Annotated in this window: 99 protein-coding genes, 3 tRNA genes and 6 pseudogenes (2 of these 108 cut by a window edge); 62 read left to right on the top strand and 46 right to left on the bottom strand. The window is 67.0% G+C overall.

Features of this window, described 5'->3' with window-relative positions:
• The 6 genes from ACNQVK_RS37300 to ACNQVK_RS37275 all read left to right on the top strand — a co-directional run.
• Positions 1 to 1,409, top strand: the 3' portion of a protein-coding gene (locus tag ACNQVK_RS37300; protein WP_418033923.1) for a GMC family oxidoreductase. Its footprint begins 160 nt before the window's first position; 1,409 of the gene's 1,569 nt are visible here — the last part of the coding sequence; the start codon falls outside the window, past its left edge; its stop codon occupies positions 1,407 to 1,409.
• Positions 1,406 to 2,230 (top strand): LLM class F420-dependent oxidoreductase, encoded by an 825-nt coding sequence (locus ACNQVK_RS37295; protein WP_418033921.1) that lies wholly within the window; start codon positions 1,406 to 1,408, stop codon positions 2,228 to 2,230. Before ACNQVK_RS37300 ends, ACNQVK_RS37295 begins: the two co-directional genes overlap by 4 nt.
• A gap of 103 nt (positions 2,231 to 2,333) precedes the next feature.
• On the top strand, positions 2,334 to 2,999 hold the full coding sequence (locus ACNQVK_RS37290; RefSeq protein WP_418033919.1) for a GntR family transcriptional regulator: 666 nt from the start codon (positions 2,334 to 2,336) through the stop codon (positions 2,997 to 2,999).
• A gap of 45 nt (positions 3,000 to 3,044) precedes the next feature.
• Positions 3,045 to 4,817 (top strand): ABC transporter substrate-binding protein/permease, encoded by a 1,773-nt coding sequence (locus ACNQVK_RS37285; RefSeq protein WP_418033918.1) that lies wholly within the window; start codon positions 3,045 to 3,047, stop codon positions 4,815 to 4,817.
• Positions 4,817 to 5,554: an amino acid ABC transporter ATP-binding protein gene (locus ACNQVK_RS37280; RefSeq protein ID WP_418033916.1), complete on the top strand. Its 738-nt coding sequence runs from the start codon at positions 4,817 to 4,819 to the stop codon at positions 5,552 to 5,554. The genes ACNQVK_RS37285 and ACNQVK_RS37280 overlap by 1 nt, the downstream gene beginning before the upstream one ends.
• An 89-nt stretch (positions 5,555 to 5,643) precedes the next feature.
• Entirely contained in the window at positions 5,644 to 6,126 is a 483-nt protein-coding gene (locus tag ACNQVK_RS37275; RefSeq protein WP_090429468.1) for a MarR family winged helix-turn-helix transcriptional regulator, read from the top strand.
• A 5-nt stretch (positions 6,127 to 6,131) separates the two neighbouring features.
• Here the strand turns inward: ACNQVK_RS37275 and ggh are convergent, their stop codons facing one another.
• Entirely contained in the window at positions 6,132 to 7,472 is a 1,341-nt protein-coding gene (gene ggh, locus ACNQVK_RS37270) for a glucosylglycerate hydrolase (RefSeq protein WP_418033914.1), read from the bottom strand.
• Positions 7,473 to 7,549: 77 nt separating this feature from the next.
• Between ggh and ACNQVK_RS37265 the strand changes: the two genes are divergently transcribed.
• Complete coding sequence (locus ACNQVK_RS37265) at positions 7,550 to 8,233, top strand: SDR family oxidoreductase (protein WP_418033912.1); 684 nt, start codon at positions 7,550 to 7,552, stop codon at positions 8,231 to 8,233.
• 43 nt (positions 8,234 to 8,276) lie between these two features.
• Here ACNQVK_RS37265 and leuS read toward each other — a convergent pair.
• A pseudogene (gene leuS / locus ACNQVK_RS37260) lies at positions 8,277 to 11,110 on the bottom strand (leucine--tRNA ligase).
• A 258-nt stretch (positions 11,111 to 11,368) separates the two neighbouring features.
• Between leuS and ACNQVK_RS37255 the strand changes: the two are divergent.
• Complete coding sequence (locus ACNQVK_RS37255) at positions 11,369 to 12,280, top strand: LpqN/LpqT family lipoprotein (RefSeq protein ID WP_418033910.1); 912 nt, start codon at positions 11,369 to 11,371, stop codon at positions 12,278 to 12,280.
• A 58-nt stretch (positions 12,281 to 12,338) separates the two neighbouring features.
• Complete coding sequence (locus tag ACNQVK_RS37250) at positions 12,339 to 12,689, top strand: hypothetical protein (protein ID WP_044514280.1); 351 nt, start codon at positions 12,339 to 12,341, stop codon at positions 12,687 to 12,689.
• Between the two features lie 34 nt (positions 12,690 to 12,723).
• On the opposite strand, the gene ACNQVK_RS37245 is transcribed toward ACNQVK_RS37250, so the two are convergent.
• Positions 12,724 to 13,329 carry a YqgE/AlgH family protein gene (locus ACNQVK_RS37245; RefSeq protein ID WP_044514282.1) on the bottom strand — a complete coding sequence of 202 codons (606 nt, stop codon included), beginning with the start codon at positions 13,327 to 13,329 and terminating at the stop codon, positions 12,724 to 12,726.
• Between the two features lie 89 nt (positions 13,330 to 13,418).
• On the opposite strand from ACNQVK_RS37245, the gene ACNQVK_RS37240 reads away from it, so the two are divergent.
• Both ACNQVK_RS37240 and ACNQVK_RS37235 read left to right on the top strand, forming a co-directional pair.
• Entirely contained in the window at positions 13,419 to 14,702 is a 1,284-nt protein-coding gene (locus tag ACNQVK_RS37240; RefSeq protein ID WP_418033908.1) for an MFS transporter, read from the top strand.
• A gap of 23 nt (positions 14,703 to 14,725) precedes the next feature.
• A pseudogene (locus ACNQVK_RS37235) lies at positions 14,726 to 15,493 on the top strand (TIGR03084 family metal-binding protein); the annotation flags it as partial.
• A gap of 18 nt (positions 15,494 to 15,511) precedes the next feature.
• On the opposite strand, the gene ACNQVK_RS37230 reads toward ACNQVK_RS37235, so the two are convergent.
• Both ACNQVK_RS37230 and ACNQVK_RS37225 read right to left on the bottom strand, forming a co-directional pair.
• Positions 15,512 to 16,039: a pullulanase gene (locus ACNQVK_RS37230; protein WP_418034586.1), complete on the bottom strand. Its 528-nt coding sequence runs from the start codon at positions 16,037 to 16,039 to the stop codon at positions 15,512 to 15,514.
• Positions 16,040 to 16,057: 18 nt separating this feature from the next.
• Positions 16,058 to 17,515 (bottom strand): CCA tRNA nucleotidyltransferase, encoded by a 1,458-nt coding sequence (locus ACNQVK_RS37225; protein WP_418033906.1) that lies wholly within the window; start codon positions 17,513 to 17,515, stop codon positions 16,058 to 16,060.
• A gap of 84 nt (positions 17,516 to 17,599) precedes the next feature.
• On the opposite strand from ACNQVK_RS37225, the gene ACNQVK_RS37220 reads away from it, so the two are divergent.
• The 9 genes from ACNQVK_RS37220 to ACNQVK_RS37180 all read left to right on the top strand — a co-directional run bounded on the left by ACNQVK_RS37220 (position 17,600) and on the right by ACNQVK_RS37180 (position 29,616).
• Positions 17,600 to 18,415, top strand: a complete 816-nt coding sequence (locus tag ACNQVK_RS37220; RefSeq protein WP_418033904.1) for an NUDIX hydrolase — start codon at positions 17,600 to 17,602, stop codon at positions 18,413 to 18,415.
• The gene (locus ACNQVK_RS37215) at positions 18,412 to 20,934 is read left to right on the top strand and encodes a DUF6049 family protein (RefSeq protein WP_418033902.1); all 2,523 of its coding nucleotides are present in this window, start codon (positions 18,412 to 18,414) and stop codon (positions 20,932 to 20,934) included. Before ACNQVK_RS37220 ends, ACNQVK_RS37215 begins: the two co-directional genes overlap by 4 nt.
• A gap of 161 nt (positions 20,935 to 21,095) precedes the next feature.
• Positions 21,096 to 24,659, top strand: a complete 3,564-nt coding sequence (gene murJ, locus ACNQVK_RS37210) for a murein biosynthesis integral membrane protein MurJ (protein ID WP_418034584.1) — start codon at positions 21,096 to 21,098, stop codon at positions 24,657 to 24,659.
• Positions 24,660 to 24,758: 99 nt separating this feature from the next.
• Positions 24,759 to 25,412, top strand: a complete 654-nt coding sequence (gene sigM, locus ACNQVK_RS37205) for an RNA polymerase sigma factor SigM (protein ID WP_418033900.1) — start codon at positions 24,759 to 24,761, stop codon at positions 25,410 to 25,412.
• Complete coding sequence (locus ACNQVK_RS37200) at positions 25,363 to 26,115, top strand: hypothetical protein (RefSeq protein ID WP_418033898.1); 753 nt, start codon at positions 25,363 to 25,365, stop codon at positions 26,113 to 26,115. The genes sigM and ACNQVK_RS37200 overlap by 50 nt, the downstream gene beginning before the upstream one ends.
• A gap of 81 nt (positions 26,116 to 26,196) precedes the next feature.
• Positions 26,197 to 27,132: a thioredoxin-disulfide reductase gene (trxB, locus tag ACNQVK_RS37195; RefSeq protein WP_044514295.1), complete on the top strand. Its 936-nt coding sequence runs from the start codon at positions 26,197 to 26,199 to the stop codon at positions 27,130 to 27,132.
• A gap of 34 nt (positions 27,133 to 27,166) precedes the next feature.
• Complete coding sequence (gene trxA / locus ACNQVK_RS37190; protein ID WP_003883337.1) at positions 27,167 to 27,499, top strand: thioredoxin; 333 nt, start codon at positions 27,167 to 27,169, stop codon at positions 27,497 to 27,499.
• A gap of 111 nt (positions 27,500 to 27,610) precedes the next feature.
• Positions 27,611 to 28,801 carry an N-acetylmuramoyl-L-alanine amidase gene (locus tag ACNQVK_RS37185; protein WP_044514299.1) on the top strand — a complete coding sequence of 397 codons (1,191 nt, stop codon included), beginning with the start codon at positions 27,611 to 27,613 and terminating at the stop codon, positions 28,799 to 28,801.
• A gap of 86 nt (positions 28,802 to 28,887) precedes the next feature.
• Positions 28,888 to 29,616, top strand: coding sequence for an alpha/beta fold hydrolase (locus ACNQVK_RS37180; protein ID WP_418033896.1), 729 nt, complete (start codon positions 28,888 to 28,890; stop codon positions 29,614 to 29,616).
• Positions 29,617 to 29,736: 120 nt separating this feature from the next.
• Here ACNQVK_RS37180 and ACNQVK_RS37175 read toward each other — a convergent pair whose 3' ends face one another.
• From ACNQVK_RS37175 to rpmH, 9 genes are all read right to left on the bottom strand, one after another.
• On the bottom strand, positions 29,737 to 30,528 hold the full coding sequence (locus tag ACNQVK_RS37175) for an acetyltransferase (RefSeq protein ID WP_418033894.1): 792 nt from the start codon (positions 30,526 to 30,528) through the stop codon (positions 29,737 to 29,739).
• A 222-nt stretch (positions 30,529 to 30,750) separates the two neighbouring features.
• On the bottom strand, positions 30,751 to 31,794 hold the full coding sequence (locus ACNQVK_RS37170) for a ParB/RepB/Spo0J family partition protein (RefSeq protein ID WP_418033892.1): 1,044 nt from the start codon (positions 31,792 to 31,794) through the stop codon (positions 30,751 to 30,753).
• Between the two features lie 61 nt (positions 31,795 to 31,855).
• On the bottom strand, positions 31,856 to 32,842 hold the full coding sequence (locus ACNQVK_RS37165) for a ParA family protein (RefSeq protein ID WP_418033890.1): 987 nt from the start codon (positions 32,840 to 32,842) through the stop codon (positions 31,856 to 31,858).
• Positions 32,843 to 32,844: 2 nt separating this feature from the next.
• Complete coding sequence (rsmG, locus tag ACNQVK_RS37160; protein ID WP_418033888.1) at positions 32,845 to 33,561, bottom strand: 16S rRNA (guanine(527)-N(7))-methyltransferase RsmG; 717 nt, start codon at positions 33,559 to 33,561, stop codon at positions 32,845 to 32,847.
• A 58-nt stretch (positions 33,562 to 33,619) separates the two neighbouring features.
• Entirely contained in the window at positions 33,620 to 34,168 is a 549-nt protein-coding gene (locus ACNQVK_RS37155) for a protein jag (RefSeq protein ID WP_418033886.1), read from the bottom strand.
• A gap of 39 nt (positions 34,169 to 34,207) precedes the next feature.
• Positions 34,208 to 35,236: a membrane protein insertase YidC gene (gene yidC / locus ACNQVK_RS37150; RefSeq protein ID WP_418034582.1), complete on the bottom strand. Its 1,029-nt coding sequence runs from the start codon at positions 35,234 to 35,236 to the stop codon at positions 34,208 to 34,210.
• 43 nt (positions 35,237 to 35,279) lie between these two features.
• Positions 35,280 to 35,633 carry a membrane protein insertion efficiency factor YidD gene (gene yidD, locus ACNQVK_RS37145; protein WP_418033884.1) on the bottom strand — a complete coding sequence of 118 codons (354 nt, stop codon included), beginning with the start codon at positions 35,631 to 35,633 and terminating at the stop codon, positions 35,280 to 35,282.
• A complete protein-coding gene (rnpA, locus tag ACNQVK_RS37140) occupies positions 35,630 to 35,986 on the bottom strand; it encodes a ribonuclease P protein component (RefSeq protein WP_273733986.1) in 357 nt (118 codons plus the stop codon). Before rnpA ends, yidD begins: the two co-directional genes overlap by 4 nt.
• A 21-nt stretch (positions 35,987 to 36,007) precedes the next feature.
• Positions 36,008 to 36,151: a 50S ribosomal protein L34 gene (gene rpmH, locus ACNQVK_RS37135; protein WP_055119217.1), complete on the bottom strand. Its 144-nt coding sequence runs from the start codon at positions 36,149 to 36,151 to the stop codon at positions 36,008 to 36,010.
• Positions 36,152 to 36,663: 512 nt separating this feature from the next.
• Here rpmH and dnaA point away from each other — a divergent pair.
• The 13 genes from dnaA (at position 36,664) to ACNQVK_RS37070 (ending at position 50,499) form a co-directional block, all read left to right on the top strand.
• Positions 36,664 to 38,196 carry a chromosomal replication initiator protein DnaA gene (dnaA, locus tag ACNQVK_RS37130; RefSeq protein WP_418033882.1) on the top strand — a complete coding sequence of 511 codons (1,533 nt, stop codon included), beginning with the start codon at positions 36,664 to 36,666 and terminating at the stop codon, positions 38,194 to 38,196.
• Positions 38,197 to 38,818: 622 nt separating this feature from the next.
• Positions 38,819 to 40,012 (top strand): DNA polymerase III subunit beta, encoded by a 1,194-nt coding sequence (gene dnaN, locus ACNQVK_RS37125; protein ID WP_044514324.1) that lies wholly within the window; start codon positions 38,819 to 38,821, stop codon positions 40,010 to 40,012.
• A gap of 25 nt (positions 40,013 to 40,037) precedes the next feature.
• A complete protein-coding gene (gene gnd / locus ACNQVK_RS37120) occupies positions 40,038 to 40,931 on the top strand; it encodes a phosphogluconate dehydrogenase (NAD(+)-dependent, decarboxylating) (protein WP_418033880.1) in 894 nt (297 codons plus the stop codon).
• A gap of 11 nt (positions 40,932 to 40,942) precedes the next feature.
• On the top strand, positions 40,943 to 42,097 hold the full coding sequence (gene recF / locus ACNQVK_RS37115) for a DNA replication/repair protein RecF (RefSeq protein ID WP_418033878.1): 1,155 nt from the start codon (positions 40,943 to 40,945) through the stop codon (positions 42,095 to 42,097).
• Positions 42,094 to 42,672: a DUF721 family protein gene (locus ACNQVK_RS37110; RefSeq protein ID WP_418033876.1), complete on the top strand. Its 579-nt coding sequence runs from the start codon at positions 42,094 to 42,096 to the stop codon at positions 42,670 to 42,672. Before recF ends, ACNQVK_RS37110 begins: the two co-directional genes overlap by 4 nt.
• 210 nt (positions 42,673 to 42,882) lie before the next feature.
• Complete coding sequence (gene gyrB, locus ACNQVK_RS37105) at positions 42,883 to 44,895, top strand: DNA topoisomerase (ATP-hydrolyzing) subunit B (RefSeq protein WP_273733983.1); 2,013 nt, start codon at positions 42,883 to 42,885, stop codon at positions 44,893 to 44,895.
• An 11-nt stretch (positions 44,896 to 44,906) separates the two neighbouring features.
• Complete coding sequence (locus ACNQVK_RS37100; RefSeq protein WP_049924818.1) at positions 44,907 to 45,188, top strand: putative quinol monooxygenase; 282 nt, start codon at positions 44,907 to 44,909, stop codon at positions 45,186 to 45,188.
• A 95-nt stretch (positions 45,189 to 45,283) separates the two neighbouring features.
• Positions 45,284 to 47,788, top strand: a complete 2,505-nt coding sequence (gene gyrA / locus ACNQVK_RS37095; RefSeq protein ID WP_044514334.1) for a DNA gyrase subunit A — start codon at positions 45,284 to 45,286, stop codon at positions 47,786 to 47,788.
• A 52-nt stretch (positions 47,789 to 47,840) separates the two neighbouring features.
• Complete coding sequence (locus ACNQVK_RS37090; RefSeq protein WP_418033874.1) at positions 47,841 to 48,734, top strand: DUF3566 domain-containing protein; 894 nt, start codon at positions 47,841 to 47,843, stop codon at positions 48,732 to 48,734.
• A 56-nt stretch (positions 48,735 to 48,790) separates the two neighbouring features.
• Positions 48,791 to 48,864: transfer RNA gene (locus ACNQVK_RS37085), tRNA-Ile, on the top strand.
• A gap of 154 nt (positions 48,865 to 49,018) precedes the next feature.
• Positions 49,019 to 49,091 (top strand) — tRNA-Ala (locus tag ACNQVK_RS37080).
• A gap of 123 nt (positions 49,092 to 49,214) precedes the next feature.
• Positions 49,215 to 49,682 (top strand): SRPBCC family protein, encoded by a 468-nt coding sequence (locus tag ACNQVK_RS37075; protein ID WP_418033872.1) that lies wholly within the window; start codon positions 49,215 to 49,217, stop codon positions 49,680 to 49,682.
• A 202-nt stretch (positions 49,683 to 49,884) separates the two neighbouring features.
• Positions 49,885 to 50,499 carry a hypothetical protein gene (locus tag ACNQVK_RS37070; protein WP_418033870.1) on the top strand — a complete coding sequence of 205 codons (615 nt, stop codon included), beginning with the start codon at positions 49,885 to 49,887 and terminating at the stop codon, positions 50,497 to 50,499.
• Positions 50,500 to 50,521: 22 nt separating this feature from the next.
• Here the strand turns inward: ACNQVK_RS37070 and cwsA are convergent, their stop codons facing one another.
• Positions 50,522 to 50,920, bottom strand: coding sequence for a cell wall synthesis protein CwsA (cwsA, locus tag ACNQVK_RS37065; protein WP_418033868.1), 399 nt, complete (start codon positions 50,918 to 50,920; stop codon positions 50,522 to 50,524).
• 125 nt (positions 50,921 to 51,045) lie between these two features.
• Between cwsA and ACNQVK_RS37060 the strand changes: the two are divergent.
• Positions 51,046 to 51,587: pseudogene (locus ACNQVK_RS37060) on the top strand (peptidylprolyl isomerase).
• A gap of 75 nt (positions 51,588 to 51,662) precedes the next feature.
• On the opposite strand, the gene ACNQVK_RS37055 reads toward ACNQVK_RS37060, so the two are convergent.
• Both ACNQVK_RS37055 and crgA read right to left on the bottom strand, forming a co-directional pair.
• Positions 51,663 to 52,079, bottom strand: a complete 417-nt coding sequence (locus ACNQVK_RS37055) for a PH domain-containing protein (RefSeq protein WP_418033866.1) — start codon at positions 52,077 to 52,079, stop codon at positions 51,663 to 51,665.
• A 155-nt stretch (positions 52,080 to 52,234) separates the two neighbouring features.
• A complete protein-coding gene (gene crgA / locus ACNQVK_RS37050) occupies positions 52,235 to 52,519 on the bottom strand; it encodes a cell division protein CrgA (protein ID WP_044514345.1) in 285 nt (94 codons plus the stop codon).
• Positions 52,520 to 52,613: 94 nt separating this feature from the next.
• On the opposite strand from crgA, the gene ACNQVK_RS37045 reads away from it, so the two are divergent.
• The gene (locus tag ACNQVK_RS37045; protein ID WP_418033865.1) at positions 52,614 to 53,363 is read left to right on the top strand and encodes a DUF881 domain-containing protein; all 750 of its coding nucleotides are present in this window, start codon (positions 52,614 to 52,616) and stop codon (positions 53,361 to 53,363) included.
• 17 nt (positions 53,364 to 53,380) lie between these two features.
• Entirely contained in the window at positions 53,381 to 54,055 is a 675-nt protein-coding gene (locus tag ACNQVK_RS37040) for an aminodeoxychorismate/anthranilate synthase component II (protein ID WP_044514350.1), read from the top strand.
• Here ACNQVK_RS37040 and pknB read toward each other — a convergent pair.
• From pknB to ACNQVK_RS37005, 7 genes are all read right to left on the bottom strand, one after another.
• Entirely contained in the window at positions 54,033 to 55,904 is a 1,872-nt protein-coding gene (gene pknB, locus ACNQVK_RS37035; RefSeq protein ID WP_418033863.1) for a Stk1 family PASTA domain-containing Ser/Thr kinase, read from the bottom strand. The two genes, ACNQVK_RS37040 and pknB, sit on opposite strands and share 23 nt — an antisense overlap.
• Entirely contained in the window at positions 55,901 to 57,178 is a 1,278-nt protein-coding gene (locus tag ACNQVK_RS37030; protein ID WP_418033861.1) for a protein kinase domain-containing protein, read from the bottom strand. Before ACNQVK_RS37030 ends, pknB begins: the two co-directional genes overlap by 4 nt.
• Entirely contained in the window at positions 57,175 to 58,653 is a 1,479-nt protein-coding gene (gene pbpA / locus ACNQVK_RS37025; RefSeq protein WP_418033859.1) for a D,D-transpeptidase PbpA, read from the bottom strand. Before pbpA ends, ACNQVK_RS37030 begins: the two co-directional genes overlap by 4 nt.
• The gene (locus ACNQVK_RS37020) at positions 58,650 to 60,065 is read right to left on the bottom strand and encodes an FtsW/RodA/SpoVE family cell cycle protein (protein ID WP_418033857.1); all 1,416 of its coding nucleotides are present in this window, start codon (positions 60,063 to 60,065) and stop codon (positions 58,650 to 58,652) included. The genes pbpA and ACNQVK_RS37020 overlap by 4 nt, the downstream gene beginning before the upstream one ends.
• Positions 60,062 to 61,585 carry a PP2C family protein-serine/threonine phosphatase gene (locus ACNQVK_RS37015; protein WP_418033855.1) on the bottom strand — a complete coding sequence of 508 codons (1,524 nt, stop codon included), beginning with the start codon at positions 61,583 to 61,585 and terminating at the stop codon, positions 60,062 to 60,064. Before ACNQVK_RS37015 ends, ACNQVK_RS37020 begins: the two co-directional genes overlap by 4 nt.
• An 85-nt stretch (positions 61,586 to 61,670) precedes the next feature.
• Positions 61,671 to 62,138, bottom strand: a complete 468-nt coding sequence (locus tag ACNQVK_RS37010) for an FHA domain-containing protein FhaB (protein ID WP_418033853.1) — start codon at positions 62,136 to 62,138, stop codon at positions 61,671 to 61,673.
• A 131-nt stretch (positions 62,139 to 62,269) separates the two neighbouring features.
• A complete protein-coding gene (locus tag ACNQVK_RS37005) occupies positions 62,270 to 63,712 on the bottom strand; it encodes an FhaA domain-containing protein (protein ID WP_418033851.1) in 1,443 nt (480 codons plus the stop codon).
• A gap of 274 nt (positions 63,713 to 63,986) precedes the next feature.
• On the opposite strand from ACNQVK_RS37005, the gene ACNQVK_RS37000 reads away from it, so the two are divergent.
• Both ACNQVK_RS37000 and ACNQVK_RS36995 read left to right on the top strand, forming a co-directional pair.
• A tRNA-Leu gene (locus tag ACNQVK_RS37000) sits at positions 63,987 to 64,069 on the top strand.
• Positions 64,070 to 64,220: 151 nt separating this feature from the next.
• Entirely contained in the window at positions 64,221 to 64,976 is a 756-nt protein-coding gene (locus ACNQVK_RS36995) for an alpha/beta fold hydrolase (RefSeq protein ID WP_418033849.1), read from the top strand.
• Here the strand turns inward: ACNQVK_RS36995 and rfbA are convergent, their stop codons facing one another.
• From rfbA to ACNQVK_RS36980, 3 genes are all read right to left on the bottom strand, one after another.
• Complete coding sequence (gene rfbA, locus ACNQVK_RS36990; protein WP_090429387.1) at positions 64,977 to 65,843, bottom strand: glucose-1-phosphate thymidylyltransferase RfbA; 867 nt, start codon at positions 65,841 to 65,843, stop codon at positions 64,977 to 64,979. It lies immediately after the preceding gene.
• Positions 65,844 to 65,941: 98 nt separating this feature from the next.
• Positions 65,942 to 66,715 (bottom strand): 4,5-DOPA dioxygenase extradiol, encoded by a 774-nt coding sequence (gene ygiD / locus ACNQVK_RS36985; RefSeq protein WP_418034580.1) that lies wholly within the window; start codon positions 66,713 to 66,715, stop codon positions 65,942 to 65,944.
• A gap of 30 nt (positions 66,716 to 66,745) precedes the next feature.
• The gene (locus ACNQVK_RS36980; RefSeq protein WP_418033847.1) at positions 66,746 to 67,378 is read right to left on the bottom strand and encodes a nitroreductase family protein; all 633 of its coding nucleotides are present in this window, start codon (positions 67,376 to 67,378) and stop codon (positions 66,746 to 66,748) included.
• A gap of 226 nt (positions 67,379 to 67,604) precedes the next feature.
• Between ACNQVK_RS36980 and ACNQVK_RS36975 the strand changes: the two genes are divergently transcribed.
• The 4 genes from ACNQVK_RS36975 to ACNQVK_RS36960 all read left to right on the top strand — a co-directional run bounded on the left by ACNQVK_RS36975 (position 67,605) and on the right by ACNQVK_RS36960 (position 73,735).
• A complete protein-coding gene (locus tag ACNQVK_RS36975; protein WP_418033845.1) occupies positions 67,605 to 69,533 on the top strand; it encodes a hypothetical protein in 1,929 nt (642 codons plus the stop codon).
• Positions 69,530 to 71,989 carry a hypothetical protein gene (locus ACNQVK_RS36970; protein WP_418033843.1) on the top strand — a complete coding sequence of 820 codons (2,460 nt, stop codon included), beginning with the start codon at positions 69,530 to 69,532 and terminating at the stop codon, positions 71,987 to 71,989. Before ACNQVK_RS36975 ends, ACNQVK_RS36970 begins: the two co-directional genes overlap by 4 nt.
• Position 71,990: 1 nt before the next feature.
• On the top strand, positions 71,991 to 73,148 hold the full coding sequence (locus ACNQVK_RS36965) for a hypothetical protein (RefSeq protein ID WP_418033841.1): 1,158 nt from the start codon (positions 71,991 to 71,993) through the stop codon (positions 73,146 to 73,148).
• 83 nt (positions 73,149 to 73,231) lie between these two features.
• Positions 73,232 to 73,735 carry a pyridoxamine 5'-phosphate oxidase family protein gene (locus ACNQVK_RS36960; protein WP_044514376.1) on the top strand — a complete coding sequence of 168 codons (504 nt, stop codon included), beginning with the start codon at positions 73,232 to 73,234 and terminating at the stop codon, positions 73,733 to 73,735.
• Here ACNQVK_RS36960 and ACNQVK_RS36955 read toward each other — a convergent pair.
• On the bottom strand, positions 73,732 to 74,700 hold the full coding sequence (locus ACNQVK_RS36955) for a pirin family protein (protein WP_418033839.1): 969 nt from the start codon (positions 74,698 to 74,700) through the stop codon (positions 73,732 to 73,734). The two genes, ACNQVK_RS36960 and ACNQVK_RS36955, sit on opposite strands and share 4 nt — an antisense overlap.
• 44 nt (positions 74,701 to 74,744) lie before the next feature.
• Here ACNQVK_RS36955 and ACNQVK_RS36950 point away from each other — a divergent pair, with 44 nt between their 5' ends.
• Positions 74,745 to 75,011 carry a DivIVA domain-containing protein gene (locus ACNQVK_RS36950; RefSeq protein WP_418033837.1) on the top strand — a complete coding sequence of 89 codons (267 nt, stop codon included), beginning with the start codon at positions 74,745 to 74,747 and terminating at the stop codon, positions 75,009 to 75,011.
• 232 nt (positions 75,012 to 75,243) lie between these two features.
• Here ACNQVK_RS36950 and ACNQVK_RS36945 read toward each other — a convergent pair whose 3' ends face one another.
• Entirely contained in the window at positions 75,244 to 75,537 is a 294-nt protein-coding gene (locus ACNQVK_RS36945; RefSeq protein WP_418033835.1) for a WhiB family transcriptional regulator, read from the bottom strand.
• Positions 75,538 to 75,924: 387 nt separating this feature from the next.
• Between ACNQVK_RS36945 and ACNQVK_RS36940 the strand changes: the two genes are divergently transcribed.
• Entirely contained in the window at positions 75,925 to 76,707 is a 783-nt protein-coding gene (locus ACNQVK_RS36940) for a transcriptional regulator (RefSeq protein ID WP_418033833.1), read from the top strand.
• Between the two features lie 10 nt (positions 76,708 to 76,717).
• Here the strand turns inward: ACNQVK_RS36940 and ACNQVK_RS36935 are convergent, their stop codons facing one another.
• Positions 76,718 to 78,220 carry a MinD/ParA family ATP-binding protein gene (locus ACNQVK_RS36935; protein WP_418033831.1) on the bottom strand — a complete coding sequence of 501 codons (1,503 nt, stop codon included), beginning with the start codon at positions 78,218 to 78,220 and terminating at the stop codon, positions 76,718 to 76,720.
• A 391-nt stretch (positions 78,221 to 78,611) separates the two neighbouring features.
• Between ACNQVK_RS36935 and ACNQVK_RS36930 the strand changes: the two genes are divergently transcribed.
• Entirely contained in the window at positions 78,612 to 80,162 is a 1,551-nt protein-coding gene (locus ACNQVK_RS36930) for an EspA/EspE family type VII secretion system effector (RefSeq protein ID WP_418033829.1), read from the top strand.
• Positions 80,163 to 80,530: 368 nt separating this feature from the next.
• Here ACNQVK_RS36930 and ACNQVK_RS36925 read toward each other — a convergent pair whose 3' ends face one another.
• Positions 80,531 to 80,986 carry a type VII secretion target gene (locus ACNQVK_RS36925; protein ID WP_418033827.1) on the bottom strand — a complete coding sequence of 152 codons (456 nt, stop codon included), beginning with the start codon at positions 80,984 to 80,986 and terminating at the stop codon, positions 80,531 to 80,533.
• Between the two features lie 1,480 nt (positions 80,987 to 82,466).
• On the opposite strand from ACNQVK_RS36925, the gene ACNQVK_RS36920 reads away from it, so the two are divergent.
• Entirely contained in the window at positions 82,467 to 82,883 is a 417-nt protein-coding gene (locus tag ACNQVK_RS36920; protein ID WP_418033825.1) for a hypothetical protein, read from the top strand.
• Between the two features lie 27 nt (positions 82,884 to 82,910).
• Here the strand turns inward: ACNQVK_RS36920 and ACNQVK_RS36915 are convergent, their stop codons facing one another.
• The 4 genes and pseudogenes from ACNQVK_RS36915 to ACNQVK_RS36900 form a co-directional block, all read right to left on the bottom strand.
• A complete protein-coding gene (locus ACNQVK_RS36915) occupies positions 82,911 to 83,168 on the bottom strand; it encodes an HPr family phosphocarrier protein (RefSeq protein ID WP_029110534.1) in 258 nt (85 codons plus the stop codon).
• 22 nt (positions 83,169 to 83,190) lie between these two features.
• Positions 83,191 to 85,217, bottom strand: a pseudogene (locus ACNQVK_RS36910) (PTS fructose transporter subunit IIABC).
• Positions 85,214 to 86,182 (bottom strand): 1-phosphofructokinase family hexose kinase, encoded by a 969-nt coding sequence (locus ACNQVK_RS36905; protein ID WP_418033823.1) that lies wholly within the window; start codon positions 86,180 to 86,182, stop codon positions 85,214 to 85,216. Before ACNQVK_RS36905 ends, ACNQVK_RS36910 begins: the two are co-directional and overlap by 4 nt.
• The gene (locus ACNQVK_RS36900; protein WP_418033821.1) at positions 86,179 to 86,946 is read right to left on the bottom strand and encodes a DeoR/GlpR family DNA-binding transcription regulator; all 768 of its coding nucleotides are present in this window, start codon (positions 86,944 to 86,946) and stop codon (positions 86,179 to 86,181) included. The genes ACNQVK_RS36905 and ACNQVK_RS36900 overlap by 4 nt, the downstream gene beginning before the upstream one ends.
• Positions 86,947 to 87,048: 102 nt before the next feature.
• Here ACNQVK_RS36900 and ptsP point away from each other — a divergent pair, with 102 nt between their 5' ends.
• On the top strand, positions 87,049 to 88,731 hold the full coding sequence (gene ptsP, locus ACNQVK_RS36895; protein ID WP_418033819.1) for a phosphoenolpyruvate--protein phosphotransferase: 1,683 nt from the start codon (positions 87,049 to 87,051) through the stop codon (positions 88,729 to 88,731).
• A gap of 81 nt (positions 88,732 to 88,812) precedes the next feature.
• The gene (locus tag ACNQVK_RS36890) at positions 88,813 to 89,787 is read left to right on the top strand and encodes a pirin family protein (protein WP_124714039.1); all 975 of its coding nucleotides are present in this window, start codon (positions 88,813 to 88,815) and stop codon (positions 89,785 to 89,787) included.
• Between the two features lie 4 nt (positions 89,788 to 89,791).
• Here the strand turns inward: ACNQVK_RS36890 and ACNQVK_RS36885 are convergent, their stop codons facing one another.
• From ACNQVK_RS36885 to ACNQVK_RS36865, 5 genes are read right to left on the bottom strand one after another with little or no spacing between them, the layout of a single operon-like run.
• Entirely contained in the window at positions 89,792 to 90,868 is a 1,077-nt protein-coding gene (locus ACNQVK_RS36885) for a tetratricopeptide repeat-containing protein (protein ID WP_418033816.1), read from the bottom strand.
• On the bottom strand, positions 90,789 to 92,585 hold the full coding sequence (locus tag ACNQVK_RS36880) for a CHAT domain-containing protein (RefSeq protein WP_418033814.1): 1,797 nt from the start codon (positions 92,583 to 92,585) through the stop codon (positions 90,789 to 90,791). The genes ACNQVK_RS36885 and ACNQVK_RS36880 overlap by 80 nt, the downstream gene beginning before the upstream one ends.
• A gap of 32 nt (positions 92,586 to 92,617) precedes the next feature.
• A complete protein-coding gene (locus ACNQVK_RS36875; RefSeq protein ID WP_047328137.1) occupies positions 92,618 to 93,589 on the bottom strand; it encodes an IS481 family transposase in 972 nt (323 codons plus the stop codon).
• A gap of 58 nt (positions 93,590 to 93,647) precedes the next feature.
• Positions 93,648 to 96,578, bottom strand: coding sequence for a lipase/acyltransferase domain-containing protein (locus ACNQVK_RS36870; protein ID WP_418033812.1), 2,931 nt, complete (start codon positions 96,576 to 96,578; stop codon positions 93,648 to 93,650).
• Positions 96,579 to 96,590: 12 nt separating this feature from the next.
• Complete coding sequence (locus tag ACNQVK_RS36865) at positions 96,591 to 97,436, bottom strand: caspase family protein (RefSeq protein ID WP_418033810.1); 846 nt, start codon at positions 97,434 to 97,436, stop codon at positions 96,591 to 96,593.
• Positions 97,437 to 97,639: 203 nt separating this feature from the next.
• On the opposite strand from ACNQVK_RS36865, the gene ACNQVK_RS36860 reads away from it, so the two are divergent.
• The 5 genes and pseudogenes from ACNQVK_RS36860 (at position 97,640) to ACNQVK_RS36840 (ending at position 103,528) form a co-directional block, all read left to right on the top strand.
• A complete protein-coding gene (locus tag ACNQVK_RS36860) occupies positions 97,640 to 98,377 on the top strand; it encodes a hypothetical protein (protein ID WP_418033808.1) in 738 nt (245 codons plus the stop codon).
• Positions 98,378 to 98,635: 258 nt separating this feature from the next.
• Positions 98,636 to 99,922 carry a toll/interleukin-1 receptor domain-containing protein gene (locus tag ACNQVK_RS36855; protein WP_418033807.1) on the top strand — a complete coding sequence of 429 codons (1,287 nt, stop codon included), beginning with the start codon at positions 98,636 to 98,638 and terminating at the stop codon, positions 99,920 to 99,922.
• A pseudogene (locus ACNQVK_RS36850) lies at positions 99,919 to 102,354 on the top strand (hypothetical protein); the annotation flags it as partial. The gene ACNQVK_RS36855 and the pseudogene ACNQVK_RS36850, both read left to right, overlap by 4 nt.
• Positions 102,314 to 102,451, top strand: a pseudogene (locus ACNQVK_RS36845) (hypothetical protein); the annotation flags it as partial. The pseudogenes ACNQVK_RS36850 and ACNQVK_RS36845, both read left to right, overlap by 41 nt.
• A 153-nt stretch (positions 102,452 to 102,604) precedes the next feature.
• Positions 102,605 to 103,528: a WD40 repeat domain-containing protein gene (locus ACNQVK_RS36840; RefSeq protein ID WP_418034578.1), complete on the top strand. Its 924-nt coding sequence runs from the start codon at positions 102,605 to 102,607 to the stop codon at positions 103,526 to 103,528.
• A 2-nt stretch (positions 103,529 to 103,530) separates the two neighbouring features.
• On the opposite strand, the gene ACNQVK_RS36835 is transcribed toward ACNQVK_RS36840, so the two are convergent.
• Together ACNQVK_RS36835 and ACNQVK_RS36830 are read right to left on the bottom strand one after the other, a co-directional pair.
• A complete protein-coding gene (locus ACNQVK_RS36835; RefSeq protein ID WP_418033805.1) occupies positions 103,531 to 105,675 on the bottom strand; it encodes an FUSC family protein in 2,145 nt (714 codons plus the stop codon).
• An 11-nt stretch (positions 105,676 to 105,686) separates the two neighbouring features.
• On the bottom strand, positions 105,687 to 106,262 hold the full coding sequence (locus tag ACNQVK_RS36830; protein ID WP_205265235.1) for a TetR/AcrR family transcriptional regulator: 576 nt from the start codon (positions 106,260 to 106,262) through the stop codon (positions 105,687 to 105,689).
• Between the two features lie 123 nt (positions 106,263 to 106,385).
• Here ACNQVK_RS36830 and ACNQVK_RS36825 point away from each other — a divergent pair, with 123 nt between their 5' ends.
• The 3 genes from ACNQVK_RS36825 (at position 106,386) to ACNQVK_RS36815 (ending at position 108,988) form a co-directional block, all read left to right on the top strand.
• Positions 106,386 to 107,021, top strand: coding sequence for a TetR/AcrR family transcriptional regulator (locus tag ACNQVK_RS36825; protein WP_418034576.1), 636 nt, complete (start codon positions 106,386 to 106,388; stop codon positions 107,019 to 107,021).
• Positions 107,022 to 107,093: 72 nt separating this feature from the next.
• Positions 107,094 to 108,056 carry an SAM-dependent methyltransferase gene (locus ACNQVK_RS36820; RefSeq protein WP_418033803.1) on the top strand — a complete coding sequence of 321 codons (963 nt, stop codon included), beginning with the start codon at positions 107,094 to 107,096 and terminating at the stop codon, positions 108,054 to 108,056.
• The gene (locus ACNQVK_RS36815) at positions 108,053 to 108,988 is read left to right on the top strand and encodes a class I SAM-dependent methyltransferase (protein WP_418033801.1); all 936 of its coding nucleotides are present in this window, start codon (positions 108,053 to 108,055) and stop codon (positions 108,986 to 108,988) included. The genes ACNQVK_RS36820 and ACNQVK_RS36815 overlap by 4 nt, the downstream gene beginning before the upstream one ends.
• A gap of 70 nt (positions 108,989 to 109,058) precedes the next feature.
• Here the strand turns inward: ACNQVK_RS36815 and ACNQVK_RS36810 are convergent, their stop codons facing one another.
• Together ACNQVK_RS36810 and ACNQVK_RS36805 are read right to left on the bottom strand one after the other, a co-directional pair.
• A complete protein-coding gene (locus tag ACNQVK_RS36810) occupies positions 109,059 to 109,256 on the bottom strand; it encodes a hypothetical protein (protein ID WP_044514431.1) in 198 nt (65 codons plus the stop codon).
• Between the two features lie 159 nt (positions 109,257 to 109,415).
• Complete coding sequence (locus ACNQVK_RS36805) at positions 109,416 to 109,583, bottom strand: hypothetical protein (RefSeq protein WP_167333287.1); 168 nt, start codon at positions 109,581 to 109,583, stop codon at positions 109,416 to 109,418.
• A 218-nt stretch (positions 109,584 to 109,801) separates the two neighbouring features.
• On the opposite strand from ACNQVK_RS36805, the gene ACNQVK_RS36800 reads away from it, so the two are divergent.
• Genes ACNQVK_RS36800 through ACNQVK_RS36775 form a run of 6 tightly spaced genes read left to right on the top strand, consistent with a single transcriptional unit; the run spans position 109,802 to position 114,081 of the window.
• Positions 109,802 to 110,665 carry an SDR family oxidoreductase gene (locus tag ACNQVK_RS36800; RefSeq protein WP_418033799.1) on the top strand — a complete coding sequence of 288 codons (864 nt, stop codon included), beginning with the start codon at positions 109,802 to 109,804 and terminating at the stop codon, positions 110,663 to 110,665.
• A gap of 5 nt (positions 110,666 to 110,670) precedes the next feature.
• The gene (locus ACNQVK_RS36795; RefSeq protein WP_418033797.1) at positions 110,671 to 111,636 is read left to right on the top strand and encodes an NADPH:quinone oxidoreductase family protein; all 966 of its coding nucleotides are present in this window, start codon (positions 110,671 to 110,673) and stop codon (positions 111,634 to 111,636) included.
• Entirely contained in the window at positions 111,636 to 112,331 is a 696-nt protein-coding gene (locus tag ACNQVK_RS36790; protein ID WP_418033796.1) for a haloacid dehalogenase type II, read from the top strand. Before ACNQVK_RS36795 ends, ACNQVK_RS36790 begins: the two co-directional genes overlap by 1 nt.
• 9 nt (positions 112,332 to 112,340) lie before the next feature.
• Entirely contained in the window at positions 112,341 to 113,063 is a 723-nt protein-coding gene (locus ACNQVK_RS36785; protein ID WP_418033794.1) for a methyltransferase domain-containing protein, read from the top strand.
• On the top strand, positions 113,060 to 113,548 hold the full coding sequence (locus tag ACNQVK_RS36780; protein ID WP_418033792.1) for a DUF456 domain-containing protein: 489 nt from the start codon (positions 113,060 to 113,062) through the stop codon (positions 113,546 to 113,548). Before ACNQVK_RS36785 ends, ACNQVK_RS36780 begins: the two co-directional genes overlap by 4 nt.
• Positions 113,545 to 114,081, top strand: a complete 537-nt coding sequence (locus ACNQVK_RS36775; protein WP_418033790.1) for a YceI family protein — start codon at positions 113,545 to 113,547, stop codon at positions 114,079 to 114,081. Before ACNQVK_RS36780 ends, ACNQVK_RS36775 begins: the two co-directional genes overlap by 4 nt.
• A gap of 111 nt (positions 114,082 to 114,192) precedes the next feature.
• On the opposite strand, the gene ACNQVK_RS36770 is transcribed toward ACNQVK_RS36775, so the two are convergent.
• Together ACNQVK_RS36770 and ACNQVK_RS36765 are read right to left on the bottom strand one after the other, a co-directional pair.
• Positions 114,193 to 114,993, bottom strand: coding sequence for a tyrosine-protein phosphatase (locus ACNQVK_RS36770; RefSeq protein WP_418033788.1), 801 nt, complete (start codon positions 114,991 to 114,993; stop codon positions 114,193 to 114,195).
• Positions 114,990 to 115,343: the 3' portion of an acyl-CoA dehydrogenase family protein gene (locus ACNQVK_RS36765; protein WP_418034574.1), read on the bottom strand. The gene runs 867 nt beyond the window's last position; the window shows 354 of its 1,221 coding nt (coding positions 868-1,221); the start codon falls outside the window, past its right edge — the gene reads right to left on this strand; it ends in the stop codon at positions 114,990 to 114,992. The genes ACNQVK_RS36770 and ACNQVK_RS36765 overlap by 4 nt, the downstream gene beginning before the upstream one ends.

The raw sequence follows: 115,343 nt of genomic DNA, 5'->3' as shown, positions 1-115,343 counted from the left end.
AGATCGGTGGTTCCACCGACTGGGGTTTCGTCGCCGAGCCGGAACCGAACCTCTCGGGCCGGGCCATCCCCCAGCCTCGTGGCCGCGTGCTCGGCGGCACCAGTTCCATGAACGCCATGGTGTGGGTCCGCGGCACCCGGTCCGACTACGACGATTGGCAGCTTCCCGGATGGTCCTGGGATGACGTCGCCCCGGTGTTCCGCCGCATCGAATCCCACTATCTCGGCGGACCCGACCACGGCACCGACGGCCCGGTGCGCGTCACCCGCGCCGCCAACCCCGACGACACCTCGACCCGGTTCGTGGCCGCGGCCCGGGCCACCGGACTGGCCGCCAACGAAGACGTCGGCGGCCCCGATCTGGACGGCGCCGCGATCTCACCGGTGACGGTGTGGCAGGGCCGGCGGTTCAACACCGCCCGCGCCTACCTGAACCCGGCCCGGCACCGGGCCAACCTCACGGTGCTCACCGGCACGCTGGTACAGCGGATCGTCCTCGAGGGCGGACGGGCCGTGGCCGTGCAGTACACCCGCCGCGGTGGTGACCACATCGCCAGGGCCAGACGCGATATCGTGCTCAGCGCAGGGGCATTCGGTACCCCGCAGCTGCTACAGCTGTCGGGTATCGGGCCCGCCGAGCACCTGCGCACGGTGGGGATCAGCCCGCTGATCGACAGCCCGAATGTCGGCAGCAACCTCACCGATCACCCTGCGACGTTCATGAACTGGGAGTTGGCACCCGGGTTCCGCGGCCTGGCCGACGCCGCGAATCCCCGCTGGCTGCTGCAGTGGCTGTTCCGTCGCACCGGCATCCTGGCCAGCAATCTGATGGAGGCCGTCGCCCACATCCGCACCGCACCGGAACTCACCGCCCCGGACTTCCAGCTCATCTTCGCGCCCATGTATGCGAGCGGATTCGACGTCGACCGCTACCCGCGGCCGGCGATCAGCATCCTGCAGTCACTGTGGACGCCGGCCAGCCGCGGCAGCGTATTGGTCCGCTCCGCCGATCCCGCTACCGCTCCGGCCATCCGGCTCAACACCTTCGACGATGCCGCCGATCTTGAGGCCTTCGTACGGGCGGTGCGCCGCACTCGCGAGATCGTCGCGACGGCACCGCTGGCGCAGGCCGTTGCCACCGAGATCAACCCCGGCCCCGGAGTGCACAGCAACGATGAACTGCATCGCTGGATCCGCGGGAACGTCTGCGTGACAGGGCACCCGGCGGGCACGGCCGCCATGGGGTCCGGCGACGACAGCGTGCTGGACGAGAAGCTGCGGGTCCGTGGCGTTTCGGGACTACGGGTGGCCGACGCCTCCGCGCTGCCCCGCATACCGCGGGCCAACACCAACGCGCCGGCCATCATGATCGGCGAACGCTGTGCCGAGTTCATCGAGCAGACCGCGTGAGTAGGCTCGGAAATGTGAGCCATCCCATACGCATCGGTGTACAACTGCAGCCGCAGCACTCCCCCACGTACAGCCATATCCGTGATGCGGTGCGCCGCTGCGAGGACATCGGCGTCGACATCGCCTTCAACTGGGACCACTTCTTCCCGCTTTACGGCGATCCCGACGGCGCGCACTACGAATGCTGGACGATGCTGGGCGCCTGGGCCGAGCAGACCTCGCGCATCGAGATCGGCGCACTGGTCAGTTGCAACTCCTACCGCAACCCCGAACTGCTGGCCGACATGGCCCGAACCGTCGACCACATCTCCGACGGCCGGCTCATCCTGGGCATCGGAAGCGGTTGGAAACAAAAGGATTACGACGAATACGGGTACGAATTCGGCACCGCGGGCGGCCGGCTGGACGACCTGGCCCAAGCGCTGCCCCGCATCGAGGCCCGGCTGGCCAAGCTCAACCCGGCGCCCACCCGGGAGATCCCGATCCTGATCGGTGGCCAGGGCGAACGCAAGACCCTGCGCCTGGTGGCCGAACATGCCCACATCTGGCATGCGTTCGTCGACCGCAACACCTACCCCGGTAAGGCAGCGGTACTCGCCGAGCACTGCGCCACCACCGGCCGCGATCCGTCCACCGTGCAGCGCTCGGCCGGAGTGCAGGAGACCGGCGGGATCGACGCCATGCTCGCCGAGGCCGACGCGCTGGCAGATCTGGGGGTCAGCATCGTCACCGTCGGCGTCAACGGACCGGACTACGACCTGACCGCCGCCGAGGCCCTGTGCCGGTGGCGCGACGGGCGGCGCGCAAAGTTCAGCGGATGAGCTGAAGCCACTCGCATCACCCTTTGGAGCCACCCATGAGAAACTTGCGCAACAACAACGCACGGGGGGTGTGCGTCCCAACTCAAAGGGGGAGTTACCGAGGGTGCCGAAAAACTACGGCGTCAAGGAGAAGGACCAGGTAGTCACGCACATCATCAATCTGGTGATGACAGGCAAGCTGCGCTCCGGGGACCGCATCGACCGCAATGAGATCGTCCGTGACCTCGGGCTAAGCCGCGTCCCGATCCAAGAGGCGGTGGTCCAGCTCGAGCACGACGGAATCCTGTCGACGCGGTACCACCGCGGCGCATTCGTCTCCCGATTCGACGAGGCGACGGTGGCCGAGCACCACGAGCTGTACGGGATCCTCAACGGCATCGCCTCGGCTCGCTGCGCCACAAACCCCACCCCGCGCATCATCGGCGATCTCGAAGACGCGTTGCGCGTGATGCGTTCAGCAAAGGACACCAAGACCTTCCAGGAGGCGTGCTGGGTGTTCCGGGACTCGATCAACGACGAGTATGCCGGACCGCGCCTGCACGCCACCATCCGTGCCGGCAAGAGCTTCGCACCTTCGGAGTTCTGGATCAGTTACCCGAAGGCCAAAGCCGAGTTTCTCGCCGGCTACGAAGAGGAGACGGCCGCCATTCGCGCCCGTGATCCCGAGGCTGCCCGGAAGGCCTGCACCGAGCGCGCCGAACGCATGGCGGAGATCATGATCGCCGAGCTCACCCGGCGCGGAGTGCTCGGCGACTTGCGGTCCCCTTGAGCGGAATCCCTCAACGTCGGGCGTCCGCCCACTAGGTTGCAACAGATGTACGCCAGACGATCGGCCGCGCTGCTGACCACGGTCCTGATCCTCCTCGGGCTGGTGTGGGCGGCACCGGCCGGCGCGGACGTCGACCAGTGCGCGCCCCCCGGTGTGGACAGCGCCAGTGCGCTGCCCACCAACCTGGCCGCCGCGGCCACCGGGCCCGGCGCCGACAAGTACACGACCGCCACCGTCGCCCCGTTGAACACGATCCGGGCCGAAAACCTCGGCCTGGGAACCCCCGGCGTGCTCACCGTCGGCACGCTGTCGGACGCACCGCCCAGCATCTGCATCAACTCGGCCGGACAGTTCACCGGTTTCGACAACGAGCTCCTGCGCGCCATCGCCGACAAGCTCGGCCTGCGGATCAACTTCGTCGGCACCGACTTCTCGGGCCTGCTGGCCCAGACAGCTTCCCGGCGCTTCGACGTGGCGTCCTCGTCGATCACCACCACCGACGCCCGCAGACGCACCGTCGGCTTCACCAACGGCTACGACTTCGGTTACTTCTCGCTCGTGGTTCCGACCGGTTCACCGATCACCGGATTCGGCCAGCTCGCCGCCGGACAACGCATCGGGGTGGTGCAGGGCACGGTGCAGGAGGCCTACGTCATCGACACGCTGCACCTGCAGCCGGTGAAATTCCCCGACTACAACACCGTCTACGCCAGCCTCAAGACCCGCCAGATCGACGCCTGGGTCGCACCGTCGCAGCAGGCCTCGGGCACGGTGCAGCCCGGTGACCCGGCGCAGATCATCGAAAACACCTTCAGCCTGGACAATTTCGTGGCGTGGGCGGTGGCCAAGGAGAACCAGCCGCTGATCGACGCGCTCAACTCCGGACTGGACGCCGTGATCGCCGACGGCACCTGGGCCCGGCTGTACTCCGACTGGGTGCCGCGGGCACTGCCGCCCGGCTGGAAGCCCGGCTCCAAAGCGGCACCCGTTCCCCAACTTCCCGATTTCGCCGCGATCGCCGCCGCCAAGGAGAAACCCGCCGCCGGGGCCCCGGTCGCGCCCAAATCGACACTGGCGCAACTGGCGGACTCCTTCCTGGACTGGGATCTCTACAAGCAGGCCATCCCCGACCTCCTCCGCACAGGCCTGCCCAACACGCTCATCCTGACCGTGTGCGCCAGCGTCATCGGGCTGGCACTCGGGATGGTCCTGGCGGTGGCGGGCATCTCGCGGTCCCGGTGGCTGCGATGGCCGGCCCGGGTGTACACCGACATCTTCCGCGGACTGCCCGAAGTGGTGATCATCCTGCTGATCGGGCTGGGCATCGGCCCCGTGGTCGGATCGCTCACCGGCAACAGCCCCTACCCCCTTGGCATCGCGGCGCTCGGGCTGATGGCAGCGGCCTACGTCGGGGAGATCTTCCGCTCCGGCATCCAGAGTGTCGAGCCCGGGCAGCTGGAAGCCTCGCGCGCCCTGGGCTTCAGCTACGCCTCGTCGATGCGCCTGGTCGTCGTGCCACAGGGCATCCGGCGGGTGCTGCCGGCACTGATGAACCAGTTCATCTCGCTGCTCAAGGCCTCGTCGTTGGTGTACTTCCTCGGGCTTGTGGCCAGCCAGCGCGAACTGTTCCAGGTTGGCCGAGATCTCAACGCGCAGACCGGAAACCTGTCACCGCTGGTGGCCGCCGGGCTGTTCTATCTGCTGCTGACCATCCCGCTGACCCATCTGGTGAACTTCGTCGACAACCGGCTGCGCAGAGGTCGCCCGCCGGCCGAGGAGGATCCCCTGCCCGCGGCGACCAACCAGGAGATGATCTGATGCCGGCACCACAGCCAGTCGCGCTGGCCGCCAAGGACATCCACCTGTCGTTCGGGCCCAACGCGGTGCTGCGCGGGGTGGATCTGGATGTGCCCGCCGGCACCACGACGGCCATCATCGGCCCGTCCGGCTCCGGGAAATCGACGCTGCTGCGCACGCTCAACCGCCTGTACGAACCCGCCAGCGGCGACATCCTGCTCGACGGCCGCTCGGTGCTGGCCGACAATCCCGACCGACTGCGCCAGCGCATCGGCATGGTCTTCCAACAGTTCAACCTGTTCCCGCACAAGACCGTTCTCGACAACGTCACCCTTGGCCCGCGCAAGCTCAAGGGGCTCAGCACCGACCACGCCCGCACCCTGGGGCTCGAGCAACTGGAGCGGGTCGGTCTGCGGCACAAGGCCGATGTGCGTCCGATCACGCTGTCGGGCGGCCAGCAGCAGCGCGTCGCGATCGCGCGGGCGCTCGCCATGGCGCCCGAGGTGATGTTCTTCGACGAGGCCACCTCGGCGCTGGACCCCGAGCTCGTCAAGGGAATCCTGGAGTTGATCGCCGAGCTGGCCGCCGAGGGGATGACGATCCTGGCGGTCACCCACGAGATGGGATTCGCCCGTTCCACCGCCGACGCGGTGGTGTTCATGGATCACGGCAAAGTGGTCGAGTCGGGTGCCCCCGACCAGATCTTCGAGGCGGCAGAGACAGATCGCCTGCGCCGCTTCCTGTCGCAGGTCCTGTGAGGGCAACACCGCGGGGATGGGAAACCCTCTGCGCCAAACCCCCACAAGCTGCCGACCTGGCAGCCTCAGACAGGTTAGACTAGCGAATTATGGTGGAGCCCGATTCACAGGTCACAGAGCTGGCCGGGGAGCTGCAACGCGTTCTCTCCAAGGTGTTCTCGGTGCTGCGCCGCGGTGATACCAACAAGGGCACGGCCGGAGAGCTCACGCTGGCCCAGCTCTCGATCCTGCTCACCCTGCTCGACCAGGGCCCGATCCGGATGACCGAACTGGCCGCCCGCGAGCGCGTCCGCACCCCGACCACCACCGTGGCAATCCGCCGGCTGGAGAAGCTGGGCCTGGTCAAGCGGTCGCGCGACCCCTCCGACCTGCGGGCCGTCCTCGTCGAGGTCACCCCGCGCGGTCTGGTGCAGCACCGCGAATCGCTGGCCGCCCGTCGGGCCGACCTGGCCGCCCGGTTGGCCAACCTCAGCCCGGAAGACCTCACCACCCTCGCCACCGCTCTGGCCCCGCTGGAGCGGCTGGCCAGCCAGAACGAGCAGACCCAGCCCGCTCACGCCAAGTCGGAGTAGCCGGGCTATCCCAACCAGTCCAGCACCGCCGCGGCGGTCCACGACTGCTGCATGCTGCCGAGCGGCTCGCCGGTGAACGGCTCGTAGTACTCGGCGAACGTCCCGTCGCTGGCCTGACGCAAGCCTTCCCGACGGAGCGTCGAGGCGCGTTCGGCCCAGCCGCGCCGGGCGAAGCACCAGGAGAACAGCCAGGTCATCACCGGCCACACCGGGCCACGCCAGTACTCACGCGAGCGGAAATCCCGCGACACCGGCGAGGTCGACGGGATGAGCGAATACCGCAGGTCCGGATGCCCGCAGAAGCGCGGACCTTCCAGCAGCCGCAGCAGTGCGCGTTCCCGCTCGTGCGGCAGCCCGCCGCACAGCAGCGGGGCGAACTGCGCGACCGTCTCCGTTGCCACCCACTTCTTCGCGCGGACGTCGTAATCCCTTGCCGCACCGCTACGTTCATGGGCGGTCTCGACCACCCCGACCCGGAAGCGCTCCGCCCAGGAGTACAGATCGCGAACATCGGCATTCGGGCGCTTGTAATCCTCCCCGATCTCGGCGAGCACCTGACAGGCCACCGAGAAGATCGCGGAGACGAACACGTCCTCGACCGCGAAGCTCATCACCTTCGGGAGCAGATCATCGTCGTAGCGAACGGATTTCATCTCCTCGAGCAGCCACAGATACCGGTCGTACTCGAGGTCACTGGGCCGCTGCGTGGCGTCGGTGATGATCGCGTTGTCCTCACGCTGGTACTCCGGCACGCTGCCGGGAACCACGTTGGCGTAGGCGCTGTCCCAGCGCGGTGAGTTGTCCATGCCGGACTCCCACCCGTGATACAGCGTGATGCGGCCGCGGCCGTCCTGATCCCGCGTCTCGGCCAGCCAGCGGTGCCAGCGCACCAGGTCCGCCCACCGCCGATCCAGGAAGCTCGCCGCCACCGCCCGGGTGGACCGGCCACGGCTGCGCGCGTGGTCGAGGATGCGCTGCACCGCGATCGCGTGCACCGGCGGCTGCGTGATGCCGGAGGTGTGGCGGACCCGCGGCGCATTGGCCGCCAGGGCCGACGTGGCCCATCTGGCCGGGCCGGGAAAGTAGCCGTCGACGCCGTTCGCGAACACGATGTGGGGAATCATCCCGTTGCGCCACTGCGCCGAGAGCAGGGTGTCCAGCTCCACCACGGCGCGCTCGACGCTGAGCGGGGCGAGCCCGATCGAGACGAACGCCGCGTCCCAGCTCCACATGTGCGGATACAGCAACGGCGCGGCAGTGGTCATCACACCCAGGTCGTTGCCGCGTAACAGGTACGCGGCCCGCGCGGCGAGCTGGGTGGGAGCGAAGCTGGGGTCCGGTGGCATCCCTACCATGATGCGTCGCCGCGCCCCGGTCCGCAGGTCGGCCCCGTGCTGTTGAGCGTCACAGTAACGTTGCAGTCGTGCCGTCTGCATTGATCACCGGAGCCGCTGGCGGCATCGGTTCGGCCATCGCCGCCGCCCTTGCTCCCACCCACACGCTGTTTCTGGCCGGGCGCCCGTCGGCCCGCCTCGATGCGCTCGCCGAACGCCTCGGCGCGCCCACCTGGCCGCTGGACCTGACCGATGCCGATTCGATCGAATCGGCCACCGAGGTGCTCGCCGAGCTCGATGTGCTGGTGCACAACGCCGGCGTCCTCTACCCGGGCCGGGTCTCCGAATCCATCGCCGAACAGTGGCGGGCATCCTTCGAGGTCAACGTCACCGGCGCGGTGGCGCTCACCCTGGCCCTGCTGCCGGCACTACGGGCCGCCCGCGGACATGTCGTCTTCATCAACTCCGGTGCCGGACAGAAGGTTTCACCGGGCATGGCGTCCTACTCGGCAAGCAAGTTCGCGCTGCGGGCGTTCGCCGACTCGCTGCGCGCCGATGAGCCGTCGTTGCGGGTCACCTCGATCTTCCCCGGACGCACCGACACCGAGATGCAACGCGACCTGGTGGCCTATGAAAGCGCGGTGAGCGACGGGTCCGGGGAATACGACCCGGCGAGATTTCTCAAGCCCGAGACGGTCGCCGGGCTGGTGGCGACGGCTGTCACCACCCCGCCCGACGGTCACGTACACGAAATCGTGGTCCGCCCAGGGTGACCCGTCTTGGCCGTACGGGCGACGGCCAGAACTCCACAGATCGCTAGACGACGAGGTTGACCAGCCGGCCGGGCACCACGATCACCTTCTTGGGTGTGGCGCCGTCCAGGAAGGCCTGCACCTTCTCGTCGGCCAGCGCCGCGGCCTCCAGCGCCGCCTTGTCTGCATCGGCGGCGACGGTGATCTTGCCGCGCACCTTGCCGTTGACCTGAACCGGGAACTCGATGGTGTCGTCCACCAGGTACTGCGGATCGGCCACCGGGAACGGCCCGTGTGCCAGCGGGGTGTCGTGGCCCAGCCGCTTCCACAGCTCCTCGGCCAGGTGCGGGGCCAACGGGGCCACCATGAGCACCAGCGGTTCGATGGCGGCGCGGGCCGCCACCCCCTCCTTGGTCAGGTGGTTGGTGTACTCGATCAGCTTGGCTGCCGCGGTGTTGTTGCGAAGCGCCGCATAGTCTTCGGTCACCCCGGCGATCGTGCGGTGCAGGATCTTCAAGGTGCCGGTGTCGAGTGCCTCGTGGGCGCCGACGCGCTCGGTGCCGGTTTCCTCGTCGACGACCGCGCGCCACACCCGCTGCAGGAACCGGTACGCACCGACGACGTCCTTGGGCGCCCAAGGGCGCGAAGCCTCGATCGGGCCCATCGACATCTCGTAGACCCGCAGGGTGTCCGCACCGTACTCGTCGCAGATCTCGTCGGGTGAGACGGAGTTCTTCAGGCTCTTGCCGATCTTGCCGAACTCCTGGTTGACCTCAGCATCCTGGTAGTAGAACTTCCCCTCGCGCTCAACGACTTCGGCCGCAGGCACATAGCTGCCGCGGGAGTCGGTGTAGGCGAAGGCCTGGATGTAACCCTGGTTGACCAGGCGCCGGAACGGCTCGCTCGAGCTGACGAAGCCGAGGTCGAAGAGCACCTTGTGCCAGAACCGCGAGTACAGCAGGTGCAGCACCGCATGCTCGACGCCACCGACGTACAAGTCGACGCCGCCCGGATCATTCGGCCCGTGCTCAGCCGGCGCGGGCCCATCCAGTAGGCCTCGTTCTCCTTGGCGCACAGCTCTTCCGAATTGAGCGGGTCGGTGTAGCGCAGCTCGTACCACGAGCTGCCCGCCCACTGCGGCATCACGTTGGTATCGCGGGTGTAGGTCTGCAGCCCGTCACCGAGATCCAGCTCGACATGCACCCACTCGGTGGCCTTGCCGAGCGGCGGCGACGGTTCACTGTCGGCGTCGTCGGGGTCGAACGACACCGGCGAGTAGTCCGGGATGTCCGGAAGCTCGACCGGCAGAGCCGATTCCGGCAGCGCGTGGGCGCGGCCCTGGGCGTCGTAGACGATCGGGAACGGCTCACCCCAGTACCGCTGCCGGGCGAACAGCCAGTCCCGCAGCCGGTACTCGATCCGGGCGCGGCCGCGGCCGTCGGCCTCCAGGTGTCCGATGACGACGTCCTTGGCCTCGGCCACCGACAACCCGTTCAGGTAGTCGGAGTTGACCATGGTGCCGTCACCGTTGTAGGCCGCCTCGGTGATGTCGCCACCGGCGACCACCTCGATGATCGGCAGGCCGAACTGAGTGGCGAAGTCCCAGTCCCGCTGGTCACCACCCGGCACCGCCATGATGGCTCCGGTTCCGTAACCGGCCAGCACGTAATCGGCGATGAACACCGGAACCTGCTGTCCGTTCACGGGGTTGGTGGCATAAGCACCGAGGAACACACCGGTCTTGGTCTTGTTCTCCTGACGCTCCAGATCCGACTTGGCAGCGATCCCGGCCCGGTAGGAGGCGACGGCCTCGCCCGGCGTCGCCGCACCGAAGGTCCACCGCGTATCGGTGCCCTCGGGCCAGGCGTCGCCGACCAGCGCATCCACCAGATCGTGTTCAGGAGCCAGCACCAGGTAGGTGGCGCCGAACAGGGTGTCCGGGCGGGTGGTGAACACCTCGACATCGCCTGCGGTGGTACCGAATTCGACTGAAGCACCGGTGGACCGGCCGATCCAGTTGCGCTGCATGCTCTTGACCTTGTCGGGCCAGTCCAGCACTTCCAGGTCGTCGAGCAGCCGGTCCGAGTAAGCGGTGATGCGCATCATCCACTGCCGCAGGCGCTTCCGGAACACCGGGAAGTTGCCACGGTCACTGCGGCCGTCGGCGGTGACTTCCTCGTTGGCCAGCACGGTGCCCAGGCCCGGGCACCAGTTCACCATCGAGTCGGCGCGGTACACCAGCCGGTAGCCGTCCACCACATCGGCGCGCTCGGCCGCCGACAGCTCGGCCCACGCCCTGCCGTCATCGAGAGGCCTTGCCCCGGATTCGAATTCGGCGACCAACTCGGTGATCGGCCGGGCCTTCTTGGCCGCGGTATCGAACCAGGCGTTGTAGATCTGCAGGAAGATCCACTGCGTCCACTTGTAGAAGTCGACATCGGTGGTGGCGAAGCTGCGCCGCGAGTCGTGGCCCAGGCCGAGACGGCCCAACTGCCGGCGGAAGTTGACGATGTTGGCCTCGGTCCGGGTGCGCGGGTGCGTTCCGGTCTGCACGGCGTACTGCTCGGCAGGCAGGCCGAACGCGTCGAAGCCCAGCGCGTGAAGCACGTTGCGTCCGGTCATCCGGTAGTACCGGGCGTAGACGTCGGTGGCGATGTAACCCAGCGGGTGCCCGACGTGCAGGCCGTCACCGGACGGGTACGGGAACATGTCCTGGACGAACATCTTGTCGGCGGGCACCGCCGAGCCGTCCTGCGGTGCCAGCGAGCCCACCGGATTGGCCACGTTGAACGTTCCGAGGTCCGACCAGGTCTGCTGCCAGGTGCGTTCGATCTGGCCCGCCAGTTCCGCGGTGTAGCGGTGCTGCGGGGTGTCTTCTCCCGCACGCGAGGAGGACAAATCACCTTCTGAAGGCCCTGGCTGGGACGTGGTGGCGGGTTCGATCACGACGTTCAGGGTATAAGGCCACGGTTTGAGCAGCTCACCACCCGTCTGACGCTTCCGTTGGCCACGGCTTGGTATCGGTTGCGTCGCGGCTCTGTCAGGGGTTGATTCCAGGTCGGTTGAGTTGCTGGTGGCGGGCGGTGACCCGTGGATAGTCTCGGCCTCTAGTGAAGGTTGCCCTGGTGAGGGCACGGTTTGCGGAGGGAACGAGTGATGATCGAGTTGGCCCGCCGGTGGCGGGTTCTGGCAGCAGGCACGGCCGTCGGAGTGGCCGGGGTTGTCGGCCTTGCCGGTCAGCCCGCGGCAGCCGAACCCCTTGTTCCGGCGCCCGGCGTTCCCGGCCCGGTGACGGTGACCCAGACCGTCACGGTCGCCCCCGCCGCCGCTCCGGTTGCTCCCGCGCCGGCCGCCCCCGGCGTCCCGGGTGGGGCCGTCGCCCCGGGCGCGGCAGCCAATGCCGTACCCGCCGTCGCCGCACCGGCCGCGCCCGCACAGACCATCACCCCCGCCACGTCCGGCACCTTCGCCGAGTTCTTCAAGAGCAAGGGCGTGAAGATGGAGCCGCAGGCCAGCCACGATTTCAAGGCGCTGAGCATCGTCCTGCCGCTGCCGTCGGGCTGGACCAAGGTGCCCGACCCCAACGTGCCCGACGCCTTCGCGGTGATCGCCGACCGCGCCAGCACCGACCTGTACACCCCCAACGCACAGGTTGTGGTCTACAAGCTCGTCGGCAGTTTCGATCCGGCCGAAGCGGCGAGCCATGGCTTCGTCGACACCCAGCAGTTGCAGAACTGGCGTCCCACCGACATGGCCATGGGCGACTTCAACGGCTTCCCGTCAGCTTTCATCGAAGGTAGCTATCTGTCGGGGAGCCAGATGCTCAACACCTCACGCAGGCACATCCTGGCCACCGCCGGGCCCGACCACTACCTGGTGTCGCTGTCGGTGAACTCGTCGGCCGCCAACCAGGGTGTTTCCGCGGCTGCCGACGCCGCCGACGCGATCGTGTCCGGCTTCAAGGTCAGCGCTCCGGCCCCGGCGGCCCCCGCGCCGCCAGCTACCCCGGCCGCCCCCGCGCCGGCCCCGGCGCCGGGTTTGCCCCAGCTCCTGGGCCTGCAGGGCTGAATCACGAGGGCCCTCCCCGACCTCGCTTTCCTGACCGGCGCCTCGTATTGTGTGGCGCATGCTGATCGCCGCGCTGCTGTGCCTGAGCGCCGCCGTCATCGTCGGTGTGTTCGGGCTGTGGTTGTTGACCAGGCCTCGTACCGGTGATCCCGTGCGCTCGGTCCTGAGGGCTGTGGCCCCGACCCAACTGGCCGCCGCGGTGATGCTCGCCGCCGGTGGCGCCGCCGCCCTGGCCGCCGCGCCCCACACCGGCCTGATGGTCGTCATGGTGTGCATCATCGGGGCCGTCGCAACCGTGGCCGCCGGCTGCTGGCAGAGCGCCAAGGCCGTCGCGGCAGCGGAGGCCGGTTCGGCTTCGGGTGCGGGCTGTGCCGGCTCGTGTGCCAGCTGCACCCTGTCCTGCAAGTGATGGATTGCAAGTACGCGGACTGCAGGTAGTCCCGCTAGTTGCGGCTCACGTCGATCGGATGGGTCGCCAGTAGCGACATCGGCAGCGGCTGACGACGCAGCACCCGGCCCCACAGATCGATCCGCGGCTCGATCAGCACATCCGATGGCAGCGCCGAGAGCACGATCCAGTCGTCACGTTCGATCTCGCCGTCGAGCTGACCGATGGTCCAGCCGGAGTACCCGGCGAATATCCGCACACCTTCGATGACCGGGGCCAGCGTGTCCGGGTCGGCGTCGAGATCGACCATCACCACCCGGCCCTGCACGTGCCGCAGCCCGGGAACACCCTCGGCCTGCATGCCGACCCGCAGCGTCGCCAGGCACAACGCCGAGTCCCGCTTGACCGGACCGCCGATGAACATGGTCTTGGGTTTGTGGGTGAGCTTCGCCCACTGCGGCAGCACGTTGTAGACCGCTGTCTCACTGGGCCGGTTCAACACGACACCGAGGGTTCCGCCGGCGTTGTGCTCGACGATGTAGATGACGCTGCGCCGGAACGTCGGCTCCAGCAGATCGGTATTGGCCAGCAGCAGCGTGCCCGGTCGTACCCGGTGCGCCGCAGGCGCGATGAAATCCTCCGGATCTTCTGAGTGCGCCACGCCCTACATCATGGCACCGCAACTGCCCAGAGGTGGCGAACAAGCCCGGGCGCGGTCGGATTTCGGCTCAGCTTTGTACTGTTGATCGGGTGATTCATGCGCGTGCTCCCCGTGCCCTCTGGCACTCGTTGCGCGGCATGACCGAATTCCGCAGGCTCCTGGAGTTGCGCGCGGTCAGCCAGTTCGGCGACGGGCTCTTCCAGGCCGGTCTGGCCGGCGCGATCCTGTTCAACCCGGAGCGCCAGGCCGAACCGTGGCAGATCGCCGCCGCGTTCGCGGTGATGTTCCTGCCGTACTCGGTGCTGGGCCCGTTCGCCGGAGCCCTGCTGGACCGCTGGGACCGGCGCCTCGTGCTGATCGGGGCCAACCTGGGCCGGCTGGTGGTGGTGCTGCTCGTGGCTGCCCTGCTGGCTTTCGGCACCGGCGATCTGCCGATCCTGTGCTGCGCGCTGATCGTCAACGGGTTGACCCGGTTCGTCTCGTCGGGCCTTTCGGCCTCGCTGCCCGATGTGGTGCCGGCCGATCGCGTGATCACGATGAACTCGGTGGCCACCGCGGTCGGCGCACTGGCCGCGTTCCTCGGAGCCGACTTCATGCTGGTGCCGCGCAAGCTGTTCGGCGCCGACGACACCGGGGCCTCGGTGGTCATGCTGATCGTGGCGGTCCCGGTGGCGCTGGCGCTGTGGTTGTCGGTCCGTTTCGGTCCGCATGTGCTGGGCCCGCACGAGAGCAAGCGCACGATCCACGGCTCGGTGGCGTATGCGGTGGCCACCGGCTGGGTGCACGGTGCCCGCACGGTGTGGGCCGTGCCGCCCGTCGCCGGCACCCTGGCCGGGTTGGCCGCGCACCGGATGGCGTTCGGGATCAACTCGCTGCTGGTGCTGGTGATCGTCCGGCACAGCGACAACCCCGATGTGACCGGGCTGGGTCTGGGCACCGCGGTGTTGTTCATGGCCGCAGGCGGCATCGGGCAGTTCACGGCCACGGTCGCCGCTCCCGCGGTGATCGGCCGGTTCGGGCGCTACGCCACCGCCAACGGCGCCCTCGGTTTCGCCGTGGTGATTCAACTGGCGGCGATCGGACTGCACGTGCCGGTGATGGTGAGCTGCGGCCTGCTGCTCGGGGCCGCGGGGCAATTGGTGAAACTGTGCGCGGATTCGGCGATGCAGATCGACGTCGACGACGCGCTGCGCGGCCACGTCTTCACCGTGCAGGACGCGTTGTTCTGGATCTCGTTCGTCGCGGCGATCTCTGCGGCGGCCGCGGTGATCCCCGCCGACGGGCACTCCCCTGCGCTGGTGGCCGCCGGCGCCGTCGCCTACCTCGTCGGACTCGGTCTGCACGCCGCAGTGGCATCCCCGAAGCGGGTGTGACTCCCCGGTCTAGGCTGACCGCCATGGTGAGCGCCGAGCCGATCGTGGCCGACCTGTCCGCCGAGAGCGACGCACTCGATGCCCTGGTGGCCGACCTTCCGCCCGAGCGCTGGGCCACGGCCACCCCGTCCGAGGGCTGGACCATCGCTCACCAGATCGCCCACCTGCTGTGGACCGATCGGGTGTCGGTCATCGCGATCACCGACCAGTCCGGCTTCGACGCCGTCCTTGCCGAGGCGATGCAGAACCCGACCGGGTTCGTCGACGCCGCGGCCGAGGAACTCGCGCTGACGCCACCGGAGCGACTACTGGCGGACTGGCGTGAGACGCGCGCGCGGCTGCACACCGAACTCGTGAACGTGGCCGAGGGCCGCAAGCTGCCGTGGTTCGGCCCGCCGATGAGCGCGACGTCCATGGCCACCGCCCGCATGATGGAGACCTGGGCCCACGGCCTCGATGTGGCCGACGCCCTCGGAGTCCACCGGCCTGCCACCGCGCGCCTCCGCTCGATTGCCCACATCGGGGTGCGCACAAGGGATTTCGCGTTCACCGTGCACGGACTGACCCCGCCCGCCGAGCCGTTCCGGGTCGAGCTGCGCGCCCCCGACGGCACGCTGTGGGAGTGGGGGCCCGAGGATGCACGGCAGCGCGTGACGGGTTCGGCCGAAGACTTCTGCATGCTGGTGACCCAGCGCCGGGCACCTGCCGAACTGGACGTGACCGCGGTCGGTGACGACGCCGCCAAGTGGCTGACCATCGCGCAGGCCTTCGCCGGACCGCCGGCGCCGGGCGGGGCTGAGCCCGCCGAGTCAGGACACCGTGTCGGCGCGGCCGTCCCCGTCGGTGTCGGCCAGCTTCATGTCCCACCGCCCGTCGCCGTCGACGTCGACGTACGCCAGGCCCCCGGCCAGTACCCGGTCGGCCAGACCGTCGCCGTCGACGTCGATCAACCGGTCGTCGGTGTCGCCGTCACCGTCGAAATCGACCATCGGTACCCCCTCGATTCCCGGGTCGCTGCGCTCCTGCCGGCCGGGCGCCCGCTCCACCCCGTCCAAACCGAACCAGCGCACCTGCCCGGACCGGTCCACGCGCACCGCCCAGGTGCCCGAACCGTCGTCGGAGAAATAGCTTTCGGCCTGCCCGTCGTCGTCGGCGTCGAGCACCTCCCGCTCGGCGATACCGTCACCGTCGAAATCGGCCATCACGTCGTCGATACGGCCGTCCCCGTCGAAATCCAGGCCGATACCGTCGGGGCTGCCGTTGCCGTCCACATCCACATCGGGCACACCGGTGACGATGGTCGCGGTCCCGTCGGCATCACCCAGGCAGTAGTCCATGACTGATCAGACGCATGGTCAGCCTCTGGCGTTCCACCATTTCAACAATTCGTCGACAGCCTGCTCGCGGGACAGCGGCCCGTGGTCGAGCCGCAGCTCCTTGAGGAACCGCCAGGCCTCGCCGATCTGCGGGCCCGCCGGGATACCGAGGATCTCCATGATCTCGTTGCCGTCGAGATCCGGCCGGACCCGCTGCAGATCTTCCTTGGCCGCCAGCTCGGTGATCCGGTTCTCGAGATCGTCGTAATTGGCCTGCAGCCGTGCGGCCCGGCGCTTGTTGCGGGTGGTGCAGTCGGCGCGAACGAGCTTGTGCAGCCGGCCGAGCAGCGGGCCTGCGTCGGTGACGTAGCGGCGCACCGCCGAGTCGGTCCACTTGCCGGTGCCCTTGTCGTCGGCGTAGCCGTGGAACCGCAGATGCAGATACACCAGCTGCGATACGTCGTCGACCATCTGCTTGGAGTACTTGAGCGCACGCATCCGCTTGCGGGTCATCTTGGCGCCGACCACCTCGTGGTGGTGGAAGCTCACCCCGCCGTCGGATTCGTGCTTGCGGGTCGCGGGCTTGCCGATGTCGTGCAGCAGCGCCGCCCACCGCAACACCAGGTCCGGACCCTCGTCCTCGAGGTCCACGGCCTGGCGCAGCACCGTCAGCGAATGCCAGTAGACGTCCTTGTGCTGGTGGTGTTCGTCGATGGCCATTCGCATCTCGCCCACCTCGGGCAGCACCACGTCCCCCAGACCGGTCTGCACCATCAGGTCGACACCGGCCACGGGATCCTTGCCCAGCAGCAGCTTGTCCAGTTCCGCGGCGACCCGCTCGACGGTGATGCGCTCCAACTGCGGGGCCATCTCCAGCAGCGCCTCGAGCACGCGCGGCGCCACACCGAACCCGAGCTGCGACACGAACCGGGCCGCCCGCAGCATCCGCAGCGGATCGTCACCGAACGAGACCTGCGGGGCCGACGGGGTGTCGAGCACCTTGGCCTGGATGGCCGCCAAACCGCCCAGGGGATCGTGGAATTCGGCCGGCCCGTCGGCCGTGATGCGCACCGCCATGGCGTTCGCGGTGAAATCGCGGCGCACCAGATCGTCATCGAGGTTGTCGCCGAACTCGACGGTCGGATTCCGCGACACCTGGTCGTAGCTGTCCGCCCGGAACGTGGTGATCTCCAGCCGGTGCTCGCCCTTGCCGATACCCACGGTGCCGAAATCGATCCCGGTGTCCCACAGCGCGTCGGCCCACGGGCGGAGGAACTTCAACATCTGCTCGGGGCGGGCGTCCGTGGTGAAATCGAGATCGCTGTGCTCGGTCAGGCGGCCCAGCAGCGCGTCGCGCACACTGCCTCCGACGAGATACAGCTCATGACCCGCCGCAGCGAACACCGCACCGAGCCCACGCAGCACCTCGGCGCGGTGGTTCAACGAGACCAGTGCGCCGGCCAGCAATTCGGCATCAGTAACAACAGCGTCGGACACGTTCGATGAGCCTAATGCTCGCGGTGTGGTCACAACCGGCGAGTGCGGCAGGAGGCCAACCCCATGGCAGCTACTATCGCTTGGGTGTCGGACGGCGAACAGGCCAAACCACGACGGCGCCGCAGCCGGCGTCGTGGTCGTCGTCGTGCACAAAGGGCGGCAGGCCCACCCGCCGGCGACCAGGGTAATGATGACGCCCGTCACACCGATGGTCCCGCCGAAGCTCCCGTCGGCACCGCAAATCCCGCCCCGACCCCGCGTGACCAGTCCAAGCAACACAAGTCGAGGCCACGTCGTCCACAGGAACGGCTACGCACGGTTCACGAGACCTCGGCCGGCGGCCTCGTCATCGACGGCATCGACGGCCCCAAGGACACCCAGGTGGCAGCGTTGATCGGCCGGGTCGACCGGCGCGGCCGGATGCTGTGGTCACTGCCGAAGGGCCACATCGAACTCGGTGAGACGGCCGAGCAGACCGCGATCCGCGAGGTTGCCGAAGAGACCGGGATCCGCGGCGACGTGCTGGCCGCGCTCGGCAGCATCGACTACTGGTTCGTCACCGAAGGGCGCCGGGTTCACAAGACCGTGCACCACTACCTCTTGCGCTTCCAGGGCGGCGAGCTGTCCGACGACGACGTCGAGGTGACCGAGGTCGCGTGGGTCCCGCTGCGGGATCTGCCGGCCCGGCTGGCCTACGCCGACGAGCGCAAGCTCGCCGAGGTGGCCGGTGAGCTCATCGACAAGCTGCACACCGACGGCCCTGGCTCCTTGCCGCCGCTGCCTCGCAGCGCGCCCCGGCGACGCCCCCAGACCCATTCGCACGCCCGCAATCACCGCCGCGACGACCCTGCGCAACCTCAGCCCCGCCGGCGCACGAACGGATGCGGACAGGGACCGTGACCGCCGCCCCGGCGGTGCGCCGAGGGGTCTCCCTCCTGGCGCACACAGTGGTGCTTGTGGCGGTGGTGTTGCTGTTCTCGGTGTGGTCCACCGCCGCGTTGCCCGTCCTCCTGCCCCGGGCGGGCGCGAGCGAACCCGGCGCCCTGCCTTTCCTGCAGATCCGGATCGACCGCGTCACCCCCAACGTCGTCACCACCACGAGCGAATCGGTGGTGACGGTCAGCGGAGCCGTGCTCAACGTCGGTGACCGGCCGGTCCGCGACGTCGACATCCGCATGGAGCACGCACAGGCGGTGACCTCCTCGAGTCAGCTGCGCACCGACCTCACCGGGGACGTCGACCGGTTCGAGCCGGTGGCCGACTTCGTCACATTGGCTCCGGAGATGCAGCGCGGCCAGTCGGTGCCGTTCACGCTGTCCTATCCCCTTCGCTCCGAAGGTGCCGGGTCGCTGCACATCACCGAACCCGGCGTCTACCCCGTTCTGATCAACGTCAACGGCACGCCCGATTACGGCGCCCCGGCCAAACTCGACGACGCGCGCTTCCTGCTGCCGGTCCTCGGCGTGCCCCCGGACGGGCCCACGGACAACGGTTCCGAATCGATGTCGGCCGCCGACACCCTCAACTCGGTGGTGCCGCCGGACACATCCCAGCCGGTGCGGATGACCATGCTCTGGCCCCTGGCCGACCGGCCGCGGCTGGCCCCCGGCGCCCCGGGTGGCACCACACCGGTGCGGTTGGTCGACGACAGCCTCGCCACCTCGCTGGCCCCCGGCGGACGGCTCGACACGTTGCTGTCGGCCGCCGACTTCGCCACCGGACCCACCGTCGATTCGGGCGGCCAGATGCGGGCCACCCTGTGCCTTGCCGTCGACCCCGATCTGCTGGTCACCGTCAACGCGATGACCGGCGGCTACGTCGTCAACGACGGACCCGACGCCGGTCCCGGCACCCCGACGCGCCCAGGAGCCGGCCAGGAGGCCGCCGTCGGCTGGCTGAATCGACTGCGCGGCCTGGCCGGGCGGCTCTGCGTGGCGCCCACCAACTACGCGCAGGCCGATCTGACCGCACTGCAGCGGGTCGGCGATCCCGGATTGAGCGGAATCGCCACCAACGGTGCCGGTGACATCGTCGACCAGATTCTGGGCGTCGCCTCGATCCGGGGTGCCAGCATCATGGGCGACGGTCCGCTCACCCGCCCCGCCCTGGACCTGCTGGCCGCCCAAGGCCAGACCGTTGCCATCTCGGCAGCGCACATCACCGCCCAGGATCCGACTGGCGCCCCGCAGACCGCCGACGTCACGCCGCTGCGCTACCGGCCGGAGGTCGTGGCCGCCGGATTCGATCCGGCCGTCGGTGCCGCGCTGGCCGGTGCGGGCACCGATCCCGTCGTGCCGTCCTACCTTGACCCGTCACTGGAGATCCCGGTGCGGCACGACTCGCAGACCGCCCGGCGCCAGGACGCGCTGGGTGCCCTCCTGTGGCGCGGGCTCACCCCCGCCGAGCAGCCCCGGACCCAGATCCTGATGCCGCCGCTGGTGTGGTCACTGGACGCCGACGACGCGCAGGCCATCCTCACGACGGTGGCCACCACGATCCACGCCGGGCTGGCCGTCCCGCGCCCGCTGCCCGCGGTGATCGCCGAGAGCAATGCCCTGCCACCCGAACCCGTGGCGCCCGCGCCGCCGGATTCCCTCGGCAACCCGCGCAGCAGCATCGACGAGAACATCGACACCGGCATCGCGGCCGTGATCAGCCGGCTGTGGGGGCTGACCGCCGCGCTGACCACCGACGAGCGCACCGGGTTGACGGGCCTGCAGTACACCGCGCCGCTGCGGGAGGACATGCTGCGGGCGCTGAGCCAGTCCGTGCCGCCGGAGGCCCGCGAGGGGCTGGCCGAACAGCGGTTGCAGACGGTCAGCCGCAGCGTGAACGACATGTTCGGTGCGGTGCGAATCGTCAACCCCGGTGGCGCGTACACGCTGGCCACCGAGCGCAGCCCGCTGCCGCTGGCCCTGCGTAACGACCTCCCGGTGCCGGTGCGGGTGCGGCTGCACGTGGATGCACCGCCCGGCATGACCGTCACCGACATGGGCGAGATCGAGCTGCCTCCCGGTTACCTGCCGCTGCGGGTGCCGATCGAAGTGCACTTCACCCAGCGCGTGGCCGTCGACGTGAGCTTGCAGACCACCGACGGCCTGACGCTCGGTGAGCCGGTGCGGTTGTCGGTGCATTCCAACGCCTACGGCAAGGTGCTGTTCTTCATCACGCTGTCGGCCGGTGCGGTACTCGTGGCACTGGCCGGTCGCCGGTTGTGGCACCGCTTCCGCGGCCAGCCCGACCGCGCCGACCTGATCCCGCCGGGCGAACATCCCGACCCGCTCGACGTCGCCATGGCGTTCAACAACGATGCCGATGCCGATGCCGATGCCGCAGACGGCGTCGCGACGTCCAGCGCGCACACCTCCTCGGCACCGGCTTCCCCACCGGCGCCCGAACCCAGTCCGGATCGACCCTGATGATCCCGCCCGACCAGCCCGGGGCCCGCCCGCCGGGCCCGCCGATCCAGAACACGGCCCGCCCGCCTGGCCCGCCGAGGATTCCGCACGCGACGGGTCCAGCTCGGCCGGCCGGGCGCGCCGAGCTGTCCGACGCCGCGGTGGTGTCCCGGTCGTGGGGCATGGCCTTCGCCACGCTGATCTCCCGCATCACCGGGTTCCTCCGGTTCGTGCTGCTGATGGCTCTCCTCGGCGGAGCGCTGACCAGCTCGTTCTCGGTGGCCAACCAGCTGCCCAACATGGTGGCCGCGCTGGTACTGGAAGCCACCTTCACCGCGATCTTCGTGCCGGTTCTGGCCCGCGCCGAGCGCGACGACGCCGACGGCGGCACCGCGTTCGTCCGGCGCCTGGTCACCCTGGCCACCACGCTACTGCTGGTCACCACCGTGCTCTCGGTGCTGTGCGCGCCCCTGCTGGTGCGGCTGATGCTGGGCAGCGATCCGAAGGTCAACAATCCGCTGACCACCGCGTTCGCCTACCTGCTCTTGCCGCAGGTGCTGTTCTACGGCCTGTCGTCGGTTTTCATGGCAATCCTGAACACCCGCAACGTCTTCGGTCCCCCGGCGTGGGCTCCCGTGGTCAACAACGTGGTGGCGATCGTGACCCTGGGCGTCTTCGTCCTGGTGCCCGGTGAATTGTCGATCGATCCGCCCCAGATGGGCACGGCCAAGTTGCTGGTGCTGGGGATCGGCACCACCCTGGGCGTGGTCGCCCAGGCTGCCGTGCTGTTCGCGGCGATCCGCGCCGAGCGGATCAGCCTGCGGCCGCTGTGGGGCATCGACGCCCGGCTCAAGAAGTTCGGCACCATGGCCGCGGCCATGGTGCTCTACGTGCTGATCAGCCAGATCGGCCTGATCGTCGGCAATCAGATCGCCAGCACCGCCGCCGACACCGGCCCGGCCATCTACAACTACACGTGGCTGGTGCTGATGCTGCCGTTCGGCATGATCGGCGTGACGGTGCTGACGGTGGTGATGCCGAGGCTGAGCCGCAACGCGGCGGCCGACGATGTCCCCGCCGTCCTGGACGATCTGTCCCTGGCGACCCGGCTGACCATGGTGACGCTGATCCCGATCGTGGCGATGATGACCGTCGGCGGGCCTGCCATCGGCAGCGCGCTGTTCGCCTACGGCAACTTCAGCGCCAGCGACGCCGGATACCTCGGCATGGCGATCACGCTGTCGGCCTTCACGCTGATCCCCTACGCACTGGTCCTGTTGCAGCTGCGGGTGTTCTACGCGCGGGAGCGGCCCTGGACGCCGATCGTCATCATCGTGGTGATCACGATCGTCAAGATCGCCGCCTCGATCGCCGCGCCCCACCTGACCGACAACCCCAGCATGGTGGCCGGGTACCTCGGCCTGGCCAACGGCCTCGGCTTCGTCGCGGGGGCCGTGGTCGGCTATTTACTGCTGAAGGCCAACCTGCAACCGCGGGGCGGACGGCTCCTGCGCGACGCCGTGATCCGCACCATCCTGGTGACCATCGCGGCGTCATTGGTGGCAAGCCTGGTGGCCCACGCCGCGGATCGGCTGCTGGGGCTGGACTCGCTGACCGAGCATGCCGGCGCCGCGGGTTCGCTGCTGCGCCTGATCGCACTCGGCGTGATCATGGTCCCGATCATCGCCGGCGTGATGCTCGCGGCCAAGGTGCCGGAGGCCCATGCAGCGCTGAACATGGTCCGCCGCCGACTCGGGCGAGGGCGTGTCGCAGCGCCGCCACCGGTGGGACAGGTAGCCGTGCAAACAATTGCGCCGCCCGTCGGGCCTCATGCTGCAGCGCCCGTCACGTACCCTGATCAGAGGAATTCTTCTCCCAGTGGGTGGCCGTCAAGCCCGGCAGCCGCCGGCGGCGGGACTCCGGCAGGTGTTGCCGGGGCGGGGATGTGGAAAGGATCACCGGTGACCGACGAATCTGCGGACGGCCCGGCACCGAACTCCGCGTCGAGTTCTGGGATGACCACCGATACGACGAAGTTGCCGCGTCCGGCCGCCGACGAGTTCCAACCGGACGTGCCAGCGGACGTGCCGGCAGCAGCCACTGCGTCGGCAGAAGGCACCGGATCCGGTGACACCTCTGCGGCCCGGTCGAACGGGACGACGCGCCCGATGACCGACTACGGCGGCGACCCGACCCGTGAGCCGATCTCGTTCGCCCCGCCGCATGACGCCGCGCTGGAATCGGCGGACGACGATGTGCACCTCATTCCCGGCGCGACGATCGCCGAGGGCCGTTACCGGCTTCTCGTGTTCCACGGCGGACCCCCGCACCTGCAGTTCTGGCAGGCGCTGGACACCGCGCTGGACCGCCAGGTCGCGCTGACCTTCGTCGACCCGGACGCCACCATGTCCGATGCTCAAGTGCAGGAAATCCTTTCGCGCACACTCAAACTCAGCCGCATCGACGTTCCCGGTATCGCCCGGGTGCTCGACGTGGCCCACAGCGGATCAGGCGGCCTGATCGTCTCTGAGTGGATTCGCGGTGGTTCGCTGGCCGAGGTGGCCGACACCTCGCCGTCCCCGATCGGTGGGGCGCGGGCCATCCAGTCGCTGGCCGCTGCCGCCGAGGCCGCCCACCGCGCCGGGGTCGCCCTGTCGATCGATCACCCGAGCCGGGTGCGTGTCAGCATCGAAGGCGATGTGGCGCTGGCCTTCCCGGCCACCATGCCCGACGCCACCCCCGACGACGACATCCGTGGCATCGGGGCCGCGCTCTACGCGCTGCTGGTCAACCGCTGGCCGCTGCCCGAGTCCGGGGCCCGCAGCAGCCTGGAACCCGCCGCACTGGACCAGGCCGGACAGCCGGTCGAACCGCGCGCCATCGACCGCGACATCCCGTTCCAGATCTCCGCGGCTGCCGCTCGTGCCGTCCAGCCCGGTGGTGGGATCCGCAGTGCTCCAACCCTTTTGAACCTGCTGCAGCAGGCCACCGCGATCGCCGATCGGACCGAGCTGTTGGGGTCGGTCGAGGAGACCCCCGCTCCGGTCGCCGCTCCGGTCCGGGCTCATGAGACGCCCGAGGAACACGAAGCCGCCGAGGCCCGCCGCCGCAAGGGCCTGATCATCGGGATCAGCGTGGCCGCCGGCATCATCCTGGTGGCCCTGATCGTGATGGCGTCCGTCCTCAACAGCATCTTCGGCGACGTCGGCGGGGGCCTCAACCGGGACGAGCTCGGCCTGAACGCACCGTCGTCGAACAGCGAGGACAACCAGGACAACTCATCGGCGGCCACCGGCAGCACGGTGAAACCCGTTCGGGCCACCGTGTTCTCGCCCGAAGGCGAGGCCGATTCACCGGCTACGGCCGGGCAGGCCATCGACGGCAACACCAGCACGGCGTGGTCCACCGACACGTATTCCGATCCCGCCCCGTTCCCCGGGTTCAAGAACGGAGTCGGGCTGATGCTGCAGTTGCCGCAGCCGACCGTCGTCGGTTCGGTCACCCTCAACGTGACGAGCACCGGCACCTCGGTGCAGATCCGCTCGGCCCAGTCCGCCACACCGTCGTCACTGTCGGACACCACCGAACTGAGCCCGGCGACACCGCTGAAGCCCGGCTCCAACACCATCTCGGTGAACAAGGCGTCATCGACCTCCTACGTTCTGGTGTGGATCTCGACGCTGGGCACGGTGGACGGCAAGAGCCGCACCGACATCTCCGAAGTCACCGTCAAAGCGGCCTCCTGAACCGTCATCCCCAGTCCGGATAGGGCGTTGACCTGGCGTTATATCCAGCCAGGCAAACAAGTGTCCAGGGCAGCACCGGACAGCGTTTAAGTTCAGCGTGTGGGAAGGTTCGGGGGGACCGGCAAGCCGGGCACAGAGCAGCCGCGGGAGCACGACGCGGCCGTGCGCTCGGACGCCGAACTGCTGGCCGCCCATGTCGCCGGGGACCGCTACGCGTTCGAGGAATTGGTCCACCGGCACCACCGCCAGTTGCGCCGCTTGGCCTTCCTGACCAGCCGTCACCACGAGGACGCTGACGACGCCGTGCAGGACGCGCTGTTGTCGGCACATCGCACCGCCGCTTCGTTCCGCCACGACTCGGCGGTGAGCAGCTGGCTGTACCGGATCGTGGTCAACGCCTGCCTGGACCGCGTGCGCCGATCACGCAACCACCCCACCGCCTCCCAGTACGAACTCGGCCACCTGGTTCACCTCCGCGACCCCGCGGGCGACCCGGCTCCCCGGGTGGCCACCGCGATCGTGGTGGAGCGGGCCCTCATGCAGCTGCCGGTCGAGCAGCGTGCAGCGGTGGTCGCGGTCGACATGCAGGGCTACTCGGTGGCCGAGACGGCGCTGCTGCTCGGCGTGGCGGAGGGCACCGTGAAGAGCCGGTGCGCCCGCGCCAGACACAAGCTGGCCCGTCTGCTCCAGTATTTTGAAGCCGATGAACGGCAGCACGCCCCGAGTGCCGTCGGACGGCCCGATTCCTGCTGAGCTGCTGGCTGATCTGCAGGCCGGGCTGCTCGACGACGCCACCGCCGCGGACGTCCGCAGGCGCGTGCGCAGCGACCCGCTGGCCGGCCCCGAGGCCAGGAGCACCCTGGCCGCCCTCGATCGGGTGCGCCGCGACCTACGCGAGCTCGGTGCGGATTCCGAATCCGCTGCCCCGGTGCCTGCCGAGGTCAGTGCCCGGCTGTCCGAGGCGCTGCGGACCGAACCGGCCCCGCCGAAGCCGTCTGCGCGACGCTGGAAGCTGATCGCCGCCGTCACCGGTGCGGGTGCGGCCGTGCTGGCCGCCGTGGTGGGCGGAGCCGTACTGACACACCCGGCCCGTCAGGCACCCTCGGCCATGACCAGCCTGGGCAAGATCACCGTGTCACCGCCGCGCAGCCAGATCGGTTTGTCCGAATCCCAGATCCTGGGCCTGCTGTCGACACCGGCCGACCTGGGGCCGTTGACCGACCCGCAGCGCCGGACCGCCTGCCTGACCGCGCTGGGCTATCCGTCCGGCGTAACGGTCCTCGGTGCACGGCCCCTGGAGGTGGCCGGTCAGCCCGGCGTGCTGGTCCTGGTGCCGCCCAGACCACCCGACACCACCGACTCCGTGGTCGCCCTGGTGCTCCCGGCGAACTGCGACGCTGAACACGCCGGGACGCTGGCCCAGACCGTGGTGAAACGCCCGGTGAAACGTCCGTAGTGTGTCCTACGAACTCACCTGGGAACACATCCGGCCTAGGCTGACGTTGCAACCCGTGCCGAGTACGGCAGAAAGGCCTACATGTCCACCTCAGCGACGGTTCACGACGTCATCATCATCGGTTCCGGCCCCGCCGGATACACCGCGGCCATCTACGCAGCCCGCGCCCAGCTCAAGCCGCTGGTGTTCGAGGGCACGCAGTTCGGCGGCGCGTTGATGACCACCACCGAAGTGGAGAACTACCCGGGATTCCGCGAAGGCATCACCGGCCCCGAATTGATGGACGAGATGCGGGAGCAGGCCCTGCGCTTCGGTGCGGATCTGCGCATGGAGGACGTCGACGCCGTCGACCTCACCGGCCCGGTGAAATCGGTCACCGTCGGCGACGAGACCCACCAGGCCCGGTCGGTGATCCTGGCGATGGGTGCCGCTGCGCGCCATCTGGGCGTGCCCGGCGAGGAAGCATTGACCGGTATGGGTGTGAGCACCTGCGCCACCTGCGACGGCTTCTTCTTCCGCGATGAGGACATCATCGTGGTCGGCGGTGGCGACTCGGCGATGGAGGAAGCGACGTTCCTCACCCGGTTCGCCCGCTCGGTCACCCTGATCCACCGCCGCGACGAGTTCCGCGCCTCCAAGATCATGCTGGAGCGGGCCCGCGCCAACGAGAAGATCACCTTCCTGACCAACACCGAGATCACCCAGATCGAGGGCGATCCGAAGGTGACCGGCGTGCGGCTGCGTGACACGGTCACCGGCGAAGAGTCCAAGCTCGACGTCACCGGTGTGTTCGTGGCGATCGGCCACGACCCCCGCTCGGAACTGGTGCGCGGCCAGATCGATCTCGACGACGAGGGCTACGTGGAGGTCGTCGGCCGTACCACCGCCACCACGCTCGACGGTGTGTTCGCCGCTGGCGACCTTGTCGACCACACCTACCGCCAGGCCATCACCGCTGCGGGCAGCGGCTGTTCCGCGGCCATCGACACCGAGCGTTGGCTCGCCGAGAACGACTGACCCCCAATATATTTCGACCTGACAGGAGAGCTCCATGAGTGCGGACAGCGCGACAGTAACGGTTACAGACGATTCGTTCTCCGACGACGTCCTGACCAGCAGCACACCGGTGCTGGTGGATTTCTGGGCCACCTGGTGCGGGCCGTGCAAGATGGTGGCCCCGGTGCTCGAGGAGATCGCAGGCGAGAAGGCGGGCGAGTTGCGTGTCGCCAAGATCGACGTCGACGCCAACCCGGCCACCGCCCGCGATTTCCAGGTGGTGTCGATCCCGACGCTGATCCTTTTCAAGGACGGCGCACCGGTCAAGCGCATCGTCGGCGCCAAGGGCAAGGCCGCGCTGCTGCGGGAACTCGCCGACGCACTCTGACATCACGCACACCCCGGATACGCCTGGCGTTTTCCGGTATGTGGCCGAAATCTGAGACAATGCTGAGCAGCTAGTCCGGCAGACGGCCGGAAACCAGCATGGAGGGGCCGAATGTCGAGTCTGCGTCGCGGTGACCGTGGCGGAGCAGTCACCGAGATCCGGGCAGCGTTGGCCGCGTTAGGTCTGATGGACAACCCTGACGCCGACCTGAGCACCGGTAGGCATGTTGCGCTCGACGCGTTCGACGACGAACTCGACAGCGCCGTCCGGGCATTTCAGCAGCATCGTGGCCTGCTGGTGGACGGAATCGTCGGGGAGGCCACGTATCGCGCCCTGCGCGAGGCCTCCTACCGGCTCGGTGCACGCACGCTGACCCATCAGTTCGGTGCGCCCATGTACGGCGACGACGTGGCCACCCTGCAGGCCCGCCTGCAGGACCTCGGTTTCTATACCGGCATGGTCGACGGGCATTTCGGCCTGCAGACCCACAATGCGCTGTCCTCGTACCAGCGTGAGTACGGGCTGTACCCCGACGGTATCTGTGGACCGGAAACGTTGCGCTCGTTGTACTTCCTGGGTTCGCGGGTGACCGGTGGGTCACCGCACGCGATCCGGGAAGAGGAGCTGGTACGCCGCTCCGGCCCGCAGCTGTCAGGTAAGCACGTCATCATCGATCCGGGCCGCGGCGGAGCAGACCACGGCATGATCATGCACGGGCCCGACGGCCCGATCAGCGAAGCAGACATCCTGTGGGACTTGGCAAGTCGGCTGGAAGGCCGGATGACGGCGATCGGCATGGAGACGTTCATCTCGAGGCCGGCCAATCGGAGCCCGCTCGATCCCGAACGTGCCGCCACCGCCAACCGGGTCGGCGCCGATCTGATGATCAGCCTGCGGTGTGAGAGCCAGCGCTCCCCCTCCGCCAACGGGGTGGCTTCGTTCCACTTCGGGAATTCGCACGGTTCGGTGTCGACCATCGGCCGCAACCTTGCCGACTTCATCCAGCGGGAAGTGGTGGCCCGCACCGGATTACGCGACTGCCGGTCCCACGGCCGGACCTGGGATCTGCTGCGGCTGACCCGGATGCCCACCGTTCAGGTCGACATCGGCTACATCACCAATCCCCATGATCGGGGCCTGCTGCTGTCCACCCATACCCGTGACGCGATCGCCGAGGGCATCCTGGCCGCCGTCAAACGTCTGTACCTGCTGGGCAAGAACGACCGGCCGACGGGGACATTCACGTTCGCGGAGTTGTTGGCGCATGAACTTTCGGTCGAACAGGCCAGCCGCGGCGCGTGAGCGCCAGTTCAGCTTGAGCGCGTGAGCGCCAGTTCAGCTTGAGCGCGTGAGCGCCAATTCGGCCCCGGTGGTTCTACTCTCAATTCGTGGCGACTTTCGCTCTCGTGCACGGGGCCTGGCACGGAGCATGGTGCTGGGAACTTCTCACTCCTGAACTGACCCAGCACGGCCATCGAGTCGTCGCACCGGATCTGCCGGCCGATCAACCGTCCGCCACCCTCGAAACCTATGCCGAGATCGTCACCACGGCCCTCGGGGCAATCGGCGGCGACGATGTCATTCTGGTTGGTCATTCCCTTGGCGGCAGCACGATTCCATTGGTGACCCACCACATCCCTGTTCGTCGGCTGGTTTACCTGTGCGCGTTGATTCCGAGACCCGGGCACAGCCTCACCGAGCAGATCCAAGGCGGTGACATGGTGAACGACACCTACCTGTCGGGGCTGAGCGGCTTGGATTCCGAGGGGTGCCGATCCTGGACCGATCCCGGTCTCGCGCGACGCGCCTTTTACCTGGACTGCCCCGATCGCGTTGCCGAGGCGTCGGTTTCGCGGCTTCGGCGTCAAGCGTGGACACCCTACCGTGAACGATTCCCGCTGGAACAGTTTCCCGCTGTGACCGCGACGTCCATCATTTGCGCCGGCGATCAGATGGTGCGGCCGGACTGGTCGCGGCGTGTCTCACTCGAGAGGCTCGGCGCCGAGGTCCTCGAGCTGCCGGGCGGACACTCGCCGTTCCTCTCCCGACCGCGCATCCTCGCCGAGGTGCTCTCACGGATCGCTGATGAGGTCGCGTTGTCGGACGCCGGCTGGTGAGAAATTCCGCCATCCGCGCCCATCAACAGCTAGATATGTTGTCCCGCATCGGCTTTCGGCATCGATCGCCGATCCTGACGGTAGGCAGCCGCATAGGCGTGCTCGGATCCACGTCAATTTCTACTGAGGCGCAACGGATTTGGCCCCAACCCCGGCGGCGGACATCCCGGCACCGATCGGCAGCTCGATCCGGGCACTCTCCAGCAGGCGTTCGAGCGCGGCTTCCACTTCGGCCTTCCAGCCGAGTCCCTTGTCGAGTTCCAGGCGCAGCCGCGGGAAGTACGGATGCGGCGCCACCACGGTGAAGCCGACGTCCTCGAGAAAGTCTGATCCGAGCATGCACTGGTCGACGGCGCAGTCCCCCAGCACCTCAACGACGGGGGCCAGCTCCGCGGGCAGCTTTCCAGCGTCCACAAGCTCCGTGAGCGCCGAGGTGTAACCGAAGGCTTCCAGTGCACGAACTCCTCGACGCACCAGATCGTTCACCACGGCAGCGAGCAGACTCTGCGACAACCGTTCGGTGTCGTCGGCGCATTCGACGCCGACCGCCGTCAACAGGATCGCATCCGCACTCACCGGGGCGGTGGGAAAGAGCCGTGCCCGGGGCACCGCGCCCGGGGGCGCATAGAACGCGAAGCCGAGGCAGGGGTCATCCAACGCGACCTCGCCCGCATCCTCGATGTCGGGACCGAGATCCGGGATTGCATCCGGACGGACCGTGACCGCGAGCTGACCACACGATCCCCACTCGAGCATGACCATGGAGAGCCAGGCTTCTTTTTCGAATTCGGGGTCCGTCAGGTGGTCGTCTCCGACCGTGGACGGATCGACTTCCCAGAACACGCAGCGCCGCGCATGCTTGGGCAGCTGCTCGAAGCCCTCGAGCCGAAGCGGCGTGATTCGTGCTGTCACTGAGGTCCCTGGCTTTCACACTGTGTGCGTGGCTGCCCCTCAAGGATAGGAGAGTCCGCCGGAGCCGGCTCACTGCGCCCTGCAAATCTCATCGAGTTCCGCCTCCGAAGTGAAATGCTATGCCGCACAGACGCTTTGCGCTATGTGGCGCTCGCGACTGCATGTGCTGATCACTGATGTGTCACAGTGACGGAACAACCTGGTGTCGTTGGTCGTGGGCTCTCAGTGCTCTTCGGCGCTCATAATGTCGACAATGCGCTGAAGGTCGTCCACGGACCCGAACTCCACCACAATCTTGCCTTTCCGTTTGCCGAGACTGACCGTGACGCGGGTATCGAAGGCTGACGAGAGCCGCTCAGCAACGTCCTGCAGTCCCGGCATCTGAATCGGCTTGCGCCGGGGAGCCGGTGGTGCGGTGTTTCCGTCGCGGTTGGCCAGCGTCACGGCTTCCTCGGTGGCCCGCACCGACATCCCTTCGGCCACGATCCGGGCGGCGAGCTCCTCCTGCTTCTCCGCTCCCCCCTCCAGGGCAAGCAGTGCTCGCGCGTGGCCCGCGGAGAGCACCCCGGCCGCGACTCGACGCTGCACGGGGATCGGCAGACGCAGCAGACGGATCATGTTGGAGATGAGCGGCCGCGACCGACCGATCCGGGCGGCAAGTTCATCGTGGGTGACTTCGAACTCGTCGAGTAGCTGTTGGTAGGCGGCGGCCTCCTCCAGCGGGTTGAGCTGGACCCGGTGGATGTTCTCCAGCAGCGCGTCGCGCAGCATGTTGTCGTCACCGGTCTCGCGGACGATCGCCGGGATTGTCTCCAGGCCGGCCTGCTGGGCGGCGCGCCAGCGTCGTTCCCCCATCACCAGCTGGTAGTGGGACTGGCCGTTCTCCTCGACTGCGCGGACCACGATCGGCTGCATCAATCCGAACTCACGGATGGAATGCACCAGCTCGTTCAGCGCCTCTTCGTCGAACACCTGGCGGGGCTGACGCGGGTTCGGCTGAATCAGGCTCGGGTCGATCTCGCGGTAGGTCGCTCCGACATCACTGCTGAGGACCGGGTCAGCACCATCGGGTCCGGCGGACGGCGTGGCAGTCGGCGGTGTCCCCGAATCCCCCGGCGTGGACGGCGGGCCACCGAGCAGAACGTCAGCTGCGGTGGCGCCGATCCTGGGGCTCAGGGCGTCGGTGCCGTCCTCAGCAGGACCGGTCGGAATGAGGGCTGCCAGTCCCCTGCCGAGGCCACTCCGCTTCCGTACCGGCTGATTCATGGTCGTCTCCTGCTCATTGCTGCCGTCCGCTGTCTGTCTGCTGGCTGTCGGTTACTAGCGTCTACTGCCCGCGGGGCGGTGCCCCACGCTCTGCGATCTCCCGGCTCGCGTCGAGATAGCTCAACGCGCCACGGGAACCCGGATCGTAATCGAGGATCGTCATCCCATATCCGGGCGCTTCCGATACCTTCACGCTTCGCGGGATGACCGTGCGCAACACCTTGTCGCCGAAGTGCTCTCGCACGTCGTCGGCGACCTGATCCGCCAGTTTGGTCCGCCCGTCATACATCGTCAGTATCACGGTGGACACCGACAGCTCCGGGTTCAGATGCGCCTTCACCATCTCGATGTTGCGCAGCAGCTGCCCCACACCTTCGAGCGCGTAGTACTCGCACTGGATCGGGATCAGCACCTCGGGCGCGGCCACCAGAGCGTTGATGGTCAACAACCCGAGGGACGGCGGGCAGTCGATGAACACGTAGTCGAAGTTGTGGTTGGCCAAGGCCGCAAGCGCGGCCCGCAGCCGTCCTTCGCGCGCCACCATGCTGACCAGTTCGATCTCGGCGCCGGCCAGATCGATCGTCGCGGGAATGCAGAACAACCGGTCGCTGTGCGGGCTCTGCTGGAGAGCTTCCTCCACCGGGATCTCTCCGATGAGGACCTCGTACGAGGACGGGGTCCCGGGACGGTGCTCGATGCCGAGAGCCGTGCTGGCATTGCCCTGCGGATCGAGGTCGATCACCAAGGTCCGCAACCCCTGCAGTGCGAGGGCCGCGGCGACGTTCACCGCCGTGGTCGTCTTGCCGACGCCGCCCTTCTGATTCGCGATCGTGAACACGCGCTGACGTGACGGCCGCGGAAGCTGGCCGTGCGATGTGTGGAGCACGCGCGTCGCCTGCTCCGCCTCCGCCGCTATCGGGGTGTCCATGCTGGCGTCCGTGGACCACGGGGTGCCGCCCTTGTTGTTCCATGTTTCACGTGAAACCGTTTCACGTGAAACGGCGGGCGTAGCAGCCGCACCAACGGCTGCCTGCCGATCAGAACCCATCCTCATCTCCTGCCCGATCTCCCCCGCGACCCGGAGGCTCTGCCCGTTGACCGGTTGCCCGGTCTCACCGCTTCGCGCCGTACGGCGACGACGGTTACGGGCGGGTTCAAATAGTTCACGCCACATTTCACCACCCTGGCATCGACTGCACCCAGGGAAGCCATCACACGCCGATGCTCTTCAATCTCAGCCTCGGCGCGCTCGCCTTTGAGGGCGAGCATCCTTCCGTCGACGCGAAGCAGCGGCATGCTCCAGCGCGTCAACTTGTCGAGCGACGCGACCGCACGCGACGTCACCACATCCAACTCGCCCACCGATTTGCGAACCTCGGCGTCTTCGGCCCGACCACGGACCACCGTCACATCGAGCCCCAATTCATCGACCACTTCGCGCAGGAACTCGCTGCGACGCAGCAGCGGCTCGATCAGCGTGACATGTACATCGGGGCGCGCCAGGGCCACGGGAACACCCGGGAGGCCGGCGCCGCTGCCGATATCGCCGACGCGCTCATCGGGAGCCAGGAGCTCACCGAGAGCGGAGCTGTTGAGAATGTGTCGATCCCAGAGCCGGTCCACTTCCCGCGGACCGATCAGACCCCACTCGACACCGGCACCGGCCAGAATCGCCGCGTACCGTTCGGCAGTCTCCAGACGATCTCCGAAGACCCCCGCCGCGGCGTCCGGTGCCGCGGGGACCGGTCCATGTTTCACGTGAAACATCCTCCGCACTCCCTACGGCACCGTCGCCGCAAACGAACTACACCTTTGTAACTAAACCTCAGCCAAGCAGAACGACGACGCGTCGCGACGGCTCCACGCCCTCGCTCTCGCTGCGGACACCGTCCACCGCAGCCACCGCGTCGTGAACGATCTTCCGCTCGAACGGCGTCATGGGAGCCAGCTCCTCACGCTCGCCCGACTCCAGCACGCGGCGGGCCACCTTGTCACCCAACGCGGCGAGCTCATCGCGACGACGACGACGCCACCGCGCGATGTCCAGCATCAGCCGGCTGCGCTCGCCGGTCTTCTGATGCACGGCCAGCCGGGTCAACTCCTGGAGAGCGTCGAGCACCTCTCCCTTACGCCCGACCAGCTTGCTCAGATCGCCGCCGCCGTCGATGCTCACGACCGCCCGGTCCCCCTCGACATCGAGGTCGATATCCCCGTCGAAGTCCAGCAGGTCGAGCAGCTCCTCGAGGTAGTCGCCGGCGATCTCGCCTTCCGCGACGAGTCGCTCCTCCAGGTCGTCCTCGCTCTTCGGCGCGGACTGGGTGTCCTCCTCCAGCTCTGCGCCGGGCTCGGTCTCGGTCGTCTGTGCGTCCGTCATATCCGTCTTCTCCCTACTTGTAGCCAGTGTGAGAACTGGTCACCGTTTCCGCTTCTTGGGGCGTGCACCGGGCTTGGGCGTGCGACTCACGCTCGGCCCTGCCGATCCACCTGCCGTGTCGCTCTGATCCTCGCTCTGCGTCACCTTCGCGTCTGCCTCGGCGCCCGCCACATCACCGGTAACCGCCGCGCTCGCAGCGTCGGTCTTACGGGCCTTGTTGGGCTTGGCGCCAGGGGCGGGTGCATTCGCGGAGCGGCGTTCCAGCGCCTCGGCCTTCTTTGCCTCTTCTTCCTTCTCGATCATCCCGAACACGTAGTGCTGCTGGCCGTAGGTCCAGATGTTGTTGGACAGCCAGTAGATGATCACGGCCAGCGGCAGGAACGGTCCACCGACCACCACACCGAGCGGGAAGACGTAGAGCGCGAGCTTGTTCATCATCGCGGTCTGCGGGTTGGCGGCGGCCTCCACGCTCTGGCGAGCCACCGAGGCGCGGCTGTTGAAGTGCGTCGCGATGCCGGCCAGGATCATGATCGGCACACCGACCAGGACCACAGAGAGCCGGTTGAATTCGGTGAATGCCTCGAGCCCGTGCTGCTGCACCATCGTCGCGCCGAGCGGTGCGCCGAACAGGTTCGCGTCGAGGAAGTGGCTGACATCGGTCGCGCTGAAGACGTAGTTGGCCAGGCTGCGGTTCTCCTCCACCGACAACCCCAGCCGGCCGATGCCGGTCTGCGTCCGGTTGAAGGACATCAGCACGTGGTACAGGCCCAGGAACACCGGCACCTGCGCCAGCATCGGCAGGCAGCCCAGGATCGGGTTGAACCCGTGCTCGCGCTGCAGCTTCTGCATCTCCAGCGCCATCCGCTGGCGGTCCTTGCCGTACTTCTTCTGTAGCGCCTTGATCTGCGGCTGCAGTTCCTGCATCTGCCGCGTGGTGCGGATCTGCTTGACGAAGGGCTTGTAGAGGATCGCGCGCAGGGTGAACACCAGGAACATCACCGACAGCGCCCAGGCGAAGAAATTCTCGGGGCCGAGCAGGAAGGCGAACGCCTTGTACCAAACCCACATGATCGCCGACACCGGGTAATAGATGATGTCCAGGCTGAACCAATTAAACACGCGACTTGCTCTCCCCTCGCTTCGCTGGGGTGTCCCAGACAAGGTTTTCGGCGGCTATCTCGCCAGACACGGTCTCATCAGACGTGAAGGACTCGTGATCGTGTGGGCACCGGTCCGGGATGGGGTCCCATCCCCCGGGATGCCACGGTCCGCATTTCAGCAGTCGGATCAACGTCAGCCACCCGCCGCGGATCAAGCCGTATTCGGTGAGGGCGTCGACCGCGTACTGACTGCAGGTCGGGATGAACCGGCACGACGGCAGTCGAAGCGGAGAGATGGTGTGACGGTAGAGCTGAATCAGGAAGATCGCACCGCGGGCAGCACCGGCACCCGCCCTGCGAATCATGGGGTCGTCCTGCGCCGCGCCTCCAGGCGCTCGAGAGCGCGCTGCAACTGCTGCTCCAGCCGCGACGACGGCGCTTCACTACTGCCCGCACGAGCCCGGATCACCACCAGGTCGGTGGCATCCAGTTGCGGTATGACGGTGCGGGCGACATGACGCAGCCGCCGCGACACCCGATGACGTTCCACGGCGTTACCGACGGCCTTGGACACGATCAGACCGACCCGCGGGCCGGTAGCGTCCGTTCCCTCGTGTAGCGCGTGTACGACAACATCAGGTTGGACTGCACGCGCGCCACGACTGACGGTGGCACTGAACTCCGCGGACCGCCTCATCCGGTATCGAGCCGGAAGCACCGCGCTAGATCCTGCGTCGTATCACGCAGTAAGTGCGCGACGGCCCTTGCCACGACGGTTGGCGACAATGGCGCGGCCGGCGCGCGTGCGCATCCGCAGCCGGAACCCATGCACGCGCGCACGGCGGCGGTTGTTGGGCTGGTAAGTCCGCTTGCCCTTGGCCACGGCAATCTCTCCTTGTTCCATTTGGCACCCGCACCCGACGACACCGAAGTGCCGCCGAAACGCGGTTACCGTGCAAGCTCGGTTTAAGCTCGTCCGTCGTGCTTTACTAACCGGCGCATTCTCCGGAACCTCCCGGGCGCAGCCGTACCGCCACGTGCGGGCGACTGCTCGAGGGTACTGATGAGATTTCCCTCGGTCAAACCTGCGCTGACCCGCTTACCTGGACTGCTTCCGATGTTGCAGAACTGTTGGCACATCGAGAGAAAACTGTTAGCTTCTGGCAATGCCGTTCCGAGCCTGGACCGGCGCCGGAAAATAAAATGAGGACGTCGCTCCGCGGTGCAGCTTCACAGCACGTGACGAACCCGGCCCCGACGCTCTCACAACAGACACAGAGCGACGACGACTGTCCTTTCTCCACAAGCTGTGGATAAATATGTGGACAGTTCGTCATCGTTCTTTTTGGTCGTCACCGGGTCGACCTCGATGCACCTCAAAGGGGGAAACGGTCGTTGACAGCGGACCCCGACCCACCATTCGTCGCCGTCTGGAACAGCGTCGTCGCCGAGCTCAACGGCGACCGCGGTGCAGAGTCCGGTCCCGCGGGTGATTCAGCCGCACCCCAGCTGACCCCTCAGCAAAGAGCCTGGCTCAAGCTGGTGGAACCGCTCGTGATCGCCGAGGGCTTTGCTCTGCTCTCCGTTCCCACCACGTTCGTCCAGAACGAGATCGAACGTCATCTCCGCGAGCCCATCATCAATGCGCTCAGCCGCAAACTGGGCCAACGCGTCGAGCTCGGTGTGCGCATCGCCACACCCTCCGAGGAATCCGCGGACTCCGCCTCCGAGACGGCTGACTCGGCCGGTGATGTCGCGCCGGAGAGCGCCTCCGCGGAGCCGGCCGCCGACGCCGACGAGATCGACGACGACCGGGCCGCCAAGGTCAGCGCCGAGGAAAGCTGGCCGACCTACTTCAGTAGCCCGCAGCGCGACTCGACGGTCAGCGATGACAACGCGGTCAATCTGAACCGGCGCTACACCTTCGACACCTTCGTCATCGGTGCGTCCAACCGCTTCGCCCACGCCGCGACGCTCGCCATCGCCGAGGCGCCCGCCCGGGCCTACAACCCGTTGTTCATCTGGGGTGAATCCGGCCTCGGCAAGACGCATCTGCTGCACGCGGCCGGAAACTATGCGCAACGTCTCTTCCCCGGCATGCGCGTGAAGTACGTCTCCACAGAGGAATTCACCAACGACTTCATCAACTCGCTCCGTGACGACCGCAAGGCCTCGTTCAAGCGCAGTTACCGCGACATCGACATCCTGCTCGTCGACGACATCCAGTTCATCGAGGGGAAGGAAGGTATCCAGGAAGAGTTCTTCCATACCTTCAACACCCTGCACAACGCCAACAAGCAGATCGTCATCTCCTCGGACCGGCCGCCCAAGCAGCTGGCCACGCTCGAGGACCGGCTCCGGACCCGCTTCGAGTGGGGCCTGATCACCGATGTTCAGCCGCCCGAGCTCGAGACCCGCATCGCGATCCTGCGCAAGAAGGCGCAGATGGATCGTCTGGACGTGCCCGATGACGTGCTCGAGCTCATCGCCAGCAGCATCGAACGCAACATCCGCGAGCTCGAAGGTGCGCTGATCCGTGTCACCGCCTTCGCCTCGCTGAACAAGACCCGGATCGACAAGTCGCTGGCCGAAGTCGTGTTGCGCGATCTGATCGCCGACGCCACGACCATGCAGATCAGTACGGCCGCGATCATGGCGGCCACCGCCGAGTACTTCGAGACCACCGTGGAGGAACTGCGCGGCCCCGGCAAGACGCGGGCGTTGGCTCAGTCCCGGCAGATCGCCATGTATCTGTGCCGCGAGCTCACCGACCTGTCGCTGCCCAAGATCGGCCAGGCATTCGGGCGCGATCACACCACGGTCATGTACGCGGAGAAGAAGATCCGTGGCGAGATGGCCGAGCGACGCGAGGTTTTCGACCACGTGAAGGAACTAACCACCCGGATTCGTCAGCGCGCCAAGCGCTGAATCCCCCGCTGTATCTCTCCCTGACCGCTCGAGACGACACTCGATCGGGGCTCAGTCGTGCCGCCGTGCCCCCGCCCTATGCCTCCGGCGTCTCACATCGTGGTCTCTTCAGGCCCGTCCGGCGAAAAATCTTGTAACAACTTCCGCCTCATTGCGCCTCACAAGTCACAGCCGACCGCTGTGGATACGGCTGTGCACAACCTGCGGGCAAACCACGGGATGAATGACAAAGTCATCCACACTCACCGTTCTGTCCACACTCGAGCGCCGATCCATCCACCGGTCTCCACAGCGGACTAACATTGCGACACACCGACGGTGCAGGGCAAACACCCGTTCATCCCCAGTTTTCACAGCCCCTAATACTGTTACTCAAATATCTTCTAAGAGTTCTTTCTAGAAGAAGGGCCTTGGGGACACCGAGCGGACCTCCCGTCCGATCGGGCTCGAGACGCCGGGATGTCACCCCGATCGATTAGCTTTCAAGTTGATGCGGAAAGCTCTACGGTGGTTCATCGACAGCGGTTTCCAGCTTTGTCATTCAGCGTCAGGCTGCATGGTGAGGTTTTGGGAAGACGCTGGTAGAGCTCGTTATGGGGATCATCGAAGGGGCGCATAGCACGTGGCGACGACGACGGCTGGGCTGACCGACTTGAAGTTCCGCGTGGTGCGTGAGGACTTCGCGGACGCGGTGGCCTGGGTGGCCCGCAATCTGCCGACCCGGCCCACCATCCCGGTGCTGGCCGGCGTCCTGCTGACCGGCACCGACGACGGCCTGACCATCTCCGGCTTCGACTACGAGGTTTCCGCCGAGGTTCGTGTCAGTGCCGAAATCGCTTCTCCTGGAAGCGTTTTGGTGTCGGGACGACTGCTGTCCGACATCACCAAGGCGTTGCCAGCCAAGCCGGTCGAGCTCAGCGTCGAGGGCACTCGAGTGGCGCTGACCTGTGGCAGCGCCCGGTTCTCGCTGCCGACTCTGGCTGTCGAGGATTACCCCGCGCTCCCGACCCTGCCCGAAGAGACCGGCGTGGTGTCGTCGGATCTGTTCGCAGAGGCCATCGGCCAGGTCGCGGTCGCGGCGGGCCGTGACGACACCCTGCCCATGCTGACCGGAATCCGGGTCGAGATCTCCGGTGAATCAGTGGTTTTGGCGGCGACCGACCGCTTCCGGCTCGCCGTGCGTGAGCTGACCTGGGAAACAAGCGCCAGCGACATCGAAGCGGCCGTGCTGGTGCCGGCGAAGACGCTGGCCGAGGCGGCCAAGGCGGGCACCGACGGCAATCAGGTGCATCTGTCGTTGGGCTCCGGTGCGTCGGTCGGCAAGGATGGCCTGCTCGGTATCCGCAGTAACGGCAAGCGCAGCACCACCCGCCTGCTCGATGCGGAGTTCCCGAAGTTCCGTCAGCTGCTGCCGAGCGAGCACACCGCGGTGGCCACCATCGGGGTCGCCGAGCTCACCGAGGCGATCAAGCGCGTTGCGCTGGTGGCCGACCGGGGTGCCCAGATCCGCATGGAGTTCGGCGATGACGTGCTCCGGCTGTCGGCCGGCGCCGATGATGTGGGCCGGGCCGAGGAAGATCTGCCGGTCGAGTTCGCCGGCGACCCGTTGACCATCGCGTTCAACCCGACCTACCTGACCGATGGGTTGAGCTCGCTGCATTCCGACCGCGTTACGTTCGGTTTCACCACGCCGAGTCGTCCCGCAGTGTTGCGGCCCACGAGCGAGGATGGTGGTAGCGGAGGTGGTTCGGGTCCGTTCCCGGCCGCCAAAACCGATTACGTCTATCTGTTGATGCCGGTACGCCTTCCCGGCTGACCGGCCCGGGCTAGAGAGGGCGCACATGCAACTGGGGTTAGTCGGCCTGGGCAAGATGGGCTTCAACATGCGCGAGCGCCTGCGCACCGGGGGCCATGAGGTCGTGGGCTATGACCCTCGCCCCGAAGTGAGTGACGTGGCCAGCCTCGAGGATCTGGCCGGCGCGCTCGAGGCGCCGCGAGTCGTCTGGGTGATGGTGCCGTCGGGCACGGTGACGCACCAGACCATCGGCGAACTCGCCGAGGTGCTGAGCCCCGGTGACTTGGTGATCGACGGTGGCAACTCCCGTTACACCGAAGACGGTCCGCACGCGAAGTTGTTGGGCGACAAGGGAATCAACTTCATCGATGCCGGTGTGTCGGGTGGCGTCTGGGGTCTGCACGAGGGTTACGGGCTGATGGTCGGAGGCAGTGACGCCGACGTGGCTCGAGCCATGCCGATCTTCGACACGTTGCGTCCCGAAGGCGACGTGGCCGACGGATTCGTCCATGCAGGCCCGGTGGGCGCGGGTCACTACGCCAAGATGGTGCACAACGGCATCGAATACGGCCTGATGCACGCCTATGCCGAGGGATACGAACTGCTGGCGGCCGAGGAACTGATCACCGATCCGCAGGCGGTGATCCAGGCCTGGACGAACGGCACCGTGGTGCGGTCGTGGCTGCAGCAGCTGCTGGCCAAGGCGCTCAAGGAGGATCCCGGTTTCTCCGCGATCAGCGGGTACACCGAGGATTCCGGGGAAGGCCGCTGGACCGTGGAGGAGGCCATCAGTCATCGGGTTCCGATGCCGGTGATCGCGGCGTCGTTGTTCGCCCGGTTCGCCTCGAGGCAAGAGGACTCCCCCACCATGAAAGCCGTCTCGGCCCTGCGTAACCAGTTCGGTGGACATGCTGTGCACCGGATCAGTGAGTCCGGTTAGGCGCAATTCCGATGTATGTCCGTCACCTGGGACTGACCGACTACCGGTCCTGGGCAAATGTCGAGCTCGAGCTCGAGCCCGGCCGCACGGTATTCGTCGGATCGAACGGTTTCGGCAAGACGAATCTCGTTGAGGCGCTGTGGTATTGCGCCACGCTGGGTTCGCACCGGGTGGCCTCCGATGCGCCTCTGATCCGGGCCGGTGCGCCGCGCGCGATCGTCTCGAGCATCGTGGTCAACGAGGGACGGGAACTGGCGGTCGATCTCGAGATCACCAGTGGCCGGGCCAACAAGGCCCGGCTGAACCGGTCGCCGGTGCGTTCGCCCCGCGAAATCCTCGGGGTGTTGCGCGCGGTGTTGTTCAGCCCGGAGGACCTGGCGCTGGTCCGGGGTGATCCCGGAGAGCGTAGGCGGTACCTCGATGAGCTGGCCACCACCCGCCGGCCGACCATCGCGGGGATCCGTGCCGACTATGACAAGGTCGTGCGCCAGCGCACCGCGCTGCTGAAAACTGCTGCCGGAGCACGTTATCGGGGCGACCGCAGTGTCTTGGACACCCTCGACGTGTGGGACGGGCACCTCGCCACGCATGGTGCCGCGCTGATCGCCGCGCGTATCGCGCTGGTCGAGCAGCTGCACCCGGAGGTCCAGAAGGCCTACCAATTGTTGGCGCCGTCCAGCAGGCCCGCGGCCATCAAGTACCGCAGCAGCGTGGAGGCGATCGAGACCGCACCGGGTCCGGAATCGGTGGAGTTCTACGAGGCGGCGCTGCTGGACGGGCTGGCCCGGCGCCGCGATGCGGAGTTGGATCGTGGAGTCTGTCTGGTGGGTCCGCATCGCGACGATCTCGAGCTGTGGCTGGGTGATCAGCCGGCCAAAGGCTTTGCCAGCCATGGTGAATCGTGGTCGATGGCGCTTGCCCTGAGGTTGGGGGCCTATGAATTGCTGCGTTCGGACGGTGTCGATCCGGTGCTGTTGCTCGACGATGTCTTTGCCGAACTGGACACCTCGAGGCGGCAGGCCCTGGCAGCGGTGGCCGGTGAGGCCGAACAGGTTCTGGTGACCGCGGCGGTCGGTGAGGACATCCCGCAGGACTGGTCGGTCAACCGCGTCGAGATCAGGATGACCGAAGGCGACCAGGGACGGATATCGGTGGTGCAGTCATGACGAACGATCGCGCAGAATCCTCCGATCCGACCCCCGCGGTGTCGCCGGAGGATCTCAGCCGTATGCGCGGCATGGATCTGGTGCGGCGGACCCTGGAAGAGGCTCGAGGCGCGGCCCGCAGCCAAGGTAAGGATGTCGGCCGCGGTCGTAGCGCCCCGGTGCGCCGGGTCGCGGGCAATGCCGGTCGCCGACGGAGCTGGTCGGGCCCCGGGCCCGATGTCCGTGATCCGCAGCCGCTCGGTGCGGCGACCCAGGACCTGGCGAAGGTGCGGGGCTGGTCCTCGAGGGTTGCCGAGGGTTCGGTGTTCGGCCGGTGGCGAACAGTGGTCGGCGACCAGATCGCCGACCATGCCAACCCGACCGCCTTGAACGAGGGCGTGTTGACGGTGTCGGCGGAGTCCACCGCGTGGGCCACCCAGCTGCGGATGGTGCAGTCCCAGCTGCTGGCCAAGATCGCCGCCGCGGTCGGCGACGGTGTGGTGAGCTCGCTGAAGATCGTGGGCCCGGTCGGCCCGTCGTGGCGGAAGGGCCGGTATCACGTGGCCGGCCGCGGTCCCCGCGACACCTACGGTTAGGACTGCGCTGAGAACCCCGAGACGCGCAAAATGGATCTCCTCAAGCGTCCGGAGGCACCGATACCCGAGAAATTCCGCGCACGGCGCAGTTAGATAGGTGGAAACGCCGCTACAGAGTCGGCCCTGTACGTGTCGACCGGTAGACTGTGGCGAGATCTGCAGGGCGGTGACGCAACCACCTCCCGCGAACCCCAAGGAGACGCGTCCGACGTGGCTGCCCAGAATCAGTACGGTGCCGACTCGATCAAAGTGCTGGAAGGCCTCGAAGCTGTACGTAAACGCCCCGGCATGTATATCGGTTCCACCGGGGAACGCGGCCTGCATCACCTTGTGTGGGAGGTCGTCGACAACGCGGTAGACGAGGCGATGGCCGGGTTCGCGACCAAGGTCGACGTCCGCATTCTCGAGGACGGCGGTGTGCAGGTCACCGACGACGGGCGAGGCATCCCGGTCGCCATGCATGCCACCGGTATCCCGACGATCGATGTCGTGATGACCGTCCTGCACGCCGGCGGCAAGTTCGAAGAGGGTGCCTACCAGGTATCCGGCGGTTTGCACGGCGTCGGCGTCTCGGTGGTCAACGCGCTGTCCACACGGCTGGAAGCCGATGTCCGTACCGACGGGCACGAGTGGTTCCAGACCTATGACAATTCGGTCCCCGGCACCCTGCGACAGGGTGAGAAGACCAAGGAGACCGGCACGACCATCCGGTTCTGGGCCGATCCGAACGTCTTCGAAACCACGGTGTACGACTTCGAGACCATCGCCCGGCGTCTGCAGGAGATGGCCTTCCTCAACAAGGGTCTGACCATCGAGCTCACCGACGAACGGGTCACCAAGGACGAGATCGTCGACGAGGTGGTCGCCGACACCGCCGCCGCGCCGAAAACCGCGGAAGAGACCGCCGCGGAGGCCGCCGCACCCCACAAGGTGAAGCACCGGACCTTCCATTACCCCGGCGGTCTGGTCGACTTCGTCAAGCACATCAACCGCACCAAGACCGCGATCCAGCCCAGCGTCATCGATTTCGACGGCAAGGGCACCGGCCACGAGGTCGAGATCGCGATGCAGTGGAACGCCGGATACTCCGAGTCGGTGCACACGTTCGCCAACACCATCAACACGCACGAAGGCGGCACTCACGAAGAGGGTTTCCGCTCTGCGCTGACCACCGTGGTGAACAAGTACGCCAAAGACAAGAAACTGCTCAAGGACAAGGATCCGAACCTCACCGGCGACGATATTCGCGAGGGGTTGGCAGCGGTCATCTCGGTCAAGGTCGCTCAGCCGCAGTTCGAGGGCCAGACCAAGACCAAGCTCGGTAACACCGAGGTCAAGTCGTTCGTTCAGAAGATCTGCAACGAGCAGCTGACCCACTGGTTCGAGGCGAATCCCGCCGAGGCGAAAACCGTGGTGAACAAAGCGGTCTCGTCGGCGCAGGCGCGTATCGCCGCACGCAAGGCGCGCGAACTGGTCCGGCGCAAGAGTGCGACCGACATCGGCGGCCTGCCGGGCAAGCTGGCCGACTGCCGCTCGACCGATCCGAGCAAGTCCGAACTGTATGTGGTGGAGGGTGATTCGGCCGGCGGCTCGGCCAAGAGTGGACGGGACTCGATGTTCCAGGCCATCCTGCCGCTGCGCGGAAAGATCATCAACGTCGAAAAGGCCCGTATCGACCGGGTTTTGAAGAACACCGAAGTCCAGGCCATCATCACCGCACTGGGCACCGGTATCCATGACGAGTTCGACATCAGCAAGCTGCGGTATCACAAGATCGTGTTGATGGCCGACGCCGATGTGGACGGCCAGCACATCTCAACCCTGTTGTTGACCCTGTTGTTCCGGTTCATGAAACCGCTGGTCGAGCATGGGCACATCTTCCTGGCGCAGCCGCCGCTGTACAAGCTCAAATGGCAGCGGCAGGAACCGGAGTTCGCCTACTCCGACCGTGAGCGGGACGGCCTGCTCGAGGCAGGCAAGGCGGCGGGCAAGCGGATCAATGTCGACGACGGTATCCAGCGTTACAAGGGTCTCGGCGAGATGGACGCCAAGGAACTGTGGGAGACCACCATGGATCCGTCGGTGCGGGTATTGCGTCAGGTGACGCTTGACGATGCCGCTGCTGCCGACGAGCTGTTCTCGATCCTGATGGGCGAGGACGTCGAAGCACGGCGCAGCTTCATCACGCGTAACGCCAAAGACGTTCGTTTCCTGGACGTTTAGGCGGACAACTGATGCACACAGCATTCATCCGGGTCAAGGTCGCCCCAGATGCCGCAGATCGCGCCGCGGACGCCATGCGCACTCTGGTCGAACCCACCATGGCCGAGCCGGGCTGCATCACCTACGAGTTCTATCGGGATCTTGAGGACCCGTCGTTGTTCCTGTGCTTCGAACACTGGGACTCCCGGGAGTCGATGGATGCGCACGGAACCACACCGCATGTCGCAACCTTCCTGACGGAGCTGGGACCGCTGATCGAAAAGTGGGAGTACAACCACACGGCGGCGCTGTGAACCCGAGGACCCACCTGCCATGCGCGCCACCGTAATTCACGTTGCGTCCAGATGGCCTTTGACCGCATCACGCCGAGCCAACGAGCGAGGAACTCATGACTGACACCACGTTGCCACCCGGCGACGGAACCTCTGACCGCATCGAACCGGTCGACATCCAGCACGAGATGCAGCGCAGCTACATCGACTACGCCATGAGCGTGATCGTCGGCCGCGCCCTCCCCGAGGTGCGTGACGGTCTCAAGCCCGTGCACCGCCGCGTGCTCTACGCGATGTACGACTCCGGCTTCCGCCCCGACCGCAGCCACGCGAAATCAGCGCGGTCGGTGGCCGAGACGATGGGTAACTATCACCCGCACGGTGACTCGTCGATCTACGACACCCTGGTCCGGATGGCCCAGCCCTGGTCGTTGCGCTACCCATTGGTCGACGGCCAGGGCAACTTCGGCTCGCCGGGTAACGATCCCGCCGCCGCCATGCGTTACACCGAAGCCCGGCTGACGCCGCTGGCCATGGAGATGTTGCGGGAAATCGACGAGGAGACAGTCGAATTCATCCCCAACTACGACGGCCGGGTGCAGGAACCCACGGTGCTGCCCAGCCGGTTCCCCAACTTGCTGGCCAACGGTTCGGGCGGTATCGCCGTCGGCATGGCCACCAACATCCCGCCGCACAACCTGCGGGAGTTGGCCGAGGCCGTGTACTGGTGCCTCGAGAACCACGAGGCCGACGAAGAGGCCACCCTCGCCGCGGTGTGCGAGCGGGTCAAGGGCCCGGACTTCCCCACCTCAGGCTTGATCGTCGGATCCCAGGGCATCCATGACGCCTACACCACCGGCCGCGGCTCCATCCGGATGCGCGGTGTGGTGGAAATCGAAGAGGACAGCCGCGGCCGCACCGGCATCGTCATCACCGAACTGCCGTACCAGGTCAACCACGACAACTTCATCACCTCGATCGCCGAGCAGGTGCGCGACGGCAAGCTGGCCGGCATCTCCAACATCGAGGACCAGTCCAGCGACCGCGTCGGTCTGCGAATCGTGGTGGAGCTCAAGCGCGATGCCGTCGCGAAGGTCGTGCTGAACAACCTCTACAAGCACACCCAGCTGCAGACCAGTTTCGGCGCCAACATGCTGTCGATCGTCGACGGGGTGCCGCGCACACTGCGCCTGGACCAGATGATCCGGTACTACGTCGCACACCAACTCGACGTCATCGTCCGGCGCACCCGGTACCGGTTGCGCAAGGCGAACGAGCGGGCCCACATCCTGCGCGGACTGGTCAAGGCCCTCGACGCACTCGACGAGGTGATCGCCCTGATCCGGGCGTCGCAGACCGTCGAGATCGCCCGGGCCGGCCTGATCGAGCTGCTCGACATCGACGAGATCCAGGCCCAGGCCATCCTGGACATGCAGCTGCGCCGGTTGGCTGCCCTGGAACGGCAGAAGATCGTCGACGATCTGGCCAAGATCGAAGCCGAGATCGCCGACCTCGAGGACATTCTGGCCAAGCCGGAACGGCAGCGCGCGATCGTCCGCGATGAGCTGGCCGAGATCGTCGAGAAGCACGGTGACGACCGCCGGACCCGCATCATGCCGGCCGACGGCGAGGTCAGCGACGAAGACCTGATCGCCCGCGAGGATGTGGTCGTCACGATCACCGAGACCGGGTATGCCAAGCGGACCAAGACCGACCTCTACCGCAGCCAAAAGCGCGGCGGCAAGGGCGTGCAGGGCGCCGGGCTCAAGCAGGACGACATCGTCAACCACTTCTTCGTCTGCTCGACCCACGACTGGATCCTGTTCTTCACCACGCAGGGCCGCGTCTACCGGGCCAAGGCCTATGAGCTGCCGGAGACCTCACGCACCGCGCGCGGTCAGCACGTCGCGAACCTGCTGGCCTTCCAGCCGGAGGAGCGGATCGCCCAGGTCATCCAGATCAAGAGCTACGAGGACGCGCCGTATCTGGTGCTCGCCACCCGCAACGGCCTGGTGAAGAAGTCCAGGCTGGTCGACTTCGATTCGAACCGTTCCGGCGGCATCGTGGCGATCAACTTGCGTGACGGTGACGAACTGGTCGGTGCGGTGCTGTGCTCGGCCGACGACGACCTCCTGCTCGTCAGTGCCAACGGCCAGTCGATCCGGTTCTCGGCGACCGATGAGGCGCTGCGGCCGATGGGGCGGGCGACCTCGGGCGTGCAGGGCATGCGGTTCAACGAGGACGACCGGCTGCTGTCCCTCAATGTGGTCCAACCGGACACATATCTGCTGGTCGCGACGGCCGGCGGCTACGCCAAGCGCACCGCGATCGAGGAATACACGGTTCAGGGCCGTGGCGGCAAGGGCATCCTGACGATCCAGTACGACCGCAAACGTGGCAGTCTGGTCGGAGCGCTGATCGTCGATGACGAGACGGAGCTGTACGCCATCACTTCCGGTGGTGGTGTCATCCGGACCGCCGCACGTCAGGTTCGCAAGGCCGGGCGTCAGACCAAGGGTGTCCGCTTGATGAACCTGGGCGAGGGCGACACACTGATTGCGATTGCGCGCAACGCCGAGGAGGACTCGGATGCGGATGGCGAAGAGTCCGACGAGGCGTGACGCTGTCGCCGGGGCCCGCCGCGGACCTCGGCCCGAGCTAAGGAGCTGTTAGGTGAGTTCACCGAGCGAGCCGGGGTACCCGCGAGCGGGCGACCGGCCGGGCAGCTCCAACGGCTCGGGTACCGGGACCGCCGCCGGGGCCGAGAGCGCCTCGTCCACGAGCAAGGCGGGCGGGGCCCAGGCCCGGCCTGCGGGCGGTCAGATCACCGAAACCGGTGAGGTGCCGCCGTGGCAGCGTGGGTCGGCGATGAGCACACCGCCGCCGGCCGCGGAGTCTCGCGACGAAGGCGCCCGTACGCCGGGCTCCCACTCCCCCGGTGTGGAAGCCCGTCTGCAGCGCTTCGTCGCCGGTACGGAGAACCAGGAGACCGAACAGCAGCCTCGGCCGGCTCGGCCGGCCCCGGCTGCCGCGCGCAACGAGCCGGTGCGGTCCGAGGCCTACGCGAGTGAGATCCCTGACCTGTCCGGCCCGTCGCCGCGACCGGCCCCACGCAAGGCGCCCGCCGAAACCGCGGCCGCCAGATCCTCGAGCAACACCCCGACCACCCGGATCCAGGTCGGCAACCGCGCCCCGCATCAGGGGCCGGTCCGGGCGAGCATGCAGATCCGCCGGGTCGACCCGTGGACTGTGCTGAAGGTCTCACTGGTGCTGTCGGTGGTGTTGTTCTTCGTGTGGATGATCGCGGTGGCGTTCCTCTACCTGGTGCTCGGCGCCATGGGCGTGTGGAGCAAGCTCAACAGCAACGTCGGCGACCTTCTGACCAGCGCCAGCGGCTCCTCAGGAGGCGAATTGGTGTCCAGCGGAACGATCTTCGGCGGGGCGGCGCTCGTCGGCCTGGTGAACATCGTGGTGCTGTGCGCGTTGGCGACCATCGGCGCGTTCATCTACAACCTGACCACCGATCTGGTCGGCGGGGTCGAGGTCACGCTGGCCGACAGGGATTGATTTGGGAGTCTGCGCCTCGGTGCGGTAATCTCTGCGCTCGGTCGATCCCAATTTTCGGGCCTATAGCTCAGGCGGTTAGAGCGCTTCGCTGATAACGAAGAGGTCGGAGGTTCGAGTCCTCCTAGGCCCACGACACCCGGTGTAGCCGGTGATCACCGAGAGGTTGCGCCCATGCGGTATCTGCTTCTGGCCGGCGCCGCAGCGGTCGCGGTGATCGTCTGGCGATCACGACGCGGTGAAGAGGTTTGGCACGACCTGGAGATTCCAGCGTCGCCGCCAGATACGGGGCCTTAGCTCAGTTGGTAGAGCGCTGCCTTTGCAAGGCAGATGTCAGGAGTTCGAATCTCCTAGGCTCCACAATTCGAAAAGTCATGAGCGGTTCCGATGCTGGCCATCGGAGCCGTTTTTTCGCGTTAAGGGCCGAACAATGCCGGCATGGTGAAATCGAGTGCCGACGGTCAAGAGGAGCGGACAGACACAATGACCCAGCTTGAGTTCTCCGAGTCCATACACATCGCGGTTTCGCCAGCGGAGCTGTACGAGATCGTGTCCGACGTGACGCGCACCGGCGAATGGAGCCCGGTGTGCAAAGAGTGCTGGTGGGACGAAGGTGCGACCGGCCCGCAGGTGGGCGCGTGGTTCATCGGACGCAACGTCCAAGCTGAGCGTGAGTGGCAGACCCGTAGTCAGGTGGTGACCGCCGAACCGGGGCGCACGTTCGTCTGGGAGGTCAACGGCGGCTGGGTGCGATGGGGCTACACACTGGAGCCGGAAGCCGCAGGTACCCGGCTCACTGAGTCCTGGTCATTTCTGGAGCGCGGCATCGCCGGTTTCCGGGAACGCTTCGGCGAGACCGCCGACGCTGAGATCGGCGCGCGCAGCGAATCGGCATTGACCGGCATCCCGGTGACGCTTGCCGCGATCAAGGCGGTTGCCGAGAACGCGTAGTCGCGCGGGGGTGTCGAAATCACCGAAACAAGAGCATGTTTCGTGCCGGGCAGGCGTGAACAGCGGGCCTTCGGCCGGTCGCCGTCGTAACCGCGCGGGTGCGGCACTTGCACAGTACGCTCAGGAAGTTCCCAGGGACGGCACGTCCCGGTCCGGGATGTCCACACCCGTGTCGCGCGAATGCGCAAGAGGGAGAACGCTTATGAAGCGACCTGTCGTTGTCGGCCTGGCTGTCCTGGTGATGGGTCTGGCCGGGTGTGGTTCGGAGAGCGCATCTGAGCCGGCGTCCAGTCCGGGCTCCAGTTCGGTTGCGGCAGCAAGCGACGAGCAGCAGATCCGCGACCTGATCGACCAGGAACAAGCCGCAATAGCCGGCTTCGACTTCGACAGGATGGCCGAGCTGACCTGTGCCCAATACCGGGACGCTGTCCTGAGCCAGCCTGACACCATGTTCCCGCCGCTCAGCGAGGCCGGGACACCTGAGGAACTGGCTGCGAAACCGGCGGATGCGCTGACCGTCGCGCTCAAACAGCAGTACCCCACCGCATCGGACGCCACCATCGGCGAGCTCGTCGACGCGCTGATCCGATACGACGAGCCGGCCTACAAGGCAGCCAACCTCGAGATTCTTCGGCAGACGACCACGGTGAGCATCGACAAGGTGGAGAACGTCAAGGTCACCGGGGACACCGCCACAGCCGATCTCACCACGACATGGCGATCAGGCGACAAGCCACCGGCGACCAATACCCAGTCCAACACCTTCCTCAAAGAGGACGGTCAATGGGTGGACTGCCAGGACCCGTCGTCGGAATAGCCCGCCGAAATAGGCGCCCGCGCTAGGGCTTCGGGCTGACCTCGACGCTCGGCGGCAGCGGTGAGGGCTCGGGCCGGGCGGACCGCCGCAGGATCGAGAACGTCACTGCCCCGCCGGCCAGGACCGCCGCGGCGACCCCGGCAATCACCAGCCGGCGCGTACGCCGCTTGGGCTGTGGCGCTGCGGCGGCCTCCTGCAGTACCTCGGGCAGCGCGGCCACGGTTGCCGCGGCCGCGGCAATCTGACGGCGCAGCTTGCCCGACTGGTAGCGCTTGCGCAGACCGGCTGCCGCGGCGGACAGCGTGTCGGCACTCAGACCCACCACGCCGCGGGTCACATCGACCGGACCGACGGTGCTGTATTTCAAACCGCGGGCTAGACGCTGACGGGGGGCCAACCGGGTATCGACGTTCGCGGTCATCTGGCACCTTTCTGGGCACTGGCGGCGGAGGTGAGTGAGGCCGGGTGTCGGCTGAGATCCACATTGCCATCTCTGTGCAAGTCTCGGGGTGTTGGTGGGGTATCTGCCGGTTGCCCGTGGCCGGGATGGCAGACTGGGTAGCCGTGACGAGCCCCATTCAGACCGCGACGGCGACACTGCACACCAACCGCGGCGATATCAAGATCGCACTGTTCGGAAACCACGCTCCCAAGACCGTGGCCAACTTCGTCGGCTTGGCGCAGGGCACGAAGGACTACAGCACCGAGAATGCCTCGGGTGGCACGTCAGGTCCGTTCTACGATGGCGCGGTCTTCCACCGGGTGATCGACGGCTTCATGATCCAGGGCGGCGATCCGACCGGCACCGGCCGTGGCGGCCCGGGTTTCCAGTTCGCCGACGAGTTCCACCCCGAGCTGCAGTTCGACAAGCCGTACCTGCTGGCCATGGCCAACGCCGGGGCACCAACGGATCCCAGTTCTTCATCACGGTCGGCCAGACGCCGCACCTGAACCGGCGCCACACCATCTTCGGTGAGGTCGTCGACCCCGAGTCGAAGAAGGTTGTCGACGCCATCGCGTCCACCCCCACCGATCGTTCCGACCGTCCGGCCGAGCCGGTTGTCATCGAATCGGTCACCGTGTCATAGCGGGCCCAACCCCGCACCTACAAATGCGCGACGCCCCCGACTACGGGGGCGTCGCGTGTTGTGTGGGGTCTGTTTTCACCGCGGCGCGAAACCGGCCTCGGTGAGCACGTCCAAGACGTCGAGCGGGTCTGTACCGAGGTCCCACCGCGTGAGGACCACCAGGTGATCGTCGACCGTGTCGATCTCCAGCAGGCGGACCTTGCGGGCGATCCGGCGGAACTCGGTGATGCGGATCGCCCGGATGTCATTACGGCGATATATGCGGGTGCGCCACCAGCCGGCGACCGTGAGACAGTCTTGGTTAATTGCCAGTTTGGGTCGTGCCCGCCACGACAATGTTGCGAACGTGAGCAATCCCACCCCAGCTATGCCGGCAAGAACACGTCCGGGCGGGTCTGTGATCAGGGTCACAGCTGCGATAGCCATCATAAGTCCGGCTATGCCGCAACCAGCGACTCCGGCAGCAGGTGGGCCCCAATGAGTTTGCTGCACGGGCTCTTCACACCCTCTTACCGCGACTAATGGAGTTATCCACAGGTGCTATCCCCAATGGGGATGAATCACAACGATGTGATTGAGCATCGCCAAGGTTGCTGAACCGGTAACGCTGAAAACGTAAGATGAATTCATTATGACGTCGCCCGGGGTCAGCGCCAGCGCATCGTGAGCAACAGCCCACTGATCATGAAGGCAAAGGCGACGGCGTAGTTCCACGGACCCAGGTCAGCCATCCACTGAAGGAAGGACGGAGTGTCCACCGGATTGGTTGCGGCCAGCTGGAAAACCAGCAGCCAGATGAGACCGAACAGCATGAGGCCGATGAACAGCGCGACGAACCACACACTTGACGGCCCGGCTTTCACCTTGACCGGGGTCCGGCTCACCGACTTGATGGTGAAATCGTTCTTCTTACGGACTTTGGACTTGGGCATGGGTACCTTCGCGGACAGTCGGCGTCACACGGTGCGACGATGAGGCAGGATGCCTCACGAGCCTAACGTAGCTGCACGTCCAGGAGAGACTGCGATGGACCAACCGGATCGATCCCCGTGGCGCTTCGGCGTCCCGGTCGTCTGCCTGGCCGCGGGCCTGCTGCTGGCCGCCACCCACGGGGTCTCCGGTGGTGACGAGATCCGCCGCAGCGATGCTCCCCGCCTGGTCGACCTGGTGCGCGAGGCGCAGCAGTCGGTGGACCGGCTGAGTCTCCAGCGCGATTCGCTGGCCACCGAGATCGACAGCCATCACGGTGGATCTCCGGAATCACACGCGGCCCTGGCCGCCATCACCCGGCGATCCGCCGAATTGGCCGTCGATGCGGGCACGGTGCCCATGCGGGGACCCGGACTGGTCGTCACCCTCAACGACGCCCAGCGCGACGCCCAGGGCCGCTTTCCCCGCGACGCCTCCCCCGACGACCTGGTGGTGCACCAACAGGACATCCAGGCCGTCCTGAACGCACTGTGGAGCGCGGGCGCCGAGGGTATCCAGATGCAGGACCAACGCATCATCGCGACATCGGCACCGCGCTGCGTCGGCAACACCCTGCTGCTCAACGGCCGGACCTACAGCCCGCCCTACGTGATCACCGCGATCGGCGATGCCACCGCCATGCAGGCCGCCCTGGCCGCTGCCCCCTACGTCACCCTCTACAAGCAGTACGTGGTGCGCTTTGGGTTGGGTTACACGGAGGAGCCACGCGCCGAGGTCGAGTTGACCGGCCACACCGAGCCGCTGCGGATGCGCTACGCGAAACCCGCGGGCCCTGTCGGCTACTGAGCCGGTAACCTGGGCCGATGCAGGTTCTGGTCGTCGACAACTATGACAGCTTCGTGTTCAACCTGGTCCAGTATCTGGGTCAGCTCGGGGTGGACGCGCAGGTCTGGCGCAACGACGACGAACGCCTGGCCACCGAGGCCGACCTGGCCAAGGTGGCAGCCGAATTCGACGGCGTCCTGCTGAGCCCGGGCCCGGGTACCCCGGAACGGGCCGGAGCAACGATCCCGCTGGTGCGTGCCTGCGCGGCCGCCGGCACTCCCCTACTGGGCGTCTGCCTCGGCCACCAGGCCATCGGGGTGGCTTTCGGCGGCACTGTCGACCGTGCGCCCGAGCTGCTGCACGGTAAGACGAGCGTCGTGCACCACGCCGATGCCGGGGTGCTGAAGGGTCTCCCGGATCCGTTCACCGCGACCCGCTACCACTCGCTGACGATCCTTCCCGAGACCGTCCCCGACGAGCTCGAGGTCATCGGGCAGACCGACGGCGGCGTGATCATGGCGGTAAGGCACCGCGAGTTGCCGATACACGGCGTGCAGTTCCACCCGGAGTCGATCCTCACCGAGGGCGGGCACCGCATGCTGGCCAACTGGCTGGGCGTGTGCGGTGCCGCCCCGGAGGAACGTCTGGTGGCCGCCCTCGAAGCCGAGGTGGCCCGCGCCGTAGCGGCGGCTACGACGCGAAGCTCAGCGTGATCCGCGCGTCGCGGTTGACCCCGGATCCGGCCGGCGGGCTCTGCGTGACCACAGCGTTGGTGCGCTGACCGCTGTCGCGCACGTCCGCCCCCTTGTCGAGGACACCGGTCCAGCCGAGCGCGCTCAGACGCTGGTAGGCATCATCCCAGAACTGCCCGACCAGGTTGGGCATGACGAACTGGTTGCCCCGCGAGACATGGATCTGAATCGGGGTGTCCTTGGGCATCGAGGCGCCCGCGGGTGGCTCGGTGCCGACCACCTGGCCGGCGGGAGCGGTGTTGTCGACATCGATGACCACCGTGCTGGTGAAGCCCGACGCCGTCAGGATCTGCTTGCACACATCGACGCTCTGCCCAGAGCAGTCAGGCACCGTGGTGTTCTCCGGACCGGAGCCCACTACCAGCGTGACCTCATAGATGATGCCCGCGGTCTGGTTCGCCGGCGGATTGGTCGCGAGCACCCGGCCCTTCTGCTCGGGAGTCGACGGGCTCGGCGACTCCTTGACCTTCTCGAACCCGGCATCCTTGAGCTTCTGTCTGGCCTGGGACGGGGTCAGCCCGGCGACATCGGGCACCTGAGCCTGCGTGGGCCCGGTCGACACGTTGACCGTGATCTCGTCACCGGCAGCCGCCATGCTGTTGGCCGCCGGATCGGTGCTGATGACGTGCTCCGGCCGAACCTGGTTGTCCGGCTTGGGTTCGGTGCGGGTCTTGAAGCCTCGGTTCTGCAGCGCGGCAATGGCATCGGCCGACTGCTGGCCGCTCACATCGGGCACCTGCACGTCGCGCGGCTTGCCGTCGAACATGTTGATGGCCACCGTCACCACGACGGTCAGCACTGCCAGGACGGCGACGGCGATCAGCCACCGGGCCACCGAGGCATTGCGGTCCGCCGGACGGGGCACCACCAGGTTCTGCGTGGGCACCCCGCCACCCTGGGTCAGCATCGGCCCGGAGTTCATCATCGAGGTCCGCTCGGATTCGGTGAGCACCTTGGGAGCCTCGGGGGCCTCACCGCTGTGCACCCGGATCAGATCGGTGCGCATCTCGGCCGCGGTCTGGTAGCGGTTGTCGGGGTTCTTGGCCAGAGCCTTCAGCACCACGGCGTCGAGTTCCGGGGAGATCCCAGTGTGCCGTTGCGACGGCGGGATCGGATCCTCGCGGACGTGCTGATAGGCAACCGCGACCGGCGAATCACCGATGAAAGGCGGTTCCCCAGTGAGCATTTCGTAGAGAACGCAACCCAGCGAGTAGACGTCGGAGCGGGCGTCCACGGTCTCACCGCGGGCCTGCTCGGGCGACAGGTACTGAGCGGTGCCGATCACCGCGGCGGTCTGCGTGACGCTGTTGCCGGTATCGGCGAGGGCGCGCGCGATACCGAAGTCCATCACCTTCACAGCGTTGTTCTTGCTGATCATGATGTTGGCCGGCTTGACGTCGCGGTGCACGATGCCGTGCTGATGGCTGAAGTTCAGCGCCTGACAGGCGTCGGCGATGACCTCGATCGCGCGCCGCGGAGCCATGGGCCCGTCGGTGTGGACGATGTCGCGCAGCGTCACACCGTCGACGTACTCCATGACGATGTAGGGCAACGGCCCGTTGGGCGTCTCGGCCTCTCCGGTGTCGTACACCGCCACGATGGCGGGATGGTTCAGCGCGGCCGCGTTCTGCGCTTCCCGGCGGAAACGCAGGTAGAAGCTCGGGTCGCGAGCCAGGTCGGCACGCAGGACCTTGACCGCGACATCGCGGTGCAGCCGGGTGTCGCGTGCGATGTGGACTTCGGACATGCCGCCGAAGCCGAGAATTTCACCGAGTTCGTATCGGTCAGAGAGGTGCTGAGGCGTCGTCATCGCAGTATCTGTTCCGGTGCCTTCGGTACAGCCTGAGCATCAGCCCCGGCCTCCCTGGGCACGATCACGTGGAATGCCAGGTCCGGCAACGCTGCCGGGGTCTGGTAAGGCGTCGTCTGGGTCACCGTGTCGGTGACCGTGGGCGGTGGTGACTGCTGCTGATCCTTGCGATCCTGCGCGTTGAGCACGATCAGGATGGCAATCACGATAGCCAGCGCGCCGAGTACCCCGGCGGCCCACAGTAGCGCCCGCTGACCCGACGAGAACGTGCGGCGCGGAGCGGGTGCCGGCCGGTGGGCGGCCGTGGTCGGCCGGGCCCGGGTGGCGGTCACCGGTGTGCGGCCGGTGAGCTCGGCCGCGGCGCGAGCCTGGGCGGCCGAGGGAACGGCGGCCGGAGCGGCCCGTCCGAGGGTCGGGGCCTGGTTGGGGCGCGGGGGACGGCGGCCGGAGCGCACGGCGGCGACCGCGTCGGCGAACGGCCCGCCGGACTTGTAGCGCATCCCCGGGTTCTTCACCAGGGTGATCTCGATCAGCTCGCGTACGTTGGGCGGCAGATCGGCGGGCAGCGGCGGCGGCGTCTCCTTGATGTGTTTCATCGCCACCGTCAGCGCACCGTCGCCCGTGAACGGGCGCTTACCCGAAACCGATTCGTAGCCAACGACTCCCAGCGCGTAGACGTCGCTGGCCGCGGTGGCGTCGTGGCCGAGGGCCTGCTCGGGCGCGATGTACTGGGCCGTGCCCATCACCATGCCGGTCTGGGTGACCGGGGCGGCGTCGACTGCCTTGGCGATACCGAAGTCGGTCAGTTTCACCTGGCCGGTCGGGGTGATGAGGATGTTGCCCGGCTTGACGTCGCGGTGCACCAGACCCGCGGTGTGGGCCACCTGCAGCGCGCGTCCGGTCTGCTCGAGCATGTCGAGGGCATGCCGGAGCGACAGCCGCCCGGTCCGCTTGAGCACCGAGTTCAACGGCTCACCGTTGACGAGCTCCATCACCAGATATGCGGTGCGGCCCTCGCCGTCGATATCGGTCTCGCCGTAGTCGTACACGCTGGCGATGCCGGGGTGGTTGAGCATGGCCACGGTGCGGGCCTCGGCTCGGAACCGTTCGACGAACTCCGCATCTTCGGAGAACTCGGCCTTCAGCACCTTGACGGCGACGCGACGGCCCAGCCGCGAGTCGACGGCCTCCCAGACCTGACCCATGCCGCCCGTGGCGATCAGTCGTTGCAGCCGGTACCGCCCGGACAGCGTGACTCCAACCCGGGGACTCATGAACCCTCCCGCAGCGCCGCGGCTATCGTGGCGCGTCCGATCGGGGCGGCGAGTGCGCCGCCGGTGGCCGACAACCGGTCCCCGCCGTCCTCGATCAACACCGAGACCGCAACTTTGGGGTCGGAAGCCGGTGCGAATGCGATGTACCAGGCATGCGGCGGAGTGTTACGGGGATCCGTCCCGTGCTCTGCCGTACCGGTCTTCGAAGCGATCTGCACGCCGGCGATGGCTCCCTTCTGCTGAGTCACCTGCTCGGCGGCGACCATCAAGTCCGTAAGTGTAGCTGCGACCTGGGGTGACACTGCCCGGCGCTCTTGGGCAGGTGCGGTGGTGGCGATCGTGGCCAGGTCGGGTCCTTTTAGGCTATCCACAAGATACGGGCGCATCGCGATGCCGTCATTAGCGATGGTCGCGGCCACCTGCGCGTTCTGCAGCGGAGTCAACGCGACATCGCGCTGTCCGATGCTGGACATGCCGAGTGCGGCGCCGTCCGCGATCGGTCCGGTGGTCGATTCGGCCACCTGCAGCGGGATGGTCGGCGGGGGAGAGTCGAGCCCGAAGGCCTGGGCGGTCGTCTTGAGCTTGTCGGCCCCGGTCTTGAGGCCCAGCTCGACGAAGGCGGTGTTGCACGATTTCGCGAACGCCTCGCGCAGCGTGGCAGTGGGACCGGGTCCGCACGACGCCCCACCGAAGTTCTCCAACGTCGCCGTGCTGTCGGGCAGCGGGATCCGCGGCGCGGCGGTGAGCTGGGTGTCGGGGGTGCTGCCGGCCTGCAGGGCGGCAGCCGTGGTGATCACCTTGAACGTCGAGCCGGGCGGGTAGGTCTCCGAGATGGCGCGGTTGAGCAACGGGGACTGTTCGTCGTCGCGCAACTGCTGCCAGGCCTGGCTCTGGGCGTCGAGGTCGTGTGTGGCCAGCTGGTTGGGGTCGTACGACGGAGACGACGCCATGGCCAGGATCTTGCCCGTCGAGGGCTCCAGGGCCACGACAGAGCCCTTGCAGGGGCCGTCGCCGCAGCCGTGCTGCAGTGCGTCCCAGGCGGCCTGCTGCACCTGCGGGTTGATCGTGGTGTCGACGTTGCCGCCGCGCGGGTCGCGGCCGGTGAAGAAATCGGCGAGCCTGCGGCCGAAGAGGCGCTCGTCGGAGCCGTTGAGAATGCTGTCCTCGGCCCGCTCCAGCCCGGTGCTGGAATAGCCCAGCGAATAGAACCCGGTGATCGGGGCGTAGACGTCGGGGTTGGGGTAGGTGCGCAGGAAGCGGAACCGGCCGTCGGTGGCCACCGAGTAGGCCAGCAGCTGGCCGCCTGCGGTGATCTGGCCCCGCTGGCGCGAGTACTCGTCGAGCAGCACCCGCTGGTTGCGCGGGTCGGCGCGCAATCCGTCGGCCGTGAAGACCTGGGTGATGGTGGCATTGGCCAACAGCAGCACGATCAGCACCATGATCGTGACTGCCACCCGGCGCAGGGAGGTGTTCATACCTTCTCGATCACCTCGGTGTTGGCCGCGGCGATCGGGGTGGGGTTCGGCGACGGGGTGGTGGTGATGGGCCGGCGGGCGGCGTGCGAGATGCGCACCAGGATGGCCAGCAGGATGTAGTTGGCCAGCAGTGAGGAGCCGCCGTAGGACATCCACGGGGTGGTCAGGCCGGTCAGCGGGATCAGCTTGGTGACGCCGCCGACGACGATGAACAGCTGGATGGCCAGCGTCGAGGCCAATCCGGCGGCCAGCAGCTTGCCGAAGCTGTCGCGCACCGCGATCGCCGTGCGCATCCCGCGGATGATCAGGATCGTGTAGAGCATGAGAACGCCTGCCAGCCCGACCAATCCGAGCTCCTCGCCGATCGCGGCGATGATGAAATCGGTGGCCGCGGCGGGCACGGTTCCGGGCTGTCCGTTGCCCAGGCCGGTGCCGAAGATGCCGCCGGTGGCGAAGCTGAACAGCGACTGCACCATCTGGTAGCCGGCACCGTCAGGATCGGCGAACGGATCGAGCCAGGTCTCCACCCGCACCTGGACGTGGCCGAAAACCTGGTATGCCACAACGCTTCCCGCCGCGAACAGGGCCAGCCCGATGACCACCCAGCTCAACCGTTCGGTGGCCACGTAGACCAGGACCAGGAACGACGCATACAGCAGAAGTGAAGTGCCCAAATCCTTTTCGAACACCATCACGCCCACCGAGGCGGCCCAGGCCAGCAGCAGGGGAGCCAGGTCGCGGGGCCGCGGCAGGTCGAGTCCGAAGAAGTGTTTCCCCGCACTGGTGAACAGGTCCCGCTTGGCGACCAGCACCGCGGCGAAGAAGATCAACAGCAGGATCTTGGAGAACTCGGCGGGCTGAATCGAGAAGCCGGGGAACTGAATCCAGATCTTGGCGCCGTACTGCTCGGAGTACTTCGTCGGCAGCAACGCCGGAATGACAAGCAGCACAAGGCCGGTCAGCGCGCAGATGTACCCGTACCGGGCGAGCATGCGATGGTCGGTCAGCAGCGCCACCACGACCGCGAACCCGATCACACCCACCAGCGTCCACATCATCTGCTGGTTGGCGGTGCCGCCGAGCCCGTCGGAGGTCATCTCACCCTTGGCCAGGTCCAGCCGGTGGATCATCACCAGGCCCAGCCCGTTGAGCAGTGCCACGACCGGCAGCAGAAGGGGGTCGGCGTAGGGGGCGAACCGGCGCACGGCCAGGTGGGCGGCGCCCATCAGGACGATGAAGGCGATGACGTAGCGGGCCAGATCCCAGCTCAGACCTTGTTCCTGATTCGCCTCGACGATCAGCAGTGCGACCGTGGTGATGAAGGCCGCGAACCCCAGAAGCAGCAGTTCCGCGTTGCGCCGATTGGGTAGCGGCGGCGTGACGGTAACCGGCGACTGGGGTTGAGTCGTCATGACACGGCTCGGCAGTTCTTCCCCGGTTCTTGTGGTGGGGGAGGCAGCGCGGTGACGGTCGGCGACGGCGATGGTGAAGGAGACGGCGGAGCCGAGGTCGGGGCTCCCGGCGCGGGTGCATCAGGCGCGGGTGTCTCGGGGGCGGGCGGCTCCGCGCTGGGCGCGGGGGCCGGCATCGGAGCCGCTGAAGGTGACGGAGACGGCGCCGGGCCGGGTGCCGGCGCGGGCTTCGACGTCGTGGTGGCGGTGCGCGGGGCGCATACCGGCAGGACGGAGCTCCGGGCCAGCTTGGTGATCTGCTCGATGGCATCGTCCTGGGTGCCGCCGATCAGACCGGCCTTCACCGAGGCCCGTTCCGAGGGACGCAAGTCGTCGATCGCCATCAACCGGCACTCGCGCTGGTCCTGAGTGTCGTCGGCGCCGATCAGCGACAGTTCGTTGCGGGCGTTCAGACAGCCCAGGCGATATGGCTCCTGCAGTGAGATACCGAGAAACGAGCCCTGCACCCCACGCATGATCGACACCGTGCCGTCGTGCTCGGCGACGTAATAGTTGTTGCGGATGATCTCCCGGCCGATGGCCAGGCCGCCGACGAGCACCAGTACCAGCAGCACGGCGGCGATCAGGAACCGGCGCCGCGATCGTGGCCTGCGGGCCGGTTCGGCCGGCTGGGGCACCACGCGTTTGGGTTCGTTGCGGCGGGGATTGAACGCCGAGGCCCGTCCGGCAGCCGTGTCCGGCGGCGCGGTCTGATCGTCGTCCCCGGACACCGCGCCGGCCAGGATCGGCTGGGTCTGCCCGTAGTCGTAGTCGACGACGTCGGCGACCACCACGGTCACGTTGTCCGGACCGCCGCCGCGCAGGGCCAGCTCGATCAGCCGGTCGGCGCTCTCGGCGACATCCTCGATCTGCAGGGCCTCGTGGATGGTCTCGTGGCTGACCGGATCGGACAGACCGTCCGAGCACAGCAGGTAGCGATCACCGGCCTTGGCCTCGCGCATGATCAGTGTCGGCTCGACTTCATGCCCGGTCAGCGCCCGCATGATCAGCGACCGCTGGGGATGGCTGTGGGCCTCCTCGGCGGTGATGCGCCCTTCGTCGACCAGCGTCTGGACGAACGTGTCGTCCTTGGTGATCTGGGTCAGCTCACCGTCGCGCAGCAGATAGCCGCGGGAGTCGCCGATGTGGACGAGGCCCAGCCGGTTGCCTGCGAACAGGATCGCGGTGAGCGTCGTGCCCATGCCGTCGAGTTCGGGGTCGGCCTCCACGTGGGCCGCGATCGCGGCATTGCCCTGGCCGACCGCGGTGTTGAGCTTGCTGAGCAGGTCACCGCCGGGCTCGTCGTCGTCGAGATGCGCCAGCGCCGCGATGACGAGCTGTGAGGCCACTTCGCCCGCGGCATGGCCACCCATGCCGTCGGCAAGCGCCAGCAGGCGAGCCCCGGCATACACCGAGTCCTCATTGTTGGCGCGAACCAACCCGCGATCACTGCGCGCGGCGTATCGGAGTACGAGGGTCATAGTGTGTCTCGCGCTCCTCGCGTGCGCGGTATCGATTCTGCTCCTCGCGTGCGCGGTGCCTGATCTGCTCCTCGCGTGCGCGGCGTCACGGACGCAACTCGATTACCGTCTTACCGATTCGAACCGGTGTCCCGATTGAAACCCTTACCGCTGTTGTCACCTTCGCCCTGTCAAGGTATGTGCCGTTGGTCGATCCTAGGTCCTCCACGTACCACTCCGAACCTCGTGGCGAGAGCCGGGCGTGGCGCGTCGAAGCGTAATCATCGGTGAGCACAAGAGTGGAGTCGTCGGCACGGCCGATCAACACCGGCTGAGCACCCAACGTGATGCGGGTACCGGCCAGTGCGCCCTCGGTGACCACCAATTGCCGCGCGACGTGGCGGCGGTCCCGGCTCGGCAGCAGGGAACCGCGGAGAGCCAGCCCCCGGCGCACCATCACCGCGCCCGTGGGCGCATAGATGTCCGTCCGCAGGATGCGCAGCACCGACCAGATGAACAACCACAGCAGCAGGAGGAAACCGACACGTGTCAGCTGCAGCACTAACCCCTGCATCTGACGTCCTCTCCGTATCCGCCCCACTGGTATCGCTCAGCTACCGTCGGCAACGTCACGATACTTGGACGGCGATCGCCGTGAGGGCGAAGCGGGGTGCTTGCCACTCAGGTGTGTCCGGTCTCAGACGCTCAGTGCACGCGCACGATGATCTCGGAATGGCCCAGCCGGATCACGTCACCGTCGGCCAGCTGCCACTCCTGCACCGGGGCGTTGTTCACCGTGGTGCCGTTGGTGGAGTTGAGGTCTGACAGCAACGCGACCTGTCCGTCCCACCGGATTTCCAGGTGCCGGCGTGACACCCCGGTGTCGGGGAGACGGAACTGGGCGTCCTGGCCGCGGCCGATCACGTTGGCGCCTTCGCGCAACTGGTAGGTACGGCCGCTGCCGTCGTCGAGCTGGAGGGTGACCGCAGCGCCGCCGGCGGCATAGTCGCCGCCGCCGTACCCGCCCTGCTGGCCGCCGTATCCGGGCTGGCCCGCCTGCGGTGCGCCGTACTCGCCGCCGTAGCCGGCCTGCTCGCCATAACCGGGCTCGCCGTAGCCGCCCTGTTCGGGATAACCGCCCTGCTGGGGCTCGGCGTAGCCGCGGCCATAGTCCTGCTGCTGGCCGTACTCCTGGCGCCCGTAGGGCTGGCCGCCGCCGGCGTATCCGCCACCCTGCTCGGGGTAGCCACCGCCTTGGCGCGGATCCTGACGTCCGTAGTCGTACTCGCCGCCGCCGTAACCGGGCTGACCGCCCGGCGCGGGCTGGCCGTAGCCGCCGCCCTGCTGGCCGCCGTAGCCGCGGTCATAACCACCGCCCTGCTGACCGCCGTAGCCGGCGGGCGGACGCTGCTGCTCGTAGGACTGCGGGGGGTAGCCGGCCTGGTCGGGGTAGCCGCCTTGATCCGGGTACCCACCCTGGTCCGGGTAGCCGCCCTGATCGGGGTATCCGCCCCGCTCGCCGCCGTAGCCGCCGCGCTGCTGCGGGGGATAGCCGCCGCCCTGCTCCTGGGGCGGGTACCCGCCCTGCTCCGGCGGGTACTGCCCGCCGCGCGGGTCGTCCTGCGGGTGGCCGTAGCGGTCGTCGTAATACTCGTCGCCGGGCCGCCCTTGTCCCTGGCCGCCGCGGTAATTCGGGTTATCGGTCATAGGTGGTTCTCCTGATTCTGCGGTGAACGCATGGTCGCCTTGGGCTCGCGCGGATTCGCCAGCGGTCGAATCGGGGTTAACCGCGCCGTGGGCGCGGAACTGTCCGGTGTGCAGGTTCGGTGATTGCTCGAATCTAACGACCACATCACCATACGTTTGCCACCCCTGATCACGAATGAATCCCCCCAGATGTTTGGCGAATGCGGTCGAGGTCAGGTCGGTATCGGCGCTTACTTTCTGATAGTCAGTGCCACTGAGCGTAATTACGTAGTCGTTCGGTGCCAAAACTTGTCCACCGGCCACCGTACGGGCTCGGGACTCGGCTTCCCGGCACAACGCCGTCTCTACTTCTTGAGGCACTATCGAGCCGCCGAAGACCCGGGCGAACGCATCGCCGACGGTCGACTCGAGTTTGCGTTCGATGCGGTCGACCAGACCCATGTCACCGCCCGCCTTTTCTCGTTGTCGTTCGTCGCCTCGACACGGTCACCCGTGCTACCGCGTGTCGCTCTGGCCACACTGCTCACAAGCATGGTATCGGCCTAGTGCCGTAAAGCGGGACCAACAGAACTCTGAGAATCCGATCGTTGCAGGTCAGTGACCTGATCTAGATGAGCTTAAGGGTTTTCTGACAATCCGGCGGGCGCCTGATCGGCCTGCTGATCGGCCGGTTTGGGAACGGCGCGCTCGCAGTGTTACGCTGCCTCGGTCATTCGGGCGAGTGGCGGAATGGCAGACGCGCTGGCTTCAGGTGCCAGTGTCCTTCGGGACGTGGGGGTTCAAGTCCCCCTTCGCCCACAGAGAGCGGTTCTGATGAACTGCGACGAAGGCCGTGAACTCAACTGAGTTCACGGCCTTTGTATTTGGGGCCGAGCGCCGTGGCACGGGCGATACTCACGTTGTGCATTCGGAACTGCGAGCGGCGGACGGCACTAGGCTGGCTCTGGAAGTGACGGGTGACGGGCCGCCGGTGGTTTTCGTGCACGGGTCCAATGGCGGCCTGGATTCGTGGGCCGCGGTCACTCGGTATCTCGCCGGCTACCGGATCGTGCGGTACGCCCGGCGAAACCACCCACCGAGTGCCATTGGCAACGCACCCAATAGTTTCGGCGTGGAGGCCGCAGATCTGCGGTGCGTGCTGAATTCAGTGGCTGAATCGTTTGGGGCCAGGGCACATATCGTCGGCGGCTCCTACGGAGCGACGGTCGCGCTTTATACGGCCATGGCCGATGCCGATCGAATCGCGTCACTGGCGTTGTTCGAGCCGCCATTGCTGTTGTCGGGCGCGCACCTGTTGCCGGTCCTCGATCGCTTCCGGCAGTTCTGCTCCGAACGCCGATATCCAGAGGCACTCGAGGTCTTCGCCCGCGAGGTCGCATGCGTTCCTGCCGAGGTGATTTCGGCGACGCCCGTCACGCTCCCGAGTGAGGAGGCCGGCCGCACCATCACGGTCTCCGCCGGAGCGGATCTGGAGGCGATGGCCGGTGACGGCCAGGACGTCGACCGGTGGGCGGCGATCACGTTGCCGGTGCTGTTGATGCAGGGCGGTCAGAGTTGGTCACCTCTGCCAGAAGGCATGGACCGCCTGGCGCAGGTGCTCCCACACGCTCAGCGGGTGGTCTGGCCCGACCAGTCACATTTCGCGACAGCCATGGCGCCCGAGCGCGTCGCCGAAGCGCTTCAGGAGTTCTTTGCCACGGTGTGACTACCTGCGCTGCAACAGTTGCAACAGATAGTCGCCGTACCCGGATTTGGGTAGTTCCTTGGCGCGGGCAACCAGCTGATCGTCGTCGATGTAGCCGGCGCGCCATGCGATCTCCTCGGGCACACCGATCTTCAGTCCTTGGCGGCGTTCGATGGTGCGGACGAAGTCACTGGCGTCCAGGAGTGAGTCGAAGGTGCCGGTGTCCAACCAGGCCGTCCCGCGGGCCAGCACCTCGACCGAGAGCCGGCCCTGGTTCAGGTAGATCTGGTTGATCTCGGTGATCTCGTATTCGCCGCGCGCGGATTTCCGGAGTGAGCGCGCTATATCTATGACGTCGTTGTCGTAGAAGTACAGCCCCGGCACGGCGTACTGCGATTTGGGGACGGCCGGTTTCTCCTCGAGGGACAGCGCTGTGCCGTCCGCGCCGAACTCGATGACACCGTAGGCGGCCGGGTTGGCCACCCAGTACGCGAAAATCGCGCCACCGCTGACATTCTGGAACCGGCGCAGGTTCGTGCCCAATCCTGGGCCGTAGAAAACGTTGTCGCCCAGCACAAGTGCCACCGAATCTGTCCCGATGTGCTCGGCGCCGATCACGAACGCCTGGGCCAGGCCTTCGGGCTGGGGCTGGGCGGCATAGCTCAGGTTCACCCCGAAGGCCGAGCCGTCACCCAACAGGCGCTGGAACGCCGGCGCATCGACAGGGGTGGTGATCACCAGGATGTCGCGGATGCCGGCCATGATCAGGGTGGACAGCGGGTAGTAGACGAGCGGCTTGTCGTACACCGGCAGCAGCTGCTTGCTGACGCCCGTGGTGATCGGATGCAGCCGGGTGCCGGACCCACCGGCCAGAAGAATTCCGCGCACGCGTGCCTACACCCCGACGCCGTCTGCCGGCTTGTCCTGGCACAACACGCCGACACCTTATCGTGCCGGTGCCGGCCGCCTCGCCGGAATCAACCGCCTCAACGCAGCAGGTAAGACGTCATCGACAGCGACCCGTAGGTGTAGCCGCTGACCATGGCGTCGACCGAGCGGGTGGAATCCGCTGCGGCACCGGCGAGCCCGGCGAAGTACAGCATCGGGATGAAGTGGTCCGGGGTGGGAACGGCGGCCGCATAGTCGGGGTGCGCCTCGAGGGTGAGGACATCGGCGGGGGAGTGGATGAGTTGTTCGTGGGCGGCATCGTCGAAGCGTTCGGCCCAGGTGAAGCCATCCTCGGGCTTCCCGGGGTCCATCCCGGCGAGGTTGTGCACGATGTTGCCGCTGCCCACCATCAGCACGCCGCGCTCGCGCAACGGCGCCAGTTTCGCCCCGAGGCGCAGGTGGTACTCGGCCGGTTCGTTGGCGTTGATCGCCAGTTGCACAACGGGGATGGACGCGTCGGGAAAGGCATGCACCAGCACCGACCAGGTGCCGTGGTCGATACCCCAGCTGTCCACGTCGGCGCCCACCCAGGTCGGGTGCACCACGTCGCTGACCTCCTCGGCCAGCTCCGGCAACCCCGGCGCCGGGTATTCGACGTCGAACAGCTCGCGCGGGAACCCGTAGAAGTCGTGGATGGTGCGTGGGCGCGGCATCGCCGTGACCGCGGTGGCGTTGATGTACCAGTGCGCACTGATCACCAGGATCGCGCGGGGTCGCGGCACGGCCTGCCCGAAACTGCGCCATGCCGAGGTGAAGCGATTGGACTCGAGCGCATTCATCGGGCTGCCGTGGCCGATGAACGCCGCGGGCATCAGTGCAGGTGCCGGACCCATGGATCGAGCCTAGGACGCCGGGTTGTCCCAATGGTCCATGCAGACCAGTTCACCGACGGGGCGCCGGCGCACCGGGCCGTGGGATCCGCGCGGCCAGCCCACCACGACGTGGCCGGCCAGCATCCAGTCCTGCGGCACCCCGACGGCCTCGCGCAGCAGCTGTTCCCCGCCGTAGGAGGCCCAGCTGGTCAGGCAGGCGCCCAGGCCCTGAGCCCGGGCCGCGAGCAGGAAGTTCTGCATGGCAGGAAAGATCGATCCGCCGAGCAGCAGTTCGGAGGCGGTGGGGAAGCGCTGCTGGGTGAACAGCACCGAGGTGAACTCGCCTGCCCGGTCGTGCAATTCATAGGTGGCGCGGTCGGTCCTGGCCCGCCGGCCGGCGTCGTCCTCGGCCGGCCGGGTCATGCCGTAGACGGGTTCGATGACGGCCAGCGCCTGCGCGGCGGCCTTCGCCACGACCGCGCGCTGCTCCGCCGAGCGCAGCACCACGAACCGCCAGGCCTGCGCGTTCGCCCCCGACGGTGCCCACGCCGCGGCCTGCAGGCAGCGGGTCAGGGTGGCGTCGTCGACCGGTTCATCGGTGAACCGCCGGATGGTCCGCGATGTCGACATCACTTCCCATACGTCGTCGCTGGCAGAAGACATGTCCCCCCTCGGATCGCGGTCCATCCGAATGTGCCGGACACATGTGGTGGCGCACAACCCCAGCGCGTCGGCCCGGCTCACCATGTGACGGTCACCCGGCGGCCGCTGCGGTAGCGTTTCCGGGTGTGCAGGCCAGTGTCGGCCTGGCACCTCAGGAGTTCGCGCTGTTCGAGCTGCCGGAGTACGTGATGCGCAGCAATCACTCCGGCGGGGATTTGGTGTTCTGATGCCCGATCTGTATCCCGTCGACGATCCCGACGACGCGGATCCCCGCTTGGCGCCGCTGCTGGCCTGGCGTCAGCAGCTGGTCGACTCCGGCGCGGTCGCGGCCCGCAGTTTCAAAGAGGCGCATCTGCGTCTCGTCCTCAAGTCCGGCCGTACCGATGTCGAGCAGATCCGCGAGATGCTGCCGGGTTCGGTGGCCGAACACGCCGACGCGATGGCCCGCGTGCTGGCCGAGCTGGAAAACCGAGCTCCGGACAGCCCATCGGCGCCGGCGCCACCTGCTGTCGTCGACGTGCACGCGATCGCGTTCCGCCACGGCGAATCCCGTCCCGACGTCGTGGACCTGAGCTGGCCCGACTACCAGGCCAACGGGGGAGTGGTCCTGTACCGGGTGGTCAGTGGCGAAGACCGGGCGCCGAAGTCCCCGGAGAACGCCGACCTCGTCGCGGCGACGCCGTTGTCGGCCGCCAGCGACGACCGGCCCCTGACCGGCCCGGTGCGTTATTACCAGGTCTGGGTCATCACCGGGACGTCGCGCGCGGATGCCCTGAGCACCCGGCCGGTATTGCATGCCGGCGGGGTGTTCGTCGCGCCACCCGGTGACGTGTCCATCCGGGAGGACAACGGGCTGGTGATCGGCCAGTGGACGGAACCGGCCGCGACGAGTTCGGTGCACGTGTACCGCATCCCGCGCGATGCCGCCGATGAAACCGGGATCGACGAGTCGCGCTACCGGATCCTGGCCGAAGGCGAGCACCGCACCGGTTTCGTCGACTCCGGCGCGGCCCGGGGCATGCGCTACCGCTACCGGGTGCGCTGCGCGGTCGCCGTCGACGACGCCGTGCTGTTCTCGGAGCCCGCCGATGTCGACGTCGAGGTGTCGGCTGTGCTCGCCGCGGTCACCGACATCTCGGTCGACACGAGTCTCGACGGTGAGTCGTTCGACGTGTCGTGGGCCGCTCCCGGAGCAGAGGTGGCCGTCTACCTCAGCCAGACCGGCCCGAGCGCAGGCGGGGTCTCGACCGAGCTACCCGAGAACGCGCTCGAGCAGGTCGGGCTCACCCCGGACCTGCGATTGCAGCACTCGGTCACCGATCGGGCACTACCCGACGGCAGCCACCGCACGCTGATGACCGGGGTGCCCTGGCCACGGGGCTGGAGCCGGGCCTACCTCACCCCGGTAACCATCCTCGGAGGCCGGGCCGTGCTGGGCCGCACCGTATCGGCGGTGCGCACCGGCACGATCCGCGAAATCGAACTCGCCGAGTACTGCAACAAACAGGTGCTGACCTTCGAGTGGCCCGACGGAGCTGCAGGCGTGGTGGTGACCTTGGCGGCCAAGGGCTATGACCCCCGGGCCGGCTTGACCGGCAGGTCCTTCGAGATCTCGCTCGAGGACTACGAGAAATACGGCGGCATGCACCTGACCGGCGCACTTCCGGTGGGTGGATGCTCGCTGCACTTGGCGCCGGTGGCGTTCTCCGGTGGGCGACGGGTGACCGGGCCGGTGGCCAGCATCGAGTACCCGGGCATGCTGCGGCTGCAGTACGCGGTGCGAATCGGGCGTGATCCCAACGGTTTCCCCAACACAGCGACCGTCGCCGTGCGTTCGGAATATGACATTCCGGGCTCGCCGTCGTTCGTGTTGGTCAACAACCCGCAGCGGATGCCGTTGAGCGTGCACGACGGCCAGCCGGTCGATGTGGCGCCGCTGGACGCGCAGGGGCAGCTGGCGGACCAGCCGTCGAAGCAGTTGCGCTGGACGGCGTTGACGGCGTCGGGGAGTGGCGAACTGTGGGCCGCCAACGTCAGCGGCCTGCACGGCTGGATCCGGCTGTTCCTCAACATCCCCGATCCGGCCCAGCTGCGAACCCTGGCACTGCTGGACCCGCCGGTGCAGACCTTGCAGCTCACCGCGACGGTGTTATGACGTCGCGCTACGGCCAGCTCGCCTATACGTCGTTCGACGCTGTTGGGACTGTCGGCGGCTGGCAGGTCAAGGAAACCAGCGGAGGTCTGACGCCGGCGGAGACACAGGCGTTGATCGCCGGGGTGCGCACGGTGTTCCGTCCGGTGGGTGAGATGCCCGATTTCCCGACCCCCGAGCAGCTCGAGCACGGCCCGCGCCGGCTGGCCTACCGCCACCTCGGCGATGGCGCCGGCTACTGGCACACCTTCCCGGCCGGGTCGGACAGCACGGGCCGGCCGGGCAACGTCTTCGCCCACGCGCTGCTGGACCGTGCGCCCGACACCCATCCCCGCCACCGGGCCATCCAGCGGTGGCGGTCGTCGCACTGGCTGCAGCCTTTCGGCGCGGCCGCGGTGGCCCGTGCCGCGCTGCCCGGGAGCCCGCCGGAGCTCGGCAGCGCGGTCACCAAGGACAGCGTGGTGGCCTTCGCGCTGGATGCCGTCACCTGGCGGTTGGCGACATTGTTCGCGCTGCTGGATGCAGTGGCCGCGGCGCTGGCCGGCGGCCCGCCGGTGGTGCTGGGGGTGCGGTCCCCGGATGCGGCAGCGCAGTGGATCGGCCTGGTGAGTTTCCTGATGTCGCCGGGCACCGCTGCGGCGCTGAGCTTCTCCACCTTCGATCGCGCGGAGCAGGTCGCGCCGCACAACGGGCAGGTGCTCAGCGCAGTTCCGATCGAGGATCTCGCCGCGGTCGAACCCGGCATGGTCGTGATCAGCGAATCCGAGACCGTGTCGCTGGGTGAGCTCGGTGGCGATCCGCACCGCACCGCGGGCGGCCACCGCGTCGAGGTGACCCGGTGGTCGGTGATGGCGCAGGTGGTGTTGCTCGACGTGGCCTCGGCCCGGCGGGTGCTCGACGACATCGACACGCTGTCGAGCCAGGTGCGCGATGACGGGCTGCACCCGGCGTGGCCGATGGCCATGGCGGTGGCCGGGCATCAGGAATTCGCCGACGCGCAGGTCGAGGCCCATGAGGTGATCGCCGCGCATTCCCCGTCGGGTGCCCTGGTCGGATCCGAAGCCGCGCACATCATCGCCGATGTGCTCTCGGCCGCGATCGGTGCCACGACGGCCGATGCGTGGCGGGTGGTGCACGAGTTGCGGGATGGGGCGGGAGCCGCGCTCGCCGATGCCACGTACTTCTCCCGGGCCATCGCCGACGACGCCTGGATGACCCAAAGCGGACCAATCCCGTTGGGGCCGAGAACGTTTCACGGGAAACCAATACCTTCGTCGCTGCGGGTCGCCATCGGCCCTGCCCTGGAACACAGCCGGAGGCAGGGTCCTGACCGGTTGCTGCGGGTTGTTGACCTGCTGTTGCGGGCCGGGGTCGCCGACGACCGGCTGCAGGTGGCCCTGGTCGACGGTGTGCTGCCCGGCCTGGCCGATCCAGGGGTACGCACACGCATCGGTGCCGCGGACCGGCTGTCGCTGGGGGCCTGGTTGCTGCACGACGTCGACCCCGAGGGCAGCGCCATCGACGACGACGTACTGGACTGGCTGGCCGAGGCGGCTCCGGTCCCGGAGCCGGCGGAGCTCGCGGTGGCCCGGCCCGGGGATCCGGTGTGGATCCGCGCTGCGCTGCGCGGGCTGCGGTCACGACGGCGCGGACCGCAAGACACGGGTGACCTCGGTGCCCAGCTGTGGTGGCTGCGCACCACCGAGCCGGCGAACTTCGCGGCCGCCGCAGCGGTGTCGGTCTGGGATCCGTCGGACCTGCTGCTGGCCATCGGTGCCGATCCGCTGCCCAGGATGGCTGCGTTGCGCACCCTGGTAGGGGCCGCGGACTCGGCCGCGTTGCAGCTGTTGGCGGGCAAGGTCATCGAGGACAACGGCGACAACGTGGCGGTGGCCTGTGCGGCCGTCCGCCACATCGAGCCGCGGGAGTGGCTGCATCAGCGTTATCTGCACACCCACCAGAGTTCGTATGTACCGCTGTGGGATCAGGTGCTGGCCGGACTGGAGCCGCGGTCCGTGCACCCGGATTTCGCGGTACGGCTGCTCGCGTTCGCGCTGTTGGGCGTGCTCGCGGGTCAGCCGTATCCGCAGGCCTGCAACGCGTTGGCCGCCGAAACCGGTTATGGCACACAGGCGGTCGCCCGGGTGCTGCCCCTCGTCGACGGTGGCCAGCTGGCACCCGTGACGGTGGTGGCGCTCAGCCTGCTCCGCACCGCGGCGGCCGAGGGCGCCGGACATGCCCTCGACCCGGTGGATCAGCTCGCGGGTGTGCTGGCCGGACAGGTGGCCGCCACCATGGTGGGCGCCGACGCGGAATCCGTGGTGGTGTTGATGGCGCAGTTGTCGGGCGATTCCTCTGAGGGGACGATGCGCGGATACCGCAAAATGGTGAACAGGCTGCTGACGCGGCGGGGCGAGCACCCGTCGCTGGCGGAGCGACTGAGGGGGAGCCGGGGCTGACATGAGCAAGTGCCCACGTTGCTTCACCCCGTTGAGCCCGAGCAACCACCTGTGGACGCTGCCCGCCCAGGCCGGCGGCACGCGATACCGCGACGACGTCGCTTCGGCCTACGTCGGTGCACCCGCCGATTGCGGTCCGCTCTACACGTGGACCCGCACGCCCGGCTACAACGGCCCGCCGCCGCCGACGTCTGAGGCCAGCCGGGCGCTGCAGGGACCTGCGGTGGAGGTGTGCCCGGTCTGCCACTTCACCCTTCCCGACGGCTTCCGCGAGGGGCACGCCATCTGCATCGCGCTGGCCGGTGCGCGCGCGACGGGCAAGAGCCTGTACATCGCGGTGCTCGTCAAGCAGCTGGAATTGCTGTGTGAGCGTTTCGGCGTGGTGATGGAACCGGTCACCCGGGCCACCGCACAGAACTACGCCACCAACTACGAGGGGCCGTTGTACGTCCATCGGGGCCTGTTGCCGCCCACTCCGACGGTGCACACCCAGGCCCCGAATCAGCGTGAGCCACTGGTGTTCTCGATCGGTGTCTGGCACGGGGTACGCCGGTTCCTGGTGCTGCGCGACGTGGCGGGCGAGGATCTGGAGAACGGTGACCTGCGGGCGCCGCCGTTCCAGTTCTTCGGCCACGCCGACGGGGTGTTCTTCATGTTCGACCCCTTGCGGGTCAAGGCCATCCGCGATCAGCTGCAGGATCTGCTGCCGCCCCAGCCGTTCAGCGGTGGGGAACCGCGTTCGGTACTGGGCAATCTGCTGTTGGCGGTCAACCCCGGCCAGCCCAAGTTGGCGGTGATCCTGTCGAAGTTCGACGTGCTGCGTGCGCTGCGGGACGTGCAGGGTTCGGAATGGGCTCTGGTCATGTCGAACGGGGGAGCGGCCTTCCTGCGAGACACCTCCGACGGCAAGCAGTACGACGACGTCGACGGTCAGCTGCTCGACCAGGAGGTGCGCAGCCTGCTGGTCCGCCTGCACGGCGGTGCGATCGTCGCGGGCGTGGAGAACCCGGCTCTGGGCGCGCGATTGGCCAGCCGGTACTTCGCGGTGTCCGCGCTCGGACATCCGCCCAACGGAAATCGTCTGCACGCCAGGGGTATTGCCCCATTCCGGTGCGTGGATCCGGTGCGCTGGGTGACTTCGCAGTTCGGCGTGCTGTAACCGGCCAATCGGGTTACCGACCGCGTTCGCAGGGACAGGTGACCCCGTGGCTATGGTGGGCTGACCGAGCAGAGAGGTGACAGGTGGGCAAGAACGAGCGCACGAAGATCGTCATGAGCGACGATGAGATCGCCGAATTCATCGAACGCAGCCGGACCGCGACGATGGCCACGGTGCTGCCCAGCGGCCGACCTCACCTGGTCGCCATGTGGTACGCGGTGCTCGACGGTGAGATCTGGTTCGAGACCAAGGCCAAGTCGCAGAAGGCGGTCAACCTGCGCCGCGACCCCACGATCACGGTGATGATCGAGGACGGCGACACGTACAACACGCTGCGCGGCGTGTCGATCGACGGCACCGCCGAGATCGTCGACGATCCGGAAACGATTCTGCGCGTGGGCATCAGCGTGTGGGAGCGCTACACCGGGCCCTACACCGAGGAGATGCGCCCGTTCGTCGACCAGATGATGAACAACCGCATCGCGGTGCGGGTGGTGCCCAGCCGTCAGCGCAGCTGGGACCACCGCAAGCTCGGGCTTCCCGAGATGCCGGTGGGCGGCAGCACCGCACAGTATCTGAACGCCTAGCCCGTCGGCCGCGGTCGCGGCTTGAGCCGCCCATTGGGCAAGGGCGGCGCGGGCAACCGCGCGACGCGTCCGGTGTAACCCTGCACATCGCCGAACCGGACATCGCCCGCCTGCCACAGGTCGCGGTAGGTCGCGATGTCGTCGTGGCTGCGGCCGACGAAGTTCCACCACATCACCAGTTCCTCGGTGAACGGCGGCCCGCCGAGCAGGATCGCCCGGGCCGGCTCGTCGCCGAGGTTGGTCAACCGCAGTTGTGCGGGCCCCGGCGCCTGGTAGGCCAGGTCGGCGACTGCCAGCGTGGTGCCGCACGCCTCGATCACACCCTGGTCGAGCAGGACCCCGTGTTCGAAGCCGGGGTCGACATCCAATGTCAGCGCCGCGTCCGGATCCAGGTCGATCTGCGCGCCGAGCAGCGGGGTGAAGGTGTGCACCGGGGACTTCGAATCGGCCAGCTGACCGAGGAACACCCGCAGGGTGGCGCCGTCGAGGATCCGGGGCGGCGGCGCGTAATGCGCGAAGTCGCGGTCGGTGTCGCGGGCGGCGTCGGGCAGGGCCACCCACAGTTGCACGCCGTGCAGGATCGTCGTTTCCGCCGTCGAGACCTCCGAGTGGCAGATCCCGGCACCGGCGGTCATCAGGTTGAGCTCACCCGGCCGGACCATGGCATGGACTCCGGCGCTGTCCCGGTGTTCGATCAGGCCTTCGAAAAGCCAACTCACCGTTTGTAATCCGGTGTGGGGATGGGGCGGTACATCCATGCCTCTGCCGGCGGTTCGGACATCGTGGGGACCGTAGTGGTCGGCGAAACACCAGGCGCCGATCATGGACCGGTCCCGCTGCGGCAGGGTGCGACGGACGAGCATCGCGCGGGGGCCGCCCAGCGGCACCTCCCGTGGGTGCAGAACACCGGTGAACTCCGAATTGGCGCAGGTGACTTCGGCGGGCGCCGTATCGGTATTGCTCATGAACCTCACGGTAACCGCGTTCGGGCGAACCCGACGCGATTAGCATGACCCGCATGACCGGGGGATTGACTGCCGAAGATGTTCGCAGCACCGAGTTTTCGAAGCCGCCGCTGGGGAAGAGGGGTTACGACAAGAAGTCCGTGGACGACTTTCTCGCGCTGGTCGCGCGGAGGCTCGACGGACGCGGGCACCTCGGTGCCGACGATGTCCGGAACATCGCGTTCCCCAAGCCGCCGCTGTTCCAGCGCGGCTACGCCGAGGACGATGTGGATGCCCTGCTCGATGCGGTGGTCGCCACGCTCGAGCAGTAGTCAAAGGGGAAGTTTGGGGACGGTGCCGTCACTGCGCCTCTCGGCGAGTGGTCGCTCGAAGCGACGATTCTGGTGTGGGGCCCGGGGCAATGCCCGACACCGTCCCCGGGTGTAACCACACACCCCGGGCCCCTATTCCTCCCCCGATGGAAACCTGCCCCTGCCCTGCCGTCCCCTCGAATCGGCAGCGCAAGGGCCAGACAAGATCTGGTGCGTTGCGCGGGAGCGAGGATCAGGCGGCTTCTGGGAAGACCAGGCCGAGCTTGCGCACCGGGTAGCCGTTGCGCTCGGCCAGCGAGCGCAGCTGCTTGAGTGCGAAGCTGCGGCCACGGCCGCCCTCGGGAACCATGATCCCGGCCCAAAGTCCTTCGGCGCGGGGCAGTTCGCAGGCTTCGCGGGCACACAGCCAACGCCGCGGGCATTCGCGGCAGATGACCTTCGCCTGATCGTCGGGGGTGGAGGTCCACCGCTCCGGCTCACTGGTGCACACGCCGAGCGGGATGCCGTTGGCCATGAGTGCGTTCATGCTGCTGCTCCTGTTAGAGGACTTCTGTTGCGGTGTGTACCGCGTTGGGGGGAACGCTATAGCAAGAACCGTAGCGATGCAACAGTTTGGTTGGAACCGCAGCGGTGCAACGCTACGGAAATTTGCATTGGTAACGATGGCGAATCACCAGCGGAAAGACGCTTTAGATCTAAAACCGCACGTCAGAACACCGATGGGTACCTTCATGTACCCGTAGCAGGTGTACGGTTTGTCCGGCGGAGAAGCCGTAGCATCGGAGTTGTTTGCTACAACTACAAAAAACCCAAGGTGTAGCGGTGCTTCGGTCTGGGGTTAGGATTGACGGGTCCCGGCAACCGCTTCAGCACTTCGGCTGAGGCTGAGCACATCGGCGAGGAACAGCCCCGTATGACCGACGCTGAGTACGATCTCGCCACGGGCGAGTTCGATGTCGGACTCATCCGCGCTGGTTCCGCAGCCGCCGCCAGACGCCGCGAGCTCGACATCAGCCAGCGCAGCCTCGCCGCCGACGGGATCATCAACGCCGGGGCTCTCATCGCGTTCGAGAAGGGCCGCAGCTGGCCCCGCGAACGCACCCGGCTCAAGCTCGAAGAGGTGTTGCGCTGGCCGCCCGGCACCATCGCCCGGCTGCGCCAAGGCGGGCCGGTGCCCGATCCGACGACGCCTCCACCGGCACCCGTGGAACCACCGACCGTCGTCACCGCACAACCGCCGTTGACGACCACGCCGCCGGCCAGTGAAGAGGTTCCGCTGATCGCCCAGGCGGTCCTCACAGCGGTGAGCACTCTCGAGTCGACAATCGCCACATTGCCCGCCGTCGGAGAACCCGAGTTCACACCGCGGGTGACGTCAGTGCTGGCTGACCTGCGTCAGCTCGAGGCCGTGGCCGCCCGCGCGGCGCGGCTCAGCATGGTGACTCCCGCGCTGATCAAGGCGCTCAGTGCGGTGCGGCGCCAGATCGATGTGCTGACCACCCTCGCGGCCACCGCACCCGGGGCCACGCTCGGGCAGCGCCTGTACGCCGCCCGCCGGCAGGCCAATCTGACGATCGGTGAGACCGCAACGGCTGCAGGCGTTTCCGAGGACACCGTGGCCCGCGCCGAGGCTGAATACCCCGTCGACGCCCCCGCAGTCCATGCCCTGGAGGGACTGATCGGCGCGATGCGCTGATCGGCTCCGGCTAGCGATCCCGCCGCTCGTCGTGGGTCGGGAAGTGCTCGGCCAGCGCAGCGGCGATCTCCAGGAAGCGGCGCCGGGTCGGTGTCGACATCTCCCGGGGATCGACGACGCCACCGGGGCGAAGATGCCCGTCGAACGGCACCTCGATCACCCGCTGCCCCTGACCTGAGAACTGTCCGGCCAGGATGGATCGCGTCCGCTTGTCGGCGTGGCCGTCGGAGTCGTTGAGCACCACGACGGTGCGTTGCAGCAGGTCCGTCATCTCGTGGGCGGCAAGCCAATCCAGTGTCTGGCCGGCCGTGGCGGCGCCGTCCACCCATGGCGAGGACACCACGATCAAGCCGTCGAGATCGCGCAGCACCTCCTGCGTCACCGGTGAGTCCATCGTCGAGCTGCAGTCCACCACCGAGATGGAGAAGTGTCTGTCGAGCCGAGTCGTCGCCTCGCGGTAGATGGCCGCGTCGAGCACCCGGCGGCGGGCCGGGGTGCCCTCGCCTGCGAGGACGAACAGTCCGGCGGCGTTGTTGCCGACCCTGCTGCGCACGTCGGCGAACGAGTCAAGGTGCTTGTCGTTGGCGAGTTCCCAGTACGAGCTCTGGGCCTGAGGGTCGACGCGGCTGCCGAGCTTGCCGAAGGACGTGTCGGCATCGATGGCCACGACGCGGTCGTCCTGACGCAGCTGCGCGAAGATCGATCCGACGCTGGCCGAGACGGTGGTCTTGCCGACCCCGCCCTTGCCCATGACCCCGACCTTGTAGTGGCCGCGCAGGAGGCCCTTGATCTTCGCCTCCAGCTCGGCCTGGCGAAGGTCTTCGGGCGACGGGCCGGGATTGACCAGGCCGAACGTTGCCCGGTACACGAACAGTCGCCAACCACTACCCGGCGGTTGACGCTTGGGCGGCACCAGGTCGTTGACCCGGATGCGATCGGCGTATGAGCCCGTCGGCAGCGGGGGTACGGCCGGTGCGACCGCACCGGGATCCTGGGCGAATCCGCCTTCGGCGGGCCAGGGCTGACCGGGTGGCGGTCCGTAGGGATGCTGCGGCGGACCCCCGGGGCCGGGCGGCCGCTGCGACGGAAGCTGCCAGCCCGGGGGATGCTGCTCCCACACATCGGTCCGGGCATCCGGCTGGCCCATGTTCGGTGGTGCCTGGTTCGGAGGAGCTTGACGGGCGTCGTGCGGAGGTTGGGGTGGTGCCGGCGCCGGAGGTGGAGGTGGAGCCTGCTGCTGCGGCGGGGCCGGCGGTGCGGGAGGCGCCTCCCGGAATGTGGTGCGGGCGCGCTCGGCGTCGGGGTCGGTCGGAACGCCCTGCGAGGGCCCCGAGTCGTCGGGATCGGTGGTCTCCGGCGCCTTCGAGGGAACGAAATTGACCGGTGGACGGCCGGGTATCGACGGTGGTTCGGGCGGTTTCCGGCGGGTCGGGCGGGTATCGGGTTCGAAGTGCGATTCCTCCGGACCCGTCCAGCCGAGCTCTCTACGCAAGGTGTCGTCTGGGTCGGGCACGCCTGAATCTCCTCCGGAACTCACACAAGGGAACTTTGACCGTGCTCAAGTATCGACTACAACCCGTCCGGCTTGCACGATCCGTCCGCAATCGACCCGAAATTGCGGGATAGCAAATTCGGTCGGCAAACGTCGGCACCGGGCAGGACGGCGGTTGAATGTGTCGGGAGGACACCGAGAACCAACCCAGAATCGTCGCGCCGCGCATGCCACACGAGCACGGTGAGAACCCACTGGCAGGCCCCGCAATAAACATTCCCTCAGCTGCGATAAATAGTGGTCGGAGCGAGTTCCCGGACCCTGTGGCCGGTGCGCTTGGGGGGCCGAAATTGGTGCGCTGACCGGGTCGGATGCGCTGGTAATCTCTGTTCCGGCGAAGGGGACACGGGGCATGGGACTGTTGGGGGATATTGCCGATTTCGGCAAAGGCGTGATCGGGAACAATCTCAAGTGGACGGAGCGCGCCGCCAAGGTCGGCGAGTTCATCGCCCGCAACACAGTCGGTGCCGAACTCGACCAGGCCGCCAAGTTCGGCGGCCAAATCGCCGATCTCAGCCAGAAGACCGCGAACTTCTTCGCCTCGCAGATCGGCCAGCGGCTGATCAGAACAGCCCGGTCGCCCATCCTGGCCGCAGGTCAGCAGACCATCGAGTCGATGAAGCACAGCACCGGGGTCGGCGATCCGGAGAACGGACAACGGCTCGGTCAGGGGGCGGACCAGGTGAGCGCGGTCGGGCAGGTGCTCGCCTCGGCGTTCCCGGACGACAGTTGGAACAGCGGCGGCGCCAGCGCCTACGCCATCCGCAACACCGAGCAGGTCGGCCGGGCTCAGACGATGCTCGGGTTGGACAACATGGTGGCCGGGGTGCTGTCCGCCGAAGCCGGCCAGATCGCGGCCGCCCGCGACAGCCTCGACGGGCATTCCGACTGGCTCGGCGCGATGAGCCTGCTGACCACGAGCGCGGGAATCATTCCGGGCTTCGGAACGGCGGCTCAGCTGTCGGCCGAATTCGCGATGGTGGCCAAGGCCGTCGGCGACTCGAGCGGCGATCTGAGAACCCTGCGCGGACATGTCGATCAGAACGCGGCCGTATTGCGCACCGCAGCAACGCAATACGAGACCCTGGCCGGCGGCGCCAGCCCGACCGGTGCGGAGTTCGCGCCTCCGGTCGACGACCCTCAGGAGCGAGAGGCACCGGGCGATCCGGGGGCCACGACACCGGGTGCCTCGACAGAGGGCTCGATCGGTGGCTCGACGGGCGGAGGCGGAGGAGCGTCGGCTGGTGGCGGCGGTGGCACGCCTACAGGCTCGTCGGCGCCGGTATCGGCTCCTGCGATGCCGTCACCGGCGGCGGCGGGGGCCTCCCCGTCCTCGGCCATGACCGCCGAAGCTGCCGGTGCTCTCGGCGGGATTCTGGGCTCATTGGTCAGCCCGATCGGCGGAATCCTTGGCGGTGTGTTGCAGGCCGCCGGGCAGGCCGCGCAGGCGGCGGCCCAGGGCGGGACCCAGGCGGCACAGATGGCCAGTCAGGCGGCCGGGCACCCGGGAAGCGGCGGCGCTGATACCGCCCAGCTCGACGAGGCGTCGGGAAGTGTCGGCTCCGACGCCGACGCCGACGCCGACGACCGCGACGGCGAAGACCGTGAGGACCGGGACGGCCGCGAGAAGGATGACGGGAAGGACGACGACGAGACGGCGGGCGAAGGTACCGACGAGCTCGGGGAGGGCCAGGCAGGAGGCCCGCCCGCCGCAGATTCTGCGGGTGGAGCGGCCGATCCGCCGGGCGCCGGCGTAGACGACGAGGCCGCGAAGACTCTGCCGCCTGACCTGGAAGCCACGGCTGCCGGCGGCGGCGCGGCGGGTCCGGCTCCGGTGCATGTCGGGGCGGATTTCGAGCAGGGCCAGCTGCATATGGCAGCGGCGGCTACATTAGATTCATAAGGGTGCCCAGGTGAGGCTGATAACGCTTCTTGTCGTTAGTTGGAGTTGCGCTGGACAAGGGGCGAGGATTCGTGCCGGAGAGTGCGGCCCGGTGACGATCATGGATCGGGGCTCGATGCGTTGCCCGATTACAGCGCAGACGAGGTCGATGACGGCGTCGGTCAGTGCCGGTCTCGACCCCGCGGTCACCCCCTCGGTGCTGGGTCGAGGATGACGACTGGAAGTTCTCTGGAAGGCCCCAGAAATAGTCTCCTAAGGCCTACCGGTCGTGCGTCCATAGCCAAGCCGACTCCGAGCCTGGTTTATGGCGTCTCGCCTTTAGCCGGCTGGGCGCTGCTGACCACCTCGGCTCGGGACTGGATCGACCGCTATACCTTCGGTACCCCGTTCGGCCAGACCGGACGGGGAGTGCCCACGATCGAGGGAGGCACGCCAGGCCCGGTGTTGCTACTACCCGCGCCGGACTGACTCGGCCCAGAAGAGACCATCTGTACCCCGGAGCTTTGACCAGACTCGGATGCCTGGCCCGCCGTGGAAATCCGGTCCGCACCACCCTGGTCAGCGCTTGTGTACCGATCGGCCGCTATTCGAAGGCGGTCTGCGTGTTCACTGTGCAGCTGAGCAACCTGCGTACCGGCTGTTTGCAATGCAGCCTGAAAGTAATCAAATGCGGAAGTAAGTGCCGCTCCTGCAGGTCCGTGACTCGCTTTAATTGCTTGTGTTAACGACGGATCCGCTGCGCAAGCTGATTTAACCTCTGCAGCCACCCGATCGTACTCAACCGCGCATTTCGTCAAACTGTTCGTGTCCACGGACAGTGCCATGCTCGCTCCATCGTTGCTCGATCACTGAAAGTCAAACCAGACGATCAGTCGTTGCCTATTAATGCTAACTGTGGGCGCGTTGTCGTTCACCCGCGAAATATCCACGGTGTTGTTCAGCCGGGTGGCGGAGGTGTTGGCGATAGTTGTGGAAGCGACGCCCCAAAGTTGCTCTGCAGACGCTACGAGGCTGATGATCAAGCCGCTGAGCCCGTTTCCATCAAGCGGGGCAGCCCCATGGGACGCCGATAAAACTGGCGTCGTGCGTGCCGGAGCGCTGAGAGATACTAGAGGTATGTACCCAGCCGACAGCGTGTTGCTTGGTGCCCGTCAACTGTTGGGCACCATGATGTCGCCGGATATCGTTCCATCCGAATTCACAGAGGAATCACCGGCGCATCCGAACTGGGAAGGGACAGGCAGCGACCAGGCGCGAATTGCAGGGTCCCGGCTAGATAGCAAACGTCGCGAATTGCGCGAGGCCCACCGAACCGTCGCGGACGTACTAGCGCAGTCTCAGCAGCTTCACCTTGATGCACACCAAGGCCTGGAAGCCGTGGACTCGGCGTGGCAACGGGATAAGGCCATGTTGGCGTCGTATGCCCAAACTGTGGGGGGCTATGCAACTCTGCTGAAGGTCGGGGAGCGGAGGATAAATGAAGTGACGGACTTGATCAATAAGACTGTCAGTCAGTACGAAAGCCTTGCTGAGGACGTCCGGGCCGCAGCCAAAGGGCTGCCGAACAGCGACGCAACCGATGCGGGTGCGCCGAACTCAGGGTCTAAGTCTGGTCAGCGCTCCGCGGTACAGATGGTTTCCTCTGGGCCGAGTCAGTCCGGCGCGGGCAGTAGTAACACCGGGCCTGGCGTGCCTCCCTCGATCGTGGGTACTCCCCGGCCGGTCTGGCCGAACGGTGTGCCCAAGGTTTGATCGTAGACACGACGGTGGGTGCCCGAGCGCCAAAAGCGCTTGAGTGCCAGCGGCATTGGCTACCGCTGCACCGCAGTTGCCTTACACTGCGCCCATGATCAGTGTGTCGGTGACGGAGGCCGTACTCGCCGCACGAAGTTGGCCGGACTCACCAGAGGAGTACTTGGCGTCCTCGGCCGCAGTGCTTTGCTTGGTTGGATTCGGAGCTCTGGCAATGTTCGGCTTCGCTCGATTCATGAGCGCGTGGCGGAGATCCTACGAGTCGCGATTGGTAAAGGAATCACAGGAGTTTCGCACTCGGTGGCCGGCTGACCGGCTAAGGCACACAACGTATCTGGAGTTGGAGGCCGAGGCCGTGCGTAGTTGGCAGTTGGTTCTCCTCCTCGAAGACCGCGCCGGCTCCGGCGACGGCGATCAAGATGCCCTGGGGCGATCTGCAGCAGCGCGCCGCTGGGCCAGTTCGTTGGCTGATGCGTTGAACGTCGCCGCGGGTAGCGGGCAACTATGACATCCGGTCGCCTACTGGCTGCCACACAGAACGATGCTCTGGGCATGGGGCACGTCACCGAAGTGGCGGCGCCGGCGATTTTCATCATCGCCTGTGTGGCAATAGGATTCTGCGTATTCATGTGCTCGATCGACTACTGGAGCAGCAAGGGGTCGTACAAGGACATGGCCCAGTTGATGACTCATTCGTCAATGTTCTGGGCGCGTTGGCCTAACGATCGGATCTGGTCCGCACCGTATGGAGAATTGGCGGCTGAGGCGGACCGGTGCGAGGTCATCATCGCTTACGTTGAGAGGCAAAAGCGGTCAAAGGGGAAGCGGGTCGACGATGTTCGCGCTCCGTTCAACCAGCACATTGACCGCGAAATCGCCGCCTACCAAGGCATGCTTGCCGCGGTGCGCAACGCGATGAGCTATTCGAACTCTCACGGGCGTGGCCCACAGCAGTCTTACGGAGCGTGAATTCGCACGATTGCCGCCGGCAGCCCGCTACGCGTCCAGATCCTGCTCCACCAGCCCGGCAACGGTGGCCAACGCGTCGGCGTCGTCGGATTCGACCGTCACCTGAGCACCGTTGCCGGCGCCCAGCGTCATGATCATCAGGGCCGAACCGGCGTCGACGGGCTCGCCGCCGTCCATGGACAGGGTGACCGGAACTCCGGCGTTCACCACAGCCTCGGCGATGATCGCGGCGGGGCGGGCGTGCAGGCCGATGGCCGAACCGACGGTGACAGTCTTGCTTGGCATGTTTTCTCCTTAGGGTTGTGACTTAGGTGGTGGCCAGCGCCGGGGTTTCCGGCGTGGTGACGGTGGATTTGGCGAACTGCTTCGCGGTGATGACTGCGAGCGCGGCGACGATGGTGCCCAAGGCGAGGGCGACGAGGAACCACAGCAGGTTGCCGATCGCGAAGAACACGAAGATGCCGCCGTGCGGTGCCTTGAGCGTGACGTCGAACGCCATGATCAGCCCGCCGGTCACCGCGCCGCCGAGCATCATCGACGGGATCACTCGCAGCGGATCAGCCGCGGCGAACGGGATGGCACCTTCGGAGATGAAGGATGCACCGAGAAGCCATGCGGCGCGGCCGTTCTCGCGCTCCGGTTCGGTGAACAGTCCCGGCCGCAGTGTCGAGGCCAGCGCCATCGCCAGCGGCGGCACCATGCCGGCCGCCATCACCGCCGCCATGATGCGGAGCGTGGCGGGGTCGGCGACGTTGAGGCCTGCGGTGGCGAACGCGTAGGCCGCCTTGTTGACGGGCCCGCCGAGGTCGAAGCACATCATCAACCCGAGAATGACACCGAGGATGACGACGGAGGTTCCGGTCATGCCGCTGAGCCAGTTGGTCAGGCCCGTGGTCAGCGCGGCCAGCGGTCGCCCGAGCAGCAGGAACATCAGCAGGCCCACGATCAACGAGGCGCCGAGTGGGATCACCACGACCGGCATCAGGCCCCGGAACCACTGCGGCACCTTGAAGGAACTGATCCACTGTGCGGCGAACCCGGCAATCAAACCGCCGACGATGCCGCCGATGAACCCACCGCCGACGAACACGGCCACCGCGCCCGCGGTGAAACCCGGCGCGATGCCGGGCCGGTCGGCGATCGCGAAGGAGATGTAGCCGGCCAGGGCGGGGACAAGGAACATGAAGGCCAGCCCGCCCAGGGTGAACAGCACCGCTCCGAGATACTGCGTCAGGCCACCGGACGGCAGGTCCGCCAGGGTGTTGGTGACGGCGATGTGGTGGCCCAGCGAGTTCATCCCATAGGCCAGCGGTTCTGCACCGTCCGGGGTATTGCCGATGTCGTAGCCGGCGAAGAGGAAGCCCAGCGCGATGAGCAGACCGCCGGCCGCGACGAACGGGATCATGTAGCTCACGCCGGTCAGCAGGATCTGCCGGGTGCGGGTACCCCAGCCCACGTCGCCCGCCGTGGCCGGAGCGGCAGTGGCCTCGGCTGAGCCGGCCACCCGTGGAGCATTGGGATTGCTTGCGGCACTGACGGCTTCGGAGATCATGGTGTCGGGTTCGTTGATGGCGCGTTTGACGCCGGAGGCGACGACGGGCTTGCCGGCGAAGCGCTGTTTGTCCTTGACCCCGACGTCGGTGGCGAAGATGACGGCATCGGCCGCGGCGATGGTCGCCGCGGACAGCGGCGTGCTCCCCGACGAGCCCTGAGTCTCGACCGTGAGGTCGACGCCGGCGGTCTCGGCGGCCTGCTTGAGCGCATCGGCAGCCATGTAGGTGTGGGCAATGCCGGTGGGGCAGGCCGTGATCGCGACGATCGACACGGCCTTGACGGGTTCAGCGACGGGTTCAGGCACCGGGGCAGGGGGAGTGGCAGGCGCCGGGTTCACGACACCGTCGACGAGCGTCACCACCTCATCGATGCTCGCAGCCTCGCGCAGTGACGCCACGAAGTCCTTGCGAACCAGCGCCCGGGCCAGGCTGGACAGCAGTTTCATATGCTCGGCCCCGCCGGATTCCGGTGCGGCGATCAGGAACACCAGATCGGCTGGGCCGTCCGGGGCGCCGAAGTCGACCTTGGGGGAGAGCCGGCGAAGCCGATCGTCGGGGTGTCGACGTACGGCGAGCGGCAGTGCGGAATAGCGATCCCGCCGGGCAGCCCGGTGGCGGACTGGGCCTCACGGGCCATCGCCGCACCCACCAGGCCGTCGGTGTCGCCGGTGCGGCCCGCGTCCGCGAGTGCGCCCACGAGACGGGTGATGACGGCTTCCTTGTCACCGCCCGCGTCGACGTCGAGCAGGACCAGACCGGGGGTGATGATCGGTTGGGTCATAGTGGCACCTTCACGGGGTGGGTACGGACAGCGTCGAGGTCGAGTTGGGAGGGGCCGGGCAGAGCCGATCCGGGTAGCGCCGCGGCGGCACTGCCGTAGGCGACGGCCATCTGCAGTCGTTGCGGGGCTTCGGCACCGGCGACGGCGGCGCGCAGGTAGCCGGCCAACGAGGCGTCGCCCGCGCCGACGGTGCTGCGCGGAACGATCGGCGGTGGTGTGGCCAGCCAGGCGCCCGAACTGTTCACCAGCACGGCGCCGGCAGCGCCCAGCGTGGCCAGTACCGTGCCGACACCGCGCGAGACGAGCGCGTCGGCGGCGGCCACCACCGCCGACATGTCCCCCTGGGCGGCAGCGTCGTCCAGGCCAGCGGCCGGAACGCCGGCCAGGTCGGCCAACTCCTCGGCGTTGGGCTTGATCAGATCGGGCGCGGCCACCTGGAACCCGGCCGCCAGCGCGGCCAGCGGCGCCTCGGAGGTATCGACGGCAACCCGGCAGTCAAGGGGCGCCAGCAGCGACACCACCTGCGCGTACCAGTCGTCCGGAATCCCGGGCGGCAGCGACCCGGACAGCACCACCCAGGACGCTTCCTGCGCCTTGGCCAGCACGCAGCGGGTCAGCGCCTCCAGGGCGTCGGTATCCACGACGGCACCACGTTCGTTGAGTTTGGTTGTCGTGCCGTCGGATTCGGTGATGGCCAGGTTGGTACGGACGGGTTCGGCGATCGGAACGTTGGTGAACGGCACACCAGGCGTCAGCAGCGCTCCGAGCAGAGGATCGGAGTCGGCGGCGGGCAACACGGCCTCGGCGGCCACGTCGGCCAAGGTCAGGGCGCGGGCCACGTTGATGCCCTTGCCGCCGGGTTCGACGGTGACGGAGTCGACGCGCTGCACCGCTCCGCGCGTCAATGGCGATCCCAAGGTGACGGTGCGGTCCAGGCTCGGGTTCGGGGTGACGGTGATGATCATGCGATCACCACCTCGACGCCGCGCTCGGTGAGCAGTGCGCGGTCGGCATCGGAGATCTCGTCGTCGGTGATCAGGGTGTCCACACTGTCGATGGGGGCGAAACTGACGAAGTCCTCTTCACCGACCTTCGATGAGTCAGCCACCACCACAACGTAATTCGCGGCGTGCACCATGGCCCGCTTGACGGCCGCTTCCTCGGTGTCCGGGGTCGACAACCCGTGCCGCACGCTGACGGCGTTGGTGCCGATGAACGCGATGTCCACCCGCAGGGTTTCGAGCACGCGCAGCACCTGCTCGCCGACGGCGGCCTGGGTGAGGCCGCGCACCCGTCCGCCGAGCAACTGCAGGGTGACGGTCGGCACCGTGGCGAGGAGGCCGGCGATCGGCACCGAGTTGGTCACCACCGTGAGCTCACGGTCCGTCGGCACCTGGGAGGCGACGCGGGCGGTGGTCGTCCCGGCGTCGAGCAGGACGCTGGCACCACTGAGGGGGAAGAAGTCGATTGCGGCCGCGGCGATGGCATCTTTCTGCGCGGCGCGGGTGGTGTCGCGTTCGCCGACGCCGGCTTCGACGAGGTGCAGTGTGCGGGTGGGCACGGCACCGCCGTGCACGCGGCGGACGACTCCGGCTTTGTCGAGCACGGCGAGGTCGCGGCGGACCGTCTCCGTGGTGACGTCGTATGTCTGCGCCAGTTCGGCGACTGAGGCGCGGCCCCTGCTCATGACCAGCGCGGCGATGGCCTGCTGGCGCTCCTCGGCGTACATGAGCCTCCGTTTGTGTGGGTTAGAGCCCGTTCGAATGTTGATATATGTTGTTTTACGCTTGACTGTGTTGACTTGTCAACGCTTTCTTGTAATCTGTCTCACATGGGCACTACATCGTCGGTTGCGTCACCCACCGTCTTGCGCGGGGTTCCGGTGGTTCCGGGTGTGCAGTACGCACCTGTGATCCGGGTCAGCAGGCTGCCGGAGATCCAGGTCCCCGCCGGTGACATCGGTGAGGCGGACCGGTCGGCCGAGGCGGGGCGTTTCGCGGCCGCCGTGACGGAGGTCGCCACCCGGCTGCGAGACCGGGCCGCGCACGCTACGGGGGCGGCCTCGGAGGTGCTCGCCGCTACCGCGACGCTGGCCCAGGACCGGGCCTGGATAGGTGCCGCCGACAAACGGATTGCCGCGGGGGCGCCGGCCGTTCGCGCCGTGTCGGAGGCCGTCGATCAGTTCGTGGACCTGTTCACGCAGCTCGGCGGGCTGATGGCCGAACGTGTCACCGATCTACGCGACATCCGCGACCGGCTCATCGCCGAGCTGTCCGGACTCCCGGAACCTGGTGTGCCGCTACCGGATATCCCGTCCATCCTGTTCGCCGAGGACCTGGCTCCGGCCGACACCGCGGGGCTGGATCCGCAGTTGGTGGTCGGGCTGGCCACCACGCTCGGCGGGCCGACCAGCCATACGGCGATCATCGCCCGCCAGCTGGGGATTCCGTGCGTCGTGGCCGTGAGCGGGCTCGATTCGGTTACCGCCGGTGCGATGGTGCTGCTCGACGGCACAGCGGGCACGGTGACCACTGCCCCGGACCCATCTGCTGCGGCCGAAGCCGTGAACACAGCTCAACGGAATGCCCTGGCGGCCCGGCAGTGGACCGGACCGGGTGCGACGGCCGACGGCCACACCGTCGCGATCCTGGCCAATGTCCAGGACGGCGCGGCCGCCAAGGCGGCACGCGAAACCCCTGCAGAAGGCGTCGGTCTGTTCCGCACCGAGCTGTGCTTCCTCAATCGCGACACCGAGCCGACCGTCGAGGAACAGGCGACGATCTACGGCGAGGTACTCGAGGCGTACGCCGGCCGCAAGGTCGTGGTCCGCACTCTCGACGCGGGTTCGGACAAGCCCCTGAAGTTCGCGGGTCACCCCGACGAGGCCAACCCAGCACTAGGCGTGCGCGGCATCCGGATCGCCGAGGGAAATCCCGGCCTGCTGGAGCACCAGCTCGAGGCCGTAGCCGCTGCGGGCAACGCCACCGGAAACCCGCCGTGGGTGATGGCGCCCATGATCGCCACCGCAGCGGAGGCGAAAAACTTTGCGGCCAAGGCGCGTTCGTACGGGCTCACGCCGGGCGTGATGATCGAGGTGCCCGCCGCGGCGCTGCTGGCCGACAAGATTCTCGATCACGTCGACTTCCTGTCGATCGGTACCAATGACCTCGCGCAGTACACGATGGCCGCCGACCGGATGTCGGCCGACCTGGCCGCCCTCACCGACCCGTGGCAGCCCGCGGTGCTGGCGCTGGTGGAGATGGCCGCTCGCGCCGGCGCCGCGGCGGGCAAGCCCGTCGGAGTTTGCGGTGAGGCCGCGGCCGACCCATTGTTGGCCGCCGTGTTGGTGGGCTTGGGTGTGACGTCGTTGTCGATGGCGCCGGCGGCCATCGCCGCGGTGGGTTCACGGATCGTGCAGGTGACGCTGCAGCAGTGCCGCGCCGCCGCCGAGGCGGTCCTGGCCACGGGCTCCGCCGCGGAGGCGCGCGAGGCCGCGCTGGCCCGGCTGTCCTGACTGCATAAACACCCAATGGGAATAATCGGACCGCAGTCCGGTTATAGCTGGCATCAAGCTTTCACCAACAGGAGGTAGGAGATGCCAGCCATCACCGCAGACACCCTGACCCTGCCCCGCATCGCGGCAGCTCAGGCGTCGGACACCGAACGCCCGGTTCGCTCCATCACGACCGGCCCGCGCGGATACGAAGGCGAGGGATTCCCTGTCGTGCGCGCATTCGGCGGAGTCAGCGCCGCAGACCTCGACCCGTTCGTCCACATGGACCAGATGGGCGAGGTGGAATACCAGCCCGGCGAGCCACGGGGCACCGATTGGCACCCGCACCGCGGGTTCGAAACCGTCACCTACATGATCGACGGCCGCTTCGCCCATCAGGATTCACATGGCGGCGGCGGTCTGATCACCGACGGCGCCACCCAGTGGATGACGGCCGGATCCGGCATCCTGCACATCGAGACCCCGCCGGCCGAACTCGTCGAGAACGGCGGCACCTTCCACGGCATCCAGCTGTGGGTGAACCTGCCCAAGAAGGACAAGTTCGCGACGCCGCGCTACCAGGCCATCGAAGGGCCCGACGCCAAGCTGCTGTCGTCCCAAGACGGCGGCGCCTTGGTCCGGATCATCGCCGGCGAGATCGACGGTGCGCAGGGCCCGGGCAGCACGCACACCCCGATCACCATGGCGCACGCCACGATCGAACCGGGCGCGCAGCTCAACCTGCCGTGGAACCGCGACTTCAACGCACTGGTGTACGTACTGAGCGGACGCGGTAGCGTCGGCCCGGTCGGTCACCCGATCCATCAGGGTCAGCTCGCAGTACTGGGCCCCGGTGACCGGATCACGGTCTCGGCCGAGGGAACTCAGGATTCGAACCGGCCCGCGATGGAGGTTCTGCTGCTGGGCGGTCAGCCGATTCGGGAACCGGTGTTCCACTACGGCCCGTTCGTGATGAACTCGAAGTCCGAGCTCATCCAGGCCCTGGAGGATTACCAGGCGGGCAAGTTCGGCCAGATCCCGCCGAATGCGCTCATGCCGCACCGGCCCCTGAGCTGATCGGCTAACCCGAAATACCGACGCCGCCCGGTCTGCGACTGGGCGGCTTAGGCTGCCCGGCAGCCGGTTTCGGCGAGGACCCGTTGGTCTGATTGGTGGAGACCGGCGGTTCGGGGCTCTGCCCGTTGCGCTCATCACCGCCGATACTCCGGCGCAGCTCGTCGAGGTGAGCCACTGTGATCCGGCTGCTGGCGCGGTTGGGATGGATCTTGATCAAGAGCCTGCTGGTGACGTCGAGGTGCGTACAGACCGAATCGAGGTTGCTTGCGGTAGGCGCAGCCAGTTGAACCACCTCTTCGAAACGGGTCAGCAACCGGGCCACTTCCTGTTGTCCGGCTTGGCCATTCCGCCCGAGCCTGCCCGACCTGAGCGCGCGCACCAAGGCTGCATCGGCGATCGCGACTGCCGTGTAGAACGTGCGGTCGATCGAGAACCGCTCGCGTGCTGTGGCCTCACAACGATCGATCAACGCATCGGCGTCCGGCACCTGTTTGTCTTTGTCGAGAATTGCCGTCAGGGTCAACCAGTTGAGCACGGAGTAGGGATCGAGGCATTGACGTTGCATTGTTAGCAGATGTGCCTGGTGGTATCGGTCGGACGCTTGGCGCAGCATCTCCGTGGCGGCTCTGACGGTCGGTTCGGCGGCGGCACGACGCTTGTACGCGCTACCGAGCAGGTTGTACCGCTCCGCGGTCTTGGACACCTCGAGCAGCCGTTCGAGGCGCTCGATGGCCCGTTCGTACAACTCCTTGGCGCGGTCGGGCTCGGTGTCAGTGAGATCGTTGGCCATGCGTGCCTCGAAATTGGCGAGTTGTTCAACGGCACGCATAGTCGTCGTTGATGTTTCGCCCTCTCCGGAAAGCGCGGCCACCAGATAGCGGCGGGCATCCTCGAATCGCCTCAGATTCCCGTAGGCGTAGCCGATCGCCATCTGAACGTCGGTTTGCTCAAGCCAGTCGGCGGGGCATTCCTTCGCCAGCGCGTTGAGTTGCTGGGCGGCCTCACTCGGCGCAATCGTGGGCGCCGAGCCAACTTCCGGCTTGCGACCGACGTAGCTCACCGCTTCGATGAACTCGGCCACGTCCACCCGGCCCGGCCGCCGTCGTTCCGGTAGCGGTGGGATCGAGCCGGTAGTCCGGGTCGCCATACGCCTGGTATGCGCCCCAGGTGTTGCTGTCGGGGAACTCTTCGTGGGTGTGGCCGCGAGCGGCCTTGAGCGCGTAGCCGAAAGTCTCTCCGCCGAGCATGCATTCGTAGAATTTCTGGGCGAACTCCTCGGCGGCGTCATCCTTGACAGCCCATCCGGCGGCTACCACCGCGCGGACGCCCATCTCGATCAGTTCGCGGGAAACGCTGGCGGCCAGTCGATTGAACTCGACGGTCGGCGTCTGCGCCGGTGCCTCGGGTCCGGTCTGGCCGATGTGGCAGCAGTTGAGGAAGACCAATTCCGGTACCTGCTGCATCTGGCCGACCTCGACAGCGGTCAGAAACACGCCGTTGTCGAGCACCATCCCGCTACGGGCCTTGCCGTCGGCTGTCACGGGTGGCTCGTAGTAGCCGTGGCCGGCCAAATGCACGATGCGGTAGGGCTTTCGGTACAGCCCGGCGAGGACTTCGAGTGCCGTCGGCTTGGTCACTGGCTTGTCGACGTCGAATCTCGCGCGCAGCAGGTCGTACACGGCACTGGCCTCGGCCATTGCGCCTGGCAATTGATTGAACGGTGGACTGACCAGCGGATCGCCGACGATGTAAGCCGCCGTGCCTGCCCGCGCTCCGATCTGTGGGCGGTAGTTCGAGGTCTGTAACTGCCGTACCAGAGCCTTGTCGAGACACAGAGCCTTGTCGCCGGCGCTCATCAGTTCCCATGGGTAGGAGGCGGTTTCGGCATCCAGGACGAGCACCAGATTGTCGACCTGGGCCAGCCCGGACTTGAGCTCGTTGGGCACCGTGAGTTCGAACAGCACACGCGATTCGTCTGCCCGGAATCGGGTTTGTGAGATCGAGTCCTTGATCAGCCGGTCCACCAGCTCGGGCTGGCGCTGCTGTGCGGTTGCCTCCGCGCGGGCGCGGTCCGACAGTGTGAGGAACCTGATCTGACGGTGGGCTTCAGCTCGGCCGGCGGGTGCGCTGATCGCCAGTTCCGCCAGCGCGGCAAGGAGTTCGGGGTCAGCGTTGTCCGATTCGAGCACCGCGCGCTTGAGCCGGTCGGCCAGCGGCTTGGGCAGGCACGCCGGTTCGGACTTGCGCGGCGGCACCACCACGCTGACCTCCCACCGACGCCATGCGTGCTGGCGACCTGCCGAGGCGGTCAGGCGCCGACGCCCCTCGCGGCCGCGCCGTAGCAGGGGTGCTGCCTCGATCTCGGTCTCGAGCTCCTTGCCGATCAGCGGAGCCAAGCGCTTGACCGCATGCGCGGCCTCGATCGCGGTGTCGGCGTAGAGCTCGACGATCTCGACTTCCTGGATGGTGAGGGCGGTGCTGTTACCGTCGGCGAGTTCGCGATTGGCCTGGCCGATAGCACGCAGAATGGCGCCGACCGAGTCCCCCACCGCGATGTTGGCGGTCGAGTTGCCGCCGACCAGCAGTACCGACAAGCCGATCTTCTCCGTCGCGGAGTCGTCATCCGATGATGCGGACAGACCATCGCGGCGTTCGAGAACGTACTGGAGTGCGGCACGTCGAAGCAGATCGCATAGTTGGCCCGCGCTGAGGTCGCCCCATTTGCCCAGTCCCACGACAATCGCACCCGTTGGCAGCGCCAGCGCCTTCTGTAGCGCCGTCGGCTTGCGTAAGACCACCGCCACGGATCCGAACACGCCGGGGTAGAGCCCTAGCTGTTCTTCACGGGTAGGTTGTGAACGCGTAGGCGCTCGATTGGTGTCATTCCGCCGATGCCGGTGTGGGGTCGGTGGTGATTGTAGTGATGCAGCCAGTGCTGGTAGGTTCCGGCGCGTTCGGCCTCAGAGCGGTAGGTCTGCGCATAGGCCCATTCGGTGGTCAGGGTGCGGTTGAATCGCTCGACTTTGCCGTTGGTCTGTGGCCGGTAGGGCCGGGTCCTCTTGTGGGTGATGTCGGGGCCGAGCGCTTCAGCGAAATTCTTTGACCGGTAACAGGATCCATTGTCGGTCAACACTCGTTTGACGGTGATGCCGTGGTCGGCGAAGAACGCGTTGGCGCGTTTCCAGAATCCCGCGGCGGTTTCTTTGCGTTCGTCGGTGAGGTCCTCGGAGTAGGCCAGCCGGGAGTGGTCATCAACGGCGTGGTGCAAGAACGTGTATCCCATGCCGCAGCGGTTGCGCCGGCCGGCTTGGCGACCCAGCTTGCGATGGCCGCCCCCGTCGGGGATGCGGCCCAGTTTCTTGACGTCGACATGGACCAAGTCGCCGGGAGCCGGGTGCTCATAGCGGCGGGGTTTGGGCCGGCGTACCGGTAACCCGGTGTTTTGGTCCAGGTGCCGCAGCAATGGCATCCGGTAGCGGCGCAGCACCGCCTCAACGGTCGAGCGTGGCAGGTGCAGGTAAGCGGCGATGCGATGTGGGCCCCAGCGCCGGGTGAAGCGCAGGTTGACGATGCGCCGCTCACGTCGTTTCGGCAACCGCAACGGACTGCGATGCGGCCGGCTGGGCCGGTCTACCATCGCTGCTTCGCCACCGTCGCGATAACGGTCGGCCCATTTCTTGGCTGTGGCCACCGAACATTGGAACCGCTCAGCCGCGCGCCGCAAACTCCAGCCCTGATCAACAACCGCCTGCGCAAGCCGCAACCGCCCACGAGGAGTCAACGAAGCATTAGCGTGGACCATGAGGACCTCTCGGTAATCGGATGTGCGTATTTGGTAACCACACCGATACCGGAGGTCCTCACCTACTTCCGCTCACCACGCCGTTCACAACCTGTCTGGGAGTTACACCTAGCGCGTAGCGCTCCGTCAGCGCGCCCCGCAGCAGCCCGTCCAATTGCGCCTCGGCGCCGATGATGGTGTCGCCCTCGTAGTGCCCCACCACAATGGGATAGCGCGCGTAGCGCAGGTCGTCGTGGACCACCGATACCCGGAAGCTCGGCTGTGCGCCTTCCTGATACGGCTTTTGCGCGGACTTTCCCAGGAGGTCGGCGGCCAGCGACGTCTCTGTCGGATAGAGCACCGGTTCGGGCAGGGCCCGGAAGTCCTGCGCGCCTCCGCGTGCTGAGCTGAGCGGGGTTTCCGAGAGTCGTGTGGTGGTACCGGAATCGAGCAGATCCTGGAGCGCGGGGAAGCTCGGCGCGTGAGACGCCAGGTCGCCGTGTACCGCATCCATGTACCAGGTGCGGACGCCGGGCAGGCGGCCCGAGACATACGTGACCCGGCCGTCGCCTTCCGTCGTACATTCCAGGACTATCCGGTCGCCGGCGGGTTTGACGCACCGCACGGTGCGCGGCGAGGTTCCTGCTACGTAGTGCACCCGATCCGCGTGGGATAAACCCGACAGCTGGTCTTTGATGGCGTCGCGCGTCGCGTGCGCGTCATTCAGCAGCTCTTCACGGGGAATGGCCGACTTGCGGCGTTTGCTCCGATAGCCCTGCCAGCACGACACGGTGAAAAAACCTTCGTCGTCGGGCAGCAGCTCGAGCACACCGGGGAACTTCGCGATGGTGTCGACGATCTCCGCCGTGTTGTGGGTGAGGTCCAGCAGCGCGAGTTTCTGCACGGTCGCAGCGGTGCCGAGCAAGGATTCGACGATGTCGTACGAGCCGCGGTTCGGGGTGCCGAGCATCACCAGCCGCCCGCCGTCGCGTTTGCAGATGCGGTCCCACAGGTCGGGCGCTTGGGCGATCATCGCGCGCACCACCAGCCCGCCCATACTGTGGGCGATGATGCGGACCGGCTGCTGCGTTCGTCGCAAGGCGTTCTCGAGCTCGACGATCAGCAGATGTGCTGCGGCGGTCACCGACCGGCGCCAGTCGTAGGCGAACGGGATGACTTCGTGTGTGTTCTGCAGAAACTCGCACAGCTCGCGGTAGCCATCGCCGACCAAGGAGACGGGGCGCACGTTCGCCGCGGTGACGTCGGCGAGATCGCCGAGCCCGCCGCGCAACAAGGCGGGGTAACGCATCCACACCTCGCGCTCGCCGACATTCAGGTGGGAGCCCATGATCCCCGGTAGGACAAAGACAATCGGCTGATCTGCGTTGGCGCGAGTCTGCAGTGACCGCAGCATCGGCACCGGATCGAGTGCTTCCGTCACGATGTCGCGGAAGATCGGCGGGCGCTTGTCCGCCGACGCGGCGAGCCACTCGACCAGCGCCCCACGCGTGCTCGGATTGCTGAAGTAGTTGAAGTGGCTGACGTCGGCGCCCTGGTCGAATATGTAGCCGGACGCCGTTCGGCGCGCCCCGTGAAACATCGCATCGGTGTTGACGACGAGATCGTTGTCCCGACCTTCATAGATGATGTGATCGCTGGCGAACACCCCGATCTTCTTGAGCCAGTTGCCGCCCTGGATATCGCCGGCGATGACCCCCATCGCCCCGAGCGCGGGATCGCTCAGATTGTTGAGCAGCGCGACCAGCGGTGATTGCGGCATCATCGCCTCGAGTCCGGGCACCAGCGACGGTTCGGTCCGGTTCTTGACGATCTCAAGTGCGATCCGCTTGATCACCTCATAGAGCGGAGTTCCGCCGACGCCCGGAATGAAACCGATGAGATTGGTCAGTACCGACAGGAAGATGTCGATGTTCTCGCCCGCCAGCAGAGTGCCGCGGGACGGCGAAGCGCAGCGCACGAACCGTTCAACCCGAAGTTGTTTCTGCGCAACCAGTTCCGCGAGCCGGCCTAGTTGTCTGCGGTCGTGCAGATCGGCCAGGTCCAGCTTTGATTCGCCACGTTTGAAGTTCGCCACAAGCTCGGTGTTGATCGACGTCAGCGTGACGAGGTCGGCTACCAGTCCGCCGCGTGAATGCGACACGATGCTGACCCGGCCGTTACGGGGCAGCACGTTGAGCAGGTCGATGGCGTTGTCGATCGGGCTGTCGCTCAAGGTGCGGTGTTCGAAGGCGTAGATGTTGTTGCCGAACAACCGCTGCAACTCTTGCCACTGTGGTTGCGCTTCGGTGTTGAGGAAGGCGCCGAAGCTACCTCGGGTGGAGGACGCGGTGCCATGGATGAACACCAAAATGGGCTTGTCGGCGTCGAAGTCGTTCAAATTGACGGCGCGCGCCGGTGCCCCGGTCTTACCGGTGGCGTCCTCCCACTTGTACAGGCCGGGACCGGGTCTGAGATTGTCCTCGATCATCCGGATCAACGCTTTGGTGGCGTACCAGGCGGGAACCTTTGCCAGCAGGTTGATTCCGAGGCCTTTCGCTTCATCGAACAGTTCTTTCGGCCATTGCGTTGGATCGGTGATCTTGTCGGTGATGTCGTCAGGATTCAGTCGCAACACCCGAAGCCGTGTGGTCAGCCACTCTTTGACGCCCCGCTCGGAGAGACGCGGTAGCGTATCGACGCTCACGGCGTCGCCGACTCTCGCCTCAGGCCTGAGAAGTGGGACTTCCTCGTAATACCGCTTGGCTGAGACCCACGTTGTGAACCCGCCCTCGATCTCGATCTCGAGTACGGCGTCGTCCTCCACCGAGATGCCTTGGGATTTCGGGCTTTGCTCGCGGGCCGACGGAGAGAGGTTGTAGGAGTCGACCACCTCGATCACGCCGAGCAGCCCGGTGCCGGGAACTTCGGGCTCGACGCCTGGTATGCCTCCGCGTACCGAATGGGTGTCGGCCGCGTCCTTGAGACCGGAAATCTGCAGCTTGATGGTCATCGTTCGACGGTGCTAGTCGAGGGGCGACAGGAAGGGCTGCTCGAGACGTGCTTCGCTGCCCTCGAGTTGTGGAACCTGCTCGTAGCGACCGCGTTTCAGCTTCGCGGAGGTCTGGTCGTGCAGTTCCCGGTAGGACAGCGGCGTGGCGGATTCGGTCAGCGCCTCGACCAGGTTGTAGGTCAGTGCTCCGGCGAAGCCACCGCCGATCGCGGCGTCGGCCGAGGTCTGATCTGCCCGGCAGCCAGAGATGAGCACCTCGGGAATGTCGACGTGAACGATGTCGCTGGTGCCGTGGTCGGCCGCGGACTTGTCACGGCGCGCTCCCCGCGTTGTCCCGGTCAGGCTGCGCCCGGACTCCACCGCATCCAGGTCCCACGGGCTCGGCAGGTATCGCTCGATCAAGGGAGCGTCGGGCGGTTCGAGGGCCCGCGTGATGGTGCCGGAATGGCAGCAGTCGGTGATCACGGTGAGGCTCACGCCGGCACCGAGGCCGTCGAAGACATTGCGGAGCCAGTCGTCGCGCAGCGGGTCGTTCCAATCGAGGTCGGTCGGGCACAGTATCTCGTCGCGGTTGTCGTCCTCATCCCCGTTGTCGTCGGGCACGTTCGACCCGTGACCGGAGTAGTGCACGAGCAACACATCGCCGCGCCGGGCCTCGCGGATCAACCCCGCGATGGCGCTCTCGATGGCTTCTTTGGTGGCGTCGAAATCCGTGATCAAGGAAATATCGCCGGACTCGAATTCGTACTGTCGTTGAAGCAGATTGGCCATGTTTTTCACGTCGGGAACGCAGCCGCGTAAGTCGTTGCCTGGAATTCGGTATCGGTTGACGCCGATGAGCACCGCTTTCTTGGTCATGGTGCTCTCCTTTGCATTGGGCCTCGGTCAGGATTGATGGTGAAATTCCGGTCCGGAGAAGCTGCAGGCCGACTCGGGCATCGCAGTATCCTCTCCTGAGACAGCGAAATGTCAGGTGGGCAATTGCAGTATGTGCACGTGATGCGTAAGGGTCGTGAGTAGTCGGGTACTCGAATTTGCGGCGCGGAGAGGACGGGTCACCCGTGACGGCACCGTTCCGGTTGGAGTTTCCGAATGCGGGCCGTGCACTTGCGGCACGTGTCGCCGAAACTGCGGAATTGCGCTCGGTCCTCACCGCTTTGGAACTGGTCCCGCCACGACCGACCGTGGTGGTGGTGGGTGGGGCTGCCGGGCTCGATGCCACTGACATGGCCCGCCTGCGCCCACTGTTCGCGTCGGGGATCGCGCCCGTGATGGAGAAATGCGGGGCGGTCGGCGTGGACGGCGGAACGCTGGCCGGCGTCATGCAGCTCTTCGGTGAGGTTCGCGCAGGTGCCTCGTTTCCGCTCCTGGGTGTGGTCGCGGCAGGCACGGTGCGCTTGCCCGGCACCTCTTCGCCCGATGACGGGCACAGTTTCGAGCTGGAGCCTCGGCACACCCATTTCCTGGTCGTGCCCGGTGACAAGTGGGGTACGGAGGCCCCGTGGATCGCCGAGGTCGCAACCGTTCTCGCTGAGGGTGCACCCTCGGTCACGGTGCTGATCAACGGTGGCGATATCGCCTACTCCGATGTCGAGCTGAGCGTCAATGCCGGACGCCCCGTCGTGGCGATCGCCGGATCGGGGCGAACAGCCGACGCTTTCGCGAATGGGATGGCAGGTGAGTTGGTTGATGGACGGGTTGCGACGCTGGTTCGCTCCGGGCTGATCCGTTCGGTGCCGGCGGATGAGCCGGAAGGTCTCGCTGAATTGCTTGAGACCGTTCTCGGTGGCAACCGCTGAGGGAATTGAACTGACAGTTCCCGCCAAATTCGAGTAGTCGACTACGCTACGCCGCCGTCACGTCGGCGAGGACCATTGATTTGTGCCTGGAGCGTTCCCTGGTCACCCCGCGCTGGTGATGCGCCATCCCAGCGACGCCGGTAGTTGTCTGGCGCAATTTGAATCGAGCAATTCGAGATGAACGAGGAATTCTGGGGCAGCCTCCTTTCACATATCCGGCATCAGGTGCTGGTGCCCGTCGTGGGCCCGGATGTCACTGTGGTCAAGGTCGACGGCTCCGAGCAGAGGCTGACGACCCTCGTGGGCGAACGGCTCACCGAGCGGTATGGGTTGACGGTTCCACCCGGGGTCACCACCACCGATCAGGCGGTGTCCGCGTTTCTGCGTGAGCGTGGCCGCGACGAGGTCGACGACCTGTACGGCGTGATCGACGAAATCGTCGTGGACCTCGATCCGGAACCCGGCGATGCGCTGAGAGACCTGGCAGCCATCGATGATCTGCGATTGTTCGTGACGACCACGCCTGACCGATTGCTCGCCAAGGCGTTGCGTGCCATCCGCGGCCGGCCGGTGCGCGAGGTGTCGTTCGCCCCGAACAAGTCCACTCCGGACCAGGAGCGGAATGCCAAAGAGCCAGGGCCGGCCGATACCGTCGTGCTGAGTCTGTTCGGTCAAACCGCGGCCATGCCCGAGTACGCGATCCATGAGGAAGACCGACTGGAGTGGATCCACGCACTACTGACGGAGAAAGCCAGCCTTCCTGACTGGCTCGACTACCCGTTGAAGCATCAGCCGATGCTGTTCATCGGATGCCAGATCCCCGACTGGTTCGGGCGGTTTCTCGTCCGGCTGTCCAGCGACAAACGGCTGTCGCTCGGCGGCAAACCGTTCTTCTTCGCCGCGAACTCGCGGGAACCGTCGCTGTCGAGCTTCTTTTCGACCTACTGCCGCCGAACGATGGTCAAGCAGTTGGACATGGAGCCGACCGAGTTCGTCGCGCAGTTGCGTAGCCGCTGGGAGGCCAGACAGCCCAGTCCTCGTGCGCCCTCCCTACCCGGACCTCAAGACACAGAACCGCCATCACTGGACAACGCGGAGATCTTCATCAGTTACAAGCACGAGGATGTGATCGCGGCACGGCGTCTGTACGACGCGATCACCAGACTCGGCGGGGTGGCCTGGCTCGATGAGCGAGAGCTGCACACCGGAGACGCCTGGGAAGACGAGATTCTGAGCTGTATTCGTCAGACCGTCAGCCTGTTCGTCCCGGTGATTTCCGCGAACACCGAACGGAAGAAAGAAAGCTACGTCTTCAGGGAATGGAACGAGGCGGTAGAGCGAACGCGCGGCATTCTGGGGCAGCGCTTCATCATGCCGGTCGTTATCGACGATGATTACGACGGCGATACGAACCGCTTCAGGCAAGTGCCGAGGGAGTTCAAGGACTTCCAGTTCGGCCATGCGCCCGGCGGCGAGCCGGACGCGGACCTGACCAAGGACGTGATCTCCGCAATCCGGGAAATTCGACGTAACGACGCAGCATGACGCACGCGACGATCACGATGAGGCTGGACGCCGACAATCCGTGGCCCGGCCTTGAGTCGTATTGCGAAGACGCGCAGGGCTTCTTCTACGGCCGCGTTCATGAATGTCAGAAACTTCTGAAGAAGGTTCTCGACGCACCCGTCACGGTCTTGTTCGGTCGCTCGGGCCTGGGTAAGACGTCGCTGCTCCACGCGGGCCTGTTCCCGTTGCTGCGCAACGAGAACTATCTGCCGATATATGTCCGGTTCGACCTCAAGCCAGGCGCGGCATCATTGAGCCGCCAGCTCCACGAGGCGGTCCGCAAGGCCATCCAAGCCGAAGCGCCCGACGCAATGCTTCCCGGGGACGACGAATCACTGTGGGAATACCTGCATCGCGCCGACCTCGAGCTGTGGAGTTCACGGAACTACCTACTCACCCCCGTGATCGTGCTCGACCAGTTCGAAGAGCTGTTCACGCTCGGCGAGGGCGTACCCGATGAGGTGGAGGCATTCAAGTACGACCTTGCCGACCTCGCCGAGAACCGGATACCCGCGGACCTGGCCGCGCGCATCAAGAGTGACCCTGCTGAGGCACGTCGATTCAATTTGCGGTCACACAACTGCAAGCTGCTGATCAGTCTGCGGGAGGATTTTCTCGCGCACCTCGAGGACTGGTGCCGGTTCATTCCTGCGCTGGGGCGCTCGCGTATGCGGCTGCTTCCCTTGGGTACTGACGAAGCGTTCGATGCGGTGTACAAACCTGCTCAACACCTGATGACACCTGAACTGGCGCACCAAGTCGTCGGCATCATCGCCGGCGCGGGTCTGCATCCTGGCGGCGAATCCACATTGCAGGGCGTCGAGCTTCCCGCCAACGGCCGTGGCGCGGCCGATGTCGAACCGACGTTGCTCAGCTTGGTCTGCCGCGAGCTCAACGAGGAACGCAAGCGACTCGGTAAGGCCGCGTTCGATGACCAACTCGTTGAGGAGCATGGTCGATCCACGATCCCGAACTACTACATCTCGTGCGTGGGCGGCATGCGGCCAGAGGTCGCGGAATTCATCGAGAACCAGTTGATCACCAAGACGGGGTTCCGTGATTTCGAAGCTGTCGAGGATGCGGTGCCGTCACATCTGACCCATGAGGAACTCGACCAGCTGATCGACTCACGACTGGTGCGCCTCGCGGAATACCATGGCACGCAACGGATCGAGTTGATCCACGATGTGCTCACGGGCACGGTACGGAACCATCGCGACCGAAGGCTCGCCGAAGAAGACCGTCGCCGCGTGGAACTGGAGAAGGAATGCGAGAAGGCGGCGCTCGCAGAGGCCGCGGAGCGTGCTCACGAACGTGAGCGAGTTGCCCATGCCCAACTGGCGGTTGAGGAACGCGCCAAGATCGAGGCCCAGCGCCAGACCCAGGCATTGCTCAAGCGCACACGGCAACTGCGCGCGGCTTTGGTTGTGGTGGTAGTTGCCGCGGTTCTTGTCGCTGGGTTCTGGGGGTGGGCGCTTCGCCAACGTAATGAGGCGCAAGAGCACTTTCGGGCTGCGACCGCAGAGCGGTTGTACGGTGAGGCGTTGTTGATGCTTGCAGGACGCTCGCCCCTCGGCAGCAATGATTTCGAGGCAATGCAGATGTTGCTTGCCGCGTATGCCATTCCGTCGACAGAGGCCAGACGCAGCTACGATCTGCTGACTGCGCTCAACGAGGAACGCGACCTACTCAAGATTATCGACCTCCCCTCTTTCGTTAGGAGTGTGGCGTTCAGCCCGGATGGTGCTCACATCGCGTCCGGCAGCTACGACAACACTGTTCGGGTATGGGACGCGGTCAGCGGTCAGCCGGTCGGTCAACCGATGCGCCACGATGCCGCTGTCATGAGTGTGGCGTTCAGTCGTGATGGTGCGCGGATTGTGTCCGGCGGCGCGGATGACTCTGTGCGGGTGTGGGATGCGGTCAGCGGTCAGCCCGTGGGTCAACCGATGCGCCACGATGCCGCTGTCATGAGTGTGGCGTTCAGTCGTGATGGTGCGCGGATTGTGTCCGGCGGCGCGGATGACTCTGTGCGGGTGTGGGATGCGGTCAGCGGTCAGCCGGTCGGTCAACCGATGCGCCACAACGACATGGTGGCGAGTGTGGCGTTCAGTCCGGATGGTGCCCGGATCGTTTCCGGCAGCTACGACGGCACTGTGCGGGTGTGGGATGCGGTCAGCGGTCAGCCGGTCGGTCAACCGATGCGCCACAACGACCTAGTGACGAGTGTGGCATTCAGTCCTGACGGTGCGCGAATAGCGTCCGGCAGCGCTGATAAGACTTTGCGGCTGTGGGACGCCGTCAGCGGTCAACCCGTGGGTCAACCGATGCGCCACGATGCCGCTGTCATGAGTGTGGCATTCAGCCCTGATGGTGCCCGTATCGCCGCGGCCAGCTACGACAATGCAATTCAGCTATGGGATGTCTCGACCACCGCCGCTGCAGCCCGGCGTCCTGCTCGGACACGAGTCCCCCGTATGGACACTTGCGTTCAGCCCCGACAGCCGCCAGTTGGTTTCAGCAGGAGGTGACGACCGGACTATCCGGCTGTGGGACGCCACCAGTTGGCAACCCATGCGTGGCCACACAGACGCGGCTTGGGCCGGGTTCTTCGATGACGGCCGGCGCATCGGCTCGGGTAGCGGCGGGGACGACAAAACGGTGCGGTGGTGGGACGCTGCGACGGGGCAGCCGATCGGCGAACCACTACGCGTCGATAACCCGGATGTCAGTTCCCTATTCCCGGTTGGCGAGAACCGTCTGCTGTCGTTGTCACAACCTGGCGCCGCCACCGCCGCGCAGCTATGGGACGCCCGAAGCGGAAGACCGATCGGCGAACCGCTGCGGCTGCGGCCCGACCCCAATCGGGAGGTCGTCGCTGACGAAACGGCCACGTGGATCGCCGTCAAGATTGAACCCAGCGTTCTGCAGGTGTACAAGTCTGACACCATGCGTCCGGTCGGAGCGCCGATCCGACCGACGGAGCCGATCGCGACGATCAACTTCAGCTACGACGGTCGGATCGTTGCCACGGGCGGTGCCCAAGGAACGGTTGAGCTGTGGGACTCTGGCACTGGTAAGCGAATCGGTCAGCCGATGAAGGGCAACAGCTGGGTGGCGAGCATCGCGTTCAGCGACGACGGGCACTTGCTGGCTATTGGGTATGCCAACTACAAGCTCCGGTTGTGGGATATCGGCACCTTTGAGCCCAAAGGCAATGACATGCCACAGGTTTCCCTTCCGGCAGTCGTGGCATTGAGTCCCGACAATCGCACGATCGCATCGGGTGGCAATGACGGCAACATCCAACTCTGGGACGTAGACGGCCAAAAGCAGCTCGGCGCTCCGCTCACGGGCCACTCAGCGTCAGTGACGAGTCTTCATTTCAGTTCGGATGGAAAGAAACTGCTGTCGTCCAGTGGGGACGGCACGTTGCGCGTTTGGCCGGTTCTGGAGCCTGATCCGAACCTGTTGTGCGCCAAGCTCGCCCACAATATGACCCCCGAACGGGAGAGCGAGACTGCCCGCGGAATCGACTACGACTCGCCCTGCACTCGTCTGACTTCATCCGAGTACGCCGGATAGCGCTAACCCACCGACTCCGCCGGCTGCGGGTAGAGCAACTCCAGCTCGCCGAGATGCGCTGCGGCCGTCACCAAGGGCAGCGCTGCCGAAACGGCGAGATCCGTCCCGGCGGCCTCGGCGCGCAACGACACCACGAAGCTCTCCCCGATCGGCACCAGTACCGCGGTGGCGTTGTCGCCGGTGAGCCGGGCGCAGATGGCCGCGGCGTGCTCCTCGATCACTTCGCGCGTGCGGGCGTAGACACCGAGCGGCGGGGGCACGACGTCGGCGATGAGCTCGGCTGCGGCCCGCACCCGGTTGGCCCGGTTGGCCGCGCGTACCACCGGGGCTCGTTGGTCGCTGGGCCCGCCGTTCTCCGAAAGATATTGACGGACAGCATCATCAAGGGTTCGGGATGCGGAAAGCGCGTCGTGGCCCAGTGCGACGACGCGGTCGGTGGCCTGTTCGGAAGCGCCCCGGGTCACACGAAGAACGGCGTGCTTCAGGAACTGCGCACCCACCGCGCGGGCCTGGTCGATCGCCTTCGACACCGACGCCGTCGCGCCGCGCGGCCACAACAGCAGCGACACCACGATCCCGACCATCGCGCCGACCACGACGTCCTCGACCCGGACCAGCCCCACGCGCCAGCCCGTCGGCACGATCAGGTTGAAGTTGATCAGCACCATCATGGTGAACGCCGCCTGCCCGGCGATGAACGATCCGACTTCGGGCACATAGGCGGACCCGAATGCCACGAGCGGCAACAGGATCCACAACACCACGGGGTCCACCCCGACGAACTCGATGAGCACCGCACCCAGCACGAAGCCGATCGCGGTGCCGGCCACGGCCCGCAACACGCGAGTGCCGGTGGTCAGGGCGCTGCTGCGCAGCACAGACATCGCGCCCAGGACCACCCAGAATCCGTGCTGCACCGGAAACACGTGCGTGACGGCTACCGCCAGCGCCAAGCCGAGCCCGGTGCGCAGGCTGTTGCGCAGCACCACCGCTCGGGTGGCGACCAGACCTCTGGCGATGGCCGCGACGGCGACGGCCTCGGGCATCACCCAGTCGGCCGCACCGGTTTCGGGCAGGCGCCGGCCCAGCACCCGGGCCCATACCGGGCGCGCGTCCGCCAGCGCGGCATTGCCGATCACCCGTCCGGTGACCGCGATGGTCGCCGAGATGGTGCGCCGGACCAGCAGTCCCCGCCCGAGTTCGACGGCGGCCGAGTCGTCGGCCGTGCCCAGGATCTGGGTGATGTCGTCGCGATAGCTGCCCTGGGCAACCGTGCGCTGCTCGGCCAGTGCCGCACGCAGATCGATTCCGCGCGCGGCTCGTTCGGCTGGATCATGGATCCGCAGCAGCGCGGCGCTGTCTCGCAGCACCCGCACCGCGGGGTCGCGCATGGCACCGAGCAGTTCCCCGGTGTCGTCGGTGACCTGGTCGCAGATCCAGCCGAGGTCGTCGACGACGCGCACCAGCGCCCGGCTGCCCGCGCTGAGGGCGACAGGCCGGTAGTCCGCGCCGAGGAAGCTCTCGTACAGCTTGTTCATCGCGCGGGTGACGTCGCGGGCCGAGGCCTGACCCTCGAGCCGGTCGGCCAGCAGCCGGCACACCCGCGCCGAGTAGCGGCGCAGCTCGTCGTGGTGCTTCGGACGGAACAGGAACAGCGCGGCAGGCACGCAGATCACGAGCGCGATCAGCCAGCCCAGCAGCCGGTCGGGTATCGGGCCCACGGGAGTGCACAGCGGCAGGACGAACAGCAGCAGCGTGGCGCGCTGCCCGGCGGCGACGATCTCACTGAGCACTCCGGAGAACGACACCACCATGCCGACGACGAACATCGCCGCCACGCTCAGCCACGGATACGGAGCCAGCACGGTGCCCAGCACGATCAAGATGGCGCCGTTGACGGCCAGGCCGCCGTACGCGACGGCCCGCGCAGGCCGGTTGCCGGGGAAATCGGCGGTGATGAGCAGGGAGACCGCGCCGAAGATCGCGAACAGCGGTGTCTGGGAGTCGCCGCCGACGGCGAAGCCGACCGCGGCGGCGATGGGCAGGACGATGGCGGCTCGCAGGGCGCGGCGCAGCGCGTCGTAGTCGGGGTCCTTGTCGCGGAGGCGATCAGCTGCCCGGCGCCAGATCTCGGCCGGGGTCAGCATGATCGCCGATGTTAGACCGGTTGGTCTGATCCGGCGGCCGGACTGAATCGGCCCGACTCCAGCGCGTCGCGCATCTGCGTGGTGATCCACTGCAGGGCGTCGACGTCGCGTGGCAGGGTGCTCTGCTCGAAACCGACGATCAGATAGACGCCCCAGGCTGCGAAGTACCGGGCGTTGCGTTCGTCGCCGATGAGCTCGAGCGCGGATTCGAAGAGGATGTCGAAGCGCAGCTGATCGACCACGGCCTGGACGGCGTAGACATCCGGATCCAGCGAGCTCCACACCCGGATCGCCGCTTCGGCACCGTACGGCAGGTCCAGTGTCTCGCCGATCAGGGTCTCGATGCGGTGGTGCGGATCCTCGTCGGCGCGCACCATCTCCACCACCCGCAAGGTGCGGGCCTCACGCCAGTGCGCGATCAGTTCCTTCGTGTACGACGCCCAGTTGGGGAAGTAGTGATAGAAGGACCCGGTTGTCACGCCCAGGCGGTTGCACACTTCGGCAAGTTTGAGGCCGCCGTATCCACGATCGGACAACACGTCCAGACCGGTTTCGAAGTACGACTCCCGTGAAACAACCCCCGCCATGAGGGACCACGCTAGTTCGTCGCCGATTTTCGGGCGCGGCGGGGCTTTGCTGGTCAGCCGCATTTAACGCACACAAACATGACGGCACCGGGACTCTCAGGTGACGTGTGGCACAATTTGAATGTGGCCCACACAGCGAGCCGAGGACCGGGACGCCCTCCCGCAGCAAAGGCAGCGGAAACTCGTGAGCGCATCGTGCGTGCTGCCCGTGAAGTTTTCAGCGAACTCGGCTATGACGCAGCTACATTCCAAGCGATCGCCATCCGTGCTGATCTCACGCGCCCGGCAATCAATCATTACTTCAGCAGCAAACGTGTCTTGTATCGCGATGTGGTCGAGCAGACCAACGCGAAAGTAATCGCCGCGGGCATTTCAAAAGCGCGCGAAGCCACGACTCTGCTGAACCGGATATCAGCGTTCTTCGCCGCGGCGATGGATGCCGATTCCACGGACCGATCGGCGGCCGCCTTCCTGGTCACCTCGGTTTTGGAAGCCCAGCGACATCCGGAGCTGGTTTCCGAGGAGCACGACGCGCTGCGCAGCTCGCGGGAGTTCGTCAAGTGGGCGGTCGACGAGGCTATCCAGCGTGGCGAGCTCAGCACCGACACCGACATCCCGGCCATCGTGGAGATGCTGGTCGCGGTGATGTGGGGGATGGGCTTTTACGCCGGTTACGTGGGCCGTCGTGACGACGTGGCCGTCATCGTGGACAAGTTCGAACTCTTGATGGCCAACAAGCTCTGGCAGCTGCGCGACTGACCTGCCGGCACCGTGAGGTGCCCCACATAGCCGTATAGCTTGGCTAACTTCTTCGGTAGCATTGTTTGGCAAATGACTGATCTGAGCGATGTACGGCCGGGTCGAGCCGAGGGCGACAGTTGGGATGTCACCGAGAGCGTCGGGGCTACCGCGCTCGCGGTAGCTGCCGCCCGGGCCGCCGAGACCGTACAACCCGATCCCCTGATTCGCGACGAGTTCGCCTTCCTGCTGGTGGCTGCCGCCGGCCCGGCGTGGGCGCAGCTGGCCGGTAGCGAACCGCACTGGATCGGTGACAATCCGGAAGCCCACCGCATCCACGTCATGGCCCGCAACTACCAGGCTGTGCGTACCCACTACTTCGACGACTACTTCACCGAGGTCACCCACGACGGCATTCGACAGGTCGTCATCCTGGCCGCGGGTCTGGACTCGCGCGCCTTCCGGCTGGACTGGCCGGCCGGTACCACGGTGTATGAGATCGACCAGCCCAAGGTGCTTGAGTACAAGACCGAGACCTTGCAGGCGCACGAGGCGGTCGCCCGGGCACAGCACGTGCCGGTGCCGATCGATTTGCGCGAGGACTGGCCCACAGCGCTGATCGACGCCGGATTCGACCCCGCACAACCCACGGCCTGGCTGGCCGAGGGTCTGCTGCCGTACCTGCCCGGTGAGGCTCAGGACAGGCTGTTCGAACTCGTCGGCGCCAACAGCGCACCGGGCAGCCGCCTGGCTGTCGAGGACTTCGCGATGGACCCGGCCCGCTACACCCCTCAGAAGCGCGCCGCGCGCCGCGCCCGGGGCGAGCACATGCGGACCTCGCTGGGGCTGGATATCGACGCTGACGCGCTCATGTACACCGATGGCGAGCGGGCCGACGCCGCCGAATGGCTCGCGGCGCACGGCTGGGATGTGGACGCGGTGGACAGCCCCGACGAGATGGCCCGGTTGGGCCGGCCGGCCGGCGTCGACGAATTGGCTGAACTCGGCTTGGACAGCGTGCTGTTGCGCGCCCGATTGGACGGAGAATCCCGATGAGTTCACTGCGCAGCCACGACGACACCTGGGACATCGCCACCAGCGTGGGCTCGACGGCCGTCATGGTCGCCGCCGCCAGGGCCGGGGAGACCGAACGCGAGGACGCGCTCATCAACGACCCGTACGCCAAGATCCTGGTGGTCGGTGCGGGCACCGGGGTGTGGGACACGTTGTTGGACAACGATTTTGTCAGCAAGGTGGAAGGTCTCGACGCCGAGGCCGCGCAGATCTTCGCGCACATGGGCAACTACCAGGCGGTGCGCACCCACTTCTTCGACGGGTACTTCACCGAGGCCGCAAAGGCGGGAATCCGGCAGGTCGTCATCTTGGCCTCTGGGCTGGATTCCCGCGCATACCGGTTGGACTGGCCGGCCGGCACCACGGTCTACGAGATCGATCAGCCCAAGGTGCTGGAGTACAAGGCCGAGACCTTGGCCGCCCACGGTGCGCAGCCGTCCGCGCGGCGCCATGAGGTGGCCATCGATCTGCGTCAGGATTGGCCGACGGCGCTGCGGGAGGCGGGCTTTGACGATGGGCAGCCGACCGCGTGGCTGGCCGAGGGCCTGCTGATGTACTTGCCCGCCGACGCCCAGGATCGACTGTTCGAGCTCGTCACCGAGCTGTCGGCCCCGGGTAGCCGGATCGCGGCCGAGACCGCCGGGGTGAGTTCGGCCGAGCGCCGCGAGGCGATGCGGGAACGCTTCGAGAAGGTCGCCGACCAGTTCAACATGGGCTCCGCGCTCGCTGTCGCCGACCTGATGTACGAGGATCCCGACCGTGCCGACGTCGCCGAATGGCTGCGGTCGCACGGTTGGCAGGCGGAGGGCGTGCACTCGTTGGACGAGATGCGCCGGTTGGATCGTCTGGTCCAGCTCGGCGAAGAGCCTGAACGCGACGCGTTCTCGATCTTCGTTACGGCTGAAAGGCTCTGAGCCCGACCCTCCCCCGAACAACGAAAGGGGCGCCCCGGTTGTGGGGCGCCCCTTACGTTTTCGTTGCCGGTCAGCGGTTCGACATCGCCTTGGTGCGATTCACGTTGGTGTGCTTGACGGTGGTGTCGACCTGAGGAACGGTCGCCTTCTGATGCATCTGGTGCACCCAGAGGTGGTGGTCGACTCCGGCCGAGGCGGGTGCGGACAGGCCCAGAAGGGCTGTGGCCACTCCGCTGACGAGCAATGCAGGAACTCCGAACTTATTCATCTATTTCTATCCTTTTTGGGAACACATTCCGTAGTAGATCAACCGACTGACCTGTGGGTTTAATCCCGCTAAACCTCGACTGGTGCCGTGACAGTGGTCACTGGACCTGCCGGGTCATCGGGACCTGTCCACGTGCTGTGTCCCCAAGCAACTGCCGTCTCAGTGGCTCTGGTGCACAGTGGTGTCGACGTGCGGCACGGTCACGTGCGGACCGATCTGATCCAGCCAATCGTGGTGGGACACATCGGCCGACGCGGGGCCGGCGAGACCCAGGACGGCGGCGGCCAGACCACTGGCGATCATTGCGGTGAACCCGAACTTCTTCATTTCCTCTGCCTCTTTCTCAATCTTGCTTTCTTGATTGGTTCAACTAAAGGCGGCGCCGGTTGATTCCTGATCAGCACGGTTGGCGGCAATTGACCGTTCGGTGGCAGAAATGCGTCGTCCCGGGCGGTAGCCGACCCGGTTGACCGGGAGTTATCCGCCCGCCGTATACAGGAGGGGAGCTGAGCCGTTTTGCGGCCCGTTACCGAGGAGGAATCCCCATGCCAGGAGTGCAGGACCGCGTCGTCGTCGTCACCGGAGCCGGTGGAGGTCTGGGCCGCGAGTACGCCCTGACGCTTGCCCGCGAGGGCGCCAGCGTCGTCGTCAACGACCTCGGCGGTGCCCGCGACGGATCGGGCGCCGGCCACAACATGGCCGACCAGGTGGTCGAGGAGATCAAGGCTGCCGGTGGCCGCGCGGTCGCCAACTACGACAGCGTCGCCGAGCAGGCGGGCGCCGAGAACATCATCAAGACGGCGATCGACGAGTTCGGCAAGGTCGACGGTGTGGTGAGCAACGCCGGCATCCTGCGCGACGGCACCTTCCACAAGATGACCTTCGAGCAGTGGGACGCCGTGCTCAAGGTGCACCTCTACGGCGGCTACAACGTCATCCGCGCGGCCTGGCCGCACTTCCGCGAGCAGAGCTTCGGCCGCGTCGTCGTCGCCACCTCCACCAGCGGTCTGTTCGGCAACTTCGGTCAGGCCAACTACGGTGCGGCCAAGCTGGGTCTCGTCGGTCTGATCAACACGCTGGCCCAGGAAGGCGCCAAGTACAACATCAAGACCAACGCCGTCGCGCCGATCGCCGCCACCCGCATGACCCAGGACATCCTGCCGCCGGAGGTGTTCGAGAAGCTCACCCCCGAGTACGTCGCCCCGGTCGTGGCCTACCTGATGACCGAGGAACTGCCCGACACCGACTCCGTGTTCATCGTCGGCGGCGGCAAGGTTCAGCGCACCGCCCTGTTCCAGAACGACGGCATCACCTTTACCGAGGTGCCGTCCGTCGATGAGATCGCCGCCAAGTGGGGCGAGATCACAGACCTGTCCGCCGCGCAGCAGGCCAGCTTCAAGCTGGGCTAGAACCAGTGAAAGCGCTTGTAGCGCAGGCACTTACCGGTACATCCGGGCTGGCGTACGTCGACGTCGACGATCCTGTGTCCCCCGACATGGTGATCATCGACGTCGGCGCCGCCGGCGTCTGCTTCCCCGATCTGCTGTTGTTGCGCGGCGAGTACCAGCTGCGGCTGGAACCGCCGTTCACGCCTGGCATGGAGGTGGCCGGAACGGTGCGCTCGGCACCCGAGGGCTCGGGGTTCACCCCGGGACAGCGGGTTTCGGCGATGACCATGCTGGGCGGGTACGCCGAGCAGGTGGCGGCCGTGCCGGCCAACGTGATTCCCACTGCCGACGGCCTCGACGATGGCGAGGCGGCATCGCTGCTGGGCAATTACTACACGATGCAGTTCGCGCTGGCCCGCCGGGGCGGGCTGCTGCCAGGGGAGACCGTCCTGGTGCTCGGCTCGGCAGGTGGCATCGGCGCCGCGTCGATCCAGTTGGCCAAAGCCATGGGTGCCAAGGTGATTGCGATGGTGCACCGGTCCGGCGCCGAGGAGTTCGTATCGTCGCTCGGTGCCGACGTGGTGTTGCCGCTGGCCGATGGCTGGCGGGAAGCCGTGATGGAAGCCACCGGCGGTCAGGGCGTCGACCTGGTCGTCGACCCGATCGGCGGCGAAGCCTTCGACGACGCGATCCGGGTGCTGGCCCCAGAAGGTCGGCTGCTGGTCATCGGTTTCGCCGCGGGCGGCGGGATCCCGACCGTCAAGGTGAACCGGCTGCTGCTGCGCAACGTCAGTGTGGTCGGTGTCGGCTGGGGTGAGTTCGTGCGCCGCCACCCGGCCGCCCAGGCGGAGGTCGGTGCCGAGCTGACGAAGTTGGTGGCCGGCGGGTTGCGTCCGCCGCCGCCGGTGCGGTTCCCGTTGTCCGAGGGGGCGGCTGCACTCGATGCACTGGCCAACGGTTCGGTGCGCGGGAAGCTGGTGCTGGAGCCGTAATGAGAGCCCTGGCCTTCGATGTGTTCGGGACCGTCGTGGACTGGCGGTCCAGCATCATCGGTGAGCTGGAAGCCTTCGGAACAAGCCAGGGGCTGCAATGGGATTGGCCGGCCTTCGCCGACGGTTGGCGGGCCGGCTACGCCCCGGCGATGGACCGGGTGCGCCGCGGTGAGCTGCCGTGGACCAGGATCGACGATCTGCATCGCGCGATCCTGGTCGACCTGCTCGGTGCCGCGGGCATCCGGGCCGGGGACGCTGAGATCGACCACCTCAACCGGGCCTGGCACCGGCTCGACCCGTGGCCGGATTCGGTGGTCGGGCTGACCCGGCTCAAGCAGCGCTACCTCATCACGACGCTGTCGAACGGCAACGTCTCACTGCTCACCAACATGGCCAAACATGCCGGGCTGCCATGGGATTGCGTGATCTCGGCCGAGCTGTTCCGGCATTACAAGCCTGACCCGGAGGCCTATCGGGGCTGCGCCGGGCTGCTCGACATCGCGCCCGAGGAGCTGACGCTGGTCGCGGCCCATCCCTCTGACCTGCGGGCCGCCCGCGCGGCCGGGCTCGGGACCGCGTACGTGGCCCGGCCCCTGGAGTACGGGCCGGACCGGGCTCCGCACGACGTCGCGTCCGACGACTTCGACATCATCGCGACGGATTTTGTCGACCTTGCCGACCAACTCGGTGCGTAGCGTAGAGGTGTGGATACCGCATCGAGTGGGGCATTGCGCAAGGCGCTCGATCTCCTGATCGATCCGCCGGCCGAGCCTGATGTCGGCAAGGGATATCTCGATCTGCTGGGGGAGGGCAGTGACGCCCCCAAGAATGCGGGATTCATCCAGAAGGTGTGGGCGTCACCGGTCGGGTCGATGCTCTACGACAACGCCCAGGCCCTCGCCCGCAAGGTGATGACGGCGTGGCAGGAGCCCGCCGAATGGCTCGACATCCCGCCCGGCGGAATCGCCCTCGATGTCGGTAGCGGTCCAGGGAACGTGACGGCCGCACTGGCCCGGGCGGCCGGGCTGGACGGGTTCGCGTTCGGCGTGGACATCTCGGAGCCCATGCTGGCCCGCGCGGTAGAGGCCGAGGCCGGCCGGCAGGTGGGTTTCCTGCGCGCCGACGCCCAGAAGCTCCCGTTCCGGGACGACGTCTTCGATGCGGTGACATCGATCGCGGCGGTGCAGCTGATCCCCGACGCCGAGGCAGCGCTGGCGGAGATGGTGCGGGTGCTGCGTCCCGGCGGGCGTATCGCGATCATGGTGCCCACGGCGACGACCCGTGGGCCGGCACGACTGCTGTCGAAGGGCGGGGCCCGCTTCTTCGCCGAGGATGAGCTCGCCGATCGGTTCGAGGGGCTGGGGCTGGAGCGGGTACGTTCCAAGACCATGGGCACCATGCAGTGGGTGCGCGGGCAGAAACCGTGAGCACCCTTGGCGTTGTTCTCGTTGCGTTGGTGATCGCCGTAGGACTGGTCGGCATCGTGCTGCCCGTCCTCCCCGGCGGCGGGTTTCTGGTATTCGCCGCGATCGCGGTGTGGGCCATCGTCGAACACACCACGGTGTCGTGGGTGACGCTCGGTATCGCGGCCGTGTTCTTCGTGACGGCCGAGGTGATCAAGTACGCGTGGCCGGTCCGGCGCATGCGGGCCGCCGACGTGAGGATCTCGAGTCTGGTGGCCGGTGGGGTGCTCGGCCTGATCGGCTTCTTCGTCATCCCGGTGATCGGTTTGGTGATCGGCTTCGTCGCGGGGGTGTACCTGGCGGAGTTGGCCGCACGGCGTGACTACCGGCGGGCCTGGGCGTCAACGGTGCACGCACTCAAGGGGGTTGCGCTGTCGGTCGGCGTCGAGCTGACCGGTGCGCTGCTGGCGACCATCACGTGGGTGGCGGGTCTGGTGATCGCGTCGTGACGCAGTGGAACCTGGGCCCCGACACGGGCGAGTTGCTGCTGCGTACCGGCGTGACGGGTAGTGCGTCGCGCATGGGCCATCGGTTGACCATCGCGATGCGCTCATGGCACGCGACGGTGGAATGGGACGGTGAGGTGCCGTCGTCGGTGGAGGTGACGGTCGACCTCGATTCCCTCGACGTGCTTCGGGGCGAGGGTGGCATGACTCCGTTGTCCGGCGCCGAGAAGGTGCTGATCCGGTCCAATGCGTTGAAGACATTGCGGGCCAAGAAGTTTCCGCGAGCGGTTTTCCGGTCCGGCGATATCGTCCGGGAGGCGGACACGTACCGGGTCGAGGGGACACTCGAGATCGGCGGCCGCAGTGGCGACCAAGTTGTGGATGTCCGGGTCGAGGGGGACGGAATCGGGCGGATCAGCGGCCAGGCGCAGGTGCGGCACAGCGATTTCGGGTTGAAGCAGTACTCGATGCTGATGGGCGCGATGAAGGTGGCCGACGAGGTCGAGGTGAGTCTGGTGGTGACCCAACCGGCCTGACCGGCACGTGGCGGTGCCCGTTGACTTCGACACCACGCACACCGCTACCCGTAAAAATGCAGCGTCAGCTCAAAGTCAACAAGGAGCTTCTGCCGTGTTGGTCTCGCGGCGTCAGCCGAGCAGGCCGGACCGCAGCGCCGCGAGATCCTCGGCCGACACCCCGGCCGCGTCGAGGAAGCCGCCCACCGAGCCGTACGCCTCGTCGAGTTTCTTCCACGCGGCGGCGAGGTAGTCCTCGCGCACACCGAGAACCTCGTCGGTCAACCGCGCCTCGGCAAAGGTGATCACCTCGGGCGTTCCCTCGGCGCGGTTCCGCACATTCTCCAGAATCCGTTCCCGTAGCGGCGAGATCGCCTCGTTGCTGCGCAGGAAGTCCGCGATCACCAGATCGTTGTCGACGCCGGCCGCGTGCAGCACCGTGGCGACGGTGAACCCGGTGCGGTCCTTGCCGGCGAAGCAGTGCGCGATCACCGGACGTTCCTGGCTCAGCAGGGAGATCACCTGGCGCACAGCGATATGCGCGCCCGGCAGGGTGGGGAACTCTTCGTACACCTCGGTCATGTAGCGCTTGGCCGATTCGCTGACGTCCTCGTCGCCGGGCGACTCGGACATCACCCGCTGGAACGTCGACTCGTGCGGTGCATCCTGATTCGACGAATCGTCGGGATGGAACGGCAGCAGGTGGATCGACACGCCGTCGGGCACCTGGCCCGGCCCGTGCCGTTGCACCTCACGGCCCGAACGCAGATCGGCCACATCGGTGATGCCGATCTGGCGGAACTCCTCACGGCCGATGTCGGACAGCCGACTCAATTCACTGGAGCGGTAGAGCAGTCCGGGCCGGATTCCGGTGATCTCGGCGACGTCCCGAAAGTTCCACGCCCCCGACAATTCTCCGAGTTGGGCGGTCACTGCGCAGTCACCGCCGCCGTCGCGAGCGGGGATTTCTCCCGGCCGAGCTCCGCGCGCGCGATCGTCCGCATGTGGACCTCGTCGGGGCCGTCGAACAGCCGCATCGCGCGGTGCCAGCTGTAGAGCCGGGCCAGCGGGAAGTCGTCGCTGACCCCGGCGGCGCCGTGCACCTGGATGGCCCGGTCGATGACGTTGCAGGCGATCTGCGGGGCCACCGACTTGATCTGGGAGACCAGCACGTGCGCGGCCTTGTTGCCCTCCTGGTCGATCATCCACGCGGCCTTCTCGCACAGCAGCCGGGCCTGGTCGATCTCGTTGCGGGACTTGGCGATCGACTCGCGAACCACGCC

Source organism: Mycobacterium sp. 134 (assembly GCF_048282715.1).
GTDB lineage: Bacteria > Actinomycetota > Actinomycetes > Mycobacteriales > Mycobacteriaceae > Mycobacterium > Mycobacterium septicum.
The sequence above is the reverse complement of the archived record's forward strand: the minus strand, read 5'-3'. Positions and strand labels throughout refer to the sequence as shown.

Coding starts and splice junctions, on each gene's coding strand:
- ACNQVK_RS37200 (WP_418033898.1), top strand. CDS start 25,363: ATGAACGGCAGCACGCCCCGAGTGCCGTCGGACGGCCCGATTCCTGCT.
- ygiD (WP_418034580.1), bottom strand. CDS start 66,715: ATGCCCGCGGCGTTCATCGGCCACGGCAGCCCGATGAATGCGCTCGAG.
- ACNQVK_RS37285 (WP_418033918.1), top strand. CDS start 3,045: ATGTACGCCAGACGATCGGCCGCGCTGCTGACCACGGTCCTGATCCTC.
- ACNQVK_RS37070 (WP_418033870.1), top strand. CDS start 49,885: ATGAAGCGACCTGTCGTTGTCGGCCTGGCTGTCCTGGTGATGGGTCTG.
- ACNQVK_RS36800 (WP_418033799.1), top strand. CDS start 109,802: ATGCCAGGAGTGCAGGACCGCGTCGTCGTCGTCACCGGAGCCGGTGGA.
- ACNQVK_RS36905 (WP_418033823.1), bottom strand. CDS start 86,182: ATGATCATCACCGTCACCCCGAACCCGAGCCTGGACCGCACCGTCACC.
- ACNQVK_RS36890 (WP_124714039.1), top strand. CDS start 88,813: ATGCCAGCCATCACCGCAGACACCCTGACCCTGCCCCGCATCGCGGCA.
- ACNQVK_RS36875 (WP_047328137.1), bottom strand. CDS start 93,589: ATGGTCCACGCTAATGCTTCGTTGACTCCTCGTGGGCGGTTGCGGCTT.
- ACNQVK_RS36965 (WP_418033841.1), top strand. CDS start 71,991: ATGAGCAAGTGCCCACGTTGCTTCACCCCGTTGAGCCCGAGCAACCAC.
- ACNQVK_RS36900 (WP_418033821.1), bottom strand. CDS start 86,946: ATGTACGCCGAGGAGCGCCAGCAGGCCATCGCCGCGCTGGTCATGAGC.
- ACNQVK_RS37030 (WP_418033861.1), bottom strand. CDS start 57,178: ATGAGTCCCCGGGTTGGAGTCACGCTGTCCGGGCGGTACCGGCTGCAA.
- ggh (WP_418033914.1), bottom strand. CDS start 7,472: ATGCCACCGGACCCCAGCTTCGCTCCCACCCAGCTCGCCGCGCGGGCC.
- ACNQVK_RS37185 (WP_044514299.1), top strand. CDS start 27,611: ATGTCGAGTCTGCGTCGCGGTGACCGTGGCGGAGCAGTCACCGAGATC.
- ACNQVK_RS36790 (WP_418033796.1), top strand. CDS start 111,636: ATGAGAGCCCTGGCCTTCGATGTGTTCGGGACCGTCGTGGACTGGCGG.
- ACNQVK_RS36955 (WP_418033839.1), bottom strand. CDS start 74,700: ATGAGCAATACCGATACGGCGCCCGCCGAAGTCACCTGCGCCAATTCG.
- ACNQVK_RS36945 (WP_418033835.1), bottom strand. CDS start 75,537: ATGAACGCACTCATGGCCAACGGCATCCCGCTCGGCGTGTGCACCAGT.
- rsmG (WP_418033888.1), bottom strand. CDS start 33,561: ATGTTTCACGTGAAACATGGACCGGTCCCCGCGGCACCGGACGCCGCG.
- ACNQVK_RS36970 (WP_418033843.1), top strand. CDS start 69,530: ATGACGTCGCGCTACGGCCAGCTCGCCTATACGTCGTTCGACGCTGTT.
- ACNQVK_RS36870 (WP_418033812.1), bottom strand. CDS start 96,578: ATGACCATCAAGCTGCAGATTTCCGGTCTCAAGGACGCGGCCGACACC.
- ACNQVK_RS37230 (WP_418034586.1), bottom strand. CDS start 16,039: ATGGACTACTGCCTGGGTGATGCCGACGGGACCGCGACCATCGTCACC.
- pknB (WP_418033863.1), bottom strand. CDS start 55,904: ATGACGACGCCTCAGCACCTCTCTGACCGATACGAACTCGGTGAAATT.
- ACNQVK_RS36915 (WP_029110534.1), bottom strand. CDS start 83,168: ATGCCAAGCAAGACTGTCACCGTCGGTTCGGCCATCGGCCTGCACGCC.
- ACNQVK_RS37020 (WP_418033857.1), bottom strand. CDS start 60,065: ATGACGACTCAACCCCAGTCGCCGGTTACCGTCACGCCGCCGCTACCC.
- ACNQVK_RS37010 (WP_418033853.1), bottom strand. CDS start 62,138: ATGCAGGGGTTAGTGCTGCAGCTGACACGTGTCGGTTTCCTCCTGCTG.
- yidD (WP_418033884.1), bottom strand. CDS start 35,633: ATGATTCGCAGGGCGGGTGCCGGTGCTGCCCGCGGTGCGATCTTCCTG.
- ACNQVK_RS37165 (WP_418033890.1), bottom strand. CDS start 32,842: ATGGGTTCTGATCGGCAGGCAGCCGTTGGTGCGGCTGCTACGCCCGCC.
- ACNQVK_RS37045 (WP_418033865.1), top strand. CDS start 52,614: ATGGACCAACCGGATCGATCCCCGTGGCGCTTCGGCGTCCCGGTCGTC.
- gnd (WP_418033880.1), top strand. CDS start 40,038: ATGCAACTGGGGTTAGTCGGCCTGGGCAAGATGGGCTTCAACATGCGC.
- gyrA (WP_044514334.1), top strand. CDS start 45,284: ATGACTGACACCACGTTGCCACCCGGCGACGGAACCTCTGACCGCATC.
- ACNQVK_RS37170 (WP_418033892.1), bottom strand. CDS start 31,794: ATGAATCAGCCGGTACGGAAGCGGAGTGGCCTCGGCAGGGGACTGGCA.
- ACNQVK_RS36830 (WP_205265235.1), bottom strand. CDS start 106,262: ATGGCGGGGGTTGTTTCACGGGAGTCGTACTTCGAAACCGGTCTGGAC.
- ACNQVK_RS36980 (WP_418033847.1), bottom strand. CDS start 67,378: ATGTCTTCTGCCAGCGACGACGTATGGGAAGTGATGTCGACATCGCGG.
- ACNQVK_RS36950 (WP_418033837.1), top strand. CDS start 74,745: ATGACCCGCATGACCGGGGGATTGACTGCCGAAGATGTTCGCAGCACC.
- ACNQVK_RS36925 (WP_418033827.1), bottom strand. CDS start 80,986: ATGGCACTGTCCGTGGACACGAACAGTTTGACGAAATGCGCGGTTGAG.
- trxB (WP_044514295.1), top strand. CDS start 26,197: ATGTCCACCTCAGCGACGGTTCACGACGTCATCATCATCGGTTCCGGC.
- ACNQVK_RS37015 (WP_418033855.1), bottom strand. CDS start 61,585: ATGACCCTCGTACTCCGATACGCCGCGCGCAGTGATCGCGGGTTGGTT.
- ACNQVK_RS36835 (WP_418033805.1), bottom strand. CDS start 105,675: ATGCTGACCCCGGCCGAGATCTGGCGCCGGGCAGCTGATCGCCTCCGC.
- ACNQVK_RS36975 (WP_418033845.1), top strand. CDS start 67,605: ATGCCCGATCTGTATCCCGTCGACGATCCCGACGACGCGGATCCCCGC.
- cwsA (WP_418033868.1), bottom strand. CDS start 50,920: ATGACCGCGAACGTCGATACCCGGTTGGCCCCCCGTCAGCGTCTAGCC.
- ACNQVK_RS36920 (WP_418033825.1), top strand. CDS start 82,467: ATGGGGCACGTCACCGAAGTGGCGGCGCCGGCGATTTTCATCATCGCC.
- trxA (WP_003883337.1), top strand. CDS start 27,167: ATGAGTGCGGACAGCGCGACAGTAACGGTTACAGACGATTCGTTCTCC.
- ACNQVK_RS37005 (WP_418033851.1), bottom strand. CDS start 63,712: ATGGGTCTGGTCGACCGCATCGAACGCAAACTCGAGTCGACCGTCGGC.
- ACNQVK_RS36930 (WP_418033829.1), top strand. CDS start 78,612: ATGGGACTGTTGGGGGATATTGCCGATTTCGGCAAAGGCGTGATCGGG.
- crgA (WP_044514345.1), bottom strand. CDS start 52,519: ATGCCCAAGTCCAAAGTCCGTAAGAAGAACGATTTCACCATCAAGTCG.
- ACNQVK_RS37155 (WP_418033886.1), bottom strand. CDS start 34,168: ATGACGGACGCACAGACGACCGAGACCGAGCCCGGCGCAGAGCTGGAG.
- ACNQVK_RS37100 (WP_049924818.1), top strand. CDS start 44,907: ATGCACACAGCATTCATCCGGGTCAAGGTCGCCCCAGATGCCGCAGAT.
- ACNQVK_RS37075 (WP_418033872.1), top strand. CDS start 49,215: ATGACCCAGCTTGAGTTCTCCGAGTCCATACACATCGCGGTTTCGCCA.
- murJ (WP_418034584.1), top strand. CDS start 21,096: ATGGCCTTCGCCACGCTGATCTCCCGCATCACCGGGTTCCTCCGGTTC.
- ACNQVK_RS37110 (WP_418033876.1), top strand. CDS start 42,094: ATGACGAACGATCGCGCAGAATCCTCCGATCCGACCCCCGCGGTGTCG.
- ACNQVK_RS37280 (WP_418033916.1), top strand. CDS start 4,817: ATGCCGGCACCACAGCCAGTCGCGCTGGCCGCCAAGGACATCCACCTG.
- ACNQVK_RS36820 (WP_418033803.1), top strand. CDS start 107,094: ATGACTGATCTGAGCGATGTACGGCCGGGTCGAGCCGAGGGCGACAGT.
- ACNQVK_RS36865 (WP_418033810.1), bottom strand. CDS start 97,436: ATGACCAAGAAAGCGGTGCTCATCGGCGTCAACCGATACCGAATTCCA.
- ACNQVK_RS36940 (WP_418033833.1), top strand. CDS start 75,925: ATGACCGACGCTGAGTACGATCTCGCCACGGGCGAGTTCGATGTCGGA.
- recF (WP_418033878.1), top strand. CDS start 40,943: ATGTATGTCCGTCACCTGGGACTGACCGACTACCGGTCCTGGGCAAAT.
- pbpA (WP_418033859.1), bottom strand. CDS start 58,653: ATGAACACCTCCCTGCGCCGGGTGGCAGTCACGATCATGGTGCTGATC.
- ACNQVK_RS36805 (WP_167333287.1), bottom strand. CDS start 109,583: ATGAAGAAGTTCGGGTTCACCGCAATGATCGCCAGTGGTCTGGCCGCC.
- ACNQVK_RS36810 (WP_044514431.1), bottom strand. CDS start 109,256: ATGAATAAGTTCGGAGTTCCTGCATTGCTCGTCAGCGGAGTGGCCACA.
- ACNQVK_RS37255 (WP_418033910.1), top strand. CDS start 11,369: ATGATCGAGTTGGCCCGCCGGTGGCGGGTTCTGGCAGCAGGCACGGCC.
- ACNQVK_RS37275 (WP_090429468.1), top strand. CDS start 5,644: ATGGTGGAGCCCGATTCACAGGTCACAGAGCTGGCCGGGGAGCTGCAA.
- ptsP (WP_418033819.1), top strand. CDS start 87,049: ATGGGCACTACATCGTCGGTTGCGTCACCCACCGTCTTGCGCGGGGTT.
- ACNQVK_RS36815 (WP_418033801.1), top strand. CDS start 108,053: ATGAGTTCACTGCGCAGCCACGACGACACCTGGGACATCGCCACCAGC.
- ACNQVK_RS37250 (WP_044514280.1), top strand. CDS start 12,339: ATGCTGATCGCCGCGCTGCTGTGCCTGAGCGCCGCCGTCATCGTCGGT.
- ACNQVK_RS37040 (WP_044514350.1), top strand. CDS start 53,381: ATGCAGGTTCTGGTCGTCGACAACTATGACAGCTTCGTGTTCAACCTG.
- yidC (WP_418034582.1), bottom strand. CDS start 35,236: ATGTGGGTTTGGTACAAGGCGTTCGCCTTCCTGCTCGGCCCCGAGAAT.